The organism is Pseudomonas sp. So3.2b (genome assembly GCF_019464415.1).
Classification (GTDB): Bacteria; Pseudomonadota; Gammaproteobacteria; order Pseudomonadales; family Pseudomonadaceae; genus Aquipseudomonas; species Aquipseudomonas shahriarae.
In genome coordinates this window covers 5,105,771-5,221,113 of record NZ_CP080494.1, presented here as the reverse complement: position 1 = coordinate 5,221,113, position 115,343 = coordinate 5,105,771, and the positions used below count along the sequence as shown (strand labels likewise).

Genomic DNA, 115,343 nt, shown 5'->3' with positions numbered 1-115,343 from the left:
AGAACCTGCTGCCGGAAAACTACGTGCCGCTGTTCCGCCCACCCTATGGCCAGCGCCGGGCTGACAGCCAGGGCTTTTTCCAGGCCCAGGGCCTGCAAGTGGCATTGTGGGATATCGACTCCCAGGATGAACCGGGCCTGCTCAAGGCCGACGAGTCGGCCCAGCGGGTGCTGACGCTGATGTTGTTGTGGCGCAAAGGGGTGATTGTGTTCCACGACACCCAGGACAAGGCGCGGGTCGCATTGCCGCTGTTGCTACAGGCAACGGCGCAAAGTGGGCTGGGTTGGCAGGATTGTCGGGAAGCGTTTCGCTGAAAAGGGCAAAAGCCCGGCCCTGTTGGGGATGAGGGTTTTTTGGGGTGATTTGCTGCGACATTTCGATGCAGGCGGACTTCCGACTTTAGCGGGGTGCGTGGCGGCCCGCCAGTGCTATTCGTCATCCTGAAAAATAAACTTCAAAAAAGCGTCAAAGTGCTTTTTCCTGTCATGGGTTTTGCGGTATTACGAAGTCAGATCGCCGAAACCTGCACCACAGGTGGCGTCTTCCCAGACTCCCTTTGCGGTGTATTCGGCGCTCGAATCGAGGCGCAGCACTGTTGTGGTATTGCGTCGACTGGCTCCCACAAAGGTGACCGAGTATGGATGATCATGGACGTAACCCTTCTTCCGACCAGCCAATCCTTTATGTGCTTGATACCAATGTATTGATTCACGATCCAAACGCGTTGCTCAATTTCGAAGAACACCACGTCGCCATCCCGATGATCGTGCTTGAAGAGCTCGATAAACTCAAAAGCGGGCACCACAGCGTTGCCGCCGAATGCCGCCAGGCGATCCGCCTGATTGACAAGACCCTGGGCGAGGCCTCGCCCGATGATGTGGAAGTCGGCGTCCCGATCCAGCGTGGCAAGAGCGGGCCCAAGGGCTTGCTGTCGATCCTGATGAGCAAGCGCAGCGAGCCCAACAGCCTGCTGCCGGAAAACCTCAACGACAACAAGATCATCAACCAACTGATCGACCTGCACGCGCGCGACAAGGACCTGCGCCTGGTGCTGGTGACCAAAGACATCAACATGCGCCTCAAGGCACGAGCGTGTGGGATCGCTGCCGAGGACTACAGTACCGATCAACTGGTCGACGATGTGTCGATGCTGTCCCGTGGTTATCACACCATGACCGGCTCGTTCTGGGACCGCGTGAGCAAGGTCGAGACCCGCCAGGACCATGGCCGCACCTGGCACCAGGTGCAACTGACCGACAACCTGCCGGCGGTGCATATCAATGAATTCATCATCGACGAACAGGGCTTCGTGGGCTGGATCAAAGAGATTCAGGTCGACAAGCTGCTGATCCTCGATCTGCATCAGGAGCCCCTGTTGCACCAGGAAGCCTGGGGCCTGAAACCGCGTGATATCTACCAGAGCCTGGCGCTGTACGCGCTGCTCGACCCGGACATTCACCTGGTCAACCTGACCGGCGCGGCGGGTTCGGGCAAGACCATCCTCGCCCTGGCGGCTGCCATCGAGCAGACCATGGTCACCAAGCGTTATCGCCGTATCATCGCCACCCGTAGCGTGCAGGGCCTGGACCAGGAAATCGGCTTTTTGCCCGGCACCGAGGCAGAAAAAATGGAGCCGTGGCTGGGGGCGATCACCGACAACCTCGAAGCCTTGCACATGGATGACGAAAACACCCATGGCAGCGTCGACTACATCCTCAGCAAAGTGCCGTTGCAGTTCAAATCCCTCAACTACATTCGAGGTCGCAGCTTCCAGCAGAGCCTGATTCTGATTGACGAATGCCAGAACCTCACGCCGCACCAGATGAAAACCATCATCACCCGTGCCGGCGCCGGTTCCAAAGTGGTGTGCCTGGGCAACCTGGCACAGATCGACACCCCCTACCTGTCCGCGACTAGCTCCGGGCTGACCTACCTGACGGAACGCTTCAAGGATTTCCCGAACGGCGTGCACATCGCCTTGCAGGGTGTCCCTCGCTCGATTCTGGCCGAATACGCCGAATCCCACCTGTAATCCGAAACCGGGCGATGCCTCCATCGCCCGGTTCACCTCAATTCCTGTGGGAGCCGGGCTTGCCCGCGATGGCGTTGGTGACTGACACTGCGCTATCGCAGGCAAGCCTGCTCCCACCTTTTGATCTGCGTTGGGTTTACAATCGGGGCTTCTGATCAGGAGTATCCCCGTGCTGACTCATCTCGATTCCCAGGGCCGTGCCCATATGGTCGACGTCACCGATAAAACCGTGACGTTCCGCGAAGCCGTGGCCGAGGCGCGGGTGCGCATGCTGCCCCAGACCCTGCAAATGATTGTCGACGGCGCCCATCCCAAGGGCGACGTGTTCGCCGTGGCGCGCATCGCCGGGATCCAGGCGGCGAAAAAGACCAGCGACCTGATCCCCCTGTGCCATCCGCTGATGTTGACGGGCGTCAAGGTTGAGCTGGCAGCCGAAGGGGAAAATACCGTGCACATCATCGCCCGCTGCAAGCTGTCCGGGCAGACCGGCGTGGAAATGGAAGCACTGACTGCCGCCAGTGTTGCCGCGTTGACGATCTACGACATGTGCAAGGCGGTGGACCGTGGCATGACCATCGAGAACATCCGCCTGCTGGAAAAGCTCGGCGGCAAAAGCGGGCATTTCAAGGCGGACCAGGCATGAGCATCAACGTACTGTTTTTTGCACGCTACAGCGAGGCGATAGGCCTGGACTCCCTGGAGGTCGAAGGCGACTTCGCTACGGTCGATGCCGTGCGCCTGGCACTGGCGGCTGATGCGGGCTTCGAGGTGCTCAACGAGGCCAGCCTGATGTGTGCGCGCAACCAGGAACTGTGCTCCCTCGACGAGCCTTTGCAGGCCGGTGACGAAGTCGCCTTCTTCCCGCCCGTGACCGGAGGCTGACCATGGCCATTCGTGTGCAAGCCCAGCCCTTTGACCCCGGCGCCGAAGTCAACGCCATGCACGCGGCCAACGTGGGTGTGGGTGCGGTGGTGAGCTTTGTCGGCTATGTACGCGATTTCAACGATGGCCTCGATGTGGCGGGGATGTTCCTTGAACACTACCCCGGCATGACCGAAAAAGCCCTGGCCAAGATCGCCGTCGAAGCCGAGCAGCGCTGGCCGCTGCTCAAGCTCGAAGTGCTGCACCGCATCGGCGCCCTGGAGCCCGGCGAACCCATCGTGTTCGTCGCGGCCGCCAGTGCCCACCGCCAGGCGGCGTTTGATGCCTGTGCGTTTGTGATGGACTACCTCAAGACCCGGGCGCCGTTCTGGAAGAAGGAGAACACCAGTGAGGGGGCGCGGTGGGTTGAGGGGCGAGAGAGTGATCATGCGGCGGCGGGTCGCTGGAAAGCCTGATTGTTTATCATTGGGTGGCGCTTGCAAGAACACGCAGTCATGGCTGTGGTTTATAGTTATAAAGGTTCATTAAGTTATTTCTATTTCAGCTAATTAACTGTCATTTTTAACAGTTACTTTCTCTTTTTTCCTGGTCTCTAATCTCCCTAAGTGTTCGATATCTAAGTTCGTGGAATTTCAGCTCGAATTTGGTTTCGAGAAAGTTCGCGCTACGGCGATGGATGTGGTTTTTGGAGAACGAGATGATCAGGCAATCACATAATATGCGGCTTGTGCATTTTAAGGTCAGGTTTGCTGATGGCACTGACTATACGGATGCACTTTATGCCAATGGGCATCATCAAGTTGAAGTTGTAGTTGAGGTTTTAAAGCAGGTTTTGGGGAAAAAAGGTGTCTGGAGTCAAGCCTCCTTAACCGATAGTGAGCGAGCGAGTGTAAAAATCGTACCTGTTTCTATCGCGGATAATGCCAGTGTAGGCAGCGGGTGGAGTTGCGATACGCAGAAGAACGAATATGATCCAGGACTCTGGAATCGTACTGGGGAAGAACTCGGCGAGAGTCTGCCAAACAATACGGTTGTTGACGCGGGGGTAGAGATTGTCAGGCGTTATATGCGCGTTGAGGAAAATGTCTCTCTCAAGGCTGTACAGTTCATGGCGACTATTGTGTTGGACGGAGAGACGGTTACTAACAGCTATTCCGAATATCCGACTGATTTTAAGTCGTCGGTATTTATCAAGCCCACGGTGCCCCCAGTATTGCTTTCTACAGAGCTTGATTTGATTGTTGATTATGATGCTTTAAATATTACAGGGCTTCTTGATATTGATATGTACTATTGGGAAGGTGTTAATGGTTTGTGGTTTGTTCATAATTATGGGTTGAATGAGTCAGTGGAGGTGCCAAATGAAGGGACCTCCTTTCAGACGTCTTATGGACTTTCGGGTAATTATAAAGGAGGGGTTTTCTCTGGGTCTGCGAGCAGTACTTTACGGTTGAGTATGGTTCACCAGTATCTTCCAGTTGTAAATCCAGGTGAGGATCCAGTGATTCATCGGATAAGTAATCGTGTCATGTGCGCGGTTAAACTTACTACACAGATTCCGGACCTTCCGCATGAGGTTTTGAATAGCAAGTGGCGGTTGCGGGATAACTATGGGAATCTTCATGTATTTAAAATAGTTCCCTATGAAAGTGGCAATCGTCTGACGGTGGAGCCCGTTAAGTTAGCAAGGCGACCTCAGCACTTCCACATCGTCCTTGCTAATGGTCAGGATTCTACTGACGCGCTGTATGCCAATGGCCGGCATCAGTGCAAAGTTCTTATTGAAGTCACTATGGTGCAGGAAGGGATTAATGGTAATTGGGAGAGCACGCTCCTGCGGGAGGATGAAAAAGCCAGTGTAGCGGTCACATTATATTCTCCAAATGTGAACCAGCCTCTACCGGGGGGGTGGTCCTGCGATACCGTGAAAAATATATATGATACCGGACTTTGGATTCGAGAGATACAAGACGCAGAGGGGGGCGGAATTGGGGAGAACACTACGCAACAAAAGAGTGGGGCGCTGGATACTATAGAGATAGTTGAGCGATTTATGCGTTTGGAAACCGGCGCTTCAATGGAGAGTCGGAGGCTTATGGCTAAGATAATTATAGATGGTAAAGTTTATACCACGAATTTTAACGAAGGGGATTCAAAGTTTAATGCTTGGGTGAATATCTCGCCTCGGCAGCCTTATCGAGTGAGAGTTCGTGATCTTATACTTACTGTGGATCACGCTTATTGGAATCACAATACGAAGACCGATATTGATGTTTGGTATTGGTTGCCCCCGCCTGGGGTGAGGTTTATCTCCCAAATGGGGTTAGACGCACCCATGTGGGTCCCTTGGGAGGGGCGTTACTTTCAGACGTCTTTTGTTAATGGGGCCGGTGGAGTTGATAGAAAAGGCGGAGTTGTAGTGGGCCACGATAAGCCTGGGTCAAGCCCCTCTCTTGATGAGATACATGAAAACTTGTCAGATAATTATCATATTCTGAGATTTAATCGAGTAAATACGATTATGCGTGCGTTATGGGTTTCCATTGAGCTCCCCATGTTTGAAGGGGAGGGCAACACACCTTGGCGACTAGTCGATAATTATGGCTGCATGCATGTATATACTATGCGTGGAAGTAGGCAAAATATTGAGTTGTTGGATTATGAGAGCTGATTAGATTTGTGCGTCTCGTCTTCAGAACAGGTGCTTACCATGAATGTCTATTCCAACGCATTTAATTTTTCCTCGTACTTGAACGGTTCCGTCGATCCACGAACAGGTCAGTATGGTGCCCAAATCAATTTGGCTCAATTATCTCCTGAGGGGCCTCTCGAGGTCAGTCGCAGTATTGTTTTGTTATTTTCAATGTTTGAGCCTGGCCGTGTACCTTATGGGTTGGGGTGGCGCCTGAGTAATACGGAATTTGACCTTTCCAGTGCGCAACTCACGTTGATTAGCGGCGAGCGATTTAAGACGCAAGGTATGCCTTCTGTTGGCGGAACGATGGTTTTCAAGGATCGAAAACTTAAAGATCTAGTGGTAAGGCGAACGAATGAAACCACGCTGCATGTGATTTATCGGGATGGCACGATTGAAGTTTTGGAGCGTACCAGTAGTACGCTCCCTTATCGAATTACTTCCATAAGATTTGAAAATGGTGAGGTCTTCAGATTCGGCTATGCCCCAGGTGGTTCTCTTGAGCGTATCCTCAATCACAAACAGGAAGAGTTGCTGCTACTGACCTACGCGAGTGGGCGCCTGCAAACGGCTGATAGACGTGTCGAGGGGGGGCGTTATGCGCGTACGCGATTTACACAGATCAATGATCGCCTTACAGGTGTCACTGCGCCTTACGATCGTAGTGGTGCGCCGGGGGTTGCTGCCTATACGTTTGTATACAGGACGCCGTTTCGTAATGGCTTGGTTGCGATTGAGCGGGTGCAAACGCCGATGGGCGGAACTGAGCAGATCAACTATACCGAAAACGGTCATCAATATGGCAACAACCAATTCATCCCCCGTGTGTCCAGTTGGACGCAGACTCCAGGTGCCAATCAACCTCCAATGATCCGGACTTATGATTACAGTCCAGGGCAGAACTTCACGGGGTTCCCTTATGCGGGTGGTTTCAAAGAGGGTGAGGACAACCTGTATCTGATTAGCGGCGCCTATGACTATTGGACTGAGGAGAAAAGCATTGACGCGGCCAATAACAATACGGTCTTGAGCGTCACTCGTACCACCTACAATAAGTTTCACCTGTTGACCGAAAAGCAGGTCCTACGCGAGGGAACGCGCAGTAAAGTAAATATCACCTATAACACGCTCCCCGGTCTATTTCCCAGCCAGCCCGCGAACTTCCAACTGCCCAAAACCGTTACCAATCGCTATGAACTCGTAGCTGGTGGCACCTCGAGGGAAGAGATCCAGCAGATCGAAACCGATGATTATGGCAACGAACTCAGCCGCACCGAACCCTCTGGCATTCGCACCGAATACAGTTATTACCCGATTGCCGGCGAAAGCGGCAAATGCCCGGCGGACCCCCACAAATTGTTCCAGCGCTACCTCAAACAAGAGCGACTCGTACCTGTAGGAGGCACGCCTACCGCGCGACTCACGGAATATACCCATACGCGCGTCCCCCAGACGGGCAGTAGTTATTTTGTGCTACAGCAATCGAGCAGCCAGGCTGGTGTGCTAGTGATGCAGCAGACTTACTACGAAACCCCTGTGGCGCTGGCTGGCCGGTTGAAGAGCAGCACCAGTACGGTCGGCGGGCAGCTGTTGACCAGTGATTTCAGTTACGTCATTGAAGGCGATAACCTGATCGAAACCCGACGGTTGAAAGGGCGCGAAGAACAAGGAAATCAATGGCTTGAGGCAAAACGCACGCTTTCGATGGTCAGTCGACGCCTGTTGTCGTTAACGCGAGATGGCGGCAGCACGATGGGCCTGGCGTACGACGTCAATGGCCGGCTGACCGCAGAAACCGTAGCTCTTGGAGCGCCGCAGAAAGCGACCCGGCAATACGCTTACCATTTTGCCGAAGAGAATAAGCGTGCCCATCTGATTACCGCGGACGCGCAAGGTAACAAGACGATTACCTACTACGACGGTGCCGGACGCCAGGTGTCCGAAGCACAATTGATCGGCTCGAGCCAGGAGCGAGTCGCCTGCACTTGGCGTTATGACGCGCTTGGGCAAACTGTGGAAGTGGTCAAGAGCGACTACGTGACCAACGGGCAACGCTCGTTGCGCAGCGTCCACTCCTACAGTAAGTGGGGCAACGCCAGCCGCGTCACCCACGCCGATGGCCGTGTTGTCATCAACGAGTATGACCCGCGGCTCAATCTTACGGAGGAGGGCGTGGTTGGCGGTGAACGGCTGTTGACCTATTTCAATACGCATAACCAGCCAATGAAGGTGGAGCGCCTGGATGCCAACAATAATAAAGTGGAGCTGGCGTCGTATACCTACGATGGCCTGGGGCGCTGCGTGACGGCAGTGGATGTCAATAAAACGTCCACTGAGCTGACCTATGACGTGTTCGACCGGGTGCTGACGACCCTTCAAAAACCAATAGATGGCACTCCTCATCGGCTGCGTAAAATGGATTACGCCCCCGGCACCAGCAGTGAATTGGCCAGTGCTTTTACGGTCGACAACAAGCGGCTGGGGGCCCGTACCTACGATAGCCTCGGCAGAATGACCAGCCAGACGCGTGGGGCATTGGGGCAGGCCACGACCTGGGAGTACAAGGCCGGAGAGATGGAACCGTTCACCATGGTTTCCTCCCGTGGGGTTCGCCAGACCCTGACTTATGACACAGAGTTGGATGTGCCGACTCGGATTGAGATGTCGGGCCATCCGGCGAGCACCTACCGGCATGACCCGGTTACCGGTGCTATGACACGTTCCGAGACCAATGGCTTGATCCATGAGTTCGTTATGGATGCCAACGGCCGTCCTGAAAAGGATATCCAAACCGCCAACGGCAACGTCCTGACCTCGCAGTATGGCTATTCCCCTGGCGGGCGCCTGCTGCAGCAAACTTCCGCCGACGGCCAGTCCAGCCAGCTTGAGTACGATGTGTTCGGGCGGTTCTCCAAGATGACCACTGGCGCCATGGTCATCGAGCAAACCTACGATACATTGGGCCGGCCGCATGTCCTGACCACCGCCTATGAAAGCACGCGAGTCGTTACCAAGCTGTCCTATGACTCGCTGGGTCGGGAAGCCGAGCGCCGCTTCGAGCAGAACGGTGCGCTGTTCCAGGTCATGACCAGCACGTATCACCTCAACAGTATGTTGGCGACACGGGAACTCAAGGACGCCGGCTCACGCCTGGTGATCGGCGAGACCTTCACCTACGATGCCTTTCTGCGGCTCAAGACCTATCGCTGCACGGGGCCCGAACACCCCAAGGATCATCTGGGGCGTGGCATTGTCGGGCAGGATTTCAGCTTTGACAGCCTCAATAACATTACTCGGGTTGTCACGACGTTTGCCGACAGCACGCAAGACACCTGCGAGCGTTATTTTACCGGTGCCGATCCCACTCAACTGACCCGGCTGACCCATACACGCCCGGCGCAGGATGTCACACTGACGTATGACGCGGCGGGCAACTTGCAGGCACACCCGGCGGGCCAGGCCTATACCTACAATGGTTTTGAGCAGTTGACCACAGTGCAGGCCGGTCCCCTCAAGTACAGCTACCAATACGATGCCGAGGCCCGCCAGGTACTGGCGTCCCGGGGCAGTGAGCCGCCGGTGATGCTGGCATACGCCGGCGACCGGCTGGAGACTCTGGTTGAAGGCAATAAAAAGATCCGCTACGCCGACGGCGGGGATGAGGTGATGGCACGCAGCGGGGGCGTCGACGGGCTGCAACTGCATATGAACGATGCCAGCGGTAGTGTGCGCGGCGTATCGGCCCCAGGCCAGGCCCATGTGCGGCGACACTACACGCCCTACGGCGATACGAAAATCCCGCTGGATGACGGCAAGGTCCGTAGCATGGCTGATCTGCAACTGCCGGCGTTGAATGGTCAACGGCTGGATGCGGCGATCAACCTCTACTTTCTCGGCAACGGTCAACGGGTCTACGATCCTCACCTGATGATGTTCTTGCAGCCTGATCCGCTGAGCCCTTTTGACGAGGGGGGGATCAACAGCTATGCCTACTGTGCTGGTAATCCGGTCAACCTAATGGACCCCAGCGGGTTGTTGCCGAACTGGTTGAAGTGGGTATTGACCGGAGTTGCGCTGGTGTTGTCGATAGTGACGGTAGGGTTTGCGGCTCCCGGATTTGTTACCGCGGTAGCGGCATATGCGGCGGCAGCTGGAACGGCGGCGGCATCTGCGGCGGGGATGGTTGTTGCTTCCAAGGCGGCGCTGCTGGGGGCTGCATCGTTGGGGGTGGTTGGGGGAACGCTTAGTGTCGCAGCCTTGAGTATCGCTGAGGTCGACAGGGCGATGGGTTGGGACCGTTCGCACCACATCCAAAACCTGGGGTGGGCATCTTTCGGGTTCTCTGTGGCGTCATGGGTAGTTAGCTTTGCGGGGGCCTACACGTCGGCAAGTATGGCCTACACTGCGGCTCTCAAGGCCAGCACGGCCAAGGACTTTGTCAAGTACAGCAGCTTTTTTGACGCCCCACTGGGGGCCAGCTTTCTGGCGGCTGGCAAGCGGATGCTGGGCTTGAGCTATAAGTTCACCGATAAACAGGGAATCACTAGCTTCAGCAAGATTTACGGGGTCACCCGTTTCGTATTGAGAAGTACCAACTTTGGTCGCTCGGTAGAGGCCAGAACCACATCGGCAGGCTCGGGTGGTGGCGATCCTGCCCAACCCGTGCCAGGTGCTCCCGGTTCGGCCCATCCCCAGCCGCAAGCCACGGGCAGTCGCCTGGTGGATATGCCGGCCAGCAGTGCAGGCTATTACCAGGCATTCAGAGACGAGGCGTCGCGCATTCGCCAGCCCATCATTGCGCAGTTGTATCAAGGATGATCCAGCAGGGCACCGTGCCTGCAATCAACCCAGGCGCCGGGGCGATAACATCGCCTCCGTCAGGCCGGCACGCTGCAACGCCTCGGGTAACGCCAGGTGGCGAACCAATGCCGCACTGGCCTGGCCCATCGCCGGTGAGGTCTGGATGCCATAACCGCCCTGGGCCGCGACCCAGAATAAACCCTCGACCTGTGGATCGAACCCGCACACCAGGTCGCCATCGCTGACAAAGCTGCGCAACCCTGCCCAGGTGCGGGTCGGGCGGCGGATGCTCAGGGTGGTGGCTTGTTCGATGTGATAGATGCCCGTGGCAATGTCCAGCTCTTCGGGTTGCACGTCGTGGGGCGCCACCGGGTCGGCATTGGCCGGTGAGCCGAGGAACATGCCGGCGTCGGGCTTCATGTAGAACGAGCCGTCGAGGGCCGCCAGTTCCGGCCAGGTGTGGCTATTCACCTCGGCGGGGGGCGCGAAGATAAAGGCGCTGCGCCGCTTGGGTTGCAGGCCGATCTTCCGCGCTCCGGCCAGCTCGCCAATGGTGTCGGCCCAGGCGCCGGCGGCATTGAGGATCACCGGGGCGCTGAAGCGTTGTTGCGAAGTGCGCACGTGCCACTGGCCCTCGCCGTCGCGGGTCAGTTTCTGCACTTCATTGTCGGTGTGGATTTCTCCGCCATTGCGCCGGATACCACGTAGATAGCCTTGGTACAGCGCGTCGGTGTCGATGTCGCAGACCGTCGGGTCGTAGATCGCCCCGTGGACTTTTTCCGGGCGCAGGATCGGCAGCCTGTGCAGCGCCTCCTCGGCACTCAGCAGCTGCGTCTCGGGTACCAGGGCCTTGGCACTCAGGTATTGGCGCTGCAGTTCGTCAGGATCGCCCAGCAGGTCCACCAGCAGTTCGCCACGGGGCGTGAGCAACGGATGCTCGCTGAAACCTGCGGGCGGGTGATCGAAGAAGTCGCGGCTGCCCAGGGTCAGGGCGCGCACTTGCGGGGTACCGTAGGCGGCGATATACAGCGCGGCCGAGCGGCCAGTGGAGTGATAGCCCGGCATGGACTCACGCTCCAGCACGATGACGCGGGCATGTCGGGACAGCCAGTAACCGGCGGAGGCACCGGCAATACCGCCGCCGATGATGATGTAGTCGGCCTGGTTCATGTGTTCCTCCTTGAATGTGAAAGCGCTGAAAGCAAATGTGGGAGCGGGCTTGCTCGCGAATGCGGTGTGTCAGTCTCTGGACATATTGACTGATTCACTGCGTTCGCGAGCAAGCCCGCTCCCACATCTTTTACCGCATTCCAGCTTAAGGGCGTTTACGCTCTACGGGACGCAGCAAGTGCGTCGGCGGCGTTTCGCAGCTGATCTTGCGGCCCAGCAAGGTTTCGATCGACGGCAATTGATACGAATCGTCTTCCCCGGCAAAGCTGATCGACACACCGGCAGCGCCTGCACGCCCGGTACGGCCGATACGGTGTACGTAGTCGTCCGGCACTTCCGGCAGGGTGAAGTTGATCACGTGGCTGATGCCGTCGATATGAATCCCGCGGCCTGCCACATCGGTGGCCACCAGCACGCGGATCTTGCCTTCGCGAAAGCCTTCCAGGGTCTTGATGCGTTTGTGCTGCGGCACGTCGCCGGACAGTTGCGCGGCATTGACGCCGTCGCGAACCAGGCGTTCTTCAATGCGCCGCACTTCGTCCTTGCGGTTGGCAAATACCATGACCCGCTCCCAACCGTTGTCGTTGACCAGGTTGTAGAGCAGCTTGTATTTGTCGGCACCGGCCACCGCATAGATATGCTGTTCGACGTTTTCGCTGGCGACGTTCAGCGCCTCGATCTCGACGATGGACGGGTCGGTGGTCCACTGCTTGGCGAGGTTCATCACGTCTTCGGTGAAGGTCGCGGAGAACAGCAGGGTCTGGCGTTCGTTTTTCGGTGGGGTCTGGCGAATGATCTGACGCACTTGTGGGATAAATCCCATGTCGAGCATCCGGTCGGCTTCGTCCAGCACCATCACTTCAACCATGTCCAGGTGTACGTCACCACGCTGGTTGAAGTCCAGCAAACGGCCCGGGGTGGCGACCAGGATGTCGCAGTGCCGCGCTTCCAGGTGCTTGAGCTGTTTGTCGAAGTCCATGCCGCCCACGAACGTCATGACGTTGAGGCCGGTGTACTTGGTCAGGTCGGCGGCATCCTTGGCGATCTGCACCACCAGCTCCCGGGTCGGGGCGATGATCAGTGCCCGTGGCTCGCCCATGTAGCGCTCTTTGGGCGGCGGGGTTTGCAGCAGCTGGGTAATGATCGAGATCAGGAACGCTGCGGTCTTGCCGGTACCGGTCTGGGCGCGGCCAATGGCGTCTTTGCCGGCCAGGGTGAAGCCCAGTACCTGGGCCTGGATCGGCGTGCAGTATGGAAAGCCCAGGTCCTGGATGGCATGCATCAGTTCCGGGGCCAGCTTGAAGTCGTGAAAGCGGGTCTTGCCCTCTTGGGGCTCAACCACGAAGTCTTCCAGTTTCCACGGCTTTACCACCGGTTTTGGCGCACGTTCGCGGCGCGGTTTTTCTACTCGCGGTGGTTCTTCTACGGGCTGGGCGGCTGGAGCCGGGGCGGCAGGCGTGGCAGGCGCTGGTTTTGGCGAGGCAACGGGCGCGGTTCGGCCAGGCTGTTTACCGTCATTGCGGCTGCCGGAAGTTTGGGCCGGGGCGCTGGGAACAGGGGCGAGTGGTTCAGCCTCGCTTTTACCGAACATCTTCTTGAGTGCTTTGAGCACGGTCATCTCATCAATTGGTTAAGGAATGTACGCCGGCCAGTGTAATGCAAGAATCGGGCGCGGCGTAGTGCGTTGGACACGCGGCTACACAATGGCGGTTTTTTAGCCAAGGCGCTGGCTTAGCCATTGACCGATATCGCGGATCTCTTCGGGTAACACTTCGTGACCCATTGGGTATTCTTGCCATGTCACGGTGACACCCTGCTGCTTTAAATGCTCATAGGCGCTGCGGCCCATGGCGTTCTGCACCACTTCATCGTACTGGCCGTGCAGGCACAGGGCCGGAATGCGCTGCTGGCTGGCGGACAGTTCCAGTTCATCGCTGAACGTCGGTGCATAAGTGGAGAGGGCAAGCACGCCACCCAAGGCTCCCTGCCATTTCATAAAGGCGGCGTGCAGGACCACCGCGCCGCCTTGGGAAAAGCCGGCAAGGAAAATGCGCGAGGCGTCTATTCCGCTGGCTTTTTGTTGGTCGATCAAATCAATGACCATTTTTGCCGACTCATCCAGCTGTTCACGGCTGATGGCCCGTGCCGGGGTCATGGCCAATATGTCGTACCAGCTTGGCATCTCGTAGCCGCCATTGATGCTCACCGCACGGGTCGGTGCCTGGGGCAATACAAAGCGCGTGGACAGCAAGCTTTCCTGCAACGCCTCCGCCACTGGCAAGAAGTCGTAGCGATCGGCACCCAAGCCATGCAACCAGATTACGCAGGCGTCTGCGGGCTTGGCGGGCTGAAGAATCAAGGGGTCGGTCATGTTTGCTCCATAAATGTGCGTGCGCGCCGAAGAGATGCGACAAGGCAGTTCGTGCAAGGCGGCTCAGTTAACAAGATGTCGCATGGTTGACTGTTTTGCGATTGATCCTGGGCTGAAACGACTCAGCTGACACTCTGGTACGGCGCTTGCTATGTGTAGGTCGATGTCAGAACTATCCGGGGACGGTAACACTATCAGTGACTACCGCCTCTGGGATAGCCGCTGCAATGACAGCGACAGCCTCTTGCTGCTTGACCCCAAAAAAAGCCAACACGGGTCGATATCGCCTCATAAGGGTGCGCAGAGGTTCGAGCTCCGACACAACAAGAGCAACTGGAGGTTTGAATGAAGGTATTGAAGTCCACCCTGGCCATCGTGACTGCGGCGACCGTATTGGGGATCAGTGGTCTGGCCCAGGCCGGTGCCACCCTGGATGCAGTGCAGAAGAAAGGGTTTGTGCAATGTGGCGTCAGCGACGGCCTGCCGGGTTTCTCGGTGCCGGATGCCAGCGGCAAGATCCTCGGGATTGACGCTGACTACTGCCGCGCTGTGGCCGCTGCGGTGTTCGGCGACGCGACCAAGGTCAAGTTCAGCCAATTGAATGCCAAGGAGCGTTTCACCGCGCTGCAGTCTGGCGAAGTCGACATCCTCTCGCGCAATACCACCATGACCAGCTCCCGCGATGCGGGCATGGGCCTGAAATTCCCGGGGTTCATCACCTACTACGACGGCATCGGCTTTTTGGTCAACAACAAGCTGGGCGTGAAAAGTGCCAAGGAACTGGACGGTGCAACCATCTGCATCCAGGCCGGTACCACCACCGAGCTGAACGTTTCCGACTACTTCCGTGGCAACAACCTCAAGTACACCCCGATCACCTTCGACACCTCCGATGAAAGCGCCAAGTCCCTGGAGTCCGGGCGCTGCGACGTGCTGACCTCCGACAAGTCGCAACTGTTCGCCCAGCGCAGCAAGCTGGCCGCGCCGAAAGACTACGTGGTCCTCCCGGAAACCATTTCCAAGGAGCCCCTGGGCCCGGTCGTGCGTAATGGCGACGACGAGTGGCTGGCCATCGTGCGCTGGGTGGGCTACGCCATGCTCAACGCTGAAGAAGCCGGTATCACCTCGAAAAACGTCGAGGCTGAAGCCAAGGCCACCAAGAACCCGGACGTTGCCCGTCTGCTGGGCGCTGACGGCGAATACGGCAAAGACTTGAAAGTGAAGAAGGACTGGGTGGTCCAGATCGTCAAGCAGGTCGGTAACTACGGTGAAGTGTTCGAGCGCAACCTGGGCAAGAGCACCCCGCTGGAAATCGACCGTGGCCTGAACGCGCTGTGGAACAACGGTGGCATTCAATACGCACCTCCTGTGCGCTGATCGCTGATGGTTCTATCACCCGGTGGGCCAACCGCCGGGTGATGTTCTGTTCCATTTTTTGCGGGGCACTTAATGCAAACTCAAATCGGCGCACCAAAACAGAAGCTCAGCTTCAGTGATCCAAAAGTGCGTGCGTGGCTGTTCCAGATCATCACCATCGTGGCGGTGGTCGCGTTGGGCTGGTACCTGTTCAACAACACGCAAACCAATCTTCAGCACCGGGGCATTACCTCCGGCTTCGACTTCCTGGAGCGCAGCGCCGGTTTCGGCATCGCTCAACATTTGATCGACTACACCGAATCGGACAGCTATGCCCGGGTCTTTGTGATCGGTCTGCTCAACACCTTGCTGGTCACCGTGATCGGTGTGGTCCTGGCCACCATCCTCGGGTTTATCATCGGCGTGGCCCGGCTGTCACCGAACTGGATCATCAGCAAACTGGCGACGGTGTATGTGGAGGTGTTTCGCAATATTCCGCCGCTGCTGCAAATCCTGTTCTGGTATTTCGCGGTGTTCCTGACCATGCCGGGGCCGCGCAACAGCCATAACTTCAGCGACACCTTTTTTGTCAGCAGCCGTGGCCTGAACATGCCGGCGGCCGTCGCGGCCGATGGGTTCTGGCCGTTTGTCGTCAGCGTGATGGTGGCGATCATCGCCATTGTGTTGATGAGCCGTTGGGCCAATAAACGCTTTGAAGCCACCGGCGTGCCGTTCCACAAGTTCTGGGCGGGTCTGGGGCTGTTCCTGGTGATCCCGGCGTTGTGCACGTTGCTGTTTGGTGCGCCCGTGCATTGGCAAATGCCGGAACTCAAGGGCTTCAACTTCGTCGGCGGCTGGGTTCTGATCCCCGAGCTGCTGGCGCTGACCCTGGCGCTCACGGTTTACACGGCAGCGTTTATTGCCGAGATCGTGCGTTCGGGCATCAAGTCGGTCAGCCACGGCCAGACCGAAGCCGCGCGCTCCCTGGGCATGCGCCCCGGGCCCACGCTGCGCAAGGTCATCATCCCGCAAGCCCTGCGGGTGATCATCCCGCCGCTGACCAGCCAATACCTGAACCTGGCGAAAAACTCGTCCCTGGCCGCCGGTATCGGTTACCCGGAAATGGTTTCGCTGTTTGCCGGCACGGTGCTCAACCAGACCGGCCAGGCCATCGAGGTCATTGCCATCACCATGAGCGTGTACCTGGCAATCAGCATCAGCATTTCCCTGCTGATGAACGGGTACAACAAGCGCATTGCGCTGATCGAACGGTGAGGACACCCGCATGACTTCCCATACTTTCAAACCTGATATGCCGCCGCCGAACAAAGTCTTCGGCCCGATGGCATGGATGCGCGCCAACCTGTTTTCCAGTTGGCTCAATACCCTGCTGACCTTGCTGGCGTTCTACCTGGTGTACCTGGTGGTGCCGCCGATCCTGCAGTGGGCGATCCTCGACGCCAACTGGGTCGGCACCACCCGCGCCGACTGCACCAAGGAAGGCGCCTGCTGGGTGTTTATCCAACAGCGCTTCGGGCAGTTCATGTACGGCTACTATCCCGGCGACCTGCGCTGGCGCGTGGACTTCACCGTGTGGCTGGCGGTGATTGGCGTGGCCCCGCTGTTTATCTCGCGGTTTCAGCGCAAGGCGGTCTATGGCCTGGGCTTTCTGGTGCTGTACCCGATCATCGCCTACTTCCTGCTGCACGGCGGGATCTTCGGCCTGACCAACGTCGCCACCAGCCAATGGGGCGGCCTGATGCTGACCCTGGTCATCGCCACCGTTGGCATCGCCGGGGCCTTGCCCCTGGGGATTGTGCTGGCGCTGGGGCGACGCTCGAACATGCCGGCGATTCGTGTGGTGTGTGTGACCTTCATCGAGTTCTGGCGCGGCGTGCCGTTGATTACCGTGCTGTTCATGTCGTCGGTGATGCTGCCGCTGTTCCTGCCTGAAGGCATGGGCATCGACAAGCTGCTGCGGGCCCTGATCGGCGTGATCCTCTTCCAGTCGGCCTATGTGGCTGAAGTGGTGCGCGGTGGCTTGCAGGCGATTCCCAAGGGGCAGTACGAAGCGGCCGCCGCGATGGGCCTGGGCTACTGGCGCAGCATGGGCCTGGTGATCCTGCCGCAAGCCCTGAAGCTGGTGATCCCCGGCATCGTCAACACGTTTATTGCGCTGTTCAAGGACACCAGCCTGGTGATCATCATCGGCTTGTTCGACCTGCTCAACAGCGTCAAGCAAGCCGCCGCCGACCCGAAATGGCTGGGCATGGCCACTGAAGGCTATGTGTTCGCGGCCCTGGTGTTCTGGATTTTCTGTTTTGGTATGTCGCGCTATTCCATTCATTTGGAACACAAGCTCGACACTGGCCACAAGCGTTAGGAGTTTTTTGATGAGCGAAGCAATCAAACAGCCGGTGAGCCCTGAAGGCATTATCCAGATGCAGGGCGTCAACAAGTGGTACGGCCAGTTCCATGTGTTGAAAGACATCAACCTCAACGTCAAGCAGGGCGAGCGTATCGTGCTGTGCGGCCCGTCGGGCTCGGGTAAATCCACCACCATTCGCTGCCTCAACCGCCTGGAAGAGCACCAGCAGGGGCGGATCGTGGTCGATGGCGTGGAACTGACCAATGACCTCAAGCAGATCGAAAGCGTGCGCCGGGAAGTGGGCATGGTGTTCCAGCACTTCAACCTGTTCCCGCACCTGACCATCCTGCAGAACTGCACGCTGGCGCCGATGTGGGTGCGCAAGATGCCCAAGCGCAAGGCCGAGGAAATCGCCATGCACTACCTGGAACGTGTGCGTATTCCGGAGCAGGCCCACAAGTTCCCGGGGCAATTGTCGGGCGGCCAGCAACAGCGTGTGGCGATTGCCCGTGCCCTGTGCATGAAGCCGAAAATCATGCTGTTCGACGAGCCGACCTCGGCCCTCGACCCGGAGATGGTCAAGGAGGTGCTGGACACCATGATCGGCCTGGCCGAAGACGGCATGACCATGTTGTGCGTGACCCACGAAATGGGCTTTGCGCGCACCGTGGCCAACCGCGTGATCTTTATGGACAAGGGCGAGATCGTGGAACAGGCGGCGCCCAATGACTTCTTCGACAACCCGCAGAATGAGCGGACCAAGTTGTTCTTGAGTCAGATTTTGCATTGATGGATGTTTGAGACCAACCCGGCCTGGCGCCGGGTTTTTTTTGCGGCTAGGAAGCGTTGAGTACTTCAGTGTCGCTGTTCACGGTAGAGGTGAAGGCACCGAACAAATCAGCACCCTCGGCGAGAGCTTTTGCGTCTGCCAGCAAATGTGGGTGACGATCCAATAACCGCATCAACAGCACCAAGGGTTTGGGTGCCATCAACTCACCGCGCTCGTACCGAGAGAACGCGTTGTGGCCGCCCCCGGACAGCAATTGCACTGCTTCTTTTTGTGTAAGGTGCCGTTTTCGGCGGATGCGTTTTATCTCGGCGCCGATCATTTTTCGCGCGGCGAGAACCAGCTTATCACCCGCTTCTGCATAGCGATCCGCACTATCGGTATCGGGGTCCCAAAAGCCGTCGCCACAGGCTTTGCATCCCCAGCCTGAAAGAGTGTCGACCCGACGCCCCATGCCCTGGACACTGATGGTTTTGCGTTCCTTCCAAGCCGCCTGACATCCGCCTTTATCACCGCCAAATCGTAATGAGGTGTGTACTTTTCCATAAGACACCTGAGGCCAATAATTACCCTTGAAGGGTAATTTTACTGATCGAAAATTCGCTTCCTTTGCCCGCCTGAAAACCCTGGTGCGTTGCTTCTGTAGGCAACTCCGAATAGGCTGTACGAAAATTCATCCTATGATTGGACGAAAGTACAAAACCCATGCCGGACATCGCCCCTCTGATCAAACGCTCCCTGGTCGACCAGGCCCTGGACCAACTGCGCCAGCGCATCACCCAAGGCAAATGGGCGATTGGCGAGCGCCTGCCCACCGAGCCGGAGCTGTCGGCCGAGCTGGGCATCAGCCGCAATACCGTGCGCGAGGCCATGCGGGTGCTGGCGTTCTCCGGGCTGATCGAGGTTCGCCAGGGAGACGGTAGCTACCTGCGTTCCATGACCGATCCGTTGGGGGTGATGAATGCCATGTCCCAGTGCACCCTGGAGCAGGCGCAGGAGACGCGGCAGATTCTTGAGGTCGAGGCCGTCGGCCTGGCGGCCTTGCGCCGCACCCCTGAGGATCTGCAACGCCTGCACCAAGCGCTGCGGGCCAGTGGCGAGCACTACCACGGCGACCTGGAGCACTACATCCAGTGCGACCTGGTGTTCCACAAGCGCCTGGTGGACGCGGCCCACAACCCGGCCTTGAGTGAGCTGTACCAGTACTTTTCCAGCATCGTCGGCGCCCAGTTGCGCCAGACCCTGAATATCAAGCCGCGTCGCCAGGCAGTGTTCGACCTGCATGTCGAACTGCTCAATGCCGTGGAGCAGCAGGCCCCGGAGCGCGCCAAAGCCCTGTCCCGGCAGTTGATCAATGAACCTTGAACCCGAGAACGCCATGCCCCGCCCAGAAAATGCCCTTGAAGAATTGCTGATCGACGCCGAGGCCGACGACGAGGTGGTCCAGCACAGTCCGCCGCAGGTGCATCGTCCGTGGCTGTTATTACTGGGCCTGATTCTGGTGGCGTTGAACCTGCGCCCGGCGTTGTCGAGCATGGCACCGCTGCTCAGTGAAGTGTCCGCCAGCTTGGGGTTGTCGGCGGCCCAGGCCGGCCTGCTGACCACCTTGCCGGTGCTGTGCCTGGGCCTGTTTGCGCCCATGGCGCCGATCCTCGCCCGACGGTTTGGCGCCGAGCGTGTGGTGCTGGGGATTTTATTGACCCTGGCCGCCGGGATCATTCTGCGCAGCTCGTTCGGTGAGGTCGGGCTGTTCGCCGGCAGTCTGTTGGCCGGGGCCAGTATCGGCATTATCGGGGTGTTGTTGCCGGGGATCGTCAAGCGTGACTTCGCCAGGCAGGCCGGGGCCATGACGGGGGTCTACACCATGGCCCTGTGCCTGGGCGCGGCGTTGGCAGCAGGGGCCACGGTGCCGTTGAGTCATTACTTCGCAGACAGCTGGAACATCGGCCTGGGCTTCTGGATGCTGCCGGCACTGCTGGCGGCGCTGTTCTGGTTACCGCAAGTCGGGCAGAAACACGGCGCCCACCAGGTGGCGTACCGGGTCAAGGGCTTGCTGCGCGACCCGCTGGCCTGGCAGGTGACGTTGTATATGGGCCTGCAATCGTCCCTGGCCTATATCGTGTTCGGCTGGCTGCCGTCGATCCTCATCGGCCGTGGCCTGAGTGCCACTGAAGCCGGGTTGGCCCTGTCCGGCTCGATCATCGTGCAACTGGCCAGCTCCCTGGCCGCACCCTGGCTGGCCACCCGTGGCAAGGATCAACGCCTGGCCATTGTGGTGGTGATGCTGCTGACCCTCGGCGGCCTGTTCGGGTGCCTGTATGCACCGTTGGACGGTCTGTGGGGCTGGGCGATTCTGTTGGGCCTGGGACAGGGTGGCACGTTCAGCCTGGCGCTGACCTTGATCGTGCTGCGCTCGCGCGATTCCCATGTGGCCGCCAACCTGTCGAGCATGGCCCAGGGCATCGGCTACACCCTGGCGTCCCTTGGCCCGTTCGCGGTCGGCCTGGTGCATGACTGGACCGGCGGCTGGACGGCCATTGGCTGGATTTTCGCGGTAATCGGCCTGGGTGCAATCGTCGCCGGGCTGGGCGCAGGACGTGCGCAGTATGTGCAGGTCACCAGCGAGAAACTCTAGAGATACAGCACTTCCAGGGTTGCCGAGCCATCCAGCGGGGTATCGGTGCTCAGGTCCAGGTTCTGCCGGGCATTGATCACCGCCTCGACTTTGACCGTGCTGATCAGAACCTGAATCGCCGAGGGTCCGGCGACACTGTCTTTGGTTTCGGTGAAACCCAGGTAACTGTTGGCGCCAATCTCGATGGTGTTGAGGTTGGCGGTACGCCAGGCCAGGCCGCCGGTGGTGGACTCGGTGCCGTAGATCAGCGAAGTACTGTCGACCAGCGTTTTTCTGGGATCAAACGTCATGGAATACAGCCCGATGCGATTACCACTGTTGTCGAACCCCAGCCCGTAATAGATCTCGCTGTTGACCGTGGCCGAACCGTTGCGATTGTCGCGCATGCGCAGGGCAAAGCGCGCTGGGGCATTGCAGCCGATTCTGACTTGCAACTGCTTGATCGGCAGGCGTGTGCCCTTGTCGAGGTTCAGGTCATGCTGGGAAATCTTGCCGTAGTCGATCATCCCGCCGCTGGACAGCAGCGGGGTACAGGCTGTCGGCGTGACCTGGCCTTTGACGCTCAGGTCCACGGTCGAGGCGGCCAGCGCAGGTTGCGCCGAGACCAGTAACAGCAGGGCGGGCAAAGCCAGGCAGTGCTTGTGCATAAAGAAGGTTCCAGAGGTCAGAGGTAGATGATTTCCAGGGTGCCGGAGCCGTTGATACGCACCACGTTGCGCAGGTCCATGGATTGGGTGGGGGCCAGGTAGGGCTTGATGCGCACCGTGCCGACCAGGTGTTGAGCGGCAATCGGCCCCAGGGTGCTGCCGATGCTGTCGGTAAACCCCATCAGGCTATTGGCGGCGATCGGGATCTGCCGGGCGGTGGCGCTGCTCCAGGCCTGGCCGTTGCTGGTGGAGTCGGTGCGATAGAGGGTGCCCAGGTTATCGGCGCTGAAGTCCGCCGGGTCGATGTTCAGATAGTAGCGACCGATTTTGTTGTGACTGGCATCCACGCCCAGGCCGTAGGCGGTCTCATCGGTGCCGCCGGTGGCCGAGCCGAATCGGTTGTCGTGCATCACCAGGGCGAAGCGTGCGGGGGCATCGCAATTCACGGAAAACTGCAACGTACGGGTGGGCAGCGGGGTTTCTGCAGTGGCGCTCAGGTCCTTGGCCAGCAAGGTGCCGTAATCCACCAGGCCGCCGTTGGATAACTGCGGTGTGCAAGCGACGGGGGCGAAGTGGGCGCGCAGGGTCAGTTCCCGGTAGCGTCCGCTTTGGGGGGCGTCGAAGGTGCCCGACACTTCCCAGGTGGTCGCATCGCGCACGTGGGTCGCGGCCACGTCGGCCCAGGCACTGAGGCTTACTTGCAGGGAAAAGTGCTGGCCTTGCACCGGAGTGCCGCGGACCATCGGCACCACCCCATGGCCTGGACGCCAGTTCAACGCTGTGGCGACGGTGGCGGGAGGCTGGCCGGCGCCCGGTAGTAACCCCAGCTCCACTGCCTGGCCATCCAGCACGCCATCGCTGACTTGCAGGGCGTAGTGTCCATGTTCGGTAAATTGCAGGTATTGCGCATTCGCCGCCAGGGCCCGATAGAACACACTCATATCCGCCGGTTGCGGACAGCTCAGGTTCAGGCTCAGGCGGCGTTCGCCGAGCAGGCGCTGGGGGGCGCTGTCGTTTTGTGCAAGGCGGCTCATCAGGCCCAAATCCAGCAGGGATTCACTGAGGGTCAACTGGCACTCGTCATCGGCCAGGGCATTGCCGGCAAGGCCGACGGTAAGCACGACCGCCATCAGTCGCTTTGGAGCGCGGAAAAGGCGCATGGTGATCGTCCTCATAAGGCGTTGCAGCTCGCTGGCGCGGTTTCGAAGTACACCTGGGGATCGCCCTTGGCCGACAGTTCAAACTGCAGCCGGCAGCGCTCCATCTCTGGTGCGCTGACCCACAATTCGGACTGCTCCAGCACGTTGGGCAGGAACACCTGGCCACCGTCCTGCACCAGGGTCACGAACTCGCCGCTGGCGGTACTGACAGAGGCGCCACGGGGCAGCAACTCCCCCTGCGCGGTGCGCGCGGTGAGCAACACTCGACGGGTCAAGGTCACGCCGAATTCGACCCGTTGCACGGCGCCGCGCCCGGCCGAGATCATGGTCAGGCCGTTGTTGATATCGGCGTTGCGCGGCAGCGAGCGGGTCTGCACTTCTACCGGGCTGCGGCCATAGGCGCTCACCTGGGGCACCACGGCCTGGCCTTGCCAGTCGGTCCACACCGGGCCGCTGGGCGTGCTCAGCTTGATACCGCCCATGTCGCCCAGCGCCACCACGGCAAAGGTGTCGCGCACCGCATACGGCGACAACGTGACACCGCCACCATGCAGCACCACGCCCCCCGGGCGCTGCCCTGATAGCTCGAACGCTCGGCATCGGCGCGGCTGTAGCTGAAATCGAGTTGGCTGTAGCGGGGCAGGGCCGAGAGGCCGAGGGTGGTTTCGACCTGCTGGTCGCGGGTGTCGTGTTCGGCGCTGACGCGGTAACTCAATTGATCGTCGATCTGTTCGTTCAGCCCCAGCCCCGTGCGATGTTCGCCACCCGAGTTGCGGACCCAGGCCCGCACGCGGCGGCTCTCGCCCAGGGGCAGGCTGACGTTCAGGTACACCGCGTTGTCCTGCTGCTGGCGCCCGCCCATCTGCCACTCGGCACTGGCCGACAATGACACCCCGCCGACGCTGGTGCCCCAGGACGCCAGGCCGCGACTGCTGCTCTCGCCGTCAGCGCTGCTCGAGCGCGAAACCCCGGCACTGAAAGCCCCCAGCCACGGGTGGGACCAGCCCAGCGTGGCGCTTTGTTGGTCGCGATAACGGGAGCGCGGTTGCTGGGTGGTGTCGGGCGCGTAGGTGGCTTCTTCCAGTTCCCGATAGCCCGGTGTCCTCCAGGAATTGGCCACGCTGAACGACCACTGATCATTCAGGCGCTGGGCCCAGGACAGGTCGGTTTGCAGGCCACGGACCTTATCCCGCGCCTGGGTATCGGCGAGCTGTGTGGACAGCTGGATCTGACTGTCCAGCCACGGCAGCCAACCCAGGCTCAGCCCCGCAGCCCGGTATTCACTGGACATCAGCACGCCGCTGCCCAGGGACAGTTGCGAGTGCACGGCACCGGTCCAGCCCGCGCTGGCGACCCACGGATCGTCGCCCTGGGCATCGCCGATATTGCGCACACGGCCCACCGCCACCGAGTACCCCGGTGCTGGCAACCCGAGGCCGAGCATGGCGGCGGGGACGGTGAAGCGTCGCTCGCCGCCGCTGCTTTCCTTGACCGTGACTTCGACGTCCGAACGCGAGTTCGGGCGCCGTACGTCCGTCAGGGAGAACGGTCCGGCGGGCACCACCGTGGAGTGAATCAACGCGCCGTTCTGCCGCACCTCGACTTGCGCCGGGCTGTTGGCAATACCGTCGATGGTCGCGCTTTGCCCCTGTTCCAGTAGAGCCTGTTCGGTCAGGACCTGGACCCCGGTGATCTGCGCACCGGATAACACCGGGTTGTAGAGGCTGATCTGCCCGGCTTGCAGCACGGCTTGATGGCTGGCAAAGGTGCGCTGGGCATAGGCCTCCAGATGGGTGCTGCGCGACAGCCCATCCTGCCAGGTCTGTACTTGGCGGCTGCGCACGATCCAGTCGCCGGCGTTGAAACCCACCTCGGTATTGGCCGAGCCAAACCGGCTGTTGCCGTCGCCGAAGCGGTTATAGAACCCTGTGAGATCGTAATTGAGCAAGCCGGCGACGCCGCCGGTTTCATAGCCCGAGACGTCCTGTTGCACCGGGCGCAATGCATCGGTCGGCACCACCAGGGACACGCTGAGGCTGGCGGGGTCCGGCTCCACCAGGCTTTGTGGGTACTGCGCGAGAAAATCATGGCAGGGCCCTTCGTCGCCGGGGATCGTCAGGTTGGCGGCGTCCAGCAAGGATCGGTCAAAACACAGTACGCCCTGTTGATCAAAACCCACCTCCAGGCGCCCACGAGGCTGGCCGTTGACCCGCAGGCTCACCGCCTGCCTGCCGGCGGCAAAGCGCGGGGCGTCCAGCAGCAGGTTGGCCAACTCTGGGTCAATGCCGCGCTGGTGCAGGGTGGTGGCGTCGAAGCCGGGCCGTGCTTCGGCCCAGGCTTTGCCCGGCAATAAGGCACAGGCCAGCAGCATCGCGGGGAAGGCAAGGCGAGCGGGAGTGTCGGGCACTGCTTCGCCGTCACGGGAGCTCAATATTGTTTTCACGAAAGGCACTCGATTGAAGGGCGTCTGTGGCGGGTCGGGAACCTCTTGTTGCTCGTCAGATGATCGGGGCTTCGTAGGCGGCAGCCGCAAAGCCGTAGACGGTGGCCGGTTGCAGTCGCACTTTAGTGGCGGGGCCGCCGCTGGCCTGCACACTCAGGGTCTCCCCGGGCAACACGTAGGTGCGAGGCAGCATGGCTTTGCCGTCACCGGGCAGCAGGCGCAGGTCCTGGGCCAGGCGCACCACATACGGGCTGTCGTTGCGCACGTGCAAGGTACTGCCCTGTTGCGACCAGGTCAGGCTGGTCCAGGGCGTGCGATTGAGGGCCAGACCCTTGGGGTGGATGATCACCGGCAGGTTCTGGCGCACCGTCACGCCGACCTGTGCGTGCCCGGCTTTGGCCGCGGAACGGCCCTGGGGCATACCTTCGAAGATCGCCCGTTTGAGCCGCTGGGTACGCAGCGGTTGTTGGCTTTGCAGGATGAAACGGACCAATTGCGATTTGTCCGGCTCCACCCGCGACAGTGGCGGCGTGACTACCAGCAGGGGTTCGGTGTCTTCGGGAATGTCTTCCAGGGTGACGTGCAACAAGGCGAGCTGGCCGTCGGTGTTGGTCACTGAAACGGCGGCCTCACCCTCGGCTTCGTAAATAATCACCACGGAGGTGTCCGGCACCATGCCGTCGGCCTGGGCCTGTGCGCCAAGCAGCAGCGACAGGGCAAGCCAGCAGGTTGCTGTTTTGAGTAAGGTTGTGGTCATGCCGGGGTCTTCCATTGGGGCAGCGTGAAGAGGTCAGAGGTAACGCAGGTCCAGCACGATGGAGCCATCGAGCGGCACCTCCTGATTCAGGGTCAGGTACTGGGTGAAGTTGATCGACGTGTCGATGCGCAATTGAGTCGTCAACTGGCCGATGAAGTCCGGCTGGCGATCTCCGGGCAGGGCAAAGCCGACATAGGATTTGGGGTACGCATTGGGTTCCGGGCGCCAGGTTTCGCCACTGTCGGTGGAGGCCAGGACCTGCATGGGCTGTGAGTCGCCCTGGGGGTTGCGATAGGACAGGGCGATGGACCCCAGGCGCTCGGCCGGGACGTGGATGTTTCGGCCCAAGCCATAGAAGAACCCAGGGGCCAGTGAGGATTGCGCGCGGTTATCGAGCCCCACCAGGGCGAACAACATCGGCCTGGTGCATTGCACCTTCAGTTCCAGCAACTGGCCCGGTAGTACGGTGAACTCGTTGGCGTTGAGGGTGTGTGCGGGAATTTTCCCATGATTAACCGTGCCGTCCTCTGACAGCGTCACGTGGCAGGCATCCGGCGTCAGCCGCCCCGTTACCGTGATATCGACAGAAGACGCGGCGAAGGCCGCTGCGCCATTCGTCAGCAAAAGCCAGATCGCCAGAAGGCGAGGGTAGGTGTTCATCGGTGGGCGCCACTGGCCGAAGTAGACACGGCCGATACGAAAGAAATACCCATGCCCGCAAGTCTCAGCCAGGCATGGGCGTCCAAGGGTTACAGGTACTTGACTTCAAGGGTGGCGGAACCATCGAGGGTGACCTCGTTGCTCAGGTCCAGGCCGTCGGTACGGGCAATGCTGGTTTCCACCACCAGTTCCGCCACCAGCTCCTGGATGGAGGCCGGCTGGGTGGCGTCATCCATGGTGGCTGCGGCCATGTACAAACCTGGATTCCAGAACTTTTCGCTGTACCAGGTATTGCCGCCGTCTGCGGATGCAATCGGCTGCATCGGTATTCCGTCGGCGACCGCGTTGCGTAGCGTCAACCCGAACCAGCCCAGTTTTTGCGTGCCGTTGATCAAGCCCAGGCCGAACTGGGCCGCAGTGGGGGACGAGCCGGCGCGGTTGTCGATGGCGTGCAGGGCAAATTGAATCGGGGCATCGCACGTGACCCCCAGGATCAGGACGTGGGTGCCGATTTGTGTGGGGCTGTCCGCACGCAAGTCTTTCGCGGAAATCTTGCCATGGTCGACGATTCCGCCATGGTCCATGTTAGGCGTACAGGCGCTGGGGACGATCAGACCCTTGACGGTCAGGTCGACGGTGGAGGCCGCGTAACTGGTGGCAGAGCCAAGCAGCAGCAGGCTGGTGGCGATGGCGGTGAACACGGGTTTCATGGGAGCGAGTTCCTTTCGATTGGGGCTGTGTGTGGCGTTACAGATAGTTGACCTGGACCGTGGCGTGCCCATCGACGGGGACTTCGTCGGTCAGGGTCAGGCCATCGGCAGGCGCAATGTGGGTGTACAGGCGGATCTCCGCGTCCAAGGCGCGGACGGCGATAGGTACCAGGTCATTGCCCCTCGCAACTGCCGTCACCAGGGTGTGGTTGAGCATATTGGTCAGTTCCCACGTCACGCCGCCGTCTCGCGAGGTAATGGTCCGTACCGGGGCACCGTCAGCTATCGGGGTGTAGAGATGAAAGGCGGACCCTCCCAGTTTCTCGCCCCCGGGCGTCATGCCCAGGCCATGCCAGTTGTCGTGGTTGGCCGAGGAGCCGGCACGGTTGTCGACAGTGTTCAGGGTGAAAAGCGTCGGTGCTTCACAGCGCACGCTCAGTAGCATGGATTGATTGGGCAGTTTGGTGTGCTGGTCGGCGTTGAGGTCCTTGGCCGACATTTTCCCGAAGTCGATGGTGCCGTCGCCTGAGATCAACGGTGCGCAGGCGCTGGGCGTAATGGTGCCTTTGACGGCGAGGTCGGTGGTGCTGGCGGCGAATGCCGCCGGTGTGAACAGCAATGTCAGTAGGAGTCTGGAGGCAAAAGCGTTCATAGACATAGGGCCCTTTATCTGGAGTGGTCCAAGCAGCGTCGACCGGTTTAGAGGTACTTCACTTCCAGGGTTGCCGAACCGTCCAGCGCCACCTCATCGGTCAGGGTCAGCGTGTTTGCCGGGGCAATCCAGGTATTGAGCACGATCTCCACGGATGCGGTTTCGAGGGGGTGCGGCAAGTAGCCGACATCCGGGACAAAGCTGCCGAATGCAATCAACCGGTTGGGCGCGACATAGTCGTCGTCCCACTGCATGCGCCATGTGCCATCGCGAAATTGCAGCATTTGCGATGGGATGTCGGCGACGGGGTTACGCACGATCACTACATACATCCCGAGTTTTTCCGTGCCATTGATCAGCCCCAGGCCATAGCCTGAGGCATTGGTGCCGTGCGATGTACCTGCCCGATTATCGACAGGGTTGATCGCAAACAGCGTCATGGCCTCGCAATTCACAGTCAGTTGCAGGGTCTTGTCTTCAATTCGTGTTTGTGTGTCCGGGTTCAGGTCTTTGGCCGAGATTTTCCCGAAGTCGATAGCGCCCGGCACGGTGAGGGTGCAGGCGCTTGGGGTGATAAGCCCTTTGACCGTAAGGTCCACGGTGCTGGCGGCAAAGGCCGATGAGGCACTGGCGAGCAACAGGGCGGTGCCCACCAGGTTTAACGACTTGTTCATGTTCAGGTTGTTCCAGTGCAGGTTCGGCTGATAAGGCGCACACGGCAATACCTGCCCTTTGTGAAGGGTGGCTTACAAGGCGGCTTGGCTTATGGGTTTCAGGGCTGCTGCGGGGCGGCGCCTGAGCTCCCTCTTCTCGGGGTAGGCGCAATTTAGCGGGGAGACTGGGCAGGGGAAATACAACTATTACGACAATCGGCGGGAGAGGGAAATCAGTTTGGAGCGTGTCGGAATAAGTTAATTTGTTTTGTAGGAAAGTTGGTTTTTTCGTAGTTTTTGCATCGTCATGACCGCCTTCATAAGGCTACTTTTGTAGTGCGATAGCAGTCGTGTGAAGTGTTCGCACGTCCCCTGGCTGTTGCGTCAGCGTTGCCGGCCTACTACGAGCGCTGGGCGTTGCAGGACCCATCGCAATCATGAGGTGACCATGGAGACTGGCGTATTTTCCAACGCAGTGCTTTCCCGTGAACCGACACCTTCGCCTACACCGCCTGTGCACTGGCAGCACCTCAAGGTACTGGTGGTGGAAGACCACTCCGCCTACCGCATCTTAATGGGGTGGTTCCTCAAACAGCTCGGGCTGGGCCATCAATTGGTCGGCGACGGGCAGCACGGGCTGGCAGCCCTTACCGAACGGCGATTCGACCTGGTGATCAGTGATTGCCAGATGCCGCATATGGACGGCTACACCATGAGCCGTGCAATCCGTCTGCGTGAACACGCTAACGCCCAGAGGCGGGTACCGATCATTGCCTTGACCGGTAACCTGGTACATGACGACCCCCAGCGTTGCCGCGATGCAGGCATGGATGCCTGGTTGCTCAAGCCGTTGTCCCTGGGGCAATTGCATAGCGTATTGGCATTGTGGCTGCCAGGCCCGGCCGATGTGCAGGCGCCGGTGCCCGTTTCGGCACTCTGGCCGACCCGTGCCGGCCTGATTGAAACCTTTGGCGATGCTCTTGTAGTGGACCAGATGCTCGCCAGCCTGCTTTGCGAAGCCCGGGAGGACAGTGTCGGCCTGGCTCATGCGTGCCGGACTCTGAATGCGCCGTTGACCGCCGAGCGCTTGCATCGCCTGGTGGGGAGCCTGGCCTTCCTCGGGGTGGCGGACCTGGAGTTGCGAGGCATGCGCCTGATCGAGCGCGTCCATGCCCAGGGCATAGCATTGAGCGCGTCGCAGCTGGAAGCGTTCCAGGCTGACTTGCATACCTACCTCACTTACTTGGGCTCGCTGTGATGCCTTTGTCGATTTGTAGGTAAATGGAAGTCTGTGTTGAAAGTTTTTGGTGTAGGCGTTTTCTTTTTATTTTGTAGGTGTTGCCGGGCTGGCTACCAAACATTGATCGTGATGAAAAAACCGGGAGCTCAGGCAGTTGTTGAAGGGGACCGGCGCAGGTATTTTGCGCGGATTCAAGTTGCCATCATCCGTGGGTATTTATGCTTCGCGTAATTATTGCTGACGATCATCCCATTGTGCGTATCGGGCAGAGAGTGGTAATCGAGGCGAATGGTCGGTGCAAAGTCGTGGGGGAGGCCGATGGCCCCGATGAACTGCTGCGGTTGCTGGAAACCACGCCCTGCGACGTACTGGTGACCGACTTCGCTATGCCGGGCGGCCAGCAGGCTGACGGCTATGGCCTGCTGAGCCTGTTGCACCGCCAGTACCCGAGGTTGCCGGTGATTTTGGTGACCATGTTTGCCAACGTCGCCACCTTGCGCGCCTCCTTTGCCCACGGCGCACAGGCGATCGTCGCCAAAAGTGCCTCGGCCAAGGAGTTGCCCCTGGCTATCAAGACGGTGCACGCCGGCCAGACCTTTGTCAGCGAATGCCTGCGGGTGCAGTTGGTGGAGGCGGGTACGGGCGACCAGTCGCAACAGCCGCAGTTGTCCGGCAAGGAGCGCGAAGTGGTGCGCATGCTCGCCAGTGGCATGACGGTCAGTCAGATCGCCGCGCGGGTCAATCGCAGCATTTCCACCATCAGCAAACAGAAAAGCACGGCCATGAACCGCCTGTGTATTTCCACCGACGTGGATCTGTTCGCCTATGCTCGCAGCTGCGGGATGGTGCCCTAGGTATTCCGCAGATCAATGCCGATGGTGTTGCAGGCCCATGCACACTATCGTAAGTGACTTTCAACCCTTCGCCGGATGCTGCCCATGAGCGACGCCCATAACGCCCTGATCAACGAGTTCTATGGCGCCTTCCAGCGCCTGGATGCCGAGGCCATGAGTGCCTGCTACACCGAGGATGTGCTGTTCAGCGACCCGGCGTTCGGCGAATTGCGCGGGCGCGATGCCGGCGACATGTGGCGCATGCTCACCACCCGGGCCAAGGACTTTTCCCTGACCTTCGACCAGGTACACAGTGACGACAACAAAGGCAGTGCTCATTGGGTGGCGACCTACCTGTTCAGCCAGACCGGCCGCACGGTGGTCAACGATATCCAGGCGCGCTTTGTGTTTCGCGACGGCAAGATCTGCGAGCACCACGACCATTTCGACCTGTGGCGCTGGTCGCGTCAGGCCCTTGGCACCAAGGGCCTGCTGCTGGGCTGGACGCCGCTGGTGCGCAACGCGGTGCGCGGCCAGGCGTTGAAAGGGTTGAAGGCGTTCCAGGCCAGTCGTTGATAAGATTGGCGCTCTTTTCGTTTGCCAGAACCTTTTGTGAACAGCCCACCTGAACCTGTCGCGCCCAAACCCTGGTTTGTCTACCTGGTCCGGGCGGCCAATGGCGCGCTCTATTGCGGGATCAGCAACGATCCGCTGCGCCGCTTTGCGATGCACCAGAGCGGCAAGGGCGCGCGGTTTTTTCTGTCCAGCCCGGCGGTGGCGCTGGTGTATACCGAGGCTTGCGCGAGCAAGGGCGAAGCCCTGCGCCAGGAACGCCTGATAAAGAAGCTCAAGAAAAGCGCCAAGGAGTGTCTGGCCCGGGCTTATCAATCTGACTGATCAGTTCCCATCAGGCCAATGGCTAGGCCGCCGGGGTTTTGCGCGATAATCTGGCCGCTCCTTCATCTGGCGGAGTCCGGCATGTCTGAGTTGATCCTGCACCACTACCCCCAATCCCCTTTCGCGGAAAAAGCCCGCCTGCTCCTGGGCTTCAAAGGGCTGTCCTGGCATTCGGTGATCATTCCCCCGGTGATGCCCAAGCCGGACCTGACGGCCCTGACCGGCGGTTACCGCAAAACCCCGGTGCTGCAGGTGGGCGCGGATATTTATTGCGACACCGCGCTGATCGCCCGCCGCCTGGAACAGGAAAAGGCCACGCCGCCGCTGTTTCCCGAAGGCCAGGAACTGCTCAGCCAAAGTTTTGCCGCCTGGGCCGATTCAGTGGTGTTTTCCCATGCCGTGGCCCTGGTGTTCCAACCCGAATCCCTGGCCGTGAAATTTGCCAAGGTGCCACCGCAGTTGCTGCAGGTGCTGGTCGCCGACCGTAGCAAGATGTTCGGCGACGGTAGCGCCGCCCGCATGCCGCTGGAGGTGGCGCGGCACCAGTGGCCGGCAATCATTGCGCGGCTTGAGCAACAGTTGCAGCGTCAGTCAGGGGATTTCCTGTTTGGCGAACCGTCGATTGCCGACTTCGCCATGGCCCATCCGTTGTGGTTCCTCAAAGGCTCATCAGTGACCTCGCCGCTTGTGGATAACTATCCGGCTGCCAGCGCCTGGCTTGCTCGGGTGCTGGGCTTCGGGCATGGCACCGCCAGCGAGATGAATGCCGGGCAGGCCCTGGAAATCGCCCGCGATAGCGCGCCTGCGGCGTTGCCGGATGAAGTGTTTGAAGATCCCAACGGGTTCAAGGTCGGCCAGCAAGTGACCATCGCCGCGACCGACTACGGCGTCGACCCGGTGGCGGGGGAGTTGGTGTTTGCCGGTCGCGAAGAGTTGATCCTGCGCCGCGAGGATGAGCGTGGCGGCACCGTGCATGTGCACTTTCCGCGCCTGGGCTTCTTAATCCGTTAATCAAACCGCTGTAGGCGCGGGTTTGCTCGAATGCCGTTCAGTCAGGCGTAGATCCCACATTTGGTCTTCGCTGCGTTGAGCATTGCGTTCGCTTAACGGGTCGGCATTAGGGCTTGCTCGCGCCTACAGGTTCAGGGCGGACAGGATGGCATCCGGGTTGTAGTCGCGGATCTGCGTGCCATTCACGTCCACAAATGGAATCCCGCCGCCTCCCAGGGCCTCATAAGCCTTGCGTCCCTGGGCGTCCTTCTCGATGTCCACGGTCTTGTAGGGGATACCCTTCTGATCGAGGAACCGCTGGGTCTGCTTGCAGTACCCGCACCACTCGGTGCTGTACAGCGTGACCCGGGCAGTGGCGCGTACCTGCTCCGGGACGACCTGCGACGGATTGAACAGTCGCTCGATCTTGCCCCAGTTCTGGATCGCCACCACCACCAGCAACACCAGCAGGACTTTCTTCAGTACCCCGCCGAGCATCAGTTACGGCGCTTGAGCTGGTCGGTCAGTTGGGTCGGCAAGCCCTTGATGATCAGGGTGCCGGCGGCTTCGTCATACTCGATCTTGTCGCCCAGCAGGTGCGCTTCAAAGCTGATCGACAGGCCCTCGGCGCGCCCGGTGAAGCGGCGGAACTGGTTGAGGGTGCGTTTATCCGCCGGGATTTCCGGCGACAGGCCGTAATCCTTGTTGCGGATATGGTCGTAGAAGGCCTTTGGCCGATCTTCATCAATCAGGCCCGACAGTTCTTCCAGGCCCATCGGCTCGCCGAGCTTGGCCTGGCTGCTGGCGTAATCCACCAGGGTCTTGGTTTTCTCGCGGGCGGACTCGTCCGGCAGGTCTTCGCTTTCGACGAAGTCACTGAAGGCCTTGAGCAGGGTGCGAGTCTCGCCCGGACCGTCGACGCCTTCCTGGCAGCCGATAAAGTCGCGGAAGTACTCCGAGACCTTCTTGCCGTTCTTGCCCTTGATAAACGAGATGTACTGTTTGGACTGCTTGTTGTTCTGCCATTCGGACACGTTGATGCGTGCCGCCAGGTGCAACTGGCCCAGGTCCAGGTGGCGCGAGGGCGTCACGTCCAGCTCGTCGGTCACGGCCACGCCTTCGCTGTGGTGCAGCAGGGCGATAGCCAGGTAGTCGGTCATGCCCTGTTGATAGTGGGCAAACAACACGTGGCCGCCGACGGAGAGGTTGGACTCCTCCATCAGTTTTTGCAGATGCTCCACGGCAATCCGGCTGAAGGCGGTGAAATCCTTGCCGCCTTCGAAGTATTCCTTCAACCAGCCACTGAACGGGTGCGCGCCGGACTCGGCATGGAAGAAACCCCAGGCCTTGCCTTGTTTGGCGTTATAGCTCTCGTTGAGGTCGGCGAGCATGTTCTCGATGGCGGCGGACTCGGCCAATTCGGAGTCACGGGCGTGGAGAACTGCGGGCGTGCCGTCGGGTTTTTTGTCGATCAGGTGGACGATGCAATGACGGATCGGCATGGGCTTCTCGGCTGGTTGAGCGGGAGCGGTTGGCCTCCCGGAAAAAGTCGCCAGTGTACCGCACCCGTTGGTCGCGGCGTCGTTTGAAGCGGTTTCGGGAGGCCTCTGACGGGTCAGATGCCTTTTTTTCACGGTTTAGAGCGATAAAGCTGACCAAATGGGTAGGTAGAAGCGGATATTTCCCCGTCTCTGTGCTAGTTTTGCCCGGTCTTACGCGATGTATCGGCGTTAAGCGTGCATTCAGCATTTGTCAGGTCGAACCAAACCCCGTTTCAGGCATCTATAACCCCGATCTCTCGCGGTTATGGCCAGGGGTGCCAGGCCATGACGGTCGGGCTCGATGGCTGACACTGCACTCTGCAATCCAAATGAATTTGATAGGGAAGGAACACCACAATGGCTTTGACTAAAGACCAACTGATCGCTGATATCGCCGAATCCACTGATACCACCAAGGTTCAAGTACGTGCCGTACTGGAGCAACTGGCTCAGATCGTTGGTGACCAGCTGGACAACGGCGGCGAAATCACTCTGCCAGGTGTTGGCAAGCTGAAAGTGACCGAGCGTCCAGCCCGTACCGGCCGTAACCCTTCGACTGGCGCTGCCATCGAAATCGCTGCGAAGAAAGTGATCAAGCTGGTTGTGGCCAAAGGCCTGACCGACTCGATCAACAAGTAAGACGCAGCAAAAAAAACCGTGCACCGGAGCGATCCGGGCACGGTTTTTTGTTGCCTGCGATTTACCTCTAGCGCACCCAGCGCTGGCGCCAGATCTGCTGCTCGTTCTTGGTCTGGAAGGTCCAGGCCACAAAACGGCTCTGTTTCTGGCCTTGGGACATCTCCACTACCTGGCTTTCCAGGGCACCGGCTTTTTTCAGCGCGGTCTCGATGGCAGGCAGGTTCGAGGCTTTTGACACCAGGGTGCTGAACCACAGCACTTTATGGGCGAAATGCGCGCTTTCGGCGATCAATTGCGTGACAAACCGCGCTTCGCCGCCCTCACACCATAGCTCTGCCGACTGGCCGCCGAAGTTCAGTACCGGCAACTTGCGCTTGGGGTCGGCCTTGCCCAGGGCGCGCCACTTACGCTCGCTGCCTTTGGTCGCTTCGTCCATGGAGGCATGGAACGGCGGGTTGCACATGGTCAGGTCAAAACGCTCACCCGGCTCCAGCAGCCCCAGCAGAATATGTTTCGGGTTGGTTTGCAGGCGCAGTTGGATGACCTTGCTCAGGTCGTTGGACTGCACGATGGCCTTGGCGGCCGCCACGGCGGTAGGGTCAATCTCGGAGCCGAGGAAATTCCAGCGGTAATCCATGTAGCCGATCAGCGGGTAGACGCAGTTGGCGCCCATGCCGATATCCAGCACCTTGACGATCGAGCCACGGGGGATCTTGCCGTCGTTGACACTGGCCAGCAGGTCGGCGAGGAAGTGCACGTAGTCGGCACGCCCTGGCACCGGTGGGCACAGGTAGTCAGCCGGGATATCCCAGTGCTGCACGCCATAGAACGCCTTGAGCAGCGCCCGGTTGAACACCCGCACCGCGTCCGGGCTGGCGAAGTCGATGCTTTCCTTGCCGTAGGGGTTGAGGATCACGTACTGGGCCAGTTCCGGCGTAGTCTTGATCAGTGCCGGGAAGTCGTAACGGCCCTGGTGGCGGTTGCGCGGATGCAGAGTGGCCTCTTTGCGTGGCACCACGGGCTTGGCTGTGGCGGCGGTTTTCGGCTTCTTGCGGGGCGGTTTGGGTGTGCTGGGGGCGGTCATGATGATTCTGGTGTTGGCTCAAAGTGGCGGCCATTGTCACACATCCTGAGCCCGCCCCGGGCAAATGTGGGAAGCGGGGTGTTTTCCAGGGCCAAAAAAAAGAGACCCGAAGGTCTCTTTTTTTACCCGGGTTGCCTCTTACAGGCTGGAAATCCGCGCACGTTGCTCCGCCAGCTTGCCCAACGCCTGTTCGGCCTCGGCCAGCTTGGCGCGTTCCTTGTCGATGACTTCGGCCGGGGCCTTGTCCACGAAGGCTGCATTGGACAGCTTGCCGCCCACGCGCTGCACTTCGCCCTGCAGGCGCAGGATTTCCTTGTCCAGGCGCGCCAGCTCGGCACCTTTGTCGATCAGGCCGGCCATCGGCACCAGCACTTCCATCTCGCCGACCAGTGCGGTGGCAGACAGCGGTGCTTCGGCGCCGTCAGCCAATACGGTGATCGACTCCAGCTTCGCCAGCTTCTTGAGCAGGGCGTCATTCTCGGTGAGACGGCGCTGGTCCTCGGCACTGGCGTTCTTCACGAACACCGCCAAAGGCTTGCCTGGGCCGATGTTCATCTCGGCGCGGATATTGCGCGTGCCGAGCATCAGGGTCTTGAGCCATTCGATATCGCTTTCGGCAGCCTCGTCGATGCGTGCTTCATTGGCCACTGGCCAAGGTTGCAGCATGATGGTCTTGCCTTCGATACCGGCCAGCGGCGCCAGGCGCTGCCAGATTTCTTCGGTGATGAACGGCATGAACGGATGCGCCAGGCGCAATGCCACTTCCAGCACGCGCACCAGGGTGCGACGGGTACCGCGCTGGCGCTCGACCGGCGCGTTCTCGTCCCACAGCACCGGCTTGGAGAGTTCCAGGTACCAGTCGCAATACTGGTTCCAGATGAACTCGTACAAGGCCTGGGCGGCCAGGTCGAAACGGAACTGGTCGAGTTGGCGGGTCACTTCGGCTTCGGTGCGCTGCAGCTGCGAGATGATCCAGCGATCAGCCAGGGACAGCTCAAAGGCTTCGCCGTTCTGGCCGCAGTCTTCGCCCTTGTCCAGCACGTAGCGCGCTGCGTTCCAGATCTTGTTGCAGAAGTTGCGATAGCCTTCGACGCGACCCATGTCGAACTTGATGTCGCGACCGGTGGACGCCAGCGAGCAGAAGGTGAAACGCAGGGCGTCGGTGCCGTAGCTGGCGATGCCGTCGGCGAACTCGTCGCGGGTCTGCTTCTCGATCTTTTTCGCCAGTTTTGGCTGCATCATGCCCGAAGTGCGTTTCTGCACCAGGGTTTCCAGGTCGATACCGTCGATGATATCCAGCGGGTCCAGGACGTTGCCCTTGGACTTGGACATCTTCTGGCCCTGGCCATCACGTACCAGGCCGTGTACGTACACGGTCTTGAACGGTACCTGCGGGGTGCCGTCTTCATTCTTCACCAAGTGCATGGTGAGCATGATCATCCGGGCAACCCAGAAGAAAATGATGTCGAAGCCGGTGACCAGCACGTCGGTGGAGTGGAATTTTTTCAGGAACTCGGTCTGTTGCGGCCAGCCCAGGGTGGAGAACGTCCACAAGCCCGAGCTGAACCAGGTGTCGAGTACGTCGTTGTCCTGTTGCAACGCGACGTCCGGACCCAGATTGTTCTTGGCGCGTACTTCGGCTTCGTCGCGGCCGACATAGACCTTGCCCGACTCGTCGTACCAGGCCGGAATGCGATGGCCCCACCACAACTGACGGCTGATGCACCAATCCTGGATGTCACGCATCCATGAGAAGTACATGTTTTCGTACTGTTTAGGCACGAACTGGATACGGCCGTCTTCCACAGCCGCGATTGCCGGCTCGGCCAGCGGCTTGGTGGACACGTACCATTGGTCGGTCAGCCACGGCTCGATCACGGTGCCGGAACGGTCGCCTTTTGGCACTTTCAGGGCGTGGTCGTCAACGCTGACCAGCAGGCCAGCGGCGTCGAAGGCGGCAACGATCTGCTTACGCGCTTCGAAACGGTCAAGGCCGGCGTATTCGGCCGGGATCCTGCCGTCGATGCTGTCGTTCAGCGTACCGTCCAGGTTGAACACCTGGCAGGCCGGCAATACGGCGGCGTTCTTGTCGAAGATGTTGAGCAGCGGCAGGTTATGGCGCTTGCCGACTTCATAGTCATTGAAATCGTGGGCCGGGGTGATTTTCACGCAGCCGGTGCCGAATTCAGGGTCGCAGTAGTCGTCCGCGATGATCGGGATGCGGCGGCCTACCAGCGGCAGCTCGACGAACTTGCCGATCAGCGCCTGGTAGCGCTCGTCGTTCGGGTTAACCGCTACGGCGGCGTCGCCGAGCATGGTTTCCGGACGGGTGGTGGCGACGATCAGGTAGTCGTTGCCTTCGGCGGTCTTGGCGCCGTCGGCCAGCGGGTATTTGAGGTTCCACAGGAAACCCTTCTCGTCGTGGTTTTCCACTTCAAGGTCGGAAATCGCTGTGTGCAGCTTGGTGTCCCAGTTGACCAGGCGCTTGCCACGGTAGATCAGGCCATCTTCATGCAGGCGCACGAAGGCTTCCTTGACCGATTCCGACAGGCCATCGTCCATGGTGAAGCGCTCGCGGCTCCAATCCACCGACGAGCCGAGACGACGGATCTGACGGCTGATATTGCCGCCGGAATGGTCTTTCCATTCCCAGATCTTCTCCAGGAACTTCTCGCGCCCCAGGTCGTGACGGTTTTGGCCGGTGGCTTCCAGTTGGCGCTCTACCAGCATCTGGGTGGCGATACCCGCGTGGTCGGTGCCTGGCTGCCACAGGGTGTTGCGGCCCTGCATACGGCGGAAACGGATCAACGCATCCATGATCGCATTGTTGAAGCCATGGCCCATGTGCAGGCTGCCAGTGACGTTCGGCGGCGGAATCATGATGGTGTAGGACTCGCCCGCACCTTGCGGAGCGAAATAATTCTCGGACTCCCAGGTCTGGTACCAGGAAGTTTCAATAGCGTGCGGCTGGTAGGTCTTATCCATGCGCGGCGGGACCCTAGTTGGCATTTATTCAGGAAAGCCGGCAAGTATAACGAGGGATAGGGGAGAGGGCGAGACGAAGAGAGGGGCTAAGGCTGGCGCGGGTCAAATGTAGGAGCGGGCTTGCCCGCTCCTACAGGGGATATCTATGTGGCTTAGGACTGGTACTGGCTAAGCAACCGCTCCATCCGCGCATCCATCCGGCGCTTGATCTCGGTTTCGATATGCGGGGCAAAGTCGTCGATCACGTCCTGCATGATCAATTGCGCAGCGGCGCGCAGTTCGTTGTCCAGGTGCAGCAACAGGGCATCGGGGGCTTTTTCGGCGGCGGGCGCTGCCTGGACGACGGGCGGCTCGACCGGCGCGGCGGCGGCTGGCTTGGCGCCGACCGTATCGAACAGCAGGGGGATCTGTACCTCTTCTGCGACAGTATCGGTCAGCAGCGGCGGTTGCAGGTTGTCATCACCCAGCAACTGGCGGATCGACTCGAGGTCGTCCAGCAGGTGGTCAGACGGTTTTAGCGGATTTGAAGTGTCCATCATGTGCTCAGAGTCGCTGTAATCGGTGATCTTGCAGAGAATAGCCCTGTTCGCGGTAGAAACGGAAACTCTCACGCGCGGCCTGACGAATAGCCGGATCTTCCACCACCACTTCCGCGACCCGGGCAAACCCCTTGGCGAAGGCTGGCACTTTCAGGTCCAGGTTGACCAGCAGGTCATGGTGATCGCCACAACTGTCGCCCACACCCAGCACCACCTGGCTGTCCGGCTCCGATTCTGCGGGGCCGTGGGGCACAAAGCTCTCGCCCTTGAAGCGCCACAGGCGGGCATCGAGGTCGTCACGCTGGGCGGCATCGCTGCAGTGCAGGTAGATGCGGTGGCCCATGCGCCAGGCTTTTTCCGTGAGTTTGCAGGCAAAGTCCAGGCGAGCCGACGGATCGGCGCTGGGCAATATATAGAAGTCGACTTGGGTCATTACATTTCCAGGCAGGCACGCAAAAACCTGTAGGAGCCTGTAAATCGGCTCCTACAGAGTTGCGTTTAGGCTTTGGCGCGATCCAGCAGGTACTGGGTCAGCAACGGCACCGGACGGCCGGTAGCGCCTTTGTCCTTGCCACCGCTGGTCCAGGCGGTGCCGGCGATATCCAGGTGAGCCCAGTTGAAGTTCTTGGCAAAACGCGACAGGAAGCACGCCGCCGTGATGGTGCCGGCCTTTGGCCCGCCAATGTTGGCGATGTCGGCGAACGGGCTGTCCAGTTGCTCCTGGTACTCATCGAACAGGGGCAATTGCCAGGCGCGGTCGTCGGCCGCCTTGCCGGCGCTGAGCAATTGCTCGACCAGCTCGTCGTTGTTGCCCAGCAGGCCCGAGGTGTGGGAACCGAGAGCGACGATGCAGGCGCCGGTCAGGGTGGCGATATCAATCACTGCCTGGGGCTTGAAGCGCTCGGCGTAGGTCAGGGCATCGCACAGCACCAGGCGGCCTTCGGCGTCGGTGTTGAGGATTTCCACGGTCTGGCCGCTCATGGTGGTCACGATATCGCCTGGGCGGGCAGCACCGCCGCTCGGCATATTTTCGGCACAGGCCAGGATGCACACCAGGTTGATCGGCAGCTTGAGCTCCAGCACGGCGCGCAGGGTACCGAACACACTGGCGGCGCCGCCCATGTCGTACTTCATCTCGTCCATGCCGGCACCCGGCTTGAGGCTGATGCCGCCGGTGTCGAAGGTGATGCCTTTACCGACCAGGGCGAACGGTTTGTCGGCCTTCTTGCCGCCGTTGTATTGCATGACGATCAGGCGGGGCGGCTGGTCGCTGCCCTGGCCCACGGCATAGAACGAGCCCATGCCCAGTTCTTTGATCTTCTTCTCGTCGAGGACTTCGACTTTCAGGCCCTTGAATTCTTTGCCCAAGGCCTTGGCCTGTTCACCGAGGTAGGTCGGGTGGCAGATGTTTGGTGGCATATTGCCCAGGTCGCGGGTGAACGCCATGCCCGCAGCGATGGCCTGGGCGTGGGTGGTGGCGCGCTGTACTTCAGCCTGGGCGGCCTTGATGGTCAGCAGGGTGATTTTCTTCAGGGCGCCGGGTTCGGCTTTCTGGCTCTTGAACTGTTCGAACGTGTAACCACCGTCCAGCAGGGTTTCGGCCAACAGGCGGGTCTTGCCGTAGCTGTCGCGGCCCTTGACCACGATTTCGTCCAGCGCCAGTGCCGCATCGCTGCCGCCCAGACCCTTGAGGGTGTTGAGGATGGCGCTGATGATCTTGCGGAACGGGCGGTCGCCCAGTTCGGCATCCTTGCCCACACCCACCAGTAACACGCGGTCGGCTTTGAGGTTCGGCAGGCCTTGCAACAGCAGGCTTTGCCCGACTTTGCCGGCCAGGTCGCCACGCTTGAGCACCGCGCTGATGGCGCCACCGCTCAGTTCATCGACTTGTTTGGCGGCCGCGCCGAGCTTGCGGCCTTCGCCGATGGCGACCACGAGGGTGGCGGTCTTCAACGTTTCGGGGCTAACGCTTTTTACAACCAATTCCATGTTCGGGTCCCTTATATAAGGTCAAAGAGCCTGGAGTCTGTACTCCGGCCTGTGGGCTGGGCCGCCTGTAGACGGCCGCGACAAAGCCCGCAGTTTGTACCGCGCCGCCCGAGCCTGACAACCCTTGACGCCAGCTTTGTGCATGGGTGTGAGCAAGCTCCGTGACAGGCGCGGACAATCACAGGATAATGCGCCATCTTTTTCGCCGGCCCGTGTCAACGGGGCGACTTGATATGCTTGCTTGTTTGGCCGCCTTAGCCTGACAACCCTGGAGTGTCTGGTTTGATCGTCTTCCGTTATCTGTCCCGCGAAGTTCTGCTGACCCTGAGTGCCGTAAGTGCGGTACTGCTGGTCATCATCATGAGTGGTCGTTTCGTCAAATACCTGGCCCAGGCCGCCTCGGGTGCCCTGGATCCAGGCTCGTTGTTCCTGATCATGGGGTTCCGCCTGCCTGGCTTCTTGCAGCTGATCCTGCCCCTGGGCCTGTTTCTCGGGATCCTGCTGGCCTATGGCCGGCTCTACCTCGAAAGCGAGATGACCGTGCTGTCGGCCACCGGCATGAGCCAGCAGCGTCTGCTGGCCATGACCATGGTCCCGGCCACCGGCGTAGCGCTGGTGGTGGCCTGGCTGAGCCTGAGCCTGGCGCCCCAGGGCGCCATGCAATTTCAGCTGGTGCTCAACAAACAGGACGCGATGACCGAGTTCGACACCCTCGAACCGGGGCGCTTCCAGGCGCTCAACGACGGCACCCGCGTAACCTACACCGAGCGCATGACCGACGATCGGGCCAACCTCGGCGGTGTGTTCATCTCCGAGAAGCGCCTGGGCCAGGACAAGAAAGACCGAGGCATTTCCGTGCTGGTGGCCGATAGCGGGCGCCAGGAAGTGCGTCCGGACGGCAGCCGCTACCTGATCCTGGAAAACGGCTACCGCTACGACGGCAGCCCCGGCCAGGCCGACTACCGTGCCATCAAGTACGACACCTACGGGGTCATGCTGGCCCGGCCGGATGTGAGCAACGAGGTCACCGACCGCGATGCCATCCCGACCTCAGCCCTGATCGGCAGCAAGCAACTGCGCTCGATTGCCGAGCTGCAATGGCGTATTTCCCTGCCACTGCTGGTGTTTATCGTCACCTTGATGGCGGTGCCGCTGTCCCGGGTCAACCCGCGCCAGGGCCGCTTCCTCAAGCTGCTGCCGGCGATCCTGCTGTACATGGCCTACCTGACCATCCTGATTTCCGCCCGTGGCTCCCTGGAGAAGGGCAAGCTGTCGCCGACCCTGGGGCTGTGGTGGGTCCACGGCATCTTCCTGGTAATTGGCCTGGGCCTGCTGTATTGGGAACCGATTCGCTTGAAAATGCAGAGCCGTCGCGGCATGAAGGAGATGGCTCGTGGGTAAGTTGGATCGCTACATCGGTAGCAGCGTACTGGTCGCCATCCTGGCGGTATTGGGCATCATCCTCGGCCTGGCGTCGTTGTTTGCCTTCATTGATGAAGTGGGCAACGTCACCGATACCTATACGGTCACTGACGTACTGAGCTACGTGGCGCTGACCGCGCCGCGCCGGCTCTACGACATGATGCCGATGGCCGCACTGATCGGCTGCCTGATCGGCCTGGGCAGCCTGGCCAGCAACAGCGAGCTGACCATCATGCGCGCCGCGGGGGTGTCCATTGCCCGTATCGTCTGGGCGGTGATGAAACCCATGCTGCTGCTGATGGCCACCAGCGTATTGATCGGCGAATACGTGGCGCCACCGGCGGAAACCACCGCCCAGGCCAACCGTGCGCTGGCCCAGGGCTCGGGCGACGCGCAGAGCTCCAAGCGGGGCCTGTGGCACCGCCAGGGCGATGAATTTATCCACATCAACGCCGTGCAACCCGGTGGCCTGCTGGTGGGTGTGACCCGCTATCGCTTTGATGAAGAGCGCCACATGCTGTCGTCGAGCTTTGCCAAACGGGCACAGTTCAATGACAACCAGTGGGTGCTGAGCGATGTCACCACTACCCATTTCCGCAACCCCGGCAAAGGCACCGAGGCCAGCACCGAGGTGATCAACGAGCCGACACAGACCTGGGACATCGCCCTCAAACCGGAACTGCTCAATACCGTGGTGATGGTCCCGGAAAGCCTGCCGATCTCCGGTTTGTGGAGCTATATCCACTACCTCAAAGACCAGGGCCTGAACAACGGCCGCTACTGGCTGGCATTTTGGGTCAAGGTGTTGCAGCCGGTGGTGACCGCTGCCCTGGTGCTGATGGCGATTTCGTTTATTTTCGGCCCGTTGCGCTCGGTAACCCTGGGCCAGCGGGTATTTACCGGGGTATTGGTCGGTTTCACCTTCCGCATTGCCCAGGACCTGCTGGGGCCGTCGAGCCTGGTATTCGGCTTCTCGCCGCTGTTTGCGGTGCTGGTGCCGACCGGCATCTGTGCCCTGGCCGGGTTCTGGCTGCTGCGGCGGGCCGGTTGATCCGCGGTTGTTGAATAAAAAATGCCCCATTCGCAAGAACGGGGCATTTTTGTTATTGGTCGTCAAAGATGACGTCTGGCCTGAGCATCAGGTACAATTCCCGGCTATTTTTCAGCGGGCAATCTGCCTGCAGCCTTTTTGAGTGTTGATCCGTGAGTGATTTGAGTCATATCCGCAATTTCTCCATCATCGCCCACATTGACCATGGTAAGTCGACGCTGGCCGATCGATTCATCCAGATGTGCGGCGGCCTTGCCGAGCGTGAAATGGAAGCCCAGGTCCTGGACTCCATGGACCTCGAACGCGAGCGCGGGATCACCATCAAGGCCCACAGCGTTACCCTGTACTACACCGCCAAAGACGGTATCAAGTACCAGCTGAACTTCATTGACACCCCGGGCCACGTCGACTTCACCTACGAAGTCAGCCGTTCCCTGGCCGCCTGCGAAGGCGCGCTGTTGGTGGTGGACGCGGGGCAGGGCGTTGAAGCCCAGTCCGTGGCCAACTGCTACACCGCGATCGAGCAGGGCCTGGAAGTCATGCCGGTGCTGAACAAGATCGACCTGCCACAGGCCGATCCGGACCGTGTGAAGGAAGAAATCGAAAAAATCATCGGCATTGACGCCACCGACGCCGTCGAGTGCAGCGCCAAGACCGGCCTGGGTGTCGACGAAGTGCTCGAGCGCCTGGTCAAGACCATTCCTGCGCCAACCGGTAACTACGAAGATCCGCTGCAAGCGTTGATCATCGACTCCTGGTTCGACAACTACCTGGGCGTTGTGTCCCTGGTACGCGTGCGCCATGGCCGGGTGAAGAAGGGCGACAAGATCCTGGTCAAGTCCACCGGCAAGATCCACCTGGTGGACAGCGTCGGTGTATTCAACCCCAAGCACACCGCTACCACTGATCTGAAAGCCGGTGAAGTAGGCTTCATCATCGCCGGTATCAAGGACATCCACGGTGCGCCGGTCGGTGACACCCTGACCTTGAGCTCGACGCCTGATGTCGACGTGCTGCCAGGCTTCAAGCGCATCCAGCCCCAGGTCTACGCCGGCCTGTTCCCGGTCAGCTCCGATGACTTCGAGGATTTCCGCGAAGCCCTGCAAAAGCTGACCCTCAACGACTCGTCGTTGCAGTACACCCCGGAAAGCTCCGACGCCCTGGGCTTCGGCTTCCGCTGCGGGTTCCTGGGCATGCTGCACATGGAAATCATCCAGGAGCGCCTGGAGCGCGAGTACGACCTGGACCTGATCACCACCGCGCCAACCGTTATTTTTGAGCTGGCGCTGAAAACCGGTGAAACGATTTACGTCGACAACCCGTCCAAGCTGCCGGATCTGTCGTCGATCGAAGACATGCGCGAACCGATCGTGCGCGCCAATATTCTTGTGCCGCAGGAGCACCTGGGCAACGTCATTACCCTGTGTATCGAAAAGCGTGGCGTGCAGCACGACATGCTGTTCCTCGGTACCCAGGTCCAAGTGACCTACGATTTGCCGATGAACGAAGTGGTCCTGGACTTCTTTGACCGTCTCAAATCCACCAGTCGCGGCTATGCTTCGCTGGATTACCATTTCGACCGTTATCAATCGGCCAATCTGGTGAAGCTCGATGTGCTGATCAACGGCGACAAGGTCGATGCCCTGGCGCTGATCGTGCACAAGGATAATGCGCACTACAAAGGTCGCCAGTTGACCGAGAAGATGAAGGAACTGATTCCGCGCCAGATGTTCGACGTTGCGATCCAGGCCGCCATTGGCGGGCAGATCATTGCGCGGACCTCCGTCAAGGCTCTCAGAAAGAACGTACTGGCCAAATGCTATGGCGGCGACGTCAGCCGTAAGCGCAAGCTGCTTGAGAAGCAAAAGGCCGGTAAAAAACGCATGAAGCAAGTGGGTAACGTGGAAATTCCACAAGAAGCCTTCCTTGCGGTGCTCAGGTTGGATAGTTAGGTCCTATGTCACTAAATTTCCCGCTGTTGCTGGTCATCGCCGTTGCCGTCTGTGGCCTCCTGGCGCTGCTCGATCTGCTGTTCTTCGCCCCGCGTCGCCGGGCGGCCATCGCGTCCTATCAGGGCAGCGTCAGCCAGCCCGATGGCGTGGTGATCGAGAAGCTGAACAAAGAGCCCCTGCTGGTTGAATACGGCAAGTCGTTCTTCCCGGTGTTGTTCATCGTGCTGGTGCTGCGCTCGTTTCTGGTAGAGCCGTTCCAGATTCCTTCGGGTTCGATGAAGCCAACCCTGGATGTGGGCGACTTTATCCTGGTGAACAAGTTTTCCTACGGGATCCGCTTGCCGGTGATCGACAAGAAAATCATCGAGGTGGGTGATCCGCAGCGCGGCGATGTGATGGTGTTCCGCTACCCAAGCGACCCGAACGTCAACTACATCAAGCGTGTGGTCGGCCTGCCGGGTGACGTGATTCGCTACACCAGCGACAAACGCCTGCTCGTCAATGGCGAGTCGGTGGCTGAGAAACTCATCGGTGCCGAGCCTAATACCCTGGGCAGCGCCGAGCTGTACGAGGAAAAACTCGGGGCGGTAGAGCACCAGATCCGCAAGGAAATGAGCCGCTACCGTTCGCCGCCCGACAACCAGTGGACCGTGCCTGCCGGGCACTACTTCATGATGGGCGACAACCGCGACAACTCCAACGACAGCCGCTACTGGGATGATCCAAGCATTCCCAAGGAGCTGCTGGGCATGGTTCCGGACCAGAATATCGTCGGCAAGGCCTTCGCGGTCTGGATGAGCTGGCCCGAACCCAAACTCAGCCACCTGCCGAACTTCTCGCGGGTGGGGCTGATCAAGTAATCCATGCGGCGCTGTGAACACAGCGCCGAATGCTTTTCTGGGGCTTGGACATTGGTCCGGCCTCGAGCGATACGCAGCATTGCCAGGATTTGAATTTGAACACAGCGTTAATCGTCGATGGCCTTTGCCGCCACGTACTGAAAGTAGGTAAACCGTGAGCGTTTCTTTGAGTCGTCTTGAGCGTCAGCTCGGCTACACCTTCAAGGACCAGGAATTGATGGTCCTTGCCCTCACACATCGCAGTTTTGCCGGGCGCAACAATGAACGCCTGGAATTCCTCGGTGATGCCATTCTCAACTTCGCCGCGGGCGAAGCCTTGTTCAACCGCTTCCCCCTGGCCCGTGAAGGCCAGCTGTCGCGCCTGCGTGCGCGCCTGGTGAAAGGCGAGACCCTGGCCGTACTGGCCCGTGGTTTTGACCTGGGCGAGTACCTGCGCCTGGGGTCCGGCGAGTTGAAAAGCGGCGGTTTCCGTCGCGAGTCGATCCTGGCCGATGCCCTGGAAGCCCTGATCGGCGCGATCTATCTCGATGCCGGGATGGAAGTGGCCAAGGAGCGGGTCATGGCCTGGCTGGCGTCGGAAATCGACAGCCTGACCCTGGTGGATACCAACAAGGATCCCAAGACCCGCCTGCAGGAATTTTTGCAGTCGCGCGGCTGCGAACTGCCACGCTACGAAGTGGTGGATATCCAGGGTGAGCCGCATTGCCGTGTGTTCTTCGTCGAATGCGAAGTCACCTTATTGAACGAAAAAAGCCGAGGTCAGGGTGTGAGCCGTCGTATTGCCGAACAGGTAGCGGCCGCTGCAGCACTGATTGCCCTGGGCGTGGAGAATGGCCATGACTGATTCAACCGCAACACGCTGTGGCTATGTTGCCATCGTCGGCCGTCCCAACGTGGGCAAGTCCACGCTGCTCAACCACATCCTCGGGCAGAAGCTGGCGATCACCTCGCGCAAGCCGCAGACCACTCGCCACAACATGCTGGGCATCAAGACCGAAGGCAACGTGCAAGCGGTCTACGTCGACACCCCGGGCATGCACAAAGGCGGCGAGAAAGCCCTGAACCGCTACATGAACAAGACCGCTTCGGCGGCGTTGAAAGACGTCGACGTGGTGATCTTCGTGGTTGACCGCACCAAGTGGACCGATGAAGACCAGATGGTGCTGGAGCGTGTGCAGTACGTCACCGGCCCTTTGATCGTCGCGCTGAACAAGACCGACCGCATCGAAGACAAAGCCGAGCTGATGCCGCACCTGAGCTGGTTGCAGGAACAACTGCCGAACGCCCAGATCATGCCGATCTCGGCCCAGCACGGGCACAACCTCGAAGCCCTGGAGCGGGTGATCGCCGGCTACCTGCCGGAGAACGAGCACTTCTTCCCGGAAGACCAGATTACCGACCGCAGCAGCCGCTTCCTCGCCGCTGAACTGGTACGCGAGAAAATCATGCGCCAGATGGGCGCCGAGCTGCCGTACCAGATCACCGTGGAAATCGAAGAGTTCAAGCAGCAGGGCAAGACCCTGCATATCCATGCGCTGATCCTCGTCGAACGTGACGGCCAGAAGAAAATCATCATTGGCGACAAGGGCGAGCGCATCAAGCGCATCGGCACCGAGGCGCGCAAGGACATGGAATTGCTGTTCGATTCCAAGATCATGCTTAACCTGTGGGTGAAGGTTAAGGGTGGCTGGTCCGATGATGAGCGTGCACTGCGCTCCCTGGGCTACGGCGACCTGTAATCAGCCTTTAGTAACACCGCAGGACAAAATGTGGGAGCGGGCTTGCTCGCGAATGCAATGGATCAGTCACCAGATGCTTTGGCTGACCCACCGCATTCGCGAGCAAGCCCGCTCCCACATTGGATAGTCGTTGTTTTCCAGACCGTGTTCCCGCAGCGAGAACCCCATGTCCCCAACCCCACCCCCCAGCCAACCCGCCTACGTCCTGCACAGCCGCGCCTACCGCGAGACCAGCGCCCTGGTGGACTTCCTCACGCCCCAGGGCCGGCTGCGCGCGGTGTTGCGCAGTGCGCGGGGCAAGGCGGGCACGCTGGCGCGGCCATTCGTGGCCCTGGACGTGGAGTTTCGCGGCAAGGGCGAGCTGAAAAACGTCGGCCGCCTGGAAAGCATCGGCACCTCGGCCTGGCTCAATGGCGAGGCGCTGTTCAGCGGCCTCTACCTCAATGAACTGCTGATCCGCCTGCTGCCCGCCGAAGACCCGCACCCCGCGGTGTTCGATCACTACGCTGCGACCCTGCTGGCCCTGGCCGAAGGCCGCCCCCTGGAGCCGCTGTTGCGTGCTTTCGAGTGGCGTCTGCTCGACGACCTGGGCTACGGTTTTGAACTGAGCAACGACCTGCACGGCGAGCCCATCGCCAGCGACGGCATGTACCGCCTGCAGGTGGATGCAGGCCTGGAGCGCGTCTACCTGCTGCAACCCGGCCTGTTCCAGGGCACCGAGTTGCTGGCCATGGCCGACGCCGACTGGAGCGCCCCCGGTGCCTTGTCTGCGGCCAAGCGCCTGATGCGCCAGGCCCTGGCCGTGCATCTGGGCGGTCGGCCGCTGGTCAGTCGCGAGTTGTTTCGAAAGCCCTGACATCCCCGTGTATGCTGTGCGCCGATTCTTTCCCTTTTCAGGAGCGCTTCCGTGACCACCAGCAATCGCATTCTTCTTGGCGTCAACATCGACCACGTCGCCACCCTGCGCCAGGCCCGGGGCACTCGCTACCCTGATCCGGTCAAGGCCGCGCTGGATGCCGAAGAAGCCGGCGCCGATGGGATCACCGTGCACCTGCGCGAAGACCGCCGGCACATCCAGGAGCGCGACGTACTGGTGCTCAAGGACGTGCTGCAAACGCGCATGAACTTCGAAATGGGCATCACCGAAGAAATGATGGCCTTCGCCGAGCGCATCCGTCCGGCGCATATCTGCCTGGTCCCGGAAACCCGCCAGGAACTCACCACCGAAGGCGGCCTGGATGTCGCCGGCCAGGAAGCGCGGATCAAGGCGGCGGTCGAGCGCCTGTCGCAGATCGGCAGTGAAGTCTCGCTGTTTATCGACGCCGACGAACGGCAGATCGAAGCCTCGCGCCGCGTGGGCGCCCCGGCCATCGAGTTGCACACCGGCCGCTACGCCGATGCCACCACCCCCACCGAAGTGGCCGAAGAACTGCAGCGCATCATCGACGGCGTGGCCTGTGGCCTGCGCGAGGGCCTGATCGTCAACGCCGGCCATGGCCTGCACTACCACAACGTCGAAGCCGTGGCGGCGATCAAGGGCATCAACGAACTGAACATCGGCCACGCGCTGGTGGCGCACGCGCTGTTCGTCGGTTTCAAAGGAGCGGTTGCCGAAATGAAAGCGCTGATCCTGGCTGCCGCCAAGCCCTAATCAACGCCAAAGATTCAACGTGGCGCGGGCTTGTGTGGGAGCGGGCTTGCCCGCGATAAGGGCGTTTCAGTCGATACCTCTATTGACTGACACAGCGCTATCGCGGGCAAACCCGCTCCCACACAAGCTTGCTCCCACATAAGGCCTTTCCCACATGCGGCAATGCGAAGCCTTACTGTTTAGCCGGCAGGGGTGTATCGTATTTGCCCTTTGCGGGCCTTGGGCCTGCGCAGATTTGTGAGGTTGTTGTGTCCCGATCCTTTTCCCGTCGACAAATCCTTGGTGGCCTCGTCGGCCTGGCAGTCGTGGGTGTCGGTGCCGGTGGCGCCTATCGCTACTGGCTGGGGAAAGTCGCGGACGCCAGCGCCGGGCGCGATTACGAGTTGATCGCCGCACCGTTGGACGTGGAACTGGTGCCGGGACACAAGACCGAGGCTTGGGCCTTTGGCCCTTCGGCGCCGGGCACCGAGTTGCGCGTACGCCAGGGCGAATGGCTGCGGGTGCGCTTTATCAACCATCTGCCGGTTGCCACCACCATCCACTGGCACGGCATCCGCCTGCCCCTGGAAATGGACGGCGTGCCCTACGTCTCGCAACTGCCGGTATTGCCCGGTGAGTATTTCGACTACCAGTTCCGCGTGCCGGATGCCGGCAGCTACTGGTATCACCCCCATGTCAGCAGCAGCGAAGAACTGGGTCGTGGCCTGGTCGGCCCGTTGATTGTCGAAGAGCGCGAGCCCACCGGCTTCCAGCACGAACGCACCCTGAGCCTGAAAAACTGGCATATCGACGAGCAGGGTGAATTTGTCGAGTTCAGCATCCCCCGCGAAGCAGCCCGTGGCGGTACGGCCGGGCGCCTGTCGACCATCAACGGTGTGCCGCAGGCGGTCATCGACCTGCCTGCCGGGCAAATCACCCGGGTGCGCCTGCTCAACCTCGACAACACCCTGACCTATCGCCTGAATATCCCCAACGTCGAGGCGCAGATCTACGCGCTGGACGGCAACCCCATCGAGCCACGGCCCCTGGGCAAGGAATACTGGCTGGGCCCGGGCATGCGCATCTGCCTGGCAATCAAAGCCCCGCCGGCCGGCGAAGAGCTGTCGATCCGCAATGGCCCGGTGCGCCTGGGCACCTTCCGCTCGGTGGCCAACACCGACGCCCCCGGCGAGTGGCCACCGGCGTTGCCGGCCAACCCGATTGCCGAGCCCGACCTGGCGAATGCCGAGAAGCTCAACTTCAATTTCGAATGGGTCGGCTCGGTCTCGGTCGATGTCGAAAACAGGCCGCCGAGCCTGTGGCAGATCAACGGCCAGGCCTGGGATATCACCGACAAGACCTGCGCCGACCGCCCGATTGCCAAGCTCGAGTTGGGCAAGAGCTATATTTTCGAACTGAAGAACATGACCCAGTACCAGCACCCGATCCACCTGCATGGCATGAGTTTCAAGGTCATCGCCTCGAACCGCCACAAAGTCACGCCGTACTTCACCGACACCTACCTGCTGGGCAAGAACGAGCGCGCTCGCGTGGCGTTGGTGGCGGATAACCCTGGGGTGTGGATGTTCCACTGCCATGTGATCGACCATATGGAAACCGGCCTGATGGCCGCCATCGAGGTGGCGTGATGCGCCAGATACGCCCGACGGCGATTATCGACCGCAGCCGCGACCAGGACTTTATGCGCGAAGCCCTGGCCCTCGCCGCCCAGGGCGCGGCCCTCGGCGAAGTGCCGGTGGGTGCGGTGCTGGTGCAGGACGGCGAAATCATCGGGCGCGGCTTCAATTGCCCGATCAGCGGCAGCGACCCCAGCGCCCACGCCGAGATGGTCGCCATCCGCGCGGCGGCCCAGGCCGTCAGCAACTACCGCCTGCCGGGCAGCACCCTGTATGTGACCCTGGAACCGTGCAGCATGTGTGCCGGGCTGATTGTCCACTCGCGCATCGCGCGGGTGGTGTACGGCGCGCTGGAGCCCAAGGCGGGGATTGTGCAAAGCCAGGGGCAATTCTTTACCCAGGGCTTTCTCAATCATCGGGTGATGTATGAAGGCGGGGTGCTGGCCGAGGAGTGCGGAGCGGTGTTGAGTGAGTTCTTCAAGGCGCGCCGGGCTAAACCCTGACCTCAATGTGAGAACCAGATCAATGTGGGAGCAGGCAAGCCAGCTCCCACATTTTTGATCTGTATTTTCTCAGGGCGATTGGGGGTTACTTCTTGGCGATGATCACCGCACGCATCGGTGCCGGCAGCCCTTCAATCGTCTTGCTGTGATCCTCAGGGTCGAGGAAGTCACTCAGGGACTGATACTTCATCCACTCTGTCCCGCGTTGTTCCTCGACCGTGGTCACGCTCACATCCACGCAGCGCACCTCAGTGAAGCCGGCACGCCGCAGCCATAGCATCAGCGCCGGCACCGAGGGCAGGAACCACACATTGCGCATCTGCGCGTAACGGTCTTCCGGCACCAGTACCTGTTGTTGATCGCCCTCGATCACCAACGTTTCCAGCACCAGCTCGCCGCCCTTGACCAGGCAATCCTTGAGCGCCAGCAAATGCTCGATTGGCGAGCGGCGGTGGTAGAACACGCCCATGGAGAACACCGTGTCAAAACCTTCCATGTTTGGCGGCAGGTCTTCGAACGGGAAGGGCAGGTGCCAGGCGTTGGGCGCCGACAGGTAGCGCTGCACCGCCTGGAACTGGCAAAAGAACAACCAGTTGGGGTCCACGCCAATCACACTGTCGGCGCCGGCGCCGAGCATGCGCCACATGTAGTAGCCGTTGCCACAGCCCACATCGAGGATGCGCTTGCCCGCAAGGTTCAGGTGCGGCGCGACCCGCGACCATTTCCAGTCCGAGCGCCATTCGGTGTCCACGTGCACCCCGAACAGGTTGAACGGGCCTTTGCGCCACGGGCTCAGGCCCATCAGCGCGGCATGCATCTGCTCACGGGTTGTGTCATCGCAATCGGTGTCGAGGGTCAGGCCGTTCAGCAGGTCGACTTCGCTTGGCAGGATCTTGGGCAGCGCATCCAGCGCACTTTGCCAGCGCGCCAGGTCGCCATGGCCCTTTTCCATTTTTGCATCGAGTTGTGCTTGCAGGCCCTGGGCCCACACGGCCAGGGGAGTGCCGACCAGATGGCGGGCGAGGGGGGACAGATCAATCATGGCAAGGCAATCAACGAGGCAAAGTTAAGACACTGGAACCACGGCACGACTTTCGAGAACCCGGCCGCCAGCAGGCGTTCGCGGTGTTCTTCGAGGCTGTCGGGCTTCATGACGTTTTCGATGGCGCTGCGCTTCTGGGCGATTTCCAGTTCGCTGTAGCCGTTGGCGCGTTTGAACGCTACGTGCAGATCGGTGAGCAATGCATGTTCTTCGGGATCATTGAAGCGCAGTTTTTCCGAGAGAATCAGCGCGCCACCGGGCAGCAGCGATTGGCGAATCCGCCCGAGCAAGGCCAGGCGCTCCTCGGGGGCGATAAATTGCAGGGTGAAATTCAGCGCCACCACCGAGGCCGGCTGGAACTCTAGGGCGAGGATATCGCCTTCGATCACCTCCACCGGCAGCAGCTCCTGGAACATCGAGTCCTGGCCGTTGAGGTATTCGCGGCAGCGCTCGACCATCGCCGCCGAGTTATCCACAGCGATCACCCGGCAACCGTCGGTGCGCACGTGGCGACGCAGGGCCTGGGTCACCGCGCCCAGGGACGAACCCAGGTCGTACAGCACGCTGCCCGGCTGGGCAAACTGCGCCGCCAGCACGCCGAGGTTCTCGACAATCGTCGGGTAACCGGGCACCGAGCGCTTGATCATGTCCGGGAACACCCGCACCACGTCCTCGTTAAAGGCGAAGTCCGGCACCTGGGGCAAGGGCTGGGCGAATAGGCGATCGGGTTCTTTGCTCACGGCTGTTCCGGCGACGAAGTGGAAAAGGCCGGCATTTTAGCCAACTTGGCCGAGCGATGCGCGCCTTCTCTGATCTGTGGCGAGCGGGCTTGTTGTGGCGAGCGGGCTTGCCCGCGCTGGATTGCGCAGCAGTCCCATCTAGGGGGCCGCTGCGCGCCCCAACGCGGGCAAGCCCGCTCGCCACAGGGGGAGTCAGGTCAGGGGCGTGCGGCGCGGCTGGGAAAAGGCCGATGCGGTGATGCCCCACTGTCCCAACCAGTAGGTGATGATCAACAGGTACGGTGCGGCATCGAAGGTCACCACAAAGCGGTTGGTGCCGATCAGCGTGTCGGAAAACACAAACAACGCCGCGCCGACGGCCGCCAGCTGCGCCGAGCGCTTGGGTACGTCGCTGCCCAGGCGCGCCAGTGCACGCCAGAGCATGGCGCTGATCACCAGCGCATACACCACCACCGGAATCAGCAAGTCGCCCAGGCCGTGGGATATCAGGATGCTCAACAGGATCGCCCCAACCCCCAGGGCCAAGGCCAGCGGCAACAGGGCCGGGCGCCGGCAGTCGCTGAAGTAGGCTTTGAGATACGCCAGGTGCGCGAACAAAAACGCGCCCAGGCCGAAGATAAACAGGTCGCCGGGCCAGGCCAGCAACACATCGCCCACCACGGAGAAGATCAACCCCAGGCTGATCCAGCGTCGATAGTCACTGGGCGGCGCATCATGCAGCCAACCCAACAGCGCCAGTACCGGCAGCGGCTTGACCAACAGGCACAGCAAGGTGGCATGCGTGCTCAGACCGTAGATAAAGGTACCCGCACCCATCAACGCAAGAATCATCCATGGCATATCAGTTCACCGTAATGGCGCAGTCAAAGGTGTCCACCGGATTCACTTCCGGGGCCCAGGGTTGTTGGGAGGTCAGGCGCAGGCGGCCGCTACCTGCGGTAAAGGCCTGGAAGCGCCAGGTGGATTGCCCGGCGGCACCCACTACACCGGCGTCCTCGGGGTTGCTGTAGACCTCGGGGCCGAGGCTGCGCAGCACGCCGCCGGCCGAATCCTGGATCGCCCAGCGATAACCGGTGGTGGGGTTGCTCGGCAAGGTCAGGGTCAGGTTTTGCCCGGCCTTGAGCTTGAGCGGGCAGGCGCTCTGTTTTTCGACGGTGACGTTTTGCTTCGGTGCACTGGCGCAAGCCGCGAGCAGGGCGAGGCTTAGCGGAAGAAGCAGGCGGGCAGCGGTCATGAAGGCTCCGTTTATTGGCGACGAAGGGCGAGCATAACCGAAGATGAGACAAGGTGTTACAGCAGGGTTTTGTGTTGAGGCGGCTGACGCCATCGCGGGCAAGCCCGCTCCCACACTTGAATGTGTTCACATATCAAAATGTGGGAGCGGGCTTGCCCGCGATGAGGCCAGTGCCAACGCTACAGATCTATCAGAACAACACCTTCGCCACATCCGCAAAGCGCTTGGCAAAGTGCACCGTCATGCCTTCCTTGAGGTACTCCGGCAATTCTTCAAAGCTGCCCCGGTTGGGCTCCGGCAGGATCAGTTCATGGATCTTCTGGCGCCGCGCCGCAATCACCTTCTCGCGCACGCCACCAATCGGCAGTACGTGCCCGGTCAGGGTCAGTTCGCCGGTCATGGCCACGCCTTTTTTCGGCGGCTGGTTGCGCGCCAGCGAGAGCAGCGCACTGGCCATGGTCACCCCGGCACTCGGGCCGTCCTTGGGCGTGGCGCCTTCCGGCACGTGCAGGTGCACGAAGGCTTCGTCGAAGAACTTCGGGTCACCGCCAAACGACTTCAGGTTGGAGCTGATGTAGCTATAGGCGATTTCGGCGGATTCCTTCATCACTTCACCCAACTGCCCGGTGAGCTTGAACCCACGATTGAGCGTGTGGATACGCGTCGCCTCGATCGGCAAGGTCGCGCCGCCCATGCTGGTCCAGGCCAGGCCGGTGATGACACCCGTGCCCGACAGTACCTGCTCGTTGCGGAACACCGGCATGCCCAGGGAGCTTTCCAGGTCCTTGTTGCCGATCTTGATCACCGAGTCCGGCTCATCCAGCAGCTTGACCACCGCCTTGCGCACCAGCTTGCCCAGTTGCTTCTCCAACTGGCGCACCCCGGCTTCACGGGCATAGCCGTCGATCAGCGCGCGCAGGGCGCCATCGGTGATGCTCAGGCTGTTCTTGGCCACGCCGGCTTTTTCCAACTGCTTTGGCCACAGGTGACGCTTGGCAATGGCGACTTTTTCTTCGGTGATATAGCCCGACAGGCGAATCACTTCCATACGGTCCAGCAACGGGCCGGGGATCGAGTCCAGGGTGTTGGCGGTGCACACGAACAGCACTTTGGACAGGTCCAGGCGCAGGTCCAGGTAGTGATCGAGGAATTCGACGTTCTGTTCCGGGTCGAGGGTCTCCAGCAGGGCCGACGCCGGGTCGCCCTGGTAGCTCTGGCCCATCTTGTCGATCTCGTCGAGCATGATCACCGGGTTCATCACCTCCACATCCTTGAGCGCCTGCACCAGCTTGCCCGGCAGGGCGCCGATGTAGGTGCGGCGATGGCCCTTGATTTCGGCCTCGTCGCGCATGCCGCCGACGCTGAAACGGTAGAACGGCCGCCCCAGAGACTCGGCGATGGATTTGCCGACGCTGGTCTTGCCCACACCCGGCGGGCCTACCAACAGCACGATGGAGCCGGCGACTTCGCCTTTATAGGCGCCGACCGCGAGGAACTCGAGGATGCGACTCTTGATGTCGTCCAGCCCCGCATGGTGTTTATCCAGGACTTTGCGGGCGTGTTTGAGGTCGAGTTTGTCCTCGCCATACACGCCCCACGGCACCGAGGTCGCCCAGTCCAGGTAGTTACGCGTGACCGCGTATTCCGGCGAGCCGGTTTCGAGGATCGACAGCTTGTTCAGCTCTTCATCAATGCGTTTCTGCGCCTGGGCCGGCAGCACCTTGCCTTCCAGGCGCTGCTCGAACTGTTCGACGTCGGCGCTGCGATCGTCCTTGGTCAGCCCCAGCTCCTGCTGGATCACCTTGAGTTGTTCCTTGAGGAAAAACTCGCGCTGGTGCTCGCCGATCTTGCGGTTCACCTCGGCGGAGATTTCCTTTTGCAGGCGCGCGACTTCCACCTCTTTGCGCAGCATCGGCAACACTTTTTCCATGCGCTTGAGCATTGGCACGCAGTCCAGCACTTCCTGCAACTCGTTACCGGTGGCCGAGGTCAGCGCGGCGGCGAAGTCGGTCAGGGGCGACGGGTCGTTGGGGCTGAAGCGGTTGAGGTAGTTCTTCAGCTCTTCGCTGTACAGCGGGTTGAGCGGCAGCAGTTCCTTGATCGCATTGATCAGGGCCATGCCGTAGGCCTTGACCTCATCGGTCGGCTCGCTGGGCTGGTGCGGGTATTCGACTTCCACCAGATACGGTGGGCGGTGGTGCTTGAGCCAGGTCTTGATGCGCACGCGGGTCAGGCCCTGGGCAACGAACTGCAGCTTGCCGTTTTCGCGGCTGGCGTGATGCACCTTGACCAGGGTGCCGTACAACGGCAGGGCAGAGGTATCGAAATGCCGCGGGTCTTCGGGCGGCGTGTCCATGAAAAACAGCGCCAGGGAGTGGTGGTCGGATTTGCTCACCAGCTCCAGGGTCTCGGCCCAGGGCTCTTCATTGACGATCACCGGCAACACTTGCGCCGGGAAGAACGGCCGGTTGTGGATCGGGATGATATAGACCTTGTCCGGCAGATTTTGCCCAGGCAGGGCCAGGCCGGTGTTGGACGACGGAGTTTCAGCGTTTTCGGGGTCGGCGTAGTCGTTGAGGTCGATATCGGGGAATTCTTGCTGGTCGCTCATGGGGCACCTGCACAGTGAAGTATGGAGGTTAGATGGGGCAGGTGAGCGGTGGTTTCAATGGCCCGGCGTGGTTAGCAACAAATTGCATGACATTTACGACGTCACCGCAGTCCCCCTTCAGCAAATCGGTGGCGATTTTTGGGGTGCCTGCGCGGTTTAGACGGCGATCTGTCGTCAAAATAATGTCAGCCAACCTCCCGTATTTATTAGGTTTACTTCTGCCCGGCGAAGGCTAATCTGGGTTTTCCAAATGCCCGGTATGAACGGGCATTTATTTGACACCGGGCCGCCAGTCGCGAGGGATGCGTATGACAAAAGGGCGCTTGAGCTGGGGCGTGGGCACGCTGCCAGGAGGCAAGCGGATGAAATGGCGCCACGCCTTCCAGGCGCGGCTGGCGGGGGTGTTGGCGTTGCTGCTGCTGGTCGTGGTGGGCGCGGTGTATTTTGCCGTGAAAGTGGCCACCACCCGGGCCGTGGAAAATCAGGCCCTGGTGCAACTGGAGACCGGCAGCCGAGTGTTCGAGCGCCTGCTGGACCTGCGCGGGCGGCGCCTGCAATACGGCCTCGACTGGCTGACGGTGGACGAACAGTTCCGTCGCGCCGTCGCTGAGGGCCAGCCGGCGGCGATCCTCGCGGCCCTGCACCGGCAGGGCAGCGGCATCCGTTCCAGTGAGGTGTTTGTGCTGGGGCTGGATGGGCAGGTCATCGTCAGCACCCTGGCTGACGTGTCGGCGCAGCAAGTCTTTCCCTACGCCGAGGCGCTGCGTCAGGCTCGGCGCAATTCCCTGCAGATGCTCGTCGTCTCCCTGGCCGGCCAGCCTTTTTTGCTGGTCCAGGAAGATGTGCTGGACCCGCTGCCCATTGCGCGGGTGGTCATGGGCTTTTCCATGGATGAGGAGTTCGCCGCCGAGTTGCGCTCCCTGAGCAACCTGGAGGTGTCGTTCATGAGCGTGGACAAGGGCCAGCCGGGGGCCTTGTTCAGCACCCAGCCCGTGACCGATCGCCCGGCCATTATCGAGGCGCTACAGGCGTCGCCTCCCAGGGCGCTGGCACAAATGAGTGAGTTTCACGGCCAGCGTTTTCTCAGCCAGGTGCTGCCCCTGGCCAACACCGGCGATGGCGGGCAAGTCATGGCCTTGCTGCAAAGCCCGCTGGACCACGCCCTGCAATCCTTTGCGCCGCTGGACCGGCAATTTCTCGGCATCGCCCTCGCGGCCCTGTTGGTCTCGCTGGTGGGCGCGCTGTTGATGGCGCGCCGCGTGTCGCGCCCGCTCGATGCCCTGGTGCAGGCCGCCGAGCGCATTGGTGGCGGGGATTACCGCACGCCAGTGGCGGTGCGCGGCAAGGATGAATTCGGCCTGCTGGCCCGTGCCTTCAATGCCATGCAAAGCGGCATCGCCGTGCGCGAGCGGCAACTGGCGCACAATGCCCTGCACGATGCGCTGACCGGCCTGCCCAACCGCGCCCTGGCCATGGAGCGCCTGGGCAGTGCGATCAGTGCGCGGCGCCCGGTTGTGTTGCTGTACCTGGGGATTGAAAACTACCGGGTGATCAACGAAGGCTTTGGCCCCCAAGGGGTCGAGGAAATGTTGCGCGAAGCCAGCCGCTGCCTGCTGTCGAGCCTGGCGGCCGGGGATTCGGCGGCGCGCATTACCGGCAGCGAATTTCTGGTGCTGTTGGAAAACACCAAGCTCGACAGCGCCGTGGCCCGCGCCGACCGCCTGTACAGCCTGTTGACCGAGCCGCAGCGGGTGGGTGTCGATGAACTGCGCCACGAAGTGAGCATGGGCATTGCCGCCTACCCCGAAGATGGCCAGCAGGTCGAAGAACTGATCAGCCGCGCGGCCATTGCGCGCCACGATGCGGCCGCGTTGCCCGGCTATCTGCAGATCTATCAACAAGACCGCGACCTTGCCCATCAACGCCAGATCAGCCTGATTCGCGACCTGCGCCGCGCCGCCATCGAAGACGAATTGTTCCTGTGCTATCAACCCAAGCTCGACCTGCGCCACGGCTACGTGCGCCAGGCCGAGGCACTGTTGCGCTGGCAGCACCCGACCCTGGGCTTGGTGTCCCCCGTCGAATTCATCCCCCTGGCCGAACGCTCCGGCAGCATGGCCAGCCTGACCCACTGGGTGATCGAAGAGGCGATCCGCCAGTTGGCAGAGTGGAGCGTGCGCGGGCTGGAGGTGCAGCTGTCGCTGAACATTTCGGTGGACGACCTCGGCGACGAAGGGTTGGCGCCGCGGGTGACCGAACTGCTGGAATTGCACGGGGTGCTGGCTGGGCAGTTGATTTTCGAGATCACCGAAAGCGCGATCATGCACAACCCGGAACAGGCCTTGCGCATCCTCGAGCAACTGCGCGGCTGTGGCATCAGCCTGTCGGTGGACGACTTCGGCACGGGCTACTCGTCCCTGGCCCAGTTGCAGCGCCTGCCGGTGCAGGAGCTGAAGATCGACCAGTCCTTTGTGCACAACCTCGACAGCACCAGTGGTGACGCGGTGATCGTGCGTTCGACCATCGAGATGAGCCACAACCTGGGGCTCAAGGTGGTGGCCGAAGGGGTGGAGTTCGAACCCAGCCTGAGGCTGCTCAAGCAATGGAATTGCGACACCGCCCAGGGCTACCTGATCAGCCGGCCGTTGAATGCCATGGCCTTTGAGATGTGGATGCGCCGGGATCGCAGTACGGTGTGACGGGGCCGGCGCGGTCAAAATGTGGGAGAGGGCTTGTGTGGGAGCAGGCAAGCCAGCTCCCACATTTGAGTTGTGTTTCAAATAAATAACCCCGGAATTCCGGGGTTTTTTTGTTGCCGCTGTCGCTTAATCCGCCAGCTTGAACGCCATCACATAGTCACCCTGCTTGGTTCCCAGGGAACCATGACCGCCCGCCACGACCAGCACGTACTGCTTGCCGTCCTTGCCGGTGTAGGTCATCGGGGTGGTTTGCGCGCCTGCAGGCAGGCGGCCTTCCCACAGTTGCTTGCCGTTTTTCACGTCATAGGCACGCAGGTACTGGTCGAGGGTACCGCTGAGGAAGGACACGCCACCGGCGGTGGTGAAGGCCCCGCCCAGGCTTGGCACACCCATGCTCAGGGGGATGGGCACTGGCGAGCTGTCACGCACGGTGCCGTTCTTGTGCATCCAGATGGTCTTGTTGTTGGTCAAGTCCACGGCGGCCACATAACCCCAGGCCGGTGCCTGGCATGGCAGGCCCATTGGCGAGAGCATGGCTTCCAGGACCACGCCATAAGGCGTGCCTTTGTTCGGCTGCACACCTTCGGTCTCGCTGACACGCGGGCCCATGGCGGCGATTTTTTCTGCCGGGATCATGGTCGACTTGAACGCCATGTAGCTTGGGTTGACGAAGGCAATCTGGCGCACCGGATCAACCGAGATGCCGCCCCAGTCGAACACGCCGAAGTTGCCGGGGTAAACGATCGAACCTTGCAGCGATGGCGGGGTGAACGGGCCATCGTAGCGCAGGGATTTGAAGTCGATCCGGCAGAGCATTTGGTCGAACGGGGTCACGCCCCACATGTCACGTTCCTTGAGGGGCGGTGGCATGAAGTTGAGGTCGGACTTGGGCTGGGTCGGCGAGGTGTGATCGCCTGCCACTGCGCCTTGCGGTACCGGGATTTCGTTGATCGGCACCACCGGCTCGCCCGTTGCACGGTCCAGCACGTAGATGCTGCCTTGCTTGGTCGAGGCCATCACGGCTTGCTTCACGCCGGCCGCTGTCTTGATGTCGATCAGGCTTGGCTGGCCGCCCACGTCCATGTCCCACAGGTCATGGTGGGTGAACTGGTAGTGCCAGCGCACTTTACCGGTGTCGATATCCAGGGCGGTCAGGCCGGCAGCGTGCAGCTCGGAAGCCGGGGTGCGGTAGCCACCGAACTGGTCCGGGGTCTGGTTGCCCATCGGCAGGTAGAGCATGCCGAGTTTTTCATCGACGGCGAACATCGACCACATGTTGGGCGAGTTGCGGGTGTAGGTCTTGCCTTCGGCAATCGGCGTGGTGTCGTCCGGGTTGCCGCTGTCCCAGTTCCACACCAGCTTGCCGGTGTGCACGTCGAACGCGCGGATTACGCCGCTTGGTTCGTCGGTGGAGACGTTATCGGTGACGTGACCGCCAATGACCACCAGGTTCTTGGTGATGGCGGGCGGCGAGGTGGAGTAGTAACCACCGGGGGCGAAGGTGCCAATGTTGGCGCCCAGGTCGACCTGGCCTTTGTCGCCGAAGTCTTCACACATCTTGCCGGTGTCGGCGTTCAGTGCGATCAGACGGGTGTCGGCGGTCGGCAGGAAAATGCGGCGCGGGCAGGCATTGGCGGCTGGCGTGGCGGCGCCGGTGGCCGGGCTTTGCTCGGTGGCGGCGTAGGCCGCGTCATCGTGATACGACACGCCACGGCAGGTCATATGCGCCCAACCCTTGAAGTTCTCGGCTTTCTGCGTCGAGAGCTTAGGGTCGAAACGCCAGATTTCCTTGCCGGTATCCGGATCAAGGGCAATCACCTGGCTGTGCGGTGTGCACACGTAGAGCATGCCGTTGACTTTCAGCGGGGTGTTTTCCGCAGTGGTTTCACCAGGGTCGCCCGGGCCAGGCAGGTCGCCGGTGCGATAAGTCCAGGCCGGCACCAGCTTGTGGGCATTTTCCGGGGTGATCTGCGCCAGCGGCGAGTAACGATCACCGAAACCCGAACGGCCATAGGAATTCCAGTCGCCATCGGCCTGGGCCGGCGCGGCATTGGTCATGCCCGGTACCGCGTCGCGGTCCAGTTGGCCCTTGATTTCACCGGGGTTGGTGAACTGGCTGGCCACGGCGGTTGCGCCGGCCAGTACCACGGCTACGCTCAGCGCGCCGGTGCCCAGCGGGGCGGGTTGGCCACGCAGCAGGGGACGGCGGAACCACGGCAGCAGCATGACGATGCCCAGGCCGAACAACAGGGCCAGGCGCGGCACCAGTTGCCACCAGTCCAGGCCGACTTCCCACAGAGCCCACACCGTACTGGCGAACAGCACCACAGCGTACAGGCCCAGCGCCGCGCGGCGCGTAGCCAGCAGCAGGACGCCGGTCAGAGTGATGCCGATACCGGCCAGCAGGTAGTACAGCGACCCGCCGAGCATGCTCAGCTTGATGCCCCCGGCCAACAAGGCCAGGCCCATGATCAGCAGCAAGATCCCCAGCAGCCTGGGCAGCAGGCGGCTTGGGCTTGAAGCACCATCAGTGCTCATAGTGTGATTCTCCGTGACGTTTAAAGTAGTCCCGCGCTTGTTCACTGTAGATGACGTTTGCGCGCGGGCTTGGTTCAGGTCTCATTGCGTTTATTGCGATTCAGAAGGACGCTTGCAGCTTGATCCCGCCGACCAGCGCGTCATCCACCTGGGCAACGGCCCCCGGATGCCGGATGTATTGCAGGTTCGGGCGCACCGTCAGCCAGTTGCTGACATGCACGCCGTAATAGAGCTCGGCGCTGTATTCGGTGTCTTGCACCGGCAGGTAGGCGGCGTCGTCGAAGTCGTAGACCGCACGGGCCTGGTTGCTGGCCTGGGCGTTCTTGCGATAGGCCGGGTTGACGTGCACGCGGGCCACGGCAAAGCCGATATCGTCCTGGGCGCGGGCATCGAACGGGCCTTTGTAGACCACCCCGGCCTGCACATAGTTATCCACAGCGTTGGTCTTCTTATCGTGCATCGTCGCGTTGGCGAACACGCTCAAGCCACGGCTGTTGTCGCTGGCGAGGCGGGTGACCTGCTGCTGCACGCCCAGCCACACACCGTGCTTGCTGGAGGCACTGCGATAGGCCTCGCCACTGACGGCGGCGGGCTGGTCGTAGCGGTCCTTGTAGACATCGCTGGCCTTGGCGCTGCTGTAGTAGTAACCGGCGCGGTATTCGCCCGGCAGGCCGTGAAACGTTGGCGTCCACACCAGCTCCACCGGCAGCAGGGCGCCCTGGGTGCCGCTGCCACTGAGCTTGAAGCCATTGCCGCGATCGAGGTTGGACGGGTTCTGTTCATAGGCGCCGAGCTGCGCGTACAACTCGGGCGTCAGGTGGTATTTGACCCGCAGCGCCCATTGGCTCACGGGCCAGTTGTACCAGATGCCACCGACCCAGTTGCCCACCTGGGAGCCGCAGAACGCCAGGTTCTGGAAGTCACAGGGGAAGCTGTTGAAGTCTTCGCCTTCGCCAAAACGCCCAGCTTTGATATCCAGTTTTTGGTCGAAGAATTTCTGCTGGTACCACATCTGCGTCAGGCGCCAGGTCTGGCCACGGCCCCAGACTTCCTGGGACGAGGTAAAACCGCCGACCCGTGGGTCGTTGATGCGGTCATTGCTGATGTTATTGCCACTGCGCTCGGTGATCGTCAGTTGGAACTCGGCGTCGTGCCAGCCGAGGATCTTCTGCAGGTCCAGGTGGCTGCCGAAGGCCCATTGGTCGCTGTAGCGGGCGGTGCGGTCATGGTCCGAGCCGCCATGCAGGTTGCTGCCCATCTCGCCGGTGTAGTCGATCTTGAAGTCGTAGCCTTGTTGAGACAGCGCTGTCCGGGAACCGCCGAAATCACCCAGCATCCACGGTGACTCGCGGTCAAAGGCAGGGGCGGCCTGGGCACAGGTGATCAGGCACAAAGGCAGCAGCGCAGCGCACAGGCGCAGTGTTGGGAAAGCAGGCATAGGCAAGGGCAGGTCTTAATAGTTTTTGGTTTTAGTACGCAAACGGCGACCGGCAGGGCGGGCGCGCATCAGGTTTTTGGGTGGCAGATGAAACGTTTCAGGTTGTTGCCGACAAGGATAAAGCGCCGGCACGGGGAGAGAAAGGGCTAATCGCAAGATGGATTATTTCGGATTTGGTAACAGTCGGCGCAGAGACCGCAAAGCAGTGAGGGAGCTGGCTTGCCCGCTCCCACAGGGGATCTCGTTTACAGCACGGGTTTGGCTAGACCACACAACTTGATGTGGGAGCTGGCTTGCCTGCGATAGCGTTGGGTCAGCACCGGATAGGCTGGCTGACCCACCGCCATCGCGGGCAAGCCCGCTCCCACAGGGGGGGCTCGTTTGCAGTACGGGTTTAGCTAGACAACACAATTTGATGTGGGAGCTGGCTTGCCTGCGATAGCGTTGGGTCAGCACCGGAAAGGCTGGCTGACCCACCGCTATCGCGGGCAAGCCCGCTCCCACAAGGGAGCTTGTCTGCAGCACGAGTTTGGCTAGACAACACACAGCTCCCACAGGTTGAACATCCCTGTCTGTCAGAAGGTCGTGCGCAGGCCTACCTGCACGCTGCGCCCCGGTGCCGGTGCGATATCGCGCAGGATCGAGCTGGCGTAGCGCACGGTCTGGTTGGTCAGGTTCTCGCCGTCAACAAATGCCAGCCACTGGCTGCCACCCAGGTTGAAGCGATAGCCGGCGCTGGCGCCCAATGTGGTGTAGCCGTCGGTGCCGCTTTCGTTGTTCGGCACCCGACCCTGGCCAGCAGCATGCTCGACATCAATGCGCGCCTGCCAGCGATCCAGTTCCCACAGCAGGCCACTGTTCAGGCGCAGCGGCGCAATACGGGGCAGGGCTTCGCCGGTCTCCAGGTTGGTGGCGCGGGTGTAGTCGCCCGACAGTTCCAGGGCAAATTTGCCGTAGGCGCTTTCGCCAAGTTTCCAGTGATCCTGGGCTTCGAAGCCAACGAAACGTGCGCGTACGCCGGAGTAGGTGTATTCCGGGATGCCGTCGGCGTCTTCTTCGCCTTCGTCATTCAAGGTGCGACCGCTGTTCAGCAGGCCGATGTAGTTGGAGAAGTGGCTGTAGAACACGCCAAAACTGCCCTTGTGCGTACCATTGTCAAAGCGCAGGGCCAGGTCGCTGGCCACGGCTTTTTCCTTGGACAGCTTGGCGTCGCCCACTTCATAAGTGCCGGTGGCGACGTGGGCGCCGTTGGCGTACAGCTCGTAGAAGGTCGGCGCGCGCTCGGTGTAGCCCAGGGTCGCGGCCAGCGACCAGATGGGCGTGAGGGTATACACCGCGCCCGATGACAGGCTGCCAGCGGTGAAGCTGCTGGAGGTGTTGGCATTGGCAAAGCGCTCGTTGCCCTTGCCGTCCGGGTCGACAGTGGTGTGTTCCAGGCGCCCGCCCAGGCTCAGTTTCAGGCGCTCGGTGGCCTGCATTTCTTCGAGGATAAACAGCGCGCCGGCATTGGTCTCGGTCTGCGGTACGAAGGCTTCCTCGCCCAGGGCGGAAAATTCGCTACGGCTGACCTGGGCACCGACGATGCCGTCGAAAGGCCCCATCGGCTGGTGCCGTGCTTCGATGCGCGCCTCATAGCCTTTGTTCTTGAAAGTGGTACCGGTTTCGCCGCCTTCGATTTCCCGGTGTTCGTAATCGGTGTAGCCAGCGTCGAGTTTGACCGAGGTAAACGGCCCTTGCAGGTTGCGGATTTCGGACGCAAAGGCGTAATGCTCTTGTTGCATACGGATGCGCACATCCTGTTCGGCGGGCGAGCCGTAGTTGCTGTCGGAGTTGCTGTAGGACAACCCGGCGTAACCGTCGTCCCAGGTGTAGGAACCGCCCACTGCGCCACTGTCCTGACGCCCATCGCTGTTGCCCAGGCGGCCGTTTTTGCCGGGGCCGTTTTCACTTTGCGGGGCATGGCGGCTGCGGGCGTAACCGGGGATTTTCAGGTCGTTGAATTGCCGTGCGCTGGCATCCAGGTGCAGGGCGAAGCTGCCGTTGCCGGCTTCCAGCTTACCGGCGCTGCTGCGGGTGGTGTCGGCGCCGCCGTAGCGCAACTCGCCCGCGCCATGGATGCCTTCGATGGCTTCGGTGGGGATGCGGTTGTCGAAGGTATTGACCACGCCGCCGATGGCGCTGCCGCCGTAGAGCAAGGCGGCCGGGCCACGGACGATCTCAATGCGCTCGACATTGACCGGGTCCAGCGGCACCGCATGGTCATAAGACAACGACGAGGCATCCAGCGCGCCGACGCCGTTGCGCAGGATGCGGATGCGGTCGCCATCCTGGCCACGGATGATCGGGCGGCTGGCGCCAGGGCCAAAGTACGACGACGACACCCCCGGCTGCTTGTTCAGGGTTTCGCCAAGGCTGCCTTTTTGTTGCAGGGTCAGGTCATCGCCTTCCAGCACCGTGGTGGGCGAGGCCAGTTGTTGGCTGCCCAGCGGGTTGCCGGTGATGATTTGGGGTTGCAGTTCCAGGGCGTGGGCCTGGGTGCCGATCAGCAGGGCGGCGGCCAGCGGCGTCAGGCGCCAGAGAGGGGAGAGGGACATCGGGGGTTCCTTGGCAAAGCAGAGAAGGTTTGATATGAATGGTTACAATATAACATCTCTTTTTCGTCCGGGAAGCGGAACTTTTTCAACGGCTATAGTGAACACGGTGCTTCCGCCTGCCTGGCCTCTCGGCTAAGGTGCGCGGCTTCCTCTTTATTTACTTGGCAAAGGCCCGGCATGACCGCATCGAATAACAACCCCCTGCACGGCGTTACCCTGGAACAGGTGCTCACTGCACTGGTGGCGCATTACGAATGGGAAGGCCTGGCCGAGCGCATTGATATCCGCTGCTTCAAGAACGACCCGAGCATCAAGTCCAGCCTCACTTTTTTGCGCAAGACCCCGTGGGCGCGGGAGAAAGTCGAAGGCCTGTACGTCAAGCTGATGCGCACCAAACGCCCGCTGGACTGATCCCATGAAGCGCTTTATCGCGTCAGCGGCGCTGGCCGGCTGGGCGGGCCTGGCGATCCAGCAGTACCTGGTCCTCTACTCACGCTGGATGGCCGATGCCAGCCTGTTGGGTGGGTTGGTGAGTTTCTTCAGCTTCTTCACGGTGCTGACCAACACCCTGGCGGCGGTGGTGCTCAGTTATGCACTGGTGAATCGCCCTTCAGCCGGGCGCCGCTTTTTCCTGCAGCCTGCGGTCAGCAGCGGGATAGCGGTGAGTATCGTCGTGGTGGGGCTGGCGTATAGCCTGCTGCTGCGGCATTTGTGGAGCCCCGAGGGCTGGCAGTTTATCGCCGACGAATTGCTCCACGATGTGATGCCGCTGCTGTTCCTGGGGTATTGGTGGCGGTGTGTGCCCAAGGGGACGTTGCGCCTCAGGCACATCGGCTATTGGGCGATCTACCCGTTGCTGTATTTCGTGTACGTGCTGTTGCGCGGGCATCTGCTGGGGCAGTATCAATACCCGTTTATTGATGTCGACACCTTGGGATATCCACAGGTGTTTATGAATGCGGGGGGGATATTGCTGGGGTTTGTGGCGGTGGCGTTGGCGCTAGTGGGGCTGGACAAGATCCCCAAGGTAACGAAGGACTAATGTGGGAGCGGGCTTGCCCGCGATTGCAGTGGGTCAGTAGCAAATGTGCCGACTGATACAGCGCAATCGCGGGCAAGCCCGCTCCCACATTTTGACCGAGTGAGTCCTATTCTTCGTCGCTGCCCTGGGCTCGCCAGTAGCCCACGGCCTTGACGAACTCGTCGTTGAGCTGGTGCTTATCCAGCAGCACCCGCCGAACCTGGCGTGACAGCTTGGTCTCGGTAGCCACCCAGGCATACAGCGCCCCGGCCGGTGGCTGCAGGTGCTCCACCGTGGCCAGCAGGTCATCGACCCCGCGCATCACCCAGATCACTTCCACATCCGCCGCACTGTCCAGCGCCTGCCTTTCGTGCTCATCGGCAATTTCAATCACTGCCAGCACCTTGCGCCCCGCCGGCAGTTCTTCCAGGCGCCGGGCAATGGCCGGGATTGCGGTTTCGTCGCCGATCAGCAGGTAGCTGTCGAAGATATCCGGCACGATCATCGAGCCCCGTGGCCCGCCGATGTACAGGTGTTGGCCGACGGCAGCCTGCTCGGCCCAGGTCGACGCCGGGCCGTCGCCGTGCAGCACAAAGTCGATATCCAACTCCCCGAGGGCCAGGTCGAAACGCCGTGGTGTGTAGTCGCGCATCGCCGGTTGTGGGCCCTCGCCCTTGATGGTGAAGGTCGGGCTTTGCAGCGCGGCCAGTTCGGCGGCGTTCTGCGGGAACAGCAGCTTGATATGGTCATCGCTGCCCAGGCTGATAAACCCGGCCAGTTGCTCGCCACCCAGGGTGATGCGGCGCATGCGCGGGGTGATATCGACCACCCGCAATACCTGCAGGCGGCGGCGTTTGATCTCGTGGGTGACGCGGTGGATGACGGGCTTGTTCATTCACTTTTCCCCTGTACAGGTTGGACGGCCGGGCCATCCACAATGGCTTGGGCGGTGCTGTTGAGCAGCCCCGCAACACGGGTGATTTCTTCCGGGCTCCAGCGCCCGTGGTGCAGTTGCAAGGCATGGCGCAGGTTGTGCACCGCCTCGTGGATCTCGGGTGGCCGGTCGTGGCCGCGCAGCGAACGCTTGCTGACGTCGATGCGCATGCGCACACCGTCCAGGGCAATTTTCTGTTCACTCAAGAAGAGACGTCCGGCGTCGGTGATTGTGTAGCGTTTTTTCCCGCCTTCGGCGTCGCCACTGATCAACTCGCTTTCTTCGAGGAAGGTCAGGGTGGGGTAGATCACCCCGGGGCTGGGGCTATAGGCGCCGTCGAACAGTCCTTCGATCTGGCGGATCAGGTCGTAGCCATGGCACGGCTGTTCGGCGATCAGCGCCGGCAGGAGGATTTTCAGATCGCCCGGGGCAAAGACCCGGGGCCCCCGGCCACCGCGCTCGCGGCCTGGGCGTTTCTCGAAGCCGTCGCGGCCGTCACCGGGTTCACGGTGGGAATGATGGTCTCTCATTGTCATGCTCTCTGTGGGTATCTAAGACATAACGTAAGATATATCTTATGACTCGAGCAATGCCTTCTGACGAACGGTAGGGCGCCAACCCCGGGTGCTATCACCGGCACCACAGGCCGATTTATAAATGGTCGGTTTAAATGGCATTGTGGAGTTTTTGCTCTAAAGTAAGTTCTGCTTAGCTATAGCTATTCGTGTACTCCATTTCTTACGGAACGATGTCTTATATAGGTAAGCCGAACTAATGTTGCATGTATTACCGGGATGACAGGTAATACGTGACTTATTGAGTTTTCAGGATTTTTTCTGCCTGCATAGAGGGTTTGATAACTACGCGCTACACGGAAATAGCTGGCTTACCTGAAGTTGGAATCGGCAGATCATTTACTTGCGTCTTAGGACTCAACTTGGAGTTGGGCTTGTGGCGCGTCATGAAGTTTCGATCGAGTCGAATCTTTAACTTACTTAAAGTGACAACAGGTATTTAACGATGCTGAAAAAAACTGCTTTCGTCCTGCCACTGGTCTTGTTGGCTATCGGCTCTTCCAGCGTGTTTGCTGCCGGTGAAGCCACCAGTGTCATCAACATCAAGGCAACCATTCCTACCAAACAGTTCCACGCCCAGCCGGTGGATCCGGATTTCGGTAAGGATGAAACCATGTCCTACAACACCGTCACTGGCCAATTGAGCCAGATCCGTGCCACCTACGCGGTAAAAAATACTGACGGTTCGATCAAGGCCTACATCGAAGGCGGCCCGGCATCCCTGAGCAACGGCACGTCCTCCATCCCCCTGACCACCTCCTTCAACGGCGTGACCCTGACCGGTTCGCCACTGGAAGTCGTGGATGACGCCAGCTCCACCCCGGGCACCCAGGCCGACATGGTGGTTGTGGCCGCCAAGCCAGCCGACACCGACGCAGGCCTGTTCACCACCAACTACACCGTGGTGTTCGATCACGAGCCACGCGTTACGCCGTAAAGGCGACCTGTTGATCAGTAAGCATCGGCTTATTGCTTAGCCCTACCGATCGACAGGCAGTCGCTGTCGGTTGATCGGTATTCAAGTATTCCCTGTGCGTAATCAGAGTATCCGTTCATGTTCCCGATGATTTTCATCGCGGCAGCGCTCGCCTTGTTGTTTTGTACGGGGGCGTTTGCAGCTGACGCGGCAACTGGCACAACCCCAAGAAGTTTGCTGTCCCAGGCCAAGGGTTTACCGGCGGACTTCGAAGAGCATTTTTTTGATGTGCCGTTGGCGGTACGGGTCGAACTGGATGAGGAGTTCGTCTCTGAGGCGATGATTGTCCTCACCCGCGACGACCGCCTGACCCTGCTGAATTTCACTGACCATGAAGGCAGTGTGATCAAGGATGTCGAGCGCGACCGCTGGGGCGACTACCTCAAGCAGGGTGTGCCGTTGGGGGCCTGCGAAAGTGGCTGCCCGGATCAGTTGCTGGCGGTGCACTACAACCTGGAAAAGTCCCTGCTCACATTGCTCACCGAGAATGCCGAGCGTGAAGGGCAAGAATCGAAGTACTACTCCCTGCCCACGGGCGGCAGCACGGGCCTGATCGTGCGTAACCAGCTGAATATCAGTGGCGGCCAGGGCCAGGACCTGGGCGGACGCCTGGGGCTGGACGCCAGCGGCAGCCTGGGCAATTGGAACCAGGTGCTGAACATGCAGTTCTCGCGCTTGGGCGGCCCGGATGACGATGCCCTCAACCACGCCGTGTACTCGTTGTACTCCCAGCGTGAAATGCACGGTGAGTTCCTGCGCCTGGGCTATTTCACGCCTAACGCCGAAGGCCTGACCCGGCAACTGCGTACGTTCGGCGCGAGCCCCGACACCGCCGTGGGCGTGATGTACGGCAGCTCCGACAGCCTGATGATCAGCAATCCCAAGCCGAGCATCTACCCCATTTACGTCACGGCCAATCGCCAGGCCTCGGTCGAGATTTACCGCAACGGGCTGTTGATCAACACCCAGGCCGTTACCACAGGCTTGCAGAGCCTGGACACACGGCCCTTGCCCGGCGGCATCTACGAGGTGGAAGTGCGCCTGGTGGAAGACGGCCAGATCACCAGCACCACCCAGGAGTTGGTGTACAAGCCCAATAACTGGCGCAATCTCGACAACCGCTGGCGCTACAACGTTTTTGCCGGGCAAGAAAGCAAACTGCTCAGCAACTGGGACGAGCAATCCAGTGGCGACCTGACCGCCGGTGCCTCCCTCAACTATCTGGCTCACCCGCGAGTGGTACTGGGGTTGTCCGGGCGCCAGGTCAAGGACAACATGCAGTACGGCACGTCCGTCGACTGGTCCCTGGCCAATAACGCCAGTCTCTACGCCAACATCTACCAGACCGATAACTACGGCACTGGCGTCGACTTCAACAGCCTCTACAACTATGGGCTGGGCAGTGTGGTGTTCAACCACACCCGCAGTTGGCTGGACAACCGTAACACCTACGAAACCCTGCCCGACGGCACCCGCATTCGCCAGCTCGATATCTTTGTCGGCCAGACCAGCCAGTCGTCGCTGTCCGTGAACCATCGCCTGAGTAACCTGCGTTCCATCAACGCCCGGTTGGCTTACAGCGAAGGCAACGTTCAAGGTCTGGGGCTGGACCTGGGCTGGACCGAACGGGCTCACCTGTTTGGCAACGACGCCAACTGGCGACTGTCGCTGTTCGACCGTCCTGCCAGCTCCAGCACCGGCGACAAGCGCAATCGCGGGGTCGACCTGAGCGTCAGCCTGGCCCTTGGCAGCCCGGGCGAACAATGGTCGGCCAGCATCGGTACACGCACCTCCCGTGACGGTGGCCGCGACAACAACGGCTCGCTGAGCTATCGCCGCGACCTGCAGGATCATGTTCTGCAAAGTGTTTCGGCCACCGCCCTGGTTGACACCTACGGCGTCGGGCTGTCCGGCATGGCCAGCTTCCAGACCGATGCGGTCAATGGCGATGGTTTTGTGCAGCGCTCATCGTTCAATAACGACCTGACCGGTGGCCTCAACCTGGACAGCACCTTTGCCGTCGGCGGGCAGCGGATGGTGCTCACCAGCCAGTATGCCGGCAGCGGTTCGGGGATGATTGTCGACGTTGAAAGCGATGTGGACGACATCGTCCTGCGGGCCGATGACTTGAGTGGCGGCAGCACCATCTTGCGACCTGGGCGCAACTTCATCCCAATCGCCGCCTACAAGGGCAGCTCGGTCAGCTTCGACTTCGACGGCAACCACGCACCTGCGGCCAACATCCAGCCGCCGCGCACGGCCTACCACCTGAACAAGGGCGGCGTGGACTATCGCAAGATCAGCGTGATGCGCACCGTCACCGTGCTCGGGCGCCTGGTGGACCCCCAGGGCAAACCGCTCAAGGGCCACCACATTCTCAACCACGCCAGCCGTGGGGTGAGCGAGGTCGATGGGTTCTTCTCCCTGGAAATGAACGCCAGCTCGCCGACCCTCGAAGTGCGGCGTCACAACCAGCTGCTGTGCCAGTTCCGCCTGGATACCGCCAATGCGCACAGTGAAAACGACGTGCTGATGATTGGGGATTTGCGCTGCACGCCGGACACCCTGGCCGACTCCACCTTTACCCAGCAGACCGCAGGTTGAGTGGCATGACGAGATTACCGACCACCATGAAACGCATCAGAACTTTGATCTGCCAGTTGGGAGGCGTAGGCGCTACGTTGTTGTTCAGTTCGACGGCGGTGGCGCTGACCCAGGACATCACGGCCGTGTTTACGCCGGACCCCAGCAATCCCTTTGTGAACACGTTTCGCAATACCACTCCTATCAGCTCGATCTGTGAGTCCCACATTCCAAATCAATGCAAGGCATTGAACCTGTTCAGCCTTCGGATTCCCGCCTTCGACGCCTTGAGTAACGCCCCCATCCTGGCCAACCACCAGGATGAGCGGCAGGGCTTTATGGTCCAGGTGCCGTCGAACTGGCGTGATGCGCAGGTGACTCATACCAGGACTGGGGAAGTGGAAACGGTACAGATGCGTATTGCGGGTTTCGGGGGGCTGTGGACTATGCCTCGCCCGCCCGGTGTTTCTGCATGGGCGCTTCCAGGTTCTGGTTGGGGGAATCAATGGGCCAGGGCCCCTAGCCCATGTGTCAGTACTGGACACCTCAAGGCTACTGCTCAGACGGCTACCTATTTTTGGATCGTGCCGGAAGGGGCGGGTGTGTGTAGTCGCCAGCCGACTCAGGACATCTCCTACTTTCGTATCTACCAAATGGAATACGCCTATGAAATCCGTACGCCTAACCCGCTGGGCATGTCCAGCGGCGAGTACACCGGCAGCCTCACCTATACCCTGGGGCCACGGGGAGACTATGACTTCGGTGATGTACTGATTCCCACTGACAACCAACTGACCTTCAATTTCGCCCTGGAAGTGCAACACCAGCTTCAGGTGGACGTCCCCCCGGGCGGTAACCGTGTCGAACTGGTGCCCCAGGGCGGCTGGCAAGGCTGGGTGAACCAGGGGCGCAAGCCGGCACGGTTGTTCCGTGACCAGACGTTCAATATTTCCGCCTCGTCGCGCTTCAAGATGCAGATGGCCTGCGATCAGGTCGTAGGGGACACCTGCGCCTTGAAAAACACCACGGACGGTCATGAAGTGCCGCTGGACGTCAGCGTCAGCCTGCCCCATGGCCTGAACCGTGAAGACGGCAGCGCGGTGAATCGCCAGCCGCTGCTGCTCAGCGGCGCCGGCACCGAGCAGTTCAATCCGGGCTTCTACGTCAACAGGCGGCCCGGCACGTTGCACTTCGAGGTCAAGAAAGATTACGCCGAGCAGATGCTCAGTCGAGGCGGTAGCACCTACACGGGCCAGGTCTCAGTGGTCTGGGATTCACAAATATGAGCTGCCGTCAGATAGAGGCCGTCAGTGGTAGCGGCATGAATGTAGCGAAGTGGCTAGGGCGTGGCTCGCAGGTGGCGGCCAGCGTGTTACTGGCGTCGCTGGCAATGCCTGCAATCGCAGTGGAGATGAGCATTCATGCTGAGTTTCGGCCGGACCCTGCACAGCCGCACTTGAATAAGTTCGAGAACAAAACGCCCAGTGTTGGTTACTGTGTGTCATTCCCTGCCCAATGTAACTCCTTGAACATATTCAGCCTCAGGGCTGCTATTTCGGCTGAGACCGTGACGCAGATCTCTGCGTTTCATACGGATCAACGGCAAGGCGCAATGTTTAAGGTCCCAACGGAGTGGCAGGATCTGACCGTGGTGCATCGGCAGACTCAGGAGACCGAGACGTTAAAGGTACGGATCATGGGGGTCGGTTCGACATATTCCATTCCCAACCTGATTAGCCTGGTCGGAGGGGGTGTGACCCCTTTGCAGGCTCATCAGAGAATGTGGACCGGCTCCAGTTGGGTGTACCCGCCGCGCACCTGCCTGGGCACCGGAGTGAGCCTTTATGGGACGATAACCTATGGGTTTTTCTGGCGAACACCCGTCGGCTCTCTATGTGCCAGACAGGCCAGGTTCGACATTCCCACCATGCGCTTAAACAGCCTGGAGTTTGCCTATGAACTCATCACGCCCAACCCGTTGGGCATGTCTTCAGGGGAGTACATCGGTAGTCATCAATACACCGTAGGGCCCGGCAAGGACTTCGATTTGGGCGACGTGATGATGCCCAGCAGCCCTACGCTGACCCTGAATTTCACCCTGGCGGTGCAACATGACCTCAAAGTCGAAGTTCCCCCCAACGGCAACCGTATCGAGCTGGTGCCCCAAGGCGGTTGGCAAGCCTGGCTGAATCAGGGCCGCAAACCTGCGCGTCTGTTTCGCGACCAGACCTTCAGCATTTCTGCCTCGTCGCGCTTCAAGATGCAGATGAGCTGTGAGCGGTCTATCGGCGACACCTGTGCCTTGAAGAACACCACCGACGGCCACGAGGTGCCGCTGGACGTCAGCGTGAGCCTGCCCCATGGCCTGAACCGGGCCGACGGCAGCGCCGTGATTCGCCAGCCGCTGCTGCTCAGCGGCGCCGGTACCGAGCAGTTCAATCCGGGCTTCTACGTCAACAGGCGGCCCGGCACGTTGCACTTCGAGGTCAAGAAAGACCACGCCGACCAGATGCTTGAGCGCGGTGGCAGCACTTACTCGGGCCAGGTCACGGTGGTCTGGGACTCGGAACTTTAAATGAGACTGATGAAGATGAAACATCTGTTGGCGCTGTGTGCGCTGTGCTGGTTGCCGATCTCGGCACCGGCCGCTCCCAACATCAATGTCGGGGTGTTCTATGACTACCTGGACGGCGATAAAAGTACCTACCTCAAACGGGTTTTCAACGGCGGTGACAGCACGGCATTTATCAAAGTCTCGGTGATGGAGATCCTCTACAACGCCGACGGCACCTCCGAGGAAGTGGAGCTCAAGAGTAACCTCGAGAACACCGCCCGCGACGGCTTGATGGCCACCCCGGCACGCCTGATCGTCCCTGCCGATGGCATGCAAGGCACACGTTTGCTGTACCTGGGCGAGCGCGACAAAGAGCGCTATTTCCGCGTGCGTTTTGTGCCGGTGATGCCGGAGCCGGAGGACGATTTTGCCGTCTCCAGCGACGAGCGCGAGGCCTATAAAACCAACCTCTCGGCCGGCGTCACGGTACTGGCGGGGTTTGGCACAGTGTTTTTCGTGCGGCCCAAGGTCACGCGCTTTGCCACCCGTATCGACGATCAGCCCACTGAGTACGGGATGCATAACGATGGCAACAGCGTGGTGGTGGTCGACCAGTTCAAGGACTGCGCCAGCGACGGTGCCCAGGAATGTTTGCCCGTCACCAAGAACCACATCCTGCCGGGCCGTGCCTTCAGCTTCCCCAAGCAGGCAGGGCGTACGTATCGCTTCACTCTGGTCGAGGGCAGCGAGAAAAAACCATATGAGGTCAAAGGCTAATGGTCATTGAAAGAGCACATAGGCACGGGCACCGCCCATGCAGAGGCTGCAAAGTCGTGTTGGCAGCACTGTTGCTGGTGGTTGTCACGTTGCTCAGTACCCAGGCCCACGCGATCCGTGAAGAGCAGGTGTTCGAGGTCTCCGTCACCATTCCCACCGCCGACTTTTATGTGCTGCCGATCAACCCGGTGTTTTTGGAGCGTGAGCAAGAAATGGCGTGGAACCTGGTGACCCGCACGCTCAAGCCGTTGCGCGAACACTTCGACGTGAAAAACAGCGCCGGCGGGATTGTCGCGCGCCTGGGCGATCTGCCGGTGCTGTCCAACGGCCGGCGCCTGATCCTGTTGAACGTGTCCTTCAACGGCCAGGCGCTGGACCTGACGGACACCCTGGTGGTGCCCGCCGATCAAGCGCGGGTCGGCAAGCGAGTGCTGTTGGACATTGCTGCCGTCGAGCCGGAGGACGGCTACGTGCCGGGCGACTATTTTGGCAGCGTTAACCTGATATTCGACGCGTTGCGACCGTAAGAGGTGGTTATGAAATACGTTTATGCAGTACTGGGCGCGTGGCTGTGGTCCTTCAATGCCTATGCCGGGCCGGCCATCAATGTCGGGGATTTTTACGATTACTTGAATGGCGACAAAAACACTTATCTCAAGCGCGTGTTCAATGGCGGCACCAGCACCGCGTTCGTCAAGATCAATGTCACCGAAATGCTCTACAAACCCGATGGCAGCTACGACGAAGTACCGCTCCAAAGCCAAGGCGACGGCATGGTGCGCGATGGCCTGATGGCCAGCCCGGCACGCTTGATCGTGCCCGCCAATGCGATGCAAAGCACGCGCTTCCTGTTTATGGGGGAGCGGGACCGGGAGCGTTACTTCCGGGTGCGCTACTTGCCCGTGGCGCCGGAAAAGGACGATGACTTTGGCGTCAACGACGAGGACCGCGCGGCGTATGAGGCGTCATTGACGGCAGGTGTGCGGGTGATGTCGGGGTACGGCACGGTGTTCTTTGTGCGGCCCGAGCACAGCCGTTTCGATACCCGCACCGAAAACGGTGGCCGCACCTACACCCTGCGCAACGCCGGCAACACCGTCGTGGTGGTGGATGAGTTCAAGGACTGTTCGGTAGCGGATCGTACGGACTGCGCCCCCGTGACCAAGAACCATATCTTCCCGGGGCGGGTATTCAGCTTTGAAAAACAGGCCGGGCGGACCTACCGGTTTTTCCTGGTGGAAGGCAGCTCCGAGAGAGTCGTCGAGATCAACGGCTAGGGCGCGCTGCACAAGGTGTGGCCAGCGGGCTGCAGATAGGGCGTCAGCACCGGCGCCATGCCCTTGAGCACCTGGACCGGCAGCGCCGAGGTAAACGTGAAGTTCTGCGCACCGCTGCCGGGGACAAAGGCGGTCAAGGTACCGAAATGCCGATCGCCGATATAGAACACAAACGTCGCCGTGCGGTTGATTGCCTTGGAACTGAGGACGCGCCCGCCGGCGCCAATGGCTTCGATGCGATTATCCCCGGTGCCGGTCTTGCCGCCCATGGCCAGTGGCGTGCCGTCGGCCAACTTGAAGCTGCCCGACAGCCTTTTTGCGGTGCCTGCGTCTACCACCTGGGACAACGCACTCCGTAGGGCTGTGGCGACTTCGCTGGGCATCACCCGCTTGCCTTTATCGGGGTGGTTCACCAGTCGGGTTTCATAGGGCGTGCCAGGGGCGAAGTGCAGGCTGTCGATCCGCAGCGTCGGTTCACGTACCCCATCGTTAAGGATCGTCCCTACCAGTTCCGCCAAGGCTGCCGGGCGGTCACCGGAGCTGCCGATGGCGGTGGCCAGGGACGGCACCAGGTGGTCGAAGGGATAGCCAACCGCCTGCCAGCGCTGATGAATATCGAGGAACGCCTCAATCTCCAGCATGGTGCGGATACGGGTGTCCCGGGCGCTTTTGTGGCGGCTCTTGAACAGCCAGCCATAGACTTCCTGGCGCTCGTACTGGCTGGCGGCGACGGCCTGGGCGAAGGTGGCGTCGGGGCTGTTCAGCAGGTAGCCAAGCAGCCACAAGTCCAGTGGGTGGACCTTGGCGATGTAACCCTGGTCCGGCAGGTCATAGGCGCCGGGGCCGTAGTCTTGATAGAGCTTTTCCAGGCGTGCATCGGTAAGTTTTTCCGCGGCCTTGGTCCCGGTCAGATGGGAGCGCACAAAGCTGTTGAAGCTCTGCTGGCTGGCCTGGGGCAACAGGTACCGGTGCACGGCGGCCAGGCGAATGGCGGTGGGGTGAATGCTGTCGAGAAAAGTCGCTAGCCGGGCCTGGGTGTCCTTGTTGCGGTATTTTTTCCAGAACCGCAGCAAAAAGGTCTTGCCCTCGCGGTCGGCGAACTGGGCCAGGTATTCCTGGCGGCGCGGGTCGCTGTCGTCCTTGAGCAACTGGGCGCTGTTGCCCGGTGCCTGGTAGGTGCTGTAGCGCACCAGGTCACGCATCAGCCGGATAAACGGCAGGTTGATGGATTCGCGCAGGGCATCACGCAGGGTCGGGTTGCGGCCATTGTCTTCGTTGCGAAAGTTATTGAAGCGATGCAGGCCGCCGCCGGTAAAAAAACGTTCGCCGGGGCTGGCGGAGTACTGCCGGTCGAGGGCCGCGTCGAGCATGTTCGCCAGGCTCCGGTCGCTGTTTTGCACCAGGTAATCCACGGCCCAGCGGGACAGGCGGTCCTGCTCGTCGAGCACGACTTTTTTCAGCGCGGCGGGCGTCTGCCCGGCATAGCGCTCGTGCAGTTCGCCGATGATTTGCAGGTAGGTGGTGAGCACCCGCAGCTTGGCGGTGGAGCCCAGTTCCAACTTGCTGCTCTCGTTGATATCGAAGGGTTGGTCGGTGTTGTCGGTTTGCACCCGCACCCGGGCGCCGTCGGGTGTCATTTCGTAGAGGTTGAAGCTGTAGCGCACCTGAGCGGTGCCGGCCGCGGTCAGCAGGCGCGGGCCGAGCAGGCCGAGTTGGCCGGCAACGCTCGGGTCTGCCAGGCGCTTGAGGTACTCGGTGGCCTGGGTTTGCAGATCGCTTTGCAGGGTACTGGTGGCGGCCAGGTCGAGGCGGTCCAGGTCGTACAGCGAACGATTGAGCAGGGCGGCCAGGCGGCTGCGGGCGACGCTGATGCCCTTGTTGGTTTCGATTGGCCGGAGGGTGGGTTGCTGCTGCCAGTCCCGATAGTTGACCTGACTGGCCAGGGCCGCCGTGGACAGTGCCGGTTCGATCACGCCGTTCTGGGCCAGCAGGCGGATATGGCTGTCGGTGAGCTGCGCCAGTTCATCGCGGCCCTTGGTCAGGTAATGGGACGGGCGGCGCTGGGCAATCATCAGCGACAGCACTTCACGCAGGGCCAGGCCTTTTTGCGCCAGGGATTGTGGGTCGCTGCCGGCGAGCAGGGCGTTGGTCTGGTTGAAGTCCGCGCCGTACCACACCCTCAGGCCCTCGGCCATGCCATGCACTTCGCCATGCCCCGGCACTGCCGACAACGGCACGCTGTTGAGGTAATCGCGCACGAGGTTTTGCCGTGCCTTCAGCGTCTGCGGACCATTCTGATAAGTGCGCACACTGGCGGAAATCATCTGACGAATTTTTTCGCCGCCGGACAGGGTCAGCCCGTCGGGGGAGTGGCGGTACTTTTCCAATTGCGTGGCGAGGGTACTGCCGCCCGCCGTCTGGCCGGGCAAGTGCAACACTTTGGCGACCTGGGACCAGGCGGCCTTGGCAAAGCGCGGCCAGTCCACGGCGGGGTTGGCCTGGGGCTGGGCGGGGTTGAGCAACTCGCGGTTTTCGATAAACAGCAGGCTGTTGACCACCAGTGGCGGGATATCGGCAAAGGAAGGGTAGAGCTGCTGCGGGTAGCTGAACTGGTACAGCGCGGTGCCACGGCAATCGGTGATCGACAAGCCCGCCTGGACTTTCTCGGCATAGGGCACGAACAGGCCGTGGCGAGTGTGGTTCATCAGCGCGTCGGAGAAGCGCGCCTGGGACTGGATCAGGTAATCGCGCTTGAGCAGCCTGGGTAAGAAGTCACCCAGGGCGCTGTAGCCCAGGCGCTGATCGAACGGGCCGGCACCGGGGTAGACGATGGCATCGCTGGGGCCGGGCTGCACGCTGTAGGTCAGGGTTGCCGCCAGGCGACTGAACTCCCGCGCCTGCCACTTGGACGTGCGCATTTCCCGGGAAGCGGCAAACCCCAGCGCGATCAGGCCCATTACCAGCAACAACCACAACATACGCCAGGCATAGCGTCGTTTGCGGGGCTTTTGGGGCGGTGGCTGTTCATCCGGGCTGTCGGTTGGCACCGCAGCCTTGGCCGAATTGGTTTGCCACGAAGCACCCATAGTCGATTGATCCATTCACGCAGATTGATCGGACTTGTCTGAAGCTTAGACGCTGGTAGGCGTGTAGGAAGGATTTGTGTGGAGTGTGAGATTTTGGCCGAATGCACGTGGCGTGGTGCGGGGGGATCTACCTATCTCTCCTGTGCAGTTGTTTGGGTGGGTGTGCATACCCGTTGTTTACAGCCAGCCCTCTGAATGTCTGCAAACACCGCGAGCGGTGGTCAGGCAAGGGGACAAGCCCCCACGCCAGCACACCGCAGGGAAGGCCCGTCCTAGAGCCATCCCCGCAGGTAAATCCGCCAAAGGTAGGGGCATGACTGTGCACCATCCTTGTGCAATACTCGCCGCCGTTTAATGAAGGCAATTCCTACATTGCCCAGGTGATGCTCCTCCGTAAAAGGCGCTTTTGCCGAGAGTTCTCGCTGAATCTTGCTGTTTATTGAGTGAAAAGCCCTGCTCATGGCTTTTTATACTGCACCCCCGCTGAGCGGGCCCGGTTTCTAGGGCCAGGCAGGTTTGCCCAAAAGGCAGCCTGGCAGGAGGGCGTCGTGGCGATCCGCCGTGATGCCGGACACTCGGTGGTTCATATCCAATAACAAAATGAGGTTGTACCCCTATGCCTGTTGGCAACCATCTGCCCCATGGCGAGACCGCTCAAGGCGGTCCGCTCAAACGCGAACTCGGCGAACGGCATATTCGCTTGATGGCGCTCGGCGCCTGTATCGGTGTCGGTCTGTTCCTCGGTTCGGCCAAGGCCATCGAGATGGCCGGCCCGGCAATCATGCTGTCCTACATCATTGGTGGCCTGGCGATCCTGGTGATCATGCGCGCCCTCGGTGAGATGGCCGTACATAACCCGGTGGCCGGTTCCTTCAGCCGTTATGCCCAGGATTACCTCGGCCCGTTGGCGGGCTTTCTTACCGGCTGGAACTACTGGTTCCTCTGGCTGGTGACCTGCGTTGCGGAAATCACCGCCGTTGCCGTGTATATGGGCGTGTGGTTCCCCGATACGCCGCGCTGGATCTGGGCCCTGGCGGCTCTGATCAGCATGGGCACGATCAACCTGATCGCGGTAAAAGCCTTCGGTGAGTTCGAGTTCTGGTTCGCCCTGATCAAGATCGTCACCATCATTGCCATGGTTATCGGCGGTGTCGGCATCATTGCCTTTGGTTTCGGCAACGACGGCGTGGCGCTGGGGATTTCCAACCTGTGGGCCCACGGCGGCTTTATGCCCAATGGCGTGCAGGGCGTGTTGATGTCCCTGCAGATGGTGATGTTCGCCTACCTCGGCGTGGAAATGATCGGCCTGACCGCCGGTGAAGCGAAGAACCCGCAGAAGACCATCCCCAATGCCATCGGCTCGGTGTTCTGGCGCATTCTGTTGTTCTACGTCGGTGCGTTGTTCGTGATCCTGTCGATCTACCCGTGGAATGAAATCGGCACCCAGGGCAGCCCGTTTGTGATGACCTTCGAGCGTCTTGGCATCAAGACGGCTGCCGGCATCATCAACTTCGTGGTGATCACCGCCGCGCTGTCGTCGTGCAACGGCGGGATTTTCAGCACCGGGCGCATGCTCTACAGCCTGGCGCAGAACGGCCAGGCCCCGGCGACCTTCGGTACCACCTCCAGCAACGGCGTGCCGCGCAAGGCCCTGCTGTTGTCGATCTTCGCCCTGCTGCTGGGGGTGTTGGCCAACTACCTGGTACCGGACAAGGTCTTCGTATGGGTCACCTCCATCGCCACCTTCGGTGCGATCTGGACCTGGGTGATGATCCTGCTGGCCCAGCTCAAGTTCCGTAAGAGCCTGAGCCCGGCCGAACAGAAGGCCCTGAAGTACCGCATGTGGCTGTACCCGGTCAGTTCGTACCTGGCCCTGGCGTTCCTGGTACTGGTGGTGGGCCTGATGGCTTACTTCCCGGATACCCGCGTGGCGCTGTATGTGGGCCCGGTGTTCCTGGTATTCCTGACCGTGCTGTTCTACGTGTTCAAGCTGCAGCCGACCCAGGACGGTCTTGGCGCGCAACGTTCGGCGTAATCCCCTGACCCCTGGCCTGCCTGTTTGCTTCACAGGCAGGCCAGTCGCGCTTCAGACGTGCATCAACGTTCGTTGCGTGCCCTCGGTCAACTGACGCACAAGGCGGTTCTGTTCGGCCGTTTCCTCGTCGAGCAGTTGCTGGTGGCGTGTCCAATACTCATCCGAGTCCTTGGTCGGAAACTCCTGATTCAGCGCGCCGACTTTGTAAGCGATGGTGCCCTTGACGGTGAAAAACGCTTCCGGCTCGCTGCTGGCCAGATACTCGATCCAGAAGTCGGTCATCAAGATTGCTTCCTGCAACGCCGGTGACTGGCCGAGTGCCCGCAGACTCCTGCGCGCTTCATTGACCACCTCGTCGGTGACGTAATCATCCACGGTGTACAGCAACTCCAGTGGATAAAACGGCAGGTTGAATTCACGGGCCAGTTTGTCCCGCAGGTAAACGGTGACCTCGGCGGGGTCGACTTCAAGCCCGGCCTGCTCGCGCTCAAGAATAAACCGGTCGCAAAAGTGATCCAGCTGGTTCAGGTAAAAGCAGCTCTTGGCCAGCTCCAGCAATGCCCTGTCGGCCAGGTAACTCCTTGGCTGCTGCTTGGCCTGATGGATCCGGTGATGCAGCTCCATGTTGGTAAATGCCAACAGGACGCTGTCGCCGCAATTGCCTGAGCCATAGGTATTGAGGCACACCGCGTTGCGCAGTTGCGTCGACTCGCCCATGGCGATCAGCAAGGTCCAGACCCGCTCGGTCAGGCGCGCCCTCGATGCCGTGTGGCGATAGGCGTGGGTCCGCTTCAGGTCACGCAGCACCCGGAACACATCATCGGCCCTGGCGGTTTCATTCGCTTTCAACTGTTCCCACAGCTCTCGGCGGGCGGGCACGTCTTGTGCCGCGACGCCTGTCAGCCAGGTGTCGAGGTCGTTTGCCGCTACGGGAGCATGGGCCGGTGTGCGAAGTTGCCCGCCCAGGCGGATGCCGGTATCCAGGCGGTATGTGTCGATGCGCGCCAGGGTCTCGGCGGACAACGGGTTTTCATGGAGCAGGGTGTTGCGATTGGCAGTTTGCAGCCATGGGTTGGTGAAAACCTCTTCAGGGACGGTGGTGATCCCGTTTGCCTGCAAGTGCAGTTCTGTCAGGCTTGGCAGGGCGCTGGCGCCGATGGGCCACTGAGTGATGCCTGTATTGGCCAGGTGCAAGGTATTCATCTGCAGCATCCGGCTGACATCCGGTACGAGGGTCAGGTCCGGATTATCGTTCAGATCGAGTTTCTGCAGGTTGACCATGCTTGCCAGGCGTTGCACAGACTCTTGGGTCAAGTGCAGGTCGTTGTCGTTCAGGTCAAGGTGGGTAAGTGTGGTCATGTCGGTGATCGCCTGAGGCAGTTCAGTCAGGCGACAATCAATGCGCAATGCCTTGAGCTGGGTGAACTTGCCAAGAAACTCCGACCCTGTCGCAGGGAACGCATTGCCGGAAATCCGCAGGTATTCAATGTGATTGAAGCCGGTGGTGCCCGTCAGGAATGACGCAGGAGGCAAGCCTTCGTCGTCCAGTTGCAACTCCAGCGAGGGCACGTTGAATAGCCCGGCGATGTAAAACGTAGCGTTTTCCTGACGCCATGCGCTGCGCAGTTGGTAGGCAATATGGCGTCGCCTTCCGCGGTTCATGCCCAGGGGATCGTTGAGTTCGTTGTCGGTCGGCAACAGGGTTTCACTCCAGCGCGACAGCTCCACATCCATGGCCTGATACTCCGCCTGGCGGCGTTCCAGCTCGAGCAGTTTTTCTGGGTCGCTCATGTTCAATGACTGCAGCAGTCGCCGTGCATCGTCATTGTTGAAATGGGGGTACAGCTCTTGGACCTTGGCCACCAGGTCCGGTGGCCGGGGGCCGCGAAAAGGCCAGATTCGTTGCCATAACGGATACACCAGGAACGAACGGTCAACGCCCATCGCCGGTTGCATCCAGGGTTGCAAGTGTGGGATATCCAGCAGGCCCTTGATTTCAATACGGCGGGCGAAGGCCAGTTCGGCAAGCTGGTACTGCAACTCGGCGATACCGCTTTGGGTGTCAACCTGAATCAAGCTCTGCTCGGCAGCAGACAAGGTACTGAGAATGACCCGCAGCAATCTGTTCGATGGCTGGCCCAGCGGTTCGCCCTGTTGGTCATAGGCCTGATAACCCCGGTTGGTCCTGGCGATCGTCTTGCGTGATGTCCCCACCAGATGCCCTGCCGTTTCCAGCAAGCGTCCCTGGTTGTCCCATTCGCGAATATCAATACGCAGGGTTTTCGGCCAGGCGGGCAGGAGTCGCAGCAGGTACAGGGTGATCCGGTCGCTGTCGGCATTGGCGCAGGCATCCACATACAGGCCTTCGTACGCACGGTTCAGGCGCAAGTCGTGGGCACTTGTGCGCGCCTGTTCCGCCAGGCGCAGGCTCAATTGGTTGTGCTTATGCAGTTGTCTGAGCTCCCGTGACGAGGCCTGGCCCAGGATCGCCTTGACCGTGCTGGTGGGCAGTTCCGGGTGTTTGGCCTTGAAACGCCGCTCTTGCTCGGTGCCGCCGGACTCGCTGCGTCGGTACAAAGACTTGAGGAGTTGCGCCCGCTCCCGTTCGGTGTACTCGACGATCCGGGTGACCAGTTGGACCAGACGCTGCTCGGTGGTCTTGGGGACCTGCCCCAGGAGGCCCTCGATAACGTCATCGTGGGGGACGATGGCCTCGAGCAGCCGGGCACTTTTGAACTGCGCATCGGTGACCGTCACCACCTGGTTGTCGGGCCGCTGGTGCTCGGGGTATTGGTGGGTGACGCGATTATCGCGGTCGACAATCTGCAACACGTGGGTGTCGGGCCATCCGGGCAGGCTGGAAATCACCAGCAATTGCAGGTCCGGACGGGCGAAAGGGTTGCTGGGCAGGGCATACATCGCCTCGATGAACCGGTTGATTTCCTGGTCGATGCGCAAGCGCTTGCACGTATCGGCCAGCAGCGGCGGCGATGCCCGATTGCCACGGTGTATCTGGCGCAATACATGGGGCGGGGTGTCGGTCAGGGCGAGAATGGACGTGGCCATATCCTTGGGGAATGCGTAGTGGTCGCTGCCGAGGCGATAGAGCAGGCTGTGGTCATCCCAGCTCATCGGGTTCTCGCTGGACAGGCGCCAGGCACCTTCACCGTTGTGCTCCAGGGTCGGGGTGTCGACGCCGACCTTTTGCGGGTGCATGAGCCGCCACTTGAATACCCGTCTGTCATAGATGATCCGATACCAGGAGCCAAACAGGGGCAGGTAATGGTCACCGCTGAGGGGAAGCAGGCCCAGGGCATCGAGCTGCAGTTTGTGTGGCAAGGACAGGGTGTGTTCGTACTGCGCCAGCGAACCGTTGGCCAGCCTGACAAAGCCTGAAGGGCCGCGCTGGTTGCTCATGTAGTCGCCCAGGGTAGCGCGCAGGCCCAGGGCATCGGTTTCGCTGCTCATGCTGAGTAGCTGCCGTTCATGGGGTTGCAGCACTGAGCCAATGGCCAGGTAGAAGCTGTCCACCGCCGGTGACACGGCAATCGTGCCGGCATTGCGCATGTCATAGGCCTCGTAGACGCCTTCGCCGAAGTGGCGCAGTTCCACGGTGAGGTCGTCGGGGCCGCTGGAGACATAAGGGCTGGCGATGGTGTCAGCGATCACTTCGGTGATGACGAATCTGCGTTTGAGACGTTGCTGTATCAAGGCGGAAGCGAACTCCCTGGCCCATTGGTCGGCGTCGTTGTTGAACTGACGGGGGTGATACAGCGCGTCGATGGCGGCGTCGATGCGCAGGGCGGTGCGGTGAGTCTCCAACAGCTCATAAAAGGCCGTCGGCAAAAGCCCGCCACGCAGGTAGGCCTGTTGTTGGCTTGGGCTCAGTGGATGCTGTTCCAGCAGCCGTTGGAGCAGTGCCGGTGACAATGGGCTGTTGAGGTCGCGCATTTTTTTCAGCAGCGGGGTGACGGCCACCAGGGGCTCTGCTGCCTTGACCGGCAAGAAACGCCGGACAGTGGGGGGCGGCAGTTGCTCGCTTTTTTCATAACTGGCGTAGTTCACCAGGGCCGCGAACAAGGCTGTGCGTTCGCGCCGTGCCAGGTCTGCAACGGCACGGCGCACTGCCATGATCCGCTGGGCGGGCGTGGCATCGGCTTGCTCCGTCAGGCCCAGTTGCGAGGTGTCGGGCTGCAGGCTGATGACCAGGTCCAGCAGGGGGTCGGCGCGGTAGCGCGGCTGGCCGCGATGACGTTCGGCCTGGTAACTGCCGTCTTCGTTGCGCACGATTGTCAGGGTCGTCAACCCAGGCACCCGCTGTTCAGTCTTGCCAAAGGTTTCGATCACTGAGCGTTGTGGGTCGCTGATGCTCAACAGGACTGCGGCGGGCCACTCGGGCAGTTGGGTCAGCAGGCACAGCACCACGCTATCGCCATAGGGGGGCAAATAACCGGCTTCGTGGAAGTGTTCGATAATCTGCTGGATCACCTGATCGGCCTGCAGGCGCCGCACGCCTTCGATCAGGTTCAGGGGGGGCGGTGCGCCGCGCCAGACATTTTCCAGGATGGCGCGGGAGGTGGCGGTGCTGCGCAGCATCCGTTCCAGGTCGACCGGGGAGATGATCGACGAACCATTGTGCAGCATCTGTTGCAGCAACTGCGTATCCGACAGGTCTCGGGTGTGGTGCAAGTCGAAGGTCCAGGCTTGCAGGTGCGGGGCAAACACAATCGCAGGCTTGTAGGCGCTGCGGCTGTTCTTGAGCACGTAGCGCTGATTGTGCTGGTCGTGGATGACCTCGGCCACCAGGGTCTGGCGCTCGTGCTGCAGTTTGACGTACTGCCTGCCTTGTACGGTGAACACGCACAGGGCATCGGCACTTTTACCTTCGAGCAGGTATTGCTGGTCATGGGCGTAGTGGCGGGCGTCGGGTTTCCACAATTCATCCACGCCGTCGGGGCGCGTGACCTTGCGCGGGTTACCCAGCTGTTGCAGGTAGTGGAGCATGCGCTGGCGATGGGCTTTGCCGGCAACGCTGATCAAGCGCCCGCTGACGGCCAGATCGGCGACATCGGTCAGGGTCGAAGCGAAGCCGCTGGCGTCGCCCTTGATGGCCTCATCCAGACCTGCGCTGACGCTGTAGGTCATGCTGCCGAGCACCGCCAGTTGCATGACCCGATTCATCCCCGTGACCCCACCGGGCAGGGGGGTGAGCAACAGTTGCAGGACTTCGTTGGCGATAGCGGCGGTGGCGTCCTTGAGCGCTTGCCAGTCGGCTTCGGAGCGGGTGTTGGCGAGGGTGTCGATATCGGCCTGGCAGCGCTGGATCTGGCGATAAGTCAGGGCTTGCAGCAGGGTTTCGGTGGGGCCGGTGGCAGGGTCGGTGGCGAAATGAATGTCGTTGAGCGTCTGTTCCGGGAAGGCTTTGTGAAAGCCGTCATACAGAAGCCCGGCCAGCCAGCTCATGCCCTCGGGGCGTGGTTCCTGGGTCAGCAACGGCCGGAACAACGACAGGCCTACCAGCGGCAATTGGCGGGAAAACCAGCCGAGGTCGCCTTGCTGGTGACTGTCGAGCAACTGCTGGCGAAAATCAGCCTCGGCCGAGCGCGCGTCGCGGTGGTAGCGGAACGCGCCGCCGGGGCGAAAGGGGAAATAGGACAGCACCGCGAGGCTGGCCACTCTGATCAGCAGCAACGGAACGGGAATCGCACTCTGCCAGGGCACAAAGGGCACGGCAATCACGGGGGTGACGCCGGAGGTCAGGCTCAGGCTCTCGACGACCAGGGGCGGCCCGTTGCCCTCGATCAACGCCGTGAGGCTGTCGTATACCGCCTGGGTCATGCCGTTGTGGGCACGGTTGCGCCAGGCGTCCAGCGCATCGAACCGCAAGAGTGCCAGCGCCGCCTCGCTCATCAACCGGCGCAGCGTGCCGTTCTCGCCGAGTGCGGCCTTGATCTTTACTTGCAACTGGTGGCCCAGGTCCAGCTCGCGGGCGATGGTGATGAACGCCCGGGCGCTGAGGCTGCGATCGCCATCGGGGCCGACCACGCGGCTGGCGTCCACCAGGCTGTAGCCGGAGTCCTGGCGAATGGCGGAGGTAAAGCCGAAATTCACGCAGGCGGCTTCCCACAAGGTCATGCTCTTGATGTGTTCGATTTCGCGCAGATTGCTATCGGAGCGGCGGGGCACGCGGATATGGCTGCCCGGTTGACGATCCCAGGGCAAGGCATGCTCGACCTTTTCCAGATAGGTGGTCTCGAAGCGGTATAACTGCGGGTCGCGTCCGCCGATCCGGTTGCGCAACTGCATCAGGCTGTCTGTCTTGAAGGCCCGGACCACTCGCTCTTTCTCGGTTTCAACCGCCGCCAGGGCTGCGAGAGCGTCGCGTTGCAGCTGCAGAAAGCGTTGTTTTTCCTGGGTGTCCAGGCCATCGAGGGCCTGGAGAACGTTGCGCTGGATCAGCTCCAGCGCCTGTTGTTGGGCCCAGGCGGTACTCGATTGCAGATTGCCAGACAGGCCGTTGAGTAATTGATGAGTCGGCATGTGCTCTACCTTTCACGATAAGTGGAAGGTAGATGGAATCAGCCCGCACCCAGGCTCGGGGGCTAACTATTTAAGGGGCGTTCGTCACTGCGCCGAGCCAGGTTCAGTTGCTTGTTGAACTCCAGCCATGCCGCCAGCCCAGCCATCAACCCCAGGCCCAGCAGTGCGCTGAATATCTGCATCGGCCAGGCGTCGTCGACCTGGGCGTTGAGCATATCCGCCAGCGGCGCCAGTAAGACCCCCAGGCAGAACACTTCCAGGGAATAGCGCCCCATGCGGCAGCTTTGTTGCGCCAGCCAGTTTTGTGTCCAGGCGCGGCCGGGCAGCAGCTTGGCGGTGACATAGGCCAGGGCGAGGAAGTGCAGCAGGCGCACCGGCGACAGATCGGTCTTGCTGATCGGGTACAGCAGGTTACTCAAGGCGGCGGGCATCAGCTCATCGTGGATCTCGGGCCAGCGCCAGGACACGGTAATCACGCCGGCCAGCAGTGTGTAGGTGGCGGCGGCAAGAAACAGCGGTTGTCGCTGCAACGGCCGGGTCTCAGGTGCATGGGGCTGCCCGGCGCGGATTGCCGCCGCGCCGCCGAGCACGAACAATAACTGCCAGGTCACCGGGTTGAAGTACCACACGCCATCGGCAATCGCCGCCAGGTTCCAGCCCAATTTGGGCGCCAGCAGGTACACCACCAGCGACACCGCCACCACCGCCAGGGGCGCGCGCACCAGTACCGGCAGCACCAGCGGCAAACCGAGCAGCAACACGATGTACAGCGGCAGTGGGTCCATCAGGTTGGGCTTGAAGCGCAGCAGCAATTCATCGGTCAGGGCTTGCTGCGGGTTGGTGATGAAGTGCGTGAGGCCCATTTCCTGGACCAGGTCGCGGGTCTCCACCTTGCTGTTGGCGAAGAAGACGATGCCCATCAGCATCGCCAGCAAGAAAATATGCACCACATACAACACCCAGGTACGGCGCAGGATTTTCAGGCTGGCCATCCAAAAACCTTCGCGCTGCAACACTTTGCTGTAGGCCAGTATCGAGGCGTAGCCGGCGAGGAACACGAAGACTTCGGCGGCATCGCTGAAGCCGACGTTACGCAGGGTGATCTGACCAAGGGGGTTGTGAGGCACGTGATCCCAAAAAATGAAAATCAACGCCAGGCCTCGAAAAAAGTCGATGCGCGGGTCGCGTCCGTTAAGCATGGCTCGGGCTCTTGAACAGTGGGTTAAATACTGACCCGCGGGTGTCGGCAATGATCCTGCCGCGCGTCGGGCGGGCGCAGGTTGGCGGTATTTGTAAGCAATTGCAAAGGATGGATATTACGGAATGTCTCAATTTCGGGATGGAATTGTACCGCCGGTCGCATAACCGCCCCTACCTGTTAGTTCTGACAGTAGACGAGGCTTTGTCGGCATGGCTTGCTTGCCCATCGACCGCGATGGGCAACGAGGCGCGATGGTGGCATGGGCAGACTATGGATGGGGTTCTCCACCTACACGGTGATCGGCATCGCCAATACGGTGATCCACTGGCAGCTGTTTTTCGTGCTCAGGGCCGCCTTTGATCTGAGCCAGGCCTTCAGCAATTTCCTGGCCTTTTGCGTGGCGGCGACCTTTTCGTTTTTTGCGAATGCCACTTTCACCTTTGGTATGGCGGCTTCGCTGGGCCGCTACCTGCTGTTCATCTTCTGCCTGGGCAGCTTGAGCCTGGCGGTGGGGTGGCTGGCGGATCGCTGGCGCTTGCCCGGGCTGGTCACCGTGGTGGTGTTTTCCCTGGTCAGCCTGGTGTGCGGTTTCCTGCTATCGAAGTACTGGGTGTTCCGCAGGTCCGCCCCATGAGGCTCTCGCTGATCGTGCCGTTGTTCAATGAGGAGCAGGCGATACACCTGTTTTACCGGGCCGTACGCCAGGAGCCGTCGTTGCAGGATCACGAAGTCGAGATCGTGTTTATCAATGACGGCAGCACCGACCGCACGGGTGATATCGCCAGGGATATCGCGTTGGCCGATAGCGATGTGGTGTTGATCAACTTTTCCCGCAATTTTGGCAAGGAACCGGCACTGTTTGCCGGCCTGGCGTACGCCAGCGGTGAGGCGGTGGTGCCCATGGACGTCGACTTGCAAGACCCGGTTGAAGTGGTCGCGCGCCTGATCGAGAAATGGAAGGAGGGCGCCGATGTGGTCCTGGCCAAGCGTCGTGATCGCTCCAGCGATGGCTACCTCAAACGCCACAGTGCCTCGATGTTCTATCACCTGCTCAATCGCATCGCCTACACCCATATCGAAGAAAACGTCGGCGACTTCCGCCTGATGGACCGCAAGGTGGTGGACGTGATCAAGGCGTTGCCGGAGCAGCAACTGTTCATGAAGGGCGTACTGTCCTGGGCCGGGTTCACCGTGGCGATCGTCGAATATGACCGGGTTTGCCGGGTGGTCGGCCACAGCAAGTTCAATGCCTGGAAACTGTGGAACCTGGCGCTGGAGGGCATCACTTCGTTCAGCACCTTGCCCTTGCGGTTATGGAGTTACATCGGTGCCGGTATTTCGTTATTGGCGCTGGGGTACGCGGGGTATCTGATCATCGCCAAATTACTGTTTGGCAATGAGGTGCCGGGGTATCCGTCGCTGATGACGGCGATTCTGTTTTTAGGCGGTGTGCAACTGATCGGGATTGGCATATTGGGGGAATATGTGGGGCGGATCTATATGGAAGCCAAGCATAGGCCGCGGTATGTAGTCGCCAATGTAGTGAAGAACCAGGAGACGCCAGATGAGTCAATTTGACGGGGTGGCTATGGGCGTTGCTGATAACTCGAAGCGAACAAAAATTGATATTTCCCTGGCTCTTATAGCGTTCTATTTTTTTGTGTTGTTGGTTTCAGTGGGGGTGCGGTTTGCCGAGTTGACTGAAACCGGTATATGGCTTGATGAGGCTTTCAGCCTGCTGCTGAGTATGAAGCCGCCTTCTGAAATTCTGTTTCATACGGCCCGTGATGTTCATCCGCCACTGTACTATCTGATGTTGCATGAGTGGATCAAGGTGTTCGGTAATGGCGCTTTTGCCGCCCGCAGTCTGAGTGTGTTTTTTGGGGTTGTTTCGGTGGCGCTGGGGATCTGGTTGTCGCACCTGTTGCTCCCTCGACGTGCGGCAATGCTGGCAAGCATATTATTGGCGATCTTTCCGGCGGCCGTTCGCTACAGCCAGGAAGTTCGTATGTACTCGTTCCTGGGGGCTTTGATGCTGGGCGCGACGATTGCATTTATCTACTGGCTTGACCGTCCGCAGAGTAAAGTTCCGCTCGCCCTGTACATCCTGCTGATGGTGGCAGGGCTTTATACGCACTATTTTGCGGCTTTATGCCTGTTGTCCCATTGGGCCTATATTTCGCTTCTGGCAACGTCTCGACAGATAAAATATAAGTATCTGTGGAGTCGTAGTTGGTGGCTGGCCAATGGTTTGATTGTGATTTGTTTTTTACCCTGGTTGCCCAGCCTGCTAAATCAATTGACGTATTCGAGGTTGGACTGGATCGCCCAGCCGGGTATTAAGGAGTTGGTCGAGCTGACTTGGTTTTTTCTGAATTTCAGTGAAGGTCAGCAGGTGCCTGTTTGGGGGTTTTATGGCCTGGCCTTGGTGGTGTGGATCGCGTCCGTATTTATTTGTCTGTGGGATGCAAGTGATCGAAAAAATAATGCACTTCTTGTTGTGTATGTATGGTGCCCGATAGCGGCGATCATGCTGGTGTCATTGTTTTGGCCGCTGCTGTATCCACGTTATTTTTTATTTGCCGGGCTGGCGTTGCCTCTCGTCATTGCCATGGCGCTGGAGGGCGTGTCGACACGAAGTAAGTCGGCGTTCGTCATCGGTTTGTCAGCGGTTATTCTGCTTGAGTTGAATGGTTTGTGGCATGTGTATAACAAGACGTGTACGTGGTGTTATGAAAACAATCAGCTGGGCGCGCTGGCCGATTATGTTGACCACACTTCGCAGCCGGGAGACGGGGTGTTGGTGCTGGAGCCTTTCATGCACTTGTCCATGATCTATTACCTCAAGAACGAACGCCCTGCGATGCAGTACACACCAATAAACGCGGATGGCACATCAGGGCGTCCCAACGGGTATCAGATTTCCACACTGATTCAAGACAAGGCCGATCAGATCTATGTCGATGACCTGGAATTGCTCACAACGGCCTCAGGCCGACTTTGGCTGATTGATGCCCAGGACCGTGGCACCCTCACGCGAAAGCTTCCTGCCTATTGGCAGTTGCTTGGCACCTATAGGGTAGGTAAGGAAAAAGCCCAGCTTATGGCTATTTGCCCGTTGGCGAGTGGCTGCCAGAAACCGCCTCTTCAATGAGGGATTAAAACCCATCCATCAACAACACCCGGCAAGGCTTGGCCTGATACGCGTTGATCTGCGGCACCAGCCGGGTGAAGTGTTCGGTCTGGCAGTGGGCATCCAGCGCGGCCTGGTCGGGCCATTGCTCGATAAACACAAAGTGCCCCGGGTCTTTCTGGTCGACGAACAAGTCGTAGGCGATGCACAGCGGTTCCTGGCGGGTTTTTTCCACCAGTTCGGCGTACCAGGGGCGCACGATTTCCAGGTGTTCGGGTTTGATAAAGTCTTCGGCGATCACTTTCAACACAACAGTTGTCCTTTAAGCCGCTTCTACTTCATGGGGCTCGAAACTGTCGGCCCGCGCCATTTGCCACATCCGCGAATAAAACTCGCCGTTCACTTCACCGGTCAGCAGTTCCCCTGGCTTGAGGAACACATGCAACTGCGAGAACAGCTTGATCTCGGTGGCCGACATGCGCCGTACCAGGTGTTTGGCCGACAACTGCGAAGGGTGATCCAGGCCGGCCGCCGCGAGCATTTCCGCGAGGGCCTTGAGGGTGTTGCGGTGGAAGTTGAACACGCGCTGGGCCTTGTCCGGTACCACCAGTGCGCGCTGGCGCAACGGGTCCTGGGTGGCCACGCCGGTTGGGCATTTGTTGGTGTGGCAGCTCTGCGACTGGATGCAGCCGATGGCGAACATAAAGCCCCGGGCCGAGTTGGCCCAGTCGGCGCCGATGGCCAGGACGCTGGCGATATCGAAGGCGCTGACGATCTTGCCGCTGGCGCCCAGTTTGATTTTGTCCCGCAGGTTCAGGCCCACCAGGGTGTTGTGCACAAACAACAGACCTTCACGCAGGGGCACGCCGATATGGTCGGTGAACTCCACGGGGGCGGCGCCGGTGCCGCCTTCCTTGCCGTCGACCACGATAAAGTCCGGCAGGATCCCGGTCTCGAGCATGGCCTTGGCGATGCCCATGAACTCCCACGGGTGGCCCAGGCAGAATTTGAAGCCCACGGGTTTGCCGCCGGACAATTCACGCAACTGGGCAATAAAGTGCATCAGCTCAATCGGCGTGGAGAAGGCACTGTGGCGTGACGGCGAGATGCAGTCTTCGCCCATCATGATGCCACGGGTCTCGGCGATTTCCTTCGTCACCTTGTGCTTGGGCAGGATCCCGCCATGGCCGGGCTTGGCGCCCTGGCTCATCTTGATTTCGATCATCCGTACCTGCGGGTTTTGCGCCTGCACGGCAAAGCGTTCGGGGTCGAAACGGCCGTCGCTGGTGCGGCAGCCGAAGTAGCCGCTGCCCAGCTCCCAGGTCAGGTCGCCGCCGTTTTCCCGGTGGTAGGCGCTGATGCTGCCTTCGCCGGTGTCGTGGGCGAAGTTGCCGAGCTTGGCGCCCTGGTTGAGGGCGCGGATGGCGTTGGCGCTCAACGAGCCAAAGCTCATGGCCGAGATATTGAACACCGACGCCGAGTACGGCTGGGTGCACTGCGGGCCGCCGACCACCACGCGAAAGGCGCTGGGGTCGCTCAACGGGGCCGGGCGCATGGAGTGGCCGATAAATTCGAAACCGGACTGGTACACGTCGATCAGGGTGCCGAAGGGTTTGTCGGCGCTTTCATTCTTGGCCCGCGAATACACCAGCGAACGCTGGGCCCGGGAGAAGGGCAGGGCGTCGCTGTCGGACTCCAGCAGGTACTGGCGGATTTCCGGGCGAATGCCTTCCACCAGGTAGCGGATATTGCCCAGGATCGGGTAGTTGCGGCGCACCGCGTGGGGGCTTTGCAGCAGGTCGAACACGCCGATCAGGCTGAGCACGCCGGTCACCAGGGTCATCGGCCAGAGCCATTCGTGTTGGATAAAGGGGAGGCTGGCGAGGGTGAAAATGACACACACGGCAAAGAATGCATAACGGCTAAGCAACGACAGGCTCATACGGTTTCCTTGGGTTCGGACGCTCTATGACCTGTAGGAGCCTGCTCCTACAAGGTTCTATTCTTTATGCGGGTTCACGGTTCAACACGGGGCCCAGCTTACGGTCGAGTTCCTTGCCGGGGCAACCGCAGAGAACCCAAGCCTCTCTTGGTATTGCAATACGTTCTCGTTTGGGTGCATTATTTACGTTACTGTATAACGTATTAATCCTGCCCAGATGCCCCGGAGGCCCTATGAAAGCTGGTATTCACCCCGACTACCGCACCGTGCTGTTCCACGATACTGCCGCCGATGTGTTTTTCCTGATCGGCTCCACGGTCGACACGGATCGCACCCACCAACACACCGATGGCAACACTTACCCTTACATGGCCCTCGACGTATCCAGCGCGTCCCACCCGATCTACACCGGGCAGCAGCGCAAGACCCAGGTCGAAGGGCGGATTGCCGGGTTCAACAAGCGGTTTGCCTCGTTTGGTTCCAGCCCCAAGCCCGCTGAAGCCTGAACAGCAGAGGCGTCACGCCGCTGTCTGCCGGATCGGTAGCACCACCCGAAAGGTGGTGCCCCTGCCGACTTCACTGCTCACCGAGATATCTCCGTGGTGTTTCTTGACGATGCCATAGGACAGCGACAACCCCAGGCCCGTGCCTTCGCCCACCGGCTTGGTGGTGAAAAACGGGTCGAAGATTTTCTGCAGGCTGTGGGGCGCAATCCCGCAGCCGTTATCCGCCACCTCCAGCCACACCCGATCGCCCTCGACCCCATTGCTGAGGGTGATCGTGCCGCGCTCCGGGCCCATGGCCTGGGCTGCGTTGATCACCAGGTTCATCACCACCTGGTTGATTTGTGAGGCCAGGCATTCAATCTCGGGCAGGGGCTGGTAGTGCTTGATCACGTCCGCCTTGTGCTTGAGTTCACTGGCCACGATGTTCAGGGTCGAGTCGATCCCTTGCTGCAGGTTCGCCCATTGCCATTGCTCGTCGTTATCGACCCGGGAGAAGTTCTTCAGGTCTTTGACGATCTGCGTCACACGGCCGATGCCGTCCTTGGATTCGCGGATCAGGATCGGGATGTCCTCCTTGAGGAAGTCCAGGTCCAACTCGTTGCGCAAGGCGCTCAGTTGTTCAAGGCAGTCACCGGGCGCCAGGGCCGCCTCAGCCTGTTGATAGGCGTCGAGCATGCGCTGCAATTGCTTGAAGTCACTCTCCAGCGTGCCAAGGTTGGAGGTGACGAAGCCCACGGGGTTATTGATTTCGTGCGCCACCCCGGCAGCCAGTTGCCCCAGGGAGGCCAGCTTCTCCGATTGGATCAACTGGCTTTGCAGCTGCTTGCGCTCGTCGATTTCCTGCTGCAAGGCCTGGCTGGCAAGGGTCAGCGCCTCGGTGCGCTGTTCTACCAACTGCTCCAGGTGCACGGTTTTCAGGCTGGCGCGGCGGGCCATGTCCCATTTGGCCGCCAGGGTATTGGCCATCTGTTGGACTTCGATATTGTCGAAGGGCTTCTTCAGAATAAGCAGTCGATCATGGGCATTGAGGCGCGACAGCAGTTCTTCCCAGGAATAGTCCGTGTAGGCGGTACAGACCACCACTTGCAGGTCCGGGGCGACTTTCCACAGCTCTTCGATAGTCTGAGCACCGTCCCAGCCCTGGGGCATGCGCATGTCGACAAACGCCAGGGCGTAGGGTCGTGCTTGTTGCATGGCCGCACACAGTTGCTGCAAGCCTTCCTGGCCGCCGTAGGCCGAGTCGAGTTCAAAGGTCTGGGCCTGGGGTTTGGCGGCTTCGCCAAACAGCGCGCTCTCCATCTCATCCAGCGCCGCGTTCTGTTCGAGCGTCGGCATCAGGATCTTGCGAAAGTCCTCGTGGATCGAGGGGGTGTCATCAATCAGCAGAATGCGCCGGTTGTAAAGAGAGGGCATGGTCAGGTCTCGGCACGTTCAAGAGGGATAGACAAGGTAAACAGGGCGCCCTGGCCCGGCCCATCGCTGTGGGCGGTGAGACGGCCTTTCATTTCGATGGCCGCCAGGGCGCAGCTATGCAGGCCGAAGCCGTGGCCTTCCTTGCGGGTGGTGAAACCGTGGGTAAAGATCCGCGTCATGTTCTCTGCGGGAATTCCTTCGCCTTCGTCTTTTACGCTGATTTGCAGCGTATGGTCATCCAGGGGGCGGACCGTCAGGGTTATCTGGCGTGGCCGGTCGCTGAGGTTGGACATGGCGTACTTGGCGTTGCTGATCAGGTTCACCAGAATCAACAGCAACCGGTGTTTGTCGGCCATGACCTCGGGGACCGGCTGATAGTCCTTGACCACGGTGACATGGTGGCGACTCAAGGCCCCGGAATTCATGCGCAGCGCGTCTTCGACCAGGGCGCTGATATGGACCGGTTCCAGCAGCTTGGAGGCGCCAGCATAGGACTGCTGGGTGGAGACGATGTCCTTGATGTGGTCGACGCTCTTGGTCAACTGCACCAGTTCATCGGCCATGCCTTGCTGCTCGATGGCAATCGCGTCCACCAATTGATTGAGGTATCCCGGCAACATTTTGCCCTTGTCGTCGTCCGTCAGGAAGGTGCCCAGGTCATGGGGATGCTCGTTGATCAACTGCATGGCCTTGCCCAGCCCCAGGGCCTTGCTGGCCCGCAGCTTACGGGTGACCAGGTCGGCGGACACATTCACGCTGTTGAGCACGTTGCCGACGTTGTGCAGCACATTCGTGGCAATTTCCGCCATGCCGGCCTGGCGGGCGCTGTCGAGCAGCTCGCTCTGGGCGTCCTTGAGTTCCCGGGTGCGTTCCTCGACCCGTTGTTCGAGGCTTTCGTTGACAGCCAGCAGGGCGCGGTTGACCCGGTTGATCTCGGCGAAGCTGCGTAACAGGCGAACAGCCAGGTACACCAGTACCAGCATCAATAACGTCGAAAACACCAGCAGGTAACGGTGGTACTTCTGCTCGGTCAGTTCGGCGACCCGTTGATCCTGGTCGAGTTGGTTGGTCATGACGTCCAAGTGCTCGGACAGCGGGATTGCGGCGATGCGCTCAAGCAAACTGTTGACCACCGGTTGCTCACGCAGAATCAGGGCAATGTGCTTGCTGAGAAGCTCGATAGGGCTCTGGAAATCCCCAGGCAGGTGTTCCTTGTTGATCGCCAGTTTGTTCAACCCGACAAGAATCTCTGCGGCCTTGTCATCACTGGCAACCAGCGCGAACTCAAGACTGCTGAGCAACAAGTCGTAGGTGTCGCTGGTAATGTCCTGCAACTGCAGGCGATTGTTGTCGTCCAGCAGACCGAACTGCATCTGGATATCGTCCTCGGCGTTCGGCAGGAAGGCCAGGGAGTTGCGCAGCAACGCGTTATGGGCTTTGAACTGGTCCACCAGCCGCGCTTTTTCCTCGATCGCCGCTTGATAGGTGCTCTGTGCCAATTGCCAGTTGGCTGGATCGGCATGCTGGTGCAGGTGCTCGCGCGCTTCCAACTCGGCCCAGAGGCTGTTCATCTCGTTGAGCGGCGCGACCAGCGGGTCGTAGTTGTGGGTCAGGGCGATCCGCGCCTTGAGCACCTCGCTGTCCCATTGCGCGTTCAATTGCTTGATATGGCGGATCAGGTCCCGGGACGGGGTGTAGTTGCTGCTCTGGTCAGTAGAAGACTTGATGTATAAAAAAACCAGGATCGAGGCCAGTACCACGGTGACGACACCGAGCAGTGCCAGGCTGGCGCGGCGAGTCAGCTTCATAGCGGCTTGCCCTCCCATTCGCCGGTCAGCGTCTTGAGAAACAGCGCAATCAGGGCCCTGTCATCCGCCGACGGCGTGCGCCCCAACTGGTACTTGAACATCACGTCGATCGCCTCTTCCAGAGTCTTGGCCGAGGCATCGTGAAAGTACGGGGCGGTGACGGCGACGTTACGCAGGCTGGGCACTTTGAACACATGGCGGTCTTCCTCATCCAGGGTGACCAGGTAGCGCCCCAGGTCCGCGTCCACCGGGTTGCCGCGGTCCTTGAAGTAGTCACCCAGCACGCCGAACTTCTGGTACATGTTGCCCCCGATGTTGACCCCTTGATGACAGGCAATACAACCGTACTCCTTGAAGCGCAGGTAACCCTGTTTTTCGTCATAGCTGAGGATGTCGGTGTTGCCCAGCAGGTACTGGTCGAAGCGTGAGTTGGGCGTGAGCAGGGTGCGCTCGTACGTGGCCAGGGCATTCTGCACGTTGGCGGCCGTGACGCCGTCGGGGTACGCCTGGGTGAATGCGCGTTGATATTCAGGCGCAGCGGACAGCGTCGCGACCACGGTTGGCCAGGTGTTACCCATTTCCACGGGGCTGGTCACCACTTGTTCGATCTGTGCCTCCAGGGTGTCTGCCCGGGCGTTCCAAAACTGTTTGAAGTTCAGGCTGGCGTTGAACACCGTGGGCGTGTTGAGGGCCACGGGCTTGCCGTCGAAGCCCAGGGAGAAGGGTTTGTCATCCGCGCCGCCTTTGTCCAGGCGATGGCAACTGGCGCACGACAGGGTGTTATTGATCGAAAGACGCGTTTCATTGAACAGCCGACGCCCCAACTCGACACGGGCGGCATCCAGCACCGGCGTTCCAGGCAGCGGTTTGAGCGCCTCATCGAGTGGCGCTGCGAGTGCCGTTGAGCCGCCCAGCCATACGCCGAATACCAGGCTTATGACCCATACCGACGGGTAACGCGGTGATGTATTGCTCAACTTCAATTCCTTGTGAGCAGAGAATCATTGATCCGGCATCAGATGATGTGGGCCGGTTTGCAGCAGCCGGGCAAAATCCTCGGCCGCCACGGCTTTGCTGAACAGATAGCCCTGGCCCTCCTCGCAGTGCCGGGCCTTGAGGAACTCCAGTTGTTCGACGGTCTCCACGCCCTCGGCAATGATATTGAGGTCCAGGCTCTTGCCCAGGCTGATAATGGCACTGATCAATTGCATGTCCTGGGTGTTCTCGCCCAGGCCACGAACAAACGACTGGTCGATTTTTAGCACATCGACGGGAAAGCGCCGCAGGTAACTGAGGCTGGAGTAGCCGGTGCCGAAGTCATCAATGGCCAGCCGCACCCCCATTTTTTTGATCTCGTGCAGGATGGCAACGGTGTCTTCGACGTTTTGCATCAATACACTCTCGGTAATCTCCAGCTCCAGCAGGGCGGGCGCCAACCCTGTCTGCTCGAGTATGGTCGCAAGGTTGCTGACAAAGTCGCGCTGACGGAAGTCGATAGCCGAGATGTTCACCGAGACACAAATGGGCGCCAAGCCCTGGGCTTGCCAGCGTTGCGCCTGTTCGCAAGCCTGGCGCAAGACCCACTGGCTCAAGGGCACGATCAGGCCGCTGTCTTCGGCCATCGGGATGAAGTCCGATGGGTAGACCCAGCCATGAGCCGGTTGAAACCAGCGAATCAACGCTTCGGCGCCGACAATCCGCCCACTCTTCAAGTCCAGCTTCGGCTGATAGTGCAAGACGAACTCATCGCGCTCCAGGGCCAGGCGGATAGCGGCCTCCAGGGTCTGCTGCTGGCGCGCGATGAGGTTCATGTCTTCGATAAAAAAGCTGAAGTTGTCCGGCCCCTGTTCCTTGACGTTACGCATGGCGGTTTCCGCCTTCTTGATCAGCTCCACGGCGTTGAAACTGTCATTGGGGTAAATGCTGATGCCAAGGCTGGCAGTGACACGCAGGTCATGGCCCGCCACATGGCGGGTGCGGCCCAGAGCCTTGAGGACCTTCTCGGCAATGCTTTTGGTTTGCTGGGGGTGATGAATGTCGTTGAGGATCATCACGAACTCGTCGGCGCCATAGCGGAACACCGAGTCGGATTTGCGGACCGTTGCCGCCAGATCCTCGCCGACCTGTTGCAACACTTGATCGCCCACGGGGTGGCCCAGGGCGTTGTTGATACGCTTGAAGCGGTCCAGGCCAATAAACATCACGGCCAGTTGAGTATCGTGGCGCCGGCCCAGGGCAATGGCCTGTGTCAGTCGGTCGCCTAGCAACGTGCTGTTGGGCAGGCCGGTGAGGGCGTCGTATTGCAGCAGGTGCGAGACCTTGAGCAGTTCCTGGACCCGTTCTTCGATCGTGCGCTCCAGGTTCGACACCTTGAGCAGCGCATCCTGTGCCAACTGCCATTTCCAGGTCAGGGCACTGGCCATCTGACGGATTTCCAGATGGTCGAAGGGCTTTTTCAGGATCAGCAACTGATCGCTGAACTTCAGGCGCGCTTCAATCGCTTCGAAGGAGTAGTCGGAATAGGCGGTACACAGGGCGATTTGCAGGTTGGAGTCGATGTTCCACAGCTGCTCGATGGTCTCCAGGCCATCCCATCCCGGCGGCATGCGCATGTCGATGAACGCCAGGGCGTATGGCGCGCCATCAGCCAGCGCCTGGCTCACCAACGCCAGGGCTTCCTGGCCCTGGTAGGCGGAGTCCAGGGTGTAGCGCTGGTGAACCGCGGGTGCCGTACCGAACAGGCTTTGCTCGATACTCTCCAGCGTCTGGTCAGCGATGGCCTCGGCACAGAGGATTTTGCGGAAGTCCTGATGGATAGAGGCCGTATCGTCGACGATCAGAATGCGTCGGTTTGCATGTTCCGGTCGCTGGATCATGACACGCATCTATTAGCGCGCAACAACATGGAGGTGCGCATAAGGCTTCCTTTCCCCAAGGGATGAGTGGAGTGAGTCAATCGCTGACTTTACCTGTAAGCGTAGTCGGCTCCCTTGAATTAGTCGGCCAGTTGGCGTCAAATCAACGGCAGCTCACCCTTTGACGTAGAGCGCTGATTGCCTGGGCAAGCACCGCGCAGTCAACGGCAGGTGCAAGGGTTCAATCTAGTTCAAGTTTGAGTAGGTGTCGCCATGGATGAGCAACTCGCTACAACTTCTCCCTACAGGCCCACGGTTTTGCTGGTCGATGATGAAGAATCGATCCTCAACAGCCTGCGCCGCCTGCTGCGCGGTCAGCCTTATGACGTCTTGCTGGCCGGCAGCGGTGCCCAGGCGCTGGAAATCATGGCGGCCCAACCCGTGGACCTGATCATGACCGACGCCCGGATGCCGGCCATGGACGGGGCGACGTTGCTGGCCGAAACCCATCGCCTGTACCCGGCGACGTCGCGCATCCTGCTGACGGGCTACGCCGACCTGACGATGATCATCAAGGCCATCAACGAGGGGCAGATCCACCGCTATATCAGCAAGCCGTGGAACGATGATGAACTGCTCCTGATCCTGCGCCAGTCCCTGGAGCATCAGTTTTCCGATCGCGAAAGGCTGCGCCTGGAGCAACTGACCCGCGAACAGAACGATCAACTCAAGGCGCTCAATGCCACCCTGGAAAAGCGCGTCCTCTCGCGCACCAGCGAGCTGCAACAGACCGCCGACATGCTTGACCTGGCCTACGATGAGCTCAAACGCAGCTACGTGACCGGCACCGAAGTCTTTTCCCTGCTGGCCAACCTGCGCCTGCCCAAGGAAAAACAGACCAACCGCCCATTGATCGAGCTGATCCGGGTGTACTGCCGAGCCCAGTCGATGGATGAGTCCAGTGTGCGCGACCTGACCATGGCTGCGGCGCTGTACAACGTCGGCAAGTTGAGCTGGACCGACAGGATGATGATCGCTCCCGCCGACCTGTTGCACAGCACCGACCGCGAGCTGTATCGCACCTACCCGACCCAAAGCGAATCGCTGCTGATGACCCTGGAGCCGATGAAGGATGCGGCGCGCATCATCCGCCATCACCAGGAACGCTGGGACGGCAGTGGTTTCCCCGACCACCTCAAGGGCGATGGGATTCCGTTTGGCTCGCGTTTGCTGAAGTTGGCGGTGGACTTTATCGAATTGCAGCGCGGCTTGATTCTGGAGCGGCAGATGAACAGCGACGAAGCGCTGCTGTACATCCGCAAATACGCCGGGCGCCTGTATGACCCGGATATGGTGGAAGACTTCGTCCAGGCCTGTGCGGCCTTCCTCAGCGACGTGACCCTGGGCGACCCGACGGTCAAGGTGCTTGGCACGCGGGAATTGGCCGAAGGCATGATCCTGGCGCGCAATCTCAATGCCGACAACGGCATGCTGTTGCTCAACGCCGGCAAGGTGTTGAACCTGCCGCTGGTGGACAAGCTGATCGCCTTTGAAGCCATGGAAGGCGCCAAGTACAGCGTGTTCATCAAGGAGCCTGACGAACCGCTCCCCGCTCAATAAAAAATCACACAACCTGTGGCAACGGGGCGACCAGCCTTGTTATGGCGAGCGGGCTTGCCCGCGCTGGGCTGCGAAGCAGCCCTAATCAGGCCACCGTGTTTTCTCAGTTGGAGCTCGGTGGGTGGTCTGGGGCGGCTTTGCCGCCCAGCGCGGGCAAGCCCGCTCGCCACAACAAACCCGTCATCACAAAAAAACGGCCACAAAGCTGGCAGCGCAGCGCAGGGTCGTGTGATCCTTTGCGCCCTTTACTCCAAGGCGTTTATTTCATGTCCCAGACTATCCGTATCGCCGCCGCCCTGTTGATCGGCAGCGACGGCCAGACCCTGCTGGTGCGCAAGCGCGGCACCCAGGCGTTCATGCAGCCGGGCGGCAAGATCGACGCGGGCGAACAACCGGTGCAGGCCCTGGCGCGTGAGCTGTACGAAGAGCTGGGGCTGCGTATCGACTCGGCCCAGGCACACTACCTGGGCCACTTCTCGGCGCCGGCGGCCAACGAGCCGGGGTTTACCGTGGCGGCCGAGCTGTTTGAAGTGCGTATCGACGTGCCGGTAACGCCCGCTGCCGAGATCGAAGAAGTGTGCTGGATCGACCCGGCCGGCGACGGCGGCCTGCAGCTGGCGCCCTTGACACGTGACTTGATCCTGCCGTTTTATCGAGCATCGCTGACCACTACTGCCTGAACTGTCGGGCGCAAAGGACTGAGCCGTGATCCCCCTCAATGAACTGCTGATTTTTGCCGCCGCCTCGCTGCTGCTGGTACTCACGCCCGGGCCGAACATGATCTACCTGATCTCCCGCTCGATCTGTCAGGGCCGCAAGGCCGGGGTCACGTCGTTGCTGGGGGTGGTCGCAGGTTTTTTTGTGCACCTGTTCGCCGCGGCTGCCGGGTTGACCGCAGTGTTTCTCACGGTGCCGGTGGCCTACGAAGTGCTGAAGTGGGCCGGCGCGCTGTACCTGCTATGGCTGGCCTGGCAAGCAGTGAGACCGGGCGCCCGTTCGCCGTTCGAGGCCCAGCAACTGCCCGCCGACTCGCCGCGCAAGCTGGTGACCATGGGCTTTCTGACCAGCGCCCTGAACCCGAAAATCGCGGTGTTCTACCTGTCGGTATTCCCGCAGTTCATCACCCCGGAGCACGGTTCGGTCTTCACCCAGAGCCTGATGCTCGGCTTTACCCAGATCAGCGTCAGCTTTGTGGTCAACCTGCTGATCTCGCTGTGCGCCGCGAGCATCGCCGCCTGGTTTATCCACAACCCCACGTGGCTGGCGGTGCAGCGTTATTTCATGGGGTTTGTGCTGGCCGCCCTGGCGGTGCGCCTGATGCTGGAGCAACGGCGCAGCGCGTGAGCAATCAACGGACTGCGCTGACCCCATCCAGGGTCGAAAACGAGGTGTCCTTGGCCGTCAGCAAAAAGTCGCGCATGTACGGCGCATCCAGCATATCCGCGCGGATCCCGGCGTACAGCGTGGCAAACAGGCCCTTCTCGCCCAACCGCTTGGCCTTCACATAACCCCGCGAGCTGTACTCGTGCAGCGCCCAGTGGGGCATGCCACATACGCCGCGTCCGCTGGCCACCAACTGCATCATCATCACCGTCAGCTCCGAGGTACGGACCTGGGCCGGCTCGACGTCGGCCGGTTCCAGGAAACGGGTGAAGATGTCCAGGCGGTCGCGCTCCACCGGGTAGGTGATCAGGGTTTCGCTGAGCAGATCCTCGGGCACGATGTACGGCTTATTGGCCAGGGCGTGCTGGTTGGCCACGGCGAGCATCGCTTCGTAGGTGAACAACGGCACATAGGTGATGCCCGCCAGCTCCAGCGGGTCGGAGGTCACTACCAGGTCCAGGTCGCCACGGGCCAGGGCTGGCAGCGGGGCGAAGGCAAAGCCGGAAGCCAGGTCCAGCTCGACTTCCGGCCAGGCATCGCGGAACTGGTCGATGGTCGGCATCAGCCACTGGAAGCAGCTGTGGCACTCGATCGCCATATGCAGGCGCCCGGCGGTGCCGCCGGCCAGGCGTGCGATATCCCGTTCGGCACCGCGCAGCAGCGGCAGGGTGGCGTCCGCCAGTTGCAGCAGGCGCAGGCCGGCGCTGGTGAAGCGTACCGGTTTGGTCTTGCGCACAAACAGCGGCATGCCCATGCGCTCTTCCAGCTCTTTGAACTGGTGGGACAGTGCCGACTGGGTCAGGTGCAGGCGCTCGGCGGCTTCCACCAGGCTGTCGGCTTCGCGCAAGGCGTGCAGGGTCTTGAGATGACGGATTTCGAGCACGGGCTCTCCATGAAGATAATTTGTGACAAGTTCGGATAGCGTGAGTTTGTCTCATGTTGCCAATTCTGTCGACCATGACCGCTGGGCACTCTTCATCAAACTGTCACGTAACTGTGGCAGCGCGCTTGAACAAACTTCATCAGACTCGCGCTCTACTGGGGTTCTGCGTTTCGGTGTTTTTCATGCGCGTGTTGCTTTTACTGGCCGCCTTATTGTTCGGCCTGCCGTCTTTTGCGGCTTCTCGATGTGATGTCAATGTCCCGACTGAGCGGGTCGACCTGGACCAGGTGAGCCTGGCGTACCAGAGCATCGGCCGTGCTTCCGACCCAGCGTTGCTGCTGGTGATGGGCCTGGGCGGGCAGTTGATCCACTGGCCGGACGAAGTGGTGGTCGCCTTGTGCCAACAAGGTTTTCGGGTGATCCGCTACGACAACCGTGACGTTGGCCTGTCCACCTGGCGCCAGGCCCCGGCCAGCGCCAACCTGACCTTTGAAGTGCTGCGCTACAAACTCGGCCTGCCGGTGGCTGCGCCCTACACCCTGACCGATATGGCCGACGACGCCCTGGGGTTGATGGATGCGTTGCAGGTGCGCCAGTTCCATGTACTGGGCGCGAGCATGGGCGGGATGATCGCCCAGCACCTGGCGGCGATGGCCCCGCAGCGCGTAGAAAGCCTGACCCTGATCATGACCAGCTCCGGCGCCGAAGGCCTGCCCGCGCCGAATGCCGCGCTGGTGCAGCTGCTGTCGCGGCGCAGTGCGCCCAACCGTGAAGTGGCCCTGGAGCAGCAGGCCGACTTGCTGGCCGCCCTGGGCAGCCCCCAGGTTGAGGATGATCGCCAGGCGTTGCTGCAGCAGGCGGCGCAGTCTTACGACCGGGCATTCAACCCCGAGGGTGTGAAGCGCCAGATCATGGCCATCCTTGCCGAACCGAGCCGGGTGCCATTGCTCAACCAACTGCGCGTGCCGACCCTGGTGGTGCATGGCACGGCCGACCCGTTGTTGCCGGTGATGCATGGTGTGCACCTGGCGGCGCATATCCAGGGCAGCCAGTTGCGGCTGATCCCGGGTCTGGCCCATCGTTTTCAGGAAGCGTTCAAGGCGCCGTTGCTGGCGGCGGTGTTGCCGTACCTGCAAGCCCACCGCGAAGAGGCGGCGCATTGGGCGCAGGTTGAGCCCCTGGCCCCCGCCAAGGTTTTATGACGGCCGCGTAGAGGTGTATGGTGCGAACTTTGTGGCGTGTAATGCCTGCGAGGTTGCCTGAATGAGTACTTCCCTGAAAATCGACTTTGTCAGCGACGTGTCCTGCCCCTGGTGCGTCATCGGCCTGCGCGGCCTGACCGAAGCCCTGGACCAACTGGGCGCCGAAGTGCAGGCCGAGATCCACTTCCAGCCCTTCGAGCTGAACCCGAACATGCCCGCCGAAGGGCAGAACATCACCGAGCACATCACCGAGAAATACGGCTCCACTGCCGAAGAGTCCCAGGCCAACCGCGCGCGCATCCGCGACATGGGCGCCGCCCTGGGCTTTGCGTTTCGTACCGATGGCCAAAGCCGTATCTACAACACCTTCGACGCCCATCGCCTGCTGCATTGGGCCGGGCTCGAGGGCTTGCAGTACAACCTCAAGGAAGCGCTGTTCAAGGCTTACTTCAGCGATGGCCAGGACCCGTCCGACCACGCCACGTTGGCAATCATTGCCGAGAGCGTTGGCCTGGACCTCAAGCGCGCAGCCGAGGTTCTGGCCTCGGACGAGTACGCCGCAGAAGTCCGCGAGCAGGAGCAGCTGTGGGTATCACGCGGGGTGAGTTCGGTGCCGACCATCGTGTTCAACGACCAGTACGCGGTCAGTGGTGGGCAGCCGGTTGAAGCGTTTGTCGGTGCAATCCGCCAGATCATCAACGAAGCCAAAAGCTAACAAACACCACCGACCAAATGTGGGAGCGGGCTTGCTCGCGAAAGCGGTAGATCAGCTAAGTATCTCTTGACTGACCCACCGCCTTGGCGAGCAAGCCACATGGGTTCCTGGCCCATCCCTTGCATTACCCCCCTAAAGCCCCGCCGGTAAGCGGCTGGGCACTGCCAGGGGGTGAAACATTACCTTGAATATTCTTGATCTCGACCACAGCCTCACAGCCCAGGCACCCATCGCCCGGCGTCTGGCCAGTGGTCAAGCGACGCGCCTGGACCTGCTCGACCTGGGCCCGAAACTGCGCCTGTGGTCCACCGAAAAAACCTGGAAACGCTTTGTCCAGCGCCTGGCCCAACGGCCCCGGCCAAGCACGGCGCGCCCGGAAATCTTCTTTGTCGGCTCCGGCGACTATCACCACCTGACCCCGGCTTTTCTCGCCGAAGTGCAGGAACCTATCAGCCTGATCCACTTCGACAACCACCCCGACTGGGTACGCCTGGCCCCGCGCCGACACTGCGGCTCATGGGTCAATCAGGCCCTGAAGATGCCGGCGATCCAGCGCATCGTCACCCTCGGCCCGTGCAGCGATGACCTGCATAACCCGCAACTGCGCGGCGGTAACCTCGGCGCCCTGAAGCGCGGGCATTTGCAGTTGTTTCCCTGGCAGCACGCGCCGTCGAAAGTCTGGGGGCGGGTAGGGGATGGCGCCGGCCATGCACAACAGGAAAACCACTTGCACTGGCGCAACCTCGCTGAGCTCGACTGGCCTGCATTCCTTGAGCAAATGATCGCCAGCCTGCCCACCGAGGCGGTATGGATCACCCTCGACAAGGACGTGCTGGCCAGCGAAGACGCGGCCACCAACTGGGACCAGGGCGGCATGCGCCTGACGCACCTGCTGCAAGCCCTGCGTGCGTTGGCGGCGAGCAAGCGGATCCTTGGCATCGACGTGTGCGGCGAGTTTGCCCAGCCTGCGTTCAGCAACGCCTTCAAACGCTGGGAAGCCAAGTCCGACCAGCCGCCGGCCGCACGCTGGAGCGCTGACGACCTGCTGCGTAACGCCACCACCAATGAAGCGTTGATCAACCTGTTCGAGGAGCTGTTCCCGTGACCCTGACCGTCGTGTTGCTGGTGGCCTTTTCCATCGTTCTCGATGTGATCGGCCAGTTGTGTTTCAAATTGGGCCTGGACCGCTTGCCCGAACTCGAAGGCGGCTTTCGCCTGAATGCCTTCTGGGGCCAGGTATTTAATGCGCCGTTGCTGTGGGCGGGCATCGGCGCCTATGTCATCGAATTTTTTGTCTGGCTTGAAGCCTTGTCCCGCGCGCCGTTGAGCCTGTTGTTCCCGGCCGCCGCACTGGCTTACTGCGGGGTGGTGTTGGCGGGCAAGGTGATACTGGGCGAAACCGTCAGCCGCCGGCGCTGGCTGGGCACGATGGTGATTACCGCCGGCGTGATGTTGGTGGCTGTAGCAGGAGCACAATCATGAGTGCGCAAGAGATGGCTATCCGTCCGGTTGGCTGGCTGCATGGGCGCCTGGGCACCGTAGTGTTATGGGCGTTGTTGATCCTCACCGAAAGCGCCGGCCAGTTGTTTACCAAGGTGGCTGGCGATCAAATTGGCCAGATGGATTTCAATTGGCAGTGGTTGGCGGCGGTGGCGGTCAACCCGGGGATCCTCGCGGCGATCGCCTGCTATATCGGCGCGTTCTTTGTGTGGATGCTGATCCTGCGGCGCAGCAGCCTGTCCCTGGCCTTCCCCCTGAGTTCGCTGGTGTTTGTGGTGGTGCTGCTCGGCTCGTGGTTGGGGCTGGGCGAGCACATCAGCTTCCTGCACTGGGTGGGCGTGGTGGTGATTATTGGCGGGATTGCACTGCTGGCCGAGGGCGAAGAAAACTGAGCCCAGACTGGAATGACGGACAAATATGGGAGCGGGCTTGCCCGCGATGCAGGCGCCGTGGTGTATCAGTTACACCGCGGTGATGCTATCGCGGGCACGCCCGCTCCCACACAATCAATCGAAGGTGTAGCTGATCGCCGTCTGCACCTGTCCCTGGTTCACCTCGCCGGTCTGGCGCACGATGCTGCTGTCCGCCGCTGACCCCAGTAGATGCACCCAACTGGCACTGGCCAGCAACGACCATTTGGGCGCCAGGGGAATCTGCACGCTCTGGGTCAGTGTCAGGTTCTGGAACCCGCCGCTGGCGTTGTACGGGCGAATCCCGGAGCCTGCCGCTTCCTGCTCATCCACCCCGAAAAACGTCTGGGTCTGGCGACCATCGGCAAAATGCGCGACCAGCCCCGTGCTGCCAATCACTGCGCCGCCCAACGGGTAACCCAGCTCCCCGCCGAGCTTGCCGAGCACGCCGCTTTGCGCGCGGGCACCGCCCACGGCCCGCCCCAGTTGCGCGTAGACCCGCCAGAAGTCCGCTGGCGCGTACTGGATAAACCCGCCGACCTCGGCCATGTCCGATACATCCCGCAGGCCCTTCAGCGGCCCGTTGGCCGTGCGTCCCGCCAGGTAATTGAGGTACGGCCCGGCACTCAAGCCATTGCTGTTGAGCGCACTCCAGGTCAGGCCGTCATCGGTATCGAGGCTGACATCTCCCCAATCCAGGTCGAAGTAGGGCACCGGCACGGTCTGATAGCGGCTGGCGGCGGGCTCCCGTGGCTGATAGCTCAGGCCCAGGCCCACCTCGCCGCTGATGTCGGCCGCTGCTGCCGAACCCATCCACAGCCCCAGGACGCCGGCGAATACCCGCGAAGTCACCCTGAACATATTGCTTGCTCCTCTTGCAAAATATGCGCGCATGAACGCGCAGGCGCAGGGCCCCACGCAAGCACTCATGTTGTTTGTAGCGACCTACAAAAATTGTAGCTTGGGCACTGGGTATTTCACCGCGACATGCGGCAGAAGCCCGGCCCCATTGGGTTTTGTGCACTTGGCACAGTCCCTGCTCTAACCCTGGTACAAGCGCATCCGCGCTGTCATCTCCAAGGTAAACGCAGATGAATGACTGGCATATCGTGTGTGACTTCGATGGGACCATCACACCCACCGATGTCATCGACAATGTTCTCCAACGCTTCGCCGGCCCCGAGTGGGAAACCATCGAGCAACAATGGCTGGACGGCCATATCGGATCCCGCGAATGCCTGAGCCGCCAACTGGCATTGATCAAGGCGACACCGGCCGAACTGCTGGCGTATTTCGACACCGTCGAGATCGACCCGGACTTCCCGGACTTCGTCGACCATGTCCTTGGCCTGGGCGCGTCCCTTGAAGTGGTCAGCGACGGCATCGAGCAAGGCATCGCGCGGATCCTTTCGCGCAACTACGTGACCCTGCTGCCGATCATCGCCAACCGCCTGCGCCAGGTTGACCAGAACAGCTGGCGCATCGACTTCCCCCATGCCAGCGACGCTTGCCGCGCGGCCTCGGGCAACTGCAAATGCAAGTCCACCCCGCGTAACAAACGGGTGTTGGTGATCGGCGACGGCAAGTCCGATATGTGCGTCTCGACCACCGCCGATTTTGTTTTCGCCAAGGGCAGCCTGGCCCAGTACTGCCAGGCCCACGCCATCCCCCATCTGCGCTTCGACACCTTTGCCGAACTGCCGGCCTTGCTGGCCAGGCTGCCCCAGGGCATCGCCGCCAACGCCACCCATTTCACTTCCGAAAATCAGGAACTCTTTCATCATGTCTGATATCCGTATCGCTACCGCCGAAGACCAGGTTCTGCTGGATAAAGAAGCCAAATACTGCTCCTACGGCGACACCGTCCACTACATCGACCCGCCGCGTATCTTCAGCCGTTGCGAAGGCTCCTACGTGTGGGACACCGAAGACCAGGCCTACCTCGACCTGCAAATGTGGTACTCGGCGGTCAACTTCGGTTATGCCAACCCGCGCCTGAACAATGCGCTGAAACAGCAGATCGACACCCTGCCGCAAATCGCCAGCCAGTACCTGCACAAGGGCAAGATCGAGCTGTCGGAAATGATCGCGGTGGATGCCAAGAAAAAATTCGGCCTCGATGGTCGGGTGCATTTCAACGTCGGCGGTTCGCAGTCCATCGAGGACTCGCTGAAGGTGGTGCGTAACGCCACCAACGGCAAGAGCCTGATGTTCGCCTTCGAGGGCGGTTACCACGGGCGCACCCTCGGTGCGTCGTCCATCACCTCCAGCTACCGCTACCGTCGCCGCTACGGCCACTTTGGCGAGCGCGCCAACTTCATCCCGTTCCCGTACCACTTCCGTGGTCCCAAGGGCATGACCAAGGAAGAGTACGGCAGCCACTGCGTGCAGCAGTTCGCCCGTCTGTTCGAGACGGAATACAACGGTGTGTGGGACCCGAAAGTCGGCCAGAGCGAGTACGCAGCGTTCTACGTCGAGCCGATCCAGGGCACTGGCGGCTACGTGATCCCGCCGATGAACTTCTACAGCGAACTCAAGCAGGTGCTCGACCAGCACGGCATCCTGATGGTGGTCGATGAGATCCAGATGGGCTTCTGGCGCACCGGTAAGTTGTGGTCGATCGAGCACTTCGATGTGCAGCCGGACGTGATCGTGTTCGGTAAGGCCCTGACCAACGGCCTCAACCCCCTGGGCGGCATCTGGGCCAAGGAAGAGTTGATCAACCCGAAAATCTTCCCGCCGGGTTCCACCCACTCCACCTTCGCCTCCAACCCGCTGGGTACGGCGGTGGGCCTGGAAATGTTCAAGATGACCAGCGAAGTCGACTACGGCGCGATGGTCATGGCCAAGGGCAAATACTTCCTCGAAGGCTTGCAAGAGTTGCAAAAGCGCTTCCCGATCATCGGCGACGTCGATGGCCTGGGCCTGGCCCTGCGCTGTGAAATCTGCGGTCCCGATGGCTTCACCCCGGACAAGGCGACCCTGGACTACATGGTTGACGAGGGCATGAAAGGCGACATGCTGGTAGACGGCCAGAAACTCGGGCTGATCCTCGATGTGGGCGGCTACTACAAGAACGTGATCACCCTGGCGCCGTCCCTGGAAATCAGCTACCCGGAAATCGACCTGGGCTTGAAGCTGCTGGAGCAACTGCTGACCCGAGCGATGAAGCGGTGAACCAGGCCGATATCGATCTCGGCGAAGGCAACGCCGGCTTCGTTCTCGGCAACGGTCCGGTCGGGGTCTTGTTGATCCACGGCCTGACCGGCACCCCGACCGAGTTGCGTCGGGTGGCCCAGGGCCTGGCCAAGGAGGGCAACTGCACCGTGTATGTGCCGACCCTGGCCGGGCACTGCGGGGGCAACGAAGACCTGCAGGCCACCGGTTGGCGCGACTGGTACGAGGGCGTGCGCAAGACCTTTGTCGGCGTGCAGCAGCGCCATGCGCAGGTGTTCGTCGGTGGCTTGTCCATGGGCGCGGTAATGTCGATGTACCTGGCCTCGGAGTTTCCGGGCCAGGTCGCCGGGTTGCTGATGTACTCCACGACCCTCAAGTACGACGGCTGGAGCATCAACAAATTTGCCTTCATCACGCCGTTGCTGATCCGTATTCCGTTCGGTGTGCGCCTGTTCCGTTTTACCGAGAAACCGCCCTACGGCATCAAGAACGAACGCCTGCGGGCCATTGTCGAGCGGCAGATGAAAGAGGGCGAGAGCAGCGAGGCCGGGTTGTTGACCATGGAAGGCGTCACCGTGCGCGAGCTGCACTGGATGAATGCGGTGGTGAAGAAACGCATGCCGTCGATCAAGACCCCGGCGCTGGTGCTGCACTCCATCGAGGACGACATCACCAGCCGCTGGAACGCCGACTACGTGGAACGCCACCTGGGGGGGCCGGTGACCAAGATCCTGTTGGACAACTGCTATCACATGATCACCGTCGACCTGCAATACCGCCGGGTGATCGAGTTGAGTGCCGACTTTATCGAGCAACACACCGGTTCAAAAATGGGCGATGTCTCGTTCTGCGAGCCCGCGCTGGCGGCGGCACAGTAAACATTGATGTTGCCTGAGCCACCGCTATCGCAGCCTCACGGGGCGAGACAGCGCCCACAGGAGCACTTACAGGGATATTCCGATGTGATCACCGCACACACCTTCCCGAGCATCCACGCCATCGAACGCAGTGCCTGGAATGACTGTTTTCCCCTGGCGTTGGAGGATTGGGATTACTACGTCGCCGTAGAAAACGCTGCCATCGACGACTTCCAGTGGCGCTACCTGGCCCTCTATGAGGACGGGCAACTGCTGGCCGTCGCCCCGGCGTTCATCACCCATTACCGCCTCGATACCACCGTGTCGGGCATCGCCAAACGCTTTACCCAGCGCCTGGAACGCTGGTGGCCGGGAGCGTTGCGCCTGGGCTTGTATGCCATCGGCTCGCCGGTGGCCGAGCAATGCCATGCCGGTGTCGCCAGCCATGTGCCCGCTGCGCGCCGCAGTGCGCTGTTGGAGCAATTACTGGTCGCCGCGCGTCGGGATGCCGATGCATTCGGCATCGGCCTGCTGGCGGTCAAGGACGCGCCAAGCCTGGATCAGGACTGGGCCGACAGCTGCAAGACCGTCGGCCTGCACAGCATGCCGAGCCTGCCTACCGGGCTGCTGCCGCTGCCCTACGGCTCGGTGGATGCCTATCTGGGCTCCCTGGGCAAATCCACGCGCAAGGATTTGCGGCGCAAGCTGCGTGCGCCGGGGCCACAGGTGGAGTGGCGGGACAATGTCGATGATGTGTTGCCGGATATCATGCGCCTCTACGAAGCCACGCTGGCTCGCGCCGACCTGCAATTCGAGCGCCTGCCTGCCGGTTATTTCAGCCAGGTGCTCGCCCAGCTTGAACAACGGGCGCGCTGTGTACTTTACTGGGTGGATGGGCAACTGGTGGCGTTCAACCTGGTGCTGCTGGACCAGCACCGGCTGATCGACAAGTTCTTTGCCCACGACCTGGCCCACAGCCGCGAACATAACCTGTACTTTCGCAGTTGGCTGACCAACGTCGACTACTGCATCGAGCACAATATTGCGTTGTACGAGTGCGGGCAGGCCGGGTATGCCAGTAAGCTACGCCTGGGCTGTGAGTTCGCCGGCAATACGCTGTTCTTCCAGCACCGCAACCGGCTGCTCGATACCCTGCTCAAGCTGGTAAAAGTGTT

General features: G+C 60.8%; 96 protein-coding genes and 1 pseudogene (2 of these 97 running past the window's edge). 56 read left to right on the top strand and 41 right to left on the bottom strand.

Annotation, left to right across the window (positions count from 1 at the left end):
- From K1X80_RS23455 to K1X80_RS23425, 7 genes are all read left to right on the top strand, one after another.
- Positions 1–314, top strand: partial view of a polysaccharide deacetylase family protein gene (locus K1X80_RS23455; protein ID WP_120734118.1) — the final stretch only. The gene continues 811 nt to the left of window position 1, outside the view; 314 of the gene's 1,125 nt are visible here — the last part of the coding sequence; the start codon falls outside the window, past its left edge; it ends in the stop codon at positions 312–314.
- Between the two features lie 323 nt (positions 315–637).
- Positions 638–2,032: a PhoH family protein gene (locus K1X80_RS23450; protein ID WP_057438231.1), complete on the top strand. Its 1,395-nt coding sequence runs from the start codon at positions 638–640 to the stop codon at positions 2,030–2,032.
- A 169-nt stretch (positions 2,033–2,201) separates the two neighbouring features.
- Positions 2,202–2,675 (top strand): cyclic pyranopterin monophosphate synthase MoaC, encoded by a 474-nt coding sequence (moaC, locus tag K1X80_RS23445; RefSeq protein ID WP_057438233.1) that lies wholly within the window; start codon positions 2,202–2,204, stop codon positions 2,673–2,675.
- Positions 2,672–2,914 (top strand): molybdopterin converting factor subunit 1, encoded by a 243-nt coding sequence (gene moaD, locus K1X80_RS23440; protein WP_057438235.1) that lies wholly within the window; start codon positions 2,672–2,674, stop codon positions 2,912–2,914. The genes moaC and moaD overlap by 4 nt, the downstream gene beginning before the upstream one ends.
- Positions 2,915–2,916: 2 nt before the next feature.
- Entirely contained in the window at positions 2,917–3,369 is a 453-nt protein-coding gene (moaE, locus tag K1X80_RS23435) for a molybdopterin synthase catalytic subunit MoaE (protein WP_057958531.1), read from the top strand.
- Positions 3,370–3,599: 230 nt separating this feature from the next.
- The gene (locus K1X80_RS23430; RefSeq protein WP_220172530.1) at positions 3,600–5,585 is read left to right on the top strand and encodes a hypothetical protein; all 1,986 of its coding nucleotides are present in this window, start codon (positions 3,600–3,602) and stop codon (positions 5,583–5,585) included.
- A 39-nt stretch (positions 5,586–5,624) separates the two neighbouring features.
- Positions 5,625–10,427 carry an RHS repeat domain-containing protein gene (locus K1X80_RS23425; protein ID WP_220172529.1) on the top strand — a complete coding sequence of 1,601 codons (4,803 nt, stop codon included), beginning with the start codon at positions 5,625–5,627 and terminating at the stop codon, positions 10,425–10,427.
- Between the two features lie 24 nt (positions 10,428–10,451).
- Here K1X80_RS23425 and K1X80_RS23420 read toward each other — a convergent pair whose 3' ends face one another.
- From K1X80_RS23420 to K1X80_RS23410, 3 genes are all read right to left on the bottom strand, one after another.
- Complete coding sequence (locus tag K1X80_RS23420; RefSeq protein ID WP_057958534.1) at positions 10,452–11,579, bottom strand: FAD-binding oxidoreductase; 1,128 nt, start codon at positions 11,577–11,579, stop codon at positions 10,452–10,454.
- Between the two features lie 145 nt (positions 11,580–11,724).
- Positions 11,725–13,197, bottom strand: a complete 1,473-nt coding sequence (gene rhlB / locus K1X80_RS23415) for an ATP-dependent RNA helicase RhlB (protein WP_115128943.1) — start codon at positions 13,195–13,197, stop codon at positions 11,725–11,727.
- 96 nt (positions 13,198–13,293) lie between these two features.
- Positions 13,294–13,950 (bottom strand): alpha/beta hydrolase, encoded by a 657-nt coding sequence (locus K1X80_RS23410; protein ID WP_169959727.1) that lies wholly within the window; start codon positions 13,948–13,950, stop codon positions 13,294–13,296.
- A 345-nt stretch (positions 13,951–14,295) separates the two neighbouring features.
- Between K1X80_RS23410 and K1X80_RS23405 the strand changes: the two genes are divergently transcribed.
- The 4 genes from K1X80_RS23405 to K1X80_RS23390 all read left to right on the top strand — a co-directional run bounded on the left by K1X80_RS23405 (position 14,296) and on the right by K1X80_RS23390 (position 18,464).
- Positions 14,296–15,327 carry an amino acid ABC transporter substrate-binding protein gene (locus K1X80_RS23405; protein ID WP_057438245.1) on the top strand — a complete coding sequence of 344 codons (1,032 nt, stop codon included), beginning with the start codon at positions 14,296–14,298 and terminating at the stop codon, positions 15,325–15,327.
- A gap of 72 nt (positions 15,328–15,399) precedes the next feature.
- Entirely contained in the window at positions 15,400–16,581 is a 1,182-nt protein-coding gene (locus tag K1X80_RS23400; RefSeq protein ID WP_220172528.1) for an amino acid ABC transporter permease, read from the top strand.
- A 10-nt stretch (positions 16,582–16,591) separates the two neighbouring features.
- Entirely contained in the window at positions 16,592–17,689 is a 1,098-nt protein-coding gene (locus K1X80_RS23395) for an amino acid ABC transporter permease (protein ID WP_220172527.1), read from the top strand.
- A 10-nt stretch (positions 17,690–17,699) separates the two neighbouring features.
- Complete coding sequence (locus K1X80_RS23390) at positions 17,700–18,464, top strand: amino acid ABC transporter ATP-binding protein (protein WP_045062117.1); 765 nt, start codon at positions 17,700–17,702, stop codon at positions 18,462–18,464.
- Between the two features lie 46 nt (positions 18,465–18,510).
- Here K1X80_RS23390 and K1X80_RS23385 read toward each other — a convergent pair whose 3' ends face one another.
- Positions 18,511–19,014 carry a type II toxin-antitoxin system MqsA family antitoxin gene (locus K1X80_RS23385; RefSeq protein WP_258571533.1) on the bottom strand — a complete coding sequence of 168 codons (504 nt, stop codon included), beginning with the start codon at positions 19,012–19,014 and terminating at the stop codon, positions 18,511–18,513.
- A gap of 152 nt (positions 19,015–19,166) precedes the next feature.
- Between K1X80_RS23385 and K1X80_RS23380 the strand changes: the two genes are divergently transcribed.
- On the top strand, positions 19,167–19,826 hold the full coding sequence (locus K1X80_RS23380; RefSeq protein ID WP_057438247.1) for a FadR/GntR family transcriptional regulator: 660 nt from the start codon (positions 19,167–19,169) through the stop codon (positions 19,824–19,826).
- A complete protein-coding gene (locus K1X80_RS23375; protein ID WP_057438249.1) occupies positions 19,816–21,096 on the top strand; it encodes a CynX/NimT family MFS transporter in 1,281 nt (426 codons plus the stop codon). The genes K1X80_RS23380 and K1X80_RS23375 overlap by 11 nt, the downstream gene beginning before the upstream one ends.
- On the opposite strand, the gene K1X80_RS23370 is transcribed toward K1X80_RS23375, so the two are convergent.
- From K1X80_RS23370 to K1X80_RS23335, 9 genes and pseudogenes are all read right to left on the bottom strand, one after another.
- Positions 21,093–21,743, bottom strand: coding sequence for a DUF1120 domain-containing protein (locus K1X80_RS23370; RefSeq protein ID WP_169959725.1), 651 nt, complete (start codon positions 21,741–21,743; stop codon positions 21,093–21,095). The genes K1X80_RS23375 and K1X80_RS23370 overlap by 4 nt on opposite strands.
- A 17-nt stretch (positions 21,744–21,760) precedes the next feature.
- Positions 21,761–22,903, bottom strand: coding sequence for a DUF1120 domain-containing protein (locus K1X80_RS23365; RefSeq protein ID WP_057958540.1), 1,143 nt, complete (start codon positions 22,901–22,903; stop codon positions 21,761–21,763).
- An 11-nt stretch (positions 22,904–22,914) separates the two neighbouring features.
- On the bottom strand, positions 22,915–23,229 hold the full coding sequence (locus K1X80_RS28335; RefSeq protein ID WP_258571570.1) for a FimD/PapC C-terminal domain-containing protein: 315 nt from the start codon (positions 23,227–23,229) through the stop codon (positions 22,915–22,917).
- A gap of 18 nt (positions 23,230–23,247) precedes the next feature.
- Positions 23,248–25,274 (bottom strand): annotated as a pseudogene (locus K1X80_RS23360) (fimbria/pilus outer membrane usher protein); the annotation flags it as partial.
- Between the two features lie 127 nt (positions 25,275–25,401).
- Positions 25,402–26,103: a fimbria/pilus chaperone family protein gene (locus K1X80_RS23355; protein WP_057958542.1), complete on the bottom strand. Its 702-nt coding sequence runs from the start codon at positions 26,101–26,103 to the stop codon at positions 25,402–25,404.
- Positions 26,104–26,136: 33 nt separating this feature from the next.
- Positions 26,137–26,763, bottom strand: a complete 627-nt coding sequence (locus K1X80_RS23350; RefSeq protein ID WP_115128933.1) for a DUF1120 domain-containing protein — start codon at positions 26,761–26,763, stop codon at positions 26,137–26,139.
- Positions 26,764–26,852: 89 nt separating this feature from the next.
- The gene (locus K1X80_RS23345) at positions 26,853–27,473 is read right to left on the bottom strand and encodes a DUF1120 domain-containing protein (protein ID WP_169989496.1); all 621 of its coding nucleotides are present in this window, start codon (positions 27,471–27,473) and stop codon (positions 26,853–26,855) included.
- Between the two features lie 37 nt (positions 27,474–27,510).
- Positions 27,511–28,125 carry a DUF1120 domain-containing protein gene (locus tag K1X80_RS23340; protein ID WP_057958544.1) on the bottom strand — a complete coding sequence of 205 codons (615 nt, stop codon included), beginning with the start codon at positions 28,123–28,125 and terminating at the stop codon, positions 27,511–27,513.
- A gap of 47 nt (positions 28,126–28,172) precedes the next feature.
- Positions 28,173–28,799, bottom strand: coding sequence for a DUF1120 domain-containing protein (locus K1X80_RS23335; protein WP_057438259.1), 627 nt, complete (start codon positions 28,797–28,799; stop codon positions 28,173–28,175).
- 427 nt (positions 28,800–29,226) lie between these two features.
- On the opposite strand from K1X80_RS23335, the gene K1X80_RS23330 reads away from it, so the two are divergent.
- The 5 genes from K1X80_RS23330 to K1X80_RS23310 all read left to right on the top strand — a co-directional run bounded on the left by K1X80_RS23330 (position 29,227) and on the right by K1X80_RS23310 (position 32,759).
- Positions 29,227–30,036: a hybrid sensor histidine kinase/response regulator gene (locus tag K1X80_RS23330; protein ID WP_057958546.1), complete on the top strand. Its 810-nt coding sequence runs from the start codon at positions 29,227–29,229 to the stop codon at positions 30,034–30,036.
- 200 nt (positions 30,037–30,236) lie between these two features.
- On the top strand, positions 30,237–30,872 hold the full coding sequence (locus K1X80_RS23325; protein ID WP_057438263.1) for a response regulator transcription factor: 636 nt from the start codon (positions 30,237–30,239) through the stop codon (positions 30,870–30,872).
- An 84-nt stretch (positions 30,873–30,956) separates the two neighbouring features.
- Positions 30,957–31,427 carry a nuclear transport factor 2 family protein gene (locus K1X80_RS23320; RefSeq protein ID WP_057444437.1) on the top strand — a complete coding sequence of 157 codons (471 nt, stop codon included), beginning with the start codon at positions 30,957–30,959 and terminating at the stop codon, positions 31,425–31,427.
- Between the two features lie 36 nt (positions 31,428–31,463).
- Positions 31,464–31,748: a GIY-YIG nuclease family protein gene (locus tag K1X80_RS23315; RefSeq protein WP_057444436.1), complete on the top strand. Its 285-nt coding sequence runs from the start codon at positions 31,464–31,466 to the stop codon at positions 31,746–31,748.
- Between the two features lie 81 nt (positions 31,749–31,829).
- Positions 31,830–32,759: a glutathione S-transferase family protein gene (locus K1X80_RS23310; protein ID WP_057438265.1), complete on the top strand. Its 930-nt coding sequence runs from the start codon at positions 31,830–31,832 to the stop codon at positions 32,757–32,759.
- Positions 32,760–32,882: 123 nt separating this feature from the next.
- On the opposite strand, the gene K1X80_RS23305 is transcribed toward K1X80_RS23310, so the two are convergent.
- Positions 32,883–33,236: a glutaredoxin family protein gene (locus tag K1X80_RS23305; protein ID WP_057438267.1), complete on the bottom strand. Its 354-nt coding sequence runs from the start codon at positions 33,234–33,236 to the stop codon at positions 32,883–32,885.
- Positions 33,236–34,240 (bottom strand): nucleoid-associated protein YejK, encoded by a 1,005-nt coding sequence (gene yejK, locus K1X80_RS23300; RefSeq protein WP_038443112.1) that lies wholly within the window; start codon positions 34,238–34,240, stop codon positions 33,236–33,238. Before yejK ends, K1X80_RS23305 begins: the two co-directional genes overlap by 1 nt.
- Before the next feature lie 396 nt (positions 34,241–34,636).
- On the opposite strand from yejK, the gene K1X80_RS23295 reads away from it, so the two are divergent.
- On the top strand, positions 34,637–34,918 hold the full coding sequence (locus K1X80_RS23295; protein WP_038443110.1) for an HU family DNA-binding protein: 282 nt from the start codon (positions 34,637–34,639) through the stop codon (positions 34,916–34,918).
- 67 nt (positions 34,919–34,985) lie between these two features.
- Here the strand turns inward: K1X80_RS23295 and rlmF are convergent, their stop codons facing one another.
- The 5 genes from rlmF to K1X80_RS23270 all read right to left on the bottom strand — a co-directional run bounded on the left by rlmF (position 34,986) and on the right by K1X80_RS23270 (position 41,515).
- Positions 34,986–36,002: a 23S rRNA (adenine(1618)-N(6))-methyltransferase RlmF gene (gene rlmF, locus K1X80_RS23290; RefSeq protein ID WP_057958549.1), complete on the bottom strand. Its 1,017-nt coding sequence runs from the start codon at positions 36,000–36,002 to the stop codon at positions 34,986–34,988.
- A 138-nt stretch (positions 36,003–36,140) separates the two neighbouring features.
- Positions 36,141–38,987 (bottom strand): valine--tRNA ligase, encoded by a 2,847-nt coding sequence (locus K1X80_RS23285; protein ID WP_186625889.1) that lies wholly within the window; start codon positions 38,985–38,987, stop codon positions 36,141–36,143.
- Between the two features lie 152 nt (positions 38,988–39,139).
- A complete protein-coding gene (locus K1X80_RS23280; RefSeq protein ID WP_057958551.1) occupies positions 39,140–39,523 on the bottom strand; it encodes a hypothetical protein in 384 nt (127 codons plus the stop codon).
- 7 nt (positions 39,524–39,530) lie between these two features.
- Positions 39,531–39,959, bottom strand: coding sequence for a DNA polymerase III subunit chi (locus tag K1X80_RS23275; protein ID WP_057438270.1), 429 nt, complete (start codon positions 39,957–39,959; stop codon positions 39,531–39,533).
- 65 nt (positions 39,960–40,024) lie between these two features.
- Complete coding sequence (locus K1X80_RS23270) at positions 40,025–41,515, bottom strand: leucyl aminopeptidase (RefSeq protein WP_198817993.1); 1,491 nt, start codon at positions 41,513–41,515, stop codon at positions 40,025–40,027.
- A gap of 282 nt (positions 41,516–41,797) precedes the next feature.
- Between K1X80_RS23270 and lptF the strand changes: the two genes are divergently transcribed.
- From lptF to tadA, 10 genes are all read left to right on the top strand, one after another.
- Complete coding sequence (lptF, locus tag K1X80_RS23265; RefSeq protein ID WP_057958552.1) at positions 41,798–42,916, top strand: LPS export ABC transporter permease LptF; 1,119 nt, start codon at positions 41,798–41,800, stop codon at positions 42,914–42,916.
- Complete coding sequence (gene lptG, locus K1X80_RS23260) at positions 42,909–43,988, top strand: LPS export ABC transporter permease LptG (RefSeq protein ID WP_057958553.1); 1,080 nt, start codon at positions 42,909–42,911, stop codon at positions 43,986–43,988. Before lptF ends, lptG begins: the two co-directional genes overlap by 8 nt.
- A 152-nt stretch (positions 43,989–44,140) precedes the next feature.
- Complete coding sequence (gene lepA / locus K1X80_RS23255; RefSeq protein WP_003210439.1) at positions 44,141–45,940, top strand: translation elongation factor 4; 1,800 nt, start codon at positions 44,141–44,143, stop codon at positions 45,938–45,940.
- A gap of 5 nt (positions 45,941–45,945) precedes the next feature.
- Positions 45,946–46,800: a signal peptidase I gene (gene lepB, locus K1X80_RS23250; RefSeq protein ID WP_220172526.1), complete on the top strand. Its 855-nt coding sequence runs from the start codon at positions 45,946–45,948 to the stop codon at positions 46,798–46,800.
- A 154-nt stretch (positions 46,801–46,954) separates the two neighbouring features.
- Complete coding sequence (gene rnc / locus K1X80_RS23245) at positions 46,955–47,644, top strand: ribonuclease III (protein ID WP_029297476.1); 690 nt, start codon at positions 46,955–46,957, stop codon at positions 47,642–47,644.
- A complete protein-coding gene (era, locus tag K1X80_RS23240) occupies positions 47,637–48,539 on the top strand; it encodes a GTPase Era (protein ID WP_029297473.1) in 903 nt (300 codons plus the stop codon). Before rnc ends, era begins: the two co-directional genes overlap by 8 nt.
- Positions 48,540–48,705: 166 nt before the next feature.
- Entirely contained in the window at positions 48,706–49,395 is a 690-nt protein-coding gene (recO, locus tag K1X80_RS23235) for a DNA repair protein RecO (protein ID WP_057438280.1), read from the top strand.
- Positions 49,396–49,446: 51 nt separating this feature from the next.
- A complete protein-coding gene (gene pdxJ / locus K1X80_RS23230) occupies positions 49,447–50,190 on the top strand; it encodes a pyridoxine 5'-phosphate synthase (RefSeq protein WP_057438282.1) in 744 nt (247 codons plus the stop codon).
- A gap of 248 nt (positions 50,191–50,438) precedes the next feature.
- Complete coding sequence (locus tag K1X80_RS23225; RefSeq protein ID WP_057438284.1) at positions 50,439–51,818, top strand: multicopper oxidase family protein; 1,380 nt, start codon at positions 50,439–50,441, stop codon at positions 51,816–51,818.
- A complete protein-coding gene (tadA, locus tag K1X80_RS23220; protein ID WP_057958555.1) occupies positions 51,818–52,309 on the top strand; it encodes a tRNA adenosine(34) deaminase TadA in 492 nt (163 codons plus the stop codon). Before K1X80_RS23225 ends, tadA begins: the two co-directional genes overlap by 1 nt.
- A gap of 85 nt (positions 52,310–52,394) precedes the next feature.
- Here the strand turns inward: tadA and cmoB are convergent, their stop codons facing one another.
- The 5 genes from cmoB to lon form a co-directional block, all read right to left on the bottom strand.
- Positions 52,395–53,351: a tRNA 5-methoxyuridine(34)/uridine 5-oxyacetic acid(34) synthase CmoB gene (gene cmoB / locus K1X80_RS23215; protein ID WP_057958556.1), complete on the bottom strand. Its 957-nt coding sequence runs from the start codon at positions 53,349–53,351 to the stop codon at positions 52,395–52,397.
- The gene (gene cmoA / locus K1X80_RS23210) at positions 53,348–54,091 is read right to left on the bottom strand and encodes a carboxy-S-adenosyl-L-methionine synthase CmoA (protein WP_057438290.1); all 744 of its coding nucleotides are present in this window, start codon (positions 54,089–54,091) and stop codon (positions 53,348–53,350) included. The genes cmoB and cmoA overlap by 4 nt, the downstream gene beginning before the upstream one ends.
- Positions 54,092–54,283: 192 nt before the next feature.
- Positions 54,284–54,931 (bottom strand): lysoplasmalogenase, encoded by a 648-nt coding sequence (locus tag K1X80_RS23205; protein ID WP_220172525.1) that lies wholly within the window; start codon positions 54,929–54,931, stop codon positions 54,284–54,286.
- Position 54,932: 1 nt separating this feature from the next.
- Positions 54,933–55,325: a protease inhibitor I42 family protein gene (locus K1X80_RS23200; RefSeq protein ID WP_029297456.1), complete on the bottom strand. Its 393-nt coding sequence runs from the start codon at positions 55,323–55,325 to the stop codon at positions 54,933–54,935.
- A gap of 190 nt (positions 55,326–55,515) precedes the next feature.
- Complete coding sequence (gene lon / locus K1X80_RS23195; RefSeq protein ID WP_057438296.1) at positions 55,516–57,936, bottom strand: endopeptidase La; 2,421 nt, start codon at positions 57,934–57,936, stop codon at positions 55,516–55,518.
- 362 nt (positions 57,937–58,298) lie between these two features.
- Between lon and K1X80_RS23190 the strand changes: the two genes are divergently transcribed.
- Complete coding sequence (locus K1X80_RS23190) at positions 58,299–60,635, top strand: bifunctional diguanylate cyclase/phosphodiesterase (RefSeq protein WP_220172524.1); 2,337 nt, start codon at positions 58,299–58,301, stop codon at positions 60,633–60,635.
- Between the two features lie 126 nt (positions 60,636–60,761).
- Here the strand turns inward: K1X80_RS23190 and K1X80_RS23185 are convergent, their stop codons facing one another.
- The 3 genes from K1X80_RS23185 to K1X80_RS23175 all read right to left on the bottom strand — a co-directional run bounded on the left by K1X80_RS23185 (position 60,762) and on the right by K1X80_RS23175 (position 67,205).
- Positions 60,762–63,173 carry a glucose/quinate/shikimate family membrane-bound PQQ-dependent dehydrogenase gene (locus K1X80_RS23185; protein WP_186625568.1) on the bottom strand — a complete coding sequence of 804 codons (2,412 nt, stop codon included), beginning with the start codon at positions 63,171–63,173 and terminating at the stop codon, positions 60,762–60,764.
- A gap of 100 nt (positions 63,174–63,273) precedes the next feature.
- A complete protein-coding gene (locus K1X80_RS23180; protein ID WP_120734102.1) occupies positions 63,274–64,611 on the bottom strand; it encodes a carbohydrate porin in 1,338 nt (445 codons plus the stop codon).
- A 575-nt stretch (positions 64,612–65,186) separates the two neighbouring features.
- Positions 65,187–67,205 (bottom strand): TonB-dependent receptor, encoded by a 2,019-nt coding sequence (locus K1X80_RS23175; RefSeq protein WP_057438300.1) that lies wholly within the window; start codon positions 67,203–67,205, stop codon positions 65,187–65,189.
- A gap of 177 nt (positions 67,206–67,382) precedes the next feature.
- On the opposite strand from K1X80_RS23175, the gene K1X80_RS23170 reads away from it, so the two are divergent.
- Together K1X80_RS23170 and K1X80_RS23165 are read left to right on the top strand one after the other, a co-directional pair.
- The gene (locus K1X80_RS23170; RefSeq protein WP_057438302.1) at positions 67,383–67,616 is read left to right on the top strand and encodes a VF530 family DNA-binding protein; all 234 of its coding nucleotides are present in this window, start codon (positions 67,383–67,385) and stop codon (positions 67,614–67,616) included.
- Between the two features lie 4 nt (positions 67,617–67,620).
- Positions 67,621–68,247: a Pr6Pr family membrane protein gene (locus K1X80_RS23165; RefSeq protein WP_220172523.1), complete on the top strand. Its 627-nt coding sequence runs from the start codon at positions 67,621–67,623 to the stop codon at positions 68,245–68,247.
- Positions 68,248–68,353: 106 nt separating this feature from the next.
- On the opposite strand, the gene K1X80_RS23160 is transcribed toward K1X80_RS23165, so the two are convergent.
- A complete protein-coding gene (locus K1X80_RS23160) occupies positions 68,354–69,121 on the bottom strand; it encodes a siderophore-interacting protein (protein ID WP_198800179.1) in 768 nt (255 codons plus the stop codon).
- Positions 69,118–69,690, bottom strand: a complete 573-nt coding sequence (locus tag K1X80_RS23155) for a PadR family transcriptional regulator (protein ID WP_057958564.1) — start codon at positions 69,688–69,690, stop codon at positions 69,118–69,120. The genes K1X80_RS23160 and K1X80_RS23155 overlap by 4 nt, the downstream gene beginning before the upstream one ends.
- Positions 69,691–70,180: 490 nt before the next feature.
- Here K1X80_RS23155 and K1X80_RS23150 point away from each other — a divergent pair, with 490 nt between their 5' ends.
- The 7 genes from K1X80_RS23150 to K1X80_RS23120 all read left to right on the top strand — a co-directional run bounded on the left by K1X80_RS23150 (position 70,181) and on the right by K1X80_RS23120 (position 77,902).
- A complete protein-coding gene (locus tag K1X80_RS23150) occupies positions 70,181–70,672 on the top strand; it encodes a CS1 type fimbrial major subunit (RefSeq protein ID WP_057958565.1) in 492 nt (163 codons plus the stop codon).
- A gap of 117 nt (positions 70,673–70,789) precedes the next feature.
- Complete coding sequence (locus K1X80_RS23145) at positions 70,790–73,315, top strand: CS1-pili formation C-terminal domain-containing protein (RefSeq protein ID WP_220172522.1); 2,526 nt, start codon at positions 70,790–70,792, stop codon at positions 73,313–73,315.
- A gap of 581 nt (positions 73,316–73,896) precedes the next feature.
- Entirely contained in the window at positions 73,897–74,580 is a 684-nt protein-coding gene (locus K1X80_RS28425) for a hypothetical protein (protein ID WP_309500923.1), read from the top strand.
- Positions 74,581–75,221: 641 nt separating this feature from the next.
- Entirely contained in the window at positions 75,222–75,869 is a 648-nt protein-coding gene (locus K1X80_RS28330) for a hypothetical protein (protein WP_057438309.1), read from the top strand.
- Positions 75,870–75,884: 15 nt separating this feature from the next.
- The gene (locus K1X80_RS23130; protein ID WP_057438396.1) at positions 75,885–76,625 is read left to right on the top strand and encodes a hypothetical protein; all 741 of its coding nucleotides are present in this window, start codon (positions 75,885–75,887) and stop codon (positions 76,623–76,625) included.
- 56 nt (positions 76,626–76,681) lie between these two features.
- Positions 76,682–77,152, top strand: coding sequence for a CS1 type fimbrial major subunit (locus K1X80_RS23125; RefSeq protein WP_057438311.1), 471 nt, complete (start codon positions 76,682–76,684; stop codon positions 77,150–77,152).
- A gap of 9 nt (positions 77,153–77,161) precedes the next feature.
- The gene (locus tag K1X80_RS23120) at positions 77,162–77,902 is read left to right on the top strand and encodes a hypothetical protein (protein ID WP_057958568.1); all 741 of its coding nucleotides are present in this window, start codon (positions 77,162–77,164) and stop codon (positions 77,900–77,902) included.
- On the opposite strand, the gene K1X80_RS23115 is transcribed toward K1X80_RS23120, so the two are convergent.
- The gene (locus K1X80_RS23115) at positions 77,899–80,988 is read right to left on the bottom strand and encodes a transglycosylase domain-containing protein (protein ID WP_198830320.1); all 3,090 of its coding nucleotides are present in this window, start codon (positions 80,986–80,988) and stop codon (positions 77,899–77,901) included. The two genes, K1X80_RS23120 and K1X80_RS23115, sit on opposite strands and share 4 nt — an antisense overlap.
- A 616-nt stretch (positions 80,989–81,604) precedes the next feature.
- Between K1X80_RS23115 and K1X80_RS23110 the strand changes: the two genes are divergently transcribed.
- Complete coding sequence (locus K1X80_RS23110; RefSeq protein ID WP_057958570.1) at positions 81,605–83,023, top strand: amino acid permease; 1,419 nt, start codon at positions 81,605–81,607, stop codon at positions 83,021–83,023.
- Positions 83,024–83,074: 51 nt separating this feature from the next.
- Here K1X80_RS23110 and K1X80_RS23105 read toward each other — a convergent pair whose 3' ends face one another.
- A complete protein-coding gene (locus K1X80_RS23105; RefSeq protein ID WP_220172521.1) occupies positions 83,075–89,563 on the bottom strand; it encodes an NEL-type E3 ubiquitin ligase domain-containing protein in 6,489 nt (2,162 codons plus the stop codon).
- Positions 89,564–89,625: 62 nt separating this feature from the next.
- Positions 89,626–90,762 (bottom strand): OpgC domain-containing protein, encoded by a 1,137-nt coding sequence (locus K1X80_RS23100; protein ID WP_220172520.1) that lies wholly within the window; start codon positions 90,760–90,762, stop codon positions 89,626–89,628.
- A gap of 261 nt (positions 90,763–91,023) precedes the next feature.
- Between K1X80_RS23100 and K1X80_RS23095 the strand changes: the two genes are divergently transcribed.
- The 3 genes from K1X80_RS23095 to K1X80_RS23085 are packed head-to-tail and all read left to right on the top strand — an operon-like array spanning position 91,024 to position 93,918.
- The gene (locus tag K1X80_RS23095; RefSeq protein ID WP_057958573.1) at positions 91,024–91,398 is read left to right on the top strand and encodes a GtrA family protein; all 375 of its coding nucleotides are present in this window, start codon (positions 91,024–91,026) and stop codon (positions 91,396–91,398) included.
- Entirely contained in the window at positions 91,395–92,342 is a 948-nt protein-coding gene (locus tag K1X80_RS23090) for a glycosyltransferase family 2 protein (RefSeq protein WP_128592825.1), read from the top strand. Before K1X80_RS23095 ends, K1X80_RS23090 begins: the two co-directional genes overlap by 4 nt.
- Positions 92,329–93,918, top strand: a complete 1,590-nt coding sequence (locus K1X80_RS23085) for a glycosyltransferase family 39 protein (RefSeq protein ID WP_220172519.1) — start codon at positions 92,329–92,331, stop codon at positions 93,916–93,918. The genes K1X80_RS23090 and K1X80_RS23085 overlap by 14 nt, the downstream gene beginning before the upstream one ends.
- A gap of 4 nt (positions 93,919–93,922) precedes the next feature.
- Here K1X80_RS23085 and K1X80_RS23080 read toward each other — a convergent pair whose 3' ends face one another.
- Both K1X80_RS23080 and K1X80_RS23075 read right to left on the bottom strand, forming a co-directional pair.
- A complete protein-coding gene (locus K1X80_RS23080; RefSeq protein WP_128592828.1) occupies positions 93,923–94,207 on the bottom strand; it encodes a putative quinol monooxygenase in 285 nt (94 codons plus the stop codon).
- Between the two features lie 12 nt (positions 94,208–94,219).
- A complete protein-coding gene (locus K1X80_RS23075; protein WP_057438323.1) occupies positions 94,220–95,839 on the bottom strand; it encodes an FMN-binding glutamate synthase family protein in 1,620 nt (539 codons plus the stop codon).
- 233 nt (positions 95,840–96,072) lie between these two features.
- Here K1X80_RS23075 and K1X80_RS23070 point away from each other — a divergent pair, with 233 nt between their 5' ends.
- A complete protein-coding gene (locus K1X80_RS23070; RefSeq protein ID WP_057958577.1) occupies positions 96,073–96,345 on the top strand; it encodes a type B 50S ribosomal protein L31 in 273 nt (90 codons plus the stop codon).
- 12 nt (positions 96,346–96,357) lie between these two features.
- On the opposite strand, the gene K1X80_RS23065 is transcribed toward K1X80_RS23070, so the two are convergent.
- The 4 genes from K1X80_RS23065 to K1X80_RS23050 all read right to left on the bottom strand — a co-directional run bounded on the left by K1X80_RS23065 (position 96,358) and on the right by K1X80_RS23050 (position 102,442).
- Entirely contained in the window at positions 96,358–97,758 is a 1,401-nt protein-coding gene (locus K1X80_RS23065; protein WP_120734094.1) for an ATP-binding protein, read from the bottom strand.
- A gap of 2 nt (positions 97,759–97,760) precedes the next feature.
- Entirely contained in the window at positions 97,761–99,566 is a 1,806-nt protein-coding gene (locus tag K1X80_RS23060; RefSeq protein ID WP_220172518.1) for a DAHL domain-containing protein, read from the bottom strand.
- Complete coding sequence (locus K1X80_RS23055; protein ID WP_220172976.1) at positions 99,563–100,504, bottom strand: cytochrome-c peroxidase; 942 nt, start codon at positions 100,502–100,504, stop codon at positions 99,563–99,565. The genes K1X80_RS23060 and K1X80_RS23055 overlap by 4 nt, the downstream gene beginning before the upstream one ends.
- 63 nt (positions 100,505–100,567) lie before the next feature.
- The gene (locus K1X80_RS23050; protein ID WP_220172517.1) at positions 100,568–102,442 is read right to left on the bottom strand and encodes a bifunctional diguanylate cyclase/phosphodiesterase; all 1,875 of its coding nucleotides are present in this window, start codon (positions 102,440–102,442) and stop codon (positions 100,568–100,570) included.
- A 252-nt stretch (positions 102,443–102,694) separates the two neighbouring features.
- Between K1X80_RS23050 and K1X80_RS23045 the strand changes: the two genes are divergently transcribed.
- From K1X80_RS23045 to K1X80_RS23035, 3 genes are all read left to right on the top strand, one after another.
- Positions 102,695–104,041 carry an HD domain-containing phosphohydrolase gene (locus tag K1X80_RS23045; protein WP_198817980.1) on the top strand — a complete coding sequence of 449 codons (1,347 nt, stop codon included), beginning with the start codon at positions 102,695–102,697 and terminating at the stop codon, positions 104,039–104,041.
- 266 nt (positions 104,042–104,307) lie between these two features.
- Complete coding sequence (locus K1X80_RS23040; RefSeq protein WP_115128909.1) at positions 104,308–104,721, top strand: NUDIX domain-containing protein; 414 nt, start codon at positions 104,308–104,310, stop codon at positions 104,719–104,721.
- A gap of 25 nt (positions 104,722–104,746) precedes the next feature.
- The gene (locus K1X80_RS23035; RefSeq protein WP_057958583.1) at positions 104,747–105,385 is read left to right on the top strand and encodes a LysE family translocator; all 639 of its coding nucleotides are present in this window, start codon (positions 104,747–104,749) and stop codon (positions 105,383–105,385) included.
- 4 nt (positions 105,386–105,389) lie between these two features.
- Here the strand turns inward: K1X80_RS23035 and metR are convergent, their stop codons facing one another.
- Positions 105,390–106,307 (bottom strand): transcriptional regulator MetR, encoded by a 918-nt coding sequence (gene metR / locus K1X80_RS23030; protein WP_032859924.1) that lies wholly within the window; start codon positions 106,305–106,307, stop codon positions 105,390–105,392.
- A gap of 182 nt (positions 106,308–106,489) precedes the next feature.
- Here metR and K1X80_RS23025 point away from each other — a divergent pair, with 182 nt between their 5' ends.
- From K1X80_RS23025 to K1X80_RS23005, 5 genes are all read left to right on the top strand, one after another.
- The gene (locus K1X80_RS23025) at positions 106,490–107,509 is read left to right on the top strand and encodes an alpha/beta fold hydrolase (RefSeq protein ID WP_057438337.1); all 1,020 of its coding nucleotides are present in this window, start codon (positions 106,490–106,492) and stop codon (positions 107,507–107,509) included.
- 61 nt (positions 107,510–107,570) lie between these two features.
- Complete coding sequence (locus K1X80_RS23020; protein ID WP_057438339.1) at positions 107,571–108,224, top strand: DsbA family oxidoreductase; 654 nt, start codon at positions 107,571–107,573, stop codon at positions 108,222–108,224.
- A gap of 184 nt (positions 108,225–108,408) precedes the next feature.
- Positions 108,409–109,329, top strand: coding sequence for an arginase (locus K1X80_RS23015; protein ID WP_200657072.1), 921 nt, complete (start codon positions 108,409–108,411; stop codon positions 109,327–109,329).
- A complete protein-coding gene (locus tag K1X80_RS23010) occupies positions 109,326–109,706 on the top strand; it encodes a transporter (RefSeq protein ID WP_057438341.1) in 381 nt (126 codons plus the stop codon). Before K1X80_RS23015 ends, K1X80_RS23010 begins: the two co-directional genes overlap by 4 nt.
- Entirely contained in the window at positions 109,703–110,116 is a 414-nt protein-coding gene (locus K1X80_RS23005; protein ID WP_057958585.1) for an EamA family transporter, read from the top strand. The genes K1X80_RS23010 and K1X80_RS23005 overlap by 4 nt, the downstream gene beginning before the upstream one ends.
- A gap of 114 nt (positions 110,117–110,230) precedes the next feature.
- On the opposite strand, the gene K1X80_RS23000 is transcribed toward K1X80_RS23005, so the two are convergent.
- Complete coding sequence (locus K1X80_RS23000) at positions 110,231–110,995, bottom strand: MipA/OmpV family protein (RefSeq protein ID WP_057438345.1); 765 nt, start codon at positions 110,993–110,995, stop codon at positions 110,231–110,233.
- Between the two features lie 230 nt (positions 110,996–111,225).
- On the opposite strand from K1X80_RS23000, the gene K1X80_RS22995 reads away from it, so the two are divergent.
- The 4 genes from K1X80_RS22995 to K1X80_RS22980 all read left to right on the top strand — a co-directional run.
- The gene (locus K1X80_RS22995) at positions 111,226–111,924 is read left to right on the top strand and encodes an MtnX-like HAD-IB family phosphatase (RefSeq protein WP_057438346.1); all 699 of its coding nucleotides are present in this window, start codon (positions 111,226–111,228) and stop codon (positions 111,922–111,924) included.
- The gene (locus K1X80_RS22990; RefSeq protein ID WP_057438348.1) at positions 111,917–113,311 is read left to right on the top strand and encodes an aspartate aminotransferase family protein; all 1,395 of its coding nucleotides are present in this window, start codon (positions 111,917–111,919) and stop codon (positions 113,309–113,311) included. Before K1X80_RS22995 ends, K1X80_RS22990 begins: the two co-directional genes overlap by 8 nt.
- Entirely contained in the window at positions 113,308–114,189 is an 882-nt protein-coding gene (locus tag K1X80_RS22985; protein WP_057958588.1) for a carboxylesterase, read from the top strand. Before K1X80_RS22990 ends, K1X80_RS22985 begins: the two co-directional genes overlap by 4 nt.
- Before the next feature lie 84 nt (positions 114,190–114,273).
- Positions 114,274–115,343 carry the 5' portion of a GNAT family N-acetyltransferase gene (locus K1X80_RS22980; RefSeq protein ID WP_186625557.1) on the top strand. Its footprint extends 58 nt past the window's final position, so the window shows 1,070 of its 1,128 coding nt (coding positions 1–1,070); the start codon lies at positions 114,274–114,276; its stop codon lies off the right edge, out of view.

What these genes read in the sequence shown, in the direction of transcription:
- K1X80_RS23450 (WP_057438231.1), top strand. Translation starts at nt 638, where the DNA reads ATGGATGATCATGGACGTAACCCTTCTTCCGACCAGCCAATCCTTTAT.
- moaD (WP_057438235.1), top strand. Translation starts at nt 2,672, where the DNA reads ATGAGCATCAACGTACTGTTTTTTGCACGCTACAGCGAGGCGATAGGC.
- moaE (WP_057958531.1), top strand. Translation starts at nt 2,917, where the DNA reads ATGGCCATTCGTGTGCAAGCCCAGCCCTTTGACCCCGGCGCCGAAGTC.
- K1X80_RS23425 (WP_220172529.1), top strand. Translation starts at nt 5,625, where the DNA reads ATGAATGTCTATTCCAACGCATTTAATTTTTCCTCGTACTTGAACGGT.
- K1X80_RS23420 (WP_057958534.1), bottom strand. Translation starts at nt 11,579, where the DNA reads ATGAACCAGGCCGACTACATCATCATCGGCGGCGGTATTGCCGGTGCC.
- rhlB (WP_115128943.1), bottom strand. Translation starts at nt 13,197, where the DNA reads ATGACCGTGCTCAAAGCACTCAAGAAGATGTTCGGTAAAAGCGAGGCT.
- K1X80_RS23410 (WP_169959727.1), bottom strand. Translation starts at nt 13,950, where the DNA reads ATGACCGACCCCTTGATTCTTCAGCCCGCCAAGCCCGCAGACGCCTGC.
- K1X80_RS23405 (WP_057438245.1), top strand. Translation starts at nt 14,296, where the DNA reads ATGAAGGTATTGAAGTCCACCCTGGCCATCGTGACTGCGGCGACCGTA.
- K1X80_RS23400 (WP_220172528.1), top strand. Translation starts at nt 15,400, where the DNA reads ATGCAAACTCAAATCGGCGCACCAAAACAGAAGCTCAGCTTCAGTGAT.
- K1X80_RS23395 (WP_220172527.1), top strand. Translation starts at nt 16,592, where the DNA reads ATGACTTCCCATACTTTCAAACCTGATATGCCGCCGCCGAACAAAGTC.
- K1X80_RS23390 (WP_045062117.1), top strand. Translation starts at nt 17,700, where the DNA reads ATGAGCGAAGCAATCAAACAGCCGGTGAGCCCTGAAGGCATTATCCAG.
- K1X80_RS23380 (WP_057438247.1), top strand. Translation starts at nt 19,167, where the DNA reads ATGCCGGACATCGCCCCTCTGATCAAACGCTCCCTGGTCGACCAGGCC.
- K1X80_RS23375 (WP_057438249.1), top strand. Translation starts at nt 19,816, where the DNA reads ATGAACCTTGAACCCGAGAACGCCATGCCCCGCCCAGAAAATGCCCTT.
- K1X80_RS23370 (WP_169959725.1), bottom strand. Translation starts at nt 21,743, where the DNA reads ATGCACAAGCACTGCCTGGCTTTGCCCGCCCTGCTGTTACTGGTCTCG.
- K1X80_RS23365 (WP_057958540.1), bottom strand. Translation starts at nt 22,903, where the DNA reads ATGCGCCTTTTCCGCGCTCCAAAGCGACTGATGGCGGTCGTGCTTACC.
- K1X80_RS28335 (WP_258571570.1), bottom strand. Translation starts at nt 23,229, where the DNA reads ATGATCTCGGCCGGGCGCGGCGCCGTGCAACGGGTCGAATTCGGCGTG.
- K1X80_RS23355 (WP_057958542.1), bottom strand. Translation starts at nt 26,103, where the DNA reads ATGACCACAACCTTACTCAAAACAGCAACCTGCTGGCTTGCCCTGTCG.
- K1X80_RS23350 (WP_115128933.1), bottom strand. Translation starts at nt 26,763, where the DNA reads ATGAACACCTACCCTCGCCTTCTGGCGATCTGGCTTTTGCTGACGAAT.
- K1X80_RS23345 (WP_169989496.1), bottom strand. Translation starts at nt 27,473, where the DNA reads ATGAAACCCGTGTTCACCGCCATCGCCACCAGCCTGCTGCTGCTTGGC.
- K1X80_RS23340 (WP_057958544.1), bottom strand. Translation starts at nt 28,125, where the DNA reads ATGAACGCTTTTGCCTCCAGACTCCTACTGACATTGCTGTTCACACCG.
- K1X80_RS23335 (WP_057438259.1), bottom strand. Translation starts at nt 28,799, where the DNA reads ATGAACAAGTCGTTAAACCTGGTGGGCACCGCCCTGTTGCTCGCCAGT.
- K1X80_RS23330 (WP_057958546.1), top strand. Translation starts at nt 29,227, where the DNA reads ATGGAGACTGGCGTATTTTCCAACGCAGTGCTTTCCCGTGAACCGACA.
- K1X80_RS23325 (WP_057438263.1), top strand. Translation starts at nt 30,237, where the DNA reads ATGCTTCGCGTAATTATTGCTGACGATCATCCCATTGTGCGTATCGGG.
- K1X80_RS23320 (WP_057444437.1), top strand. Translation starts at nt 30,957, where the DNA reads ATGAGCGACGCCCATAACGCCCTGATCAACGAGTTCTATGGCGCCTTC.
- K1X80_RS23310 (WP_057438265.1), top strand. Translation starts at nt 31,830, where the DNA reads ATGTCTGAGTTGATCCTGCACCACTACCCCCAATCCCCTTTCGCGGAA.
- K1X80_RS23305 (WP_057438267.1), bottom strand. Translation starts at nt 33,236, where the DNA reads ATGCTCGGCGGGGTACTGAAGAAAGTCCTGCTGGTGTTGCTGGTGGTG.
- yejK (WP_038443112.1), bottom strand. Translation starts at nt 34,240, where the DNA reads ATGCCGATCCGTCATTGCATCGTCCACCTGATCGACAAAAAACCCGAC.
- K1X80_RS23295 (WP_038443110.1), top strand. Translation starts at nt 34,637, where the DNA reads ATGGCTTTGACTAAAGACCAACTGATCGCTGATATCGCCGAATCCACT.
- rlmF (WP_057958549.1), bottom strand. Translation starts at nt 36,002, where the DNA reads ATGACCGCCCCCAGCACACCCAAACCGCCCCGCAAGAAGCCGAAAACC.
- K1X80_RS23285 (WP_186625889.1), bottom strand. Translation starts at nt 38,987, where the DNA reads ATGGATAAGACCTACCAGCCGCACGCTATTGAAACTTCCTGGTACCAG.
- K1X80_RS23280 (WP_057958551.1), bottom strand. Translation starts at nt 39,523, where the DNA reads ATGGACACTTCAAATCCGCTAAAACCGTCTGACCACCTGCTGGACGAC.
- K1X80_RS23275 (WP_057438270.1), bottom strand. Translation starts at nt 39,959, where the DNA reads ATGACCCAAGTCGACTTCTATATATTGCCCAGCGCCGATCCGTCGGCT.
- K1X80_RS23270 (WP_198817993.1), bottom strand. Translation starts at nt 41,515, where the DNA reads ATGGAATTGGTTGTAAAAAGCGTTAGCCCCGAAACGTTGAAGACCGCC.
- lepB (WP_220172526.1), top strand. Translation starts at nt 45,946, where the DNA reads ATGTCACTAAATTTCCCGCTGTTGCTGGTCATCGCCGTTGCCGTCTGT.
- era (WP_029297473.1), top strand. Translation starts at nt 47,637, where the DNA reads ATGACTGATTCAACCGCAACACGCTGTGGCTATGTTGCCATCGTCGGC.
- recO (WP_057438280.1), top strand. Translation starts at nt 48,706, where the DNA reads ATGTCCCCAACCCCACCCCCCAGCCAACCCGCCTACGTCCTGCACAGC.
- tadA (WP_057958555.1), top strand. Translation starts at nt 51,818, where the DNA reads ATGCGCCAGATACGCCCGACGGCGATTATCGACCGCAGCCGCGACCAG.
- cmoB (WP_057958556.1), bottom strand. Translation starts at nt 53,351, where the DNA reads ATGATTGATCTGTCCCCCCTCGCCCGCCATCTGGTCGGCACTCCCCTG.
- K1X80_RS23205 (WP_220172525.1), bottom strand. Translation starts at nt 54,931, where the DNA reads ATGCCATGGATGATTCTTGCGTTGATGGGTGCGGGTACCTTTATCTAC.
- K1X80_RS23200 (WP_029297456.1), bottom strand. Translation starts at nt 55,325, where the DNA reads ATGACCGCTGCCCGCCTGCTTCTTCCGCTAAGCCTCGCCCTGCTCGCG.
- lon (WP_057438296.1), bottom strand. Translation starts at nt 57,936, where the DNA reads ATGAGCGACCAGCAAGAATTCCCCGATATCGACCTCAACGACTACGCC.
- K1X80_RS23190 (WP_220172524.1), top strand. Translation starts at nt 58,299, where the DNA reads ATGAAATGGCGCCACGCCTTCCAGGCGCGGCTGGCGGGGGTGTTGGCG.
- K1X80_RS23185 (WP_186625568.1), bottom strand. Translation starts at nt 63,173, where the DNA reads ATGAGCACTGATGGTGCTTCAAGCCCAAGCCGCCTGCTGCCCAGGCTG.
- K1X80_RS23180 (WP_120734102.1), bottom strand. Translation starts at nt 64,611, where the DNA reads ATGCCTGCTTTCCCAACACTGCGCCTGTGCGCTGCGCTGCTGCCTTTG.
- K1X80_RS23175 (WP_057438300.1), bottom strand. Translation starts at nt 67,205, where the DNA reads ATGTCCCTCTCCCCTCTCTGGCGCCTGACGCCGCTGGCCGCCGCCCTG.
- K1X80_RS23170 (WP_057438302.1), top strand. Translation starts at nt 67,383, where the DNA reads ATGACCGCATCGAATAACAACCCCCTGCACGGCGTTACCCTGGAACAG.
- K1X80_RS23165 (WP_220172523.1), top strand. Translation starts at nt 67,621, where the DNA reads ATGAAGCGCTTTATCGCGTCAGCGGCGCTGGCCGGCTGGGCGGGCCTG.
- K1X80_RS23160 (WP_198800179.1), bottom strand. Translation starts at nt 69,121, where the DNA reads ATGAACAAGCCCGTCATCCACCGCGTCACCCACGAGATCAAACGCCGC.
- K1X80_RS23155 (WP_057958564.1), bottom strand. Translation starts at nt 69,690, where the DNA reads ATGAGAGACCATCATTCCCACCGTGAACCCGGTGACGGCCGCGACGGC.
- K1X80_RS23150 (WP_057958565.1), top strand. Translation starts at nt 70,181, where the DNA reads ATGCTGAAAAAAACTGCTTTCGTCCTGCCACTGGTCTTGTTGGCTATC.
- K1X80_RS23145 (WP_220172522.1), top strand. Translation starts at nt 70,790, where the DNA reads ATGTTCCCGATGATTTTCATCGCGGCAGCGCTCGCCTTGTTGTTTTGT.
- K1X80_RS28330 (WP_057438309.1), top strand. Translation starts at nt 75,222, where the DNA reads ATGCGCTTAAACAGCCTGGAGTTTGCCTATGAACTCATCACGCCCAAC.
- K1X80_RS23130 (WP_057438396.1), top strand. Translation starts at nt 75,885, where the DNA reads ATGAAACATCTGTTGGCGCTGTGTGCGCTGTGCTGGTTGCCGATCTCG.
- K1X80_RS23120 (WP_057958568.1), top strand. Translation starts at nt 77,162, where the DNA reads ATGAAATACGTTTATGCAGTACTGGGCGCGTGGCTGTGGTCCTTCAAT.
- K1X80_RS23115 (WP_198830320.1), bottom strand. Translation starts at nt 80,988, where the DNA reads ATGGGTGCTTCGTGGCAAACCAATTCGGCCAAGGCTGCGGTGCCAACC.
- K1X80_RS23110 (WP_057958570.1), top strand. Translation starts at nt 81,605, where the DNA reads ATGCCTGTTGGCAACCATCTGCCCCATGGCGAGACCGCTCAAGGCGGT.
- K1X80_RS23105 (WP_220172521.1), bottom strand. Translation starts at nt 89,563, where the DNA reads ATGCCGACTCATCAATTACTCAACGGCCTGTCTGGCAATCTGCAATCG.
- K1X80_RS23100 (WP_220172520.1), bottom strand. Translation starts at nt 90,762, where the DNA reads ATGCTTAACGGACGCGACCCGCGCATCGACTTTTTTCGAGGCCTGGCG.
- K1X80_RS23095 (WP_057958573.1), top strand. Translation starts at nt 91,024, where the DNA reads ATGGGCAGACTATGGATGGGGTTCTCCACCTACACGGTGATCGGCATC.
- K1X80_RS23090 (WP_128592825.1), top strand. Translation starts at nt 91,395, where the DNA reads ATGAGGCTCTCGCTGATCGTGCCGTTGTTCAATGAGGAGCAGGCGATA.
- K1X80_RS23085 (WP_220172519.1), top strand. Translation starts at nt 92,329, where the DNA reads ATGAGTCAATTTGACGGGGTGGCTATGGGCGTTGCTGATAACTCGAAG.
- K1X80_RS23075 (WP_057438323.1), bottom strand. Translation starts at nt 95,839, where the DNA reads ATGAGCCTGTCGTTGCTTAGCCGTTATGCATTCTTTGCCGTGTGTGTC.
- K1X80_RS23070 (WP_057958577.1), top strand. Translation starts at nt 96,073, where the DNA reads ATGAAAGCTGGTATTCACCCCGACTACCGCACCGTGCTGTTCCACGAT.
- K1X80_RS23065 (WP_120734094.1), bottom strand. Translation starts at nt 97,758, where the DNA reads ATGCCCTCTCTTTACAACCGGCGCATTCTGCTGATTGATGACACCCCC.
- K1X80_RS23060 (WP_220172518.1), bottom strand. Translation starts at nt 99,566, where the DNA reads ATGAAGCTGACTCGCCGCGCCAGCCTGGCACTGCTCGGTGTCGTCACC.
- K1X80_RS23050 (WP_220172517.1), bottom strand. Translation starts at nt 102,442, where the DNA reads ATGATCCAGCGACCGGAACATGCAAACCGACGCATTCTGATCGTCGAC.
- K1X80_RS23045 (WP_198817980.1), top strand. Translation starts at nt 102,695, where the DNA reads ATGGATGAGCAACTCGCTACAACTTCTCCCTACAGGCCCACGGTTTTG.
- K1X80_RS23040 (WP_115128909.1), top strand. Translation starts at nt 104,308, where the DNA reads ATGTCCCAGACTATCCGTATCGCCGCCGCCCTGTTGATCGGCAGCGAC.
- K1X80_RS23025 (WP_057438337.1), top strand. Translation starts at nt 106,490, where the DNA reads ATGCGCGTGTTGCTTTTACTGGCCGCCTTATTGTTCGGCCTGCCGTCT.
- K1X80_RS23020 (WP_057438339.1), top strand. Translation starts at nt 107,571, where the DNA reads ATGAGTACTTCCCTGAAAATCGACTTTGTCAGCGACGTGTCCTGCCCC.
- K1X80_RS23005 (WP_057958585.1), top strand. Translation starts at nt 109,703, where the DNA reads ATGAGTGCGCAAGAGATGGCTATCCGTCCGGTTGGCTGGCTGCATGGG.
- K1X80_RS23000 (WP_057438345.1), bottom strand. Translation starts at nt 110,995, where the DNA reads ATGTTCAGGGTGACTTCGCGGGTATTCGCCGGCGTCCTGGGGCTGTGG.
- K1X80_RS22995 (WP_057438346.1), top strand. Translation starts at nt 111,226, where the DNA reads ATGAATGACTGGCATATCGTGTGTGACTTCGATGGGACCATCACACCC.
- K1X80_RS22990 (WP_057438348.1), top strand. Translation starts at nt 111,917, where the DNA reads ATGTCTGATATCCGTATCGCTACCGCCGAAGACCAGGTTCTGCTGGAT.